This window comes from Catellatospora vulcania (assembly GCF_009720385.1).
Lineage (GTDB): Bacteria > Actinomycetota > Actinomycetes > Mycobacteriales > Micromonosporaceae > Catellatospora > Catellatospora vulcania.
This window is the reverse complement of record NZ_ML769301.1, coordinates 398,221-511,863: the sequence shown is the minus strand read 5'-3', so window position 1 is coordinate 511,863 and position 113,643 is coordinate 398,221. Positions and strand designations below refer to the sequence as shown.

At 72.3% G+C, this 113,643-nt stretch carries 102 protein-coding genes and 2 pseudogenes (2 of these 104 cut by a window edge); 52 read left to right on the top strand and 52 right to left on the bottom strand.

Translation table 11 applies throughout. From position 1 onward, the window contains the following. Positions 1 to 266 carry the beginning of an MFS transporter gene (locus F6W97_RS02265; RefSeq protein WP_155368398.1) on the bottom strand. Its footprint begins 1,279 nt before the window's first position, so 266 of the gene's 1,545 nt are visible here — the first part of the coding sequence; its start codon is at positions 264 to 266; its stop codon lies off the left edge, out of view. A gap of 151 nt (positions 267 to 417) precedes the next feature. Here F6W97_RS02265 and F6W97_RS02260 point away from each other — a divergent pair, with 151 nt between their 5' ends. Beyond that, positions 418 to 1,056, top strand: coding sequence for a TetR/AcrR family transcriptional regulator (locus F6W97_RS02260; RefSeq protein ID WP_196278938.1), 639 nt, complete (start codon positions 418 to 420; stop codon positions 1,054 to 1,056). Continuing rightward, positions 1,053 to 2,084, top strand: a complete 1,032-nt coding sequence (locus tag F6W97_RS02255; protein WP_230686341.1) for a zinc-dependent alcohol dehydrogenase — start codon at positions 1,053 to 1,055, stop codon at positions 2,082 to 2,084. Before F6W97_RS02260 ends, F6W97_RS02255 begins: the two co-directional genes overlap by 4 nt. A 40-nt stretch (positions 2,085 to 2,124) precedes the next feature. On the opposite strand, the gene F6W97_RS02250 is transcribed toward F6W97_RS02255, so the two are convergent. Continuing rightward, positions 2,125 to 3,876 (bottom strand): glucuronyl esterase domain-containing protein, encoded by a 1,752-nt coding sequence (locus F6W97_RS02250; protein ID WP_230686340.1) that lies wholly within the window; start codon positions 3,874 to 3,876, stop codon positions 2,125 to 2,127. A gap of 514 nt (positions 3,877 to 4,390) precedes the next feature. On the opposite strand from F6W97_RS02250, the gene F6W97_RS02245 reads away from it, so the two are divergent. Continuing rightward, positions 4,391 to 4,810: a hypothetical protein gene (locus tag F6W97_RS02245; protein ID WP_155368396.1), complete on the top strand. Its 420-nt coding sequence runs from the start codon at positions 4,391 to 4,393 to the stop codon at positions 4,808 to 4,810. Between the two features lie 24 nt (positions 4,811 to 4,834). Here F6W97_RS02245 and F6W97_RS02240 read toward each other — a convergent pair whose 3' ends face one another. Next, positions 4,835 to 5,152, bottom strand: a complete 318-nt coding sequence (locus F6W97_RS02240) for a hypothetical protein (RefSeq protein WP_155368395.1) — start codon at positions 5,150 to 5,152, stop codon at positions 4,835 to 4,837. Between the two features lie 171 nt (positions 5,153 to 5,323). On the opposite strand from F6W97_RS02240, the gene F6W97_RS02235 reads away from it, so the two are divergent. Then, positions 5,324 to 5,704, top strand: a complete 381-nt coding sequence (locus F6W97_RS02235; protein ID WP_155368394.1) for a DUF2255 family protein — start codon at positions 5,324 to 5,326, stop codon at positions 5,702 to 5,704. 25 nt (positions 5,705 to 5,729) lie between these two features. On the opposite strand, the gene F6W97_RS02230 is transcribed toward F6W97_RS02235, so the two are convergent. Continuing rightward, a complete protein-coding gene (locus F6W97_RS02230) occupies positions 5,730 to 6,269 on the bottom strand; it encodes an NUDIX domain-containing protein (RefSeq protein WP_155368393.1) in 540 nt (179 codons plus the stop codon). Between the two features lie 102 nt (positions 6,270 to 6,371). Between F6W97_RS02230 and F6W97_RS02225 the strand changes: the two genes are divergently transcribed. Then, entirely contained in the window at positions 6,372 to 7,025 is a 654-nt protein-coding gene (locus F6W97_RS02225) for a GNAT family N-acetyltransferase (RefSeq protein WP_155368392.1), read from the top strand. Between the two features lie 9 nt (positions 7,026 to 7,034). Here the strand turns inward: F6W97_RS02225 and F6W97_RS02220 are convergent, their stop codons facing one another. From F6W97_RS02220 to F6W97_RS39965, 3 genes are all read right to left on the bottom strand, one after another. After that, positions 7,035 to 7,508: a GNAT family N-acetyltransferase gene (locus F6W97_RS02220; RefSeq protein ID WP_155368391.1), complete on the bottom strand. Its 474-nt coding sequence runs from the start codon at positions 7,506 to 7,508 to the stop codon at positions 7,035 to 7,037. Next, positions 7,505 to 7,978: an HIT family protein gene (locus F6W97_RS02215; protein ID WP_230686339.1), complete on the bottom strand. Its 474-nt coding sequence runs from the start codon at positions 7,976 to 7,978 to the stop codon at positions 7,505 to 7,507. The genes F6W97_RS02220 and F6W97_RS02215 overlap by 4 nt, the downstream gene beginning before the upstream one ends. A gap of 169 nt (positions 7,979 to 8,147) precedes the next feature. Then, positions 8,148 to 8,459 carry an STAS domain-containing protein gene (locus tag F6W97_RS39965; RefSeq protein WP_196278937.1) on the bottom strand — a complete coding sequence of 104 codons (312 nt, stop codon included), beginning with the start codon at positions 8,457 to 8,459 and terminating at the stop codon, positions 8,148 to 8,150. Between the two features lie 159 nt (positions 8,460 to 8,618). On the opposite strand from F6W97_RS39965, the gene F6W97_RS02205 reads away from it, so the two are divergent. The 3 genes from F6W97_RS02205 to F6W97_RS02195 all read left to right on the top strand — a co-directional run bounded on the left by F6W97_RS02205 (position 8,619) and on the right by F6W97_RS02195 (position 11,033). Beyond that, entirely contained in the window at positions 8,619 to 9,458 is an 840-nt protein-coding gene (locus F6W97_RS02205; RefSeq protein WP_155368389.1) for a PHP domain-containing protein, read from the top strand. Next, positions 9,455 to 10,051, top strand: a complete 597-nt coding sequence (locus F6W97_RS02200; RefSeq protein ID WP_155368388.1) for a hypothetical protein — start codon at positions 9,455 to 9,457, stop codon at positions 10,049 to 10,051. The genes F6W97_RS02205 and F6W97_RS02200 overlap by 4 nt, the downstream gene beginning before the upstream one ends. 61 nt (positions 10,052 to 10,112) lie before the next feature. Then, on the top strand, positions 10,113 to 11,033 hold the full coding sequence (locus F6W97_RS02195; RefSeq protein ID WP_155368387.1) for an NAD-dependent epimerase/dehydratase family protein: 921 nt from the start codon (positions 10,113 to 10,115) through the stop codon (positions 11,031 to 11,033). A gap of 193 nt (positions 11,034 to 11,226) precedes the next feature. Here the strand turns inward: F6W97_RS02195 and F6W97_RS02190 are convergent, their stop codons facing one another. Continuing rightward, positions 11,227 to 12,198, bottom strand: coding sequence for a helix-turn-helix transcriptional regulator (locus F6W97_RS02190; protein ID WP_155368386.1), 972 nt, complete (start codon positions 12,196 to 12,198; stop codon positions 11,227 to 11,229). Between the two features lie 75 nt (positions 12,199 to 12,273). Here F6W97_RS02190 and F6W97_RS02185 point away from each other — a divergent pair, with 75 nt between their 5' ends. Next, complete coding sequence (locus F6W97_RS02185) at positions 12,274 to 12,828, top strand: mycothiol transferase (RefSeq protein WP_155368385.1); 555 nt, start codon at positions 12,274 to 12,276, stop codon at positions 12,826 to 12,828. Between the two features lie 75 nt (positions 12,829 to 12,903). Here F6W97_RS02185 and F6W97_RS02180 read toward each other — a convergent pair whose 3' ends face one another. From F6W97_RS02180 to F6W97_RS02170, 3 genes are all read right to left on the bottom strand, one after another. Continuing rightward, a complete protein-coding gene (locus tag F6W97_RS02180) occupies positions 12,904 to 13,896 on the bottom strand; it encodes an alpha/beta hydrolase (RefSeq protein WP_155368384.1) in 993 nt (330 codons plus the stop codon). 26 nt (positions 13,897 to 13,922) lie between these two features. Further along, the gene (locus F6W97_RS02175) at positions 13,923 to 15,485 is read right to left on the bottom strand and encodes a DUF4185 domain-containing protein (protein ID WP_155368383.1); all 1,563 of its coding nucleotides are present in this window, start codon (positions 15,483 to 15,485) and stop codon (positions 13,923 to 13,925) included. 76 nt (positions 15,486 to 15,561) lie between these two features. Beyond that, a complete protein-coding gene (locus F6W97_RS02170; RefSeq protein WP_230686338.1) occupies positions 15,562 to 16,674 on the bottom strand; it encodes a glycoside hydrolase family 172 protein in 1,113 nt (370 codons plus the stop codon). A 181-nt stretch (positions 16,675 to 16,855) separates the two neighbouring features. Between F6W97_RS02170 and F6W97_RS02165 the strand changes: the two genes are divergently transcribed. The 4 genes from F6W97_RS02165 to F6W97_RS02150 all read left to right on the top strand — a co-directional run bounded on the left by F6W97_RS02165 (position 16,856) and on the right by F6W97_RS02150 (position 23,612). After that, complete coding sequence (locus F6W97_RS02165; RefSeq protein WP_155368381.1) at positions 16,856 to 17,833, top strand: LacI family DNA-binding transcriptional regulator; 978 nt, start codon at positions 16,856 to 16,858, stop codon at positions 17,831 to 17,833. 68 nt (positions 17,834 to 17,901) lie between these two features. Beyond that, complete coding sequence (locus tag F6W97_RS02160) at positions 17,902 to 19,410, top strand: FGGY-family carbohydrate kinase (RefSeq protein WP_155368380.1); 1,509 nt, start codon at positions 17,902 to 17,904, stop codon at positions 19,408 to 19,410. 60 nt (positions 19,411 to 19,470) lie between these two features. Continuing rightward, positions 19,471 to 21,978, top strand: a complete 2,508-nt coding sequence (locus F6W97_RS02155) for a GH116 family glycosyl-hydrolase (protein ID WP_155368379.1) — start codon at positions 19,471 to 19,473, stop codon at positions 21,976 to 21,978. Then, the gene (locus F6W97_RS02150) at positions 21,975 to 23,612 is read left to right on the top strand and encodes a fucose isomerase (RefSeq protein WP_155368378.1); all 1,638 of its coding nucleotides are present in this window, start codon (positions 21,975 to 21,977) and stop codon (positions 23,610 to 23,612) included. The genes F6W97_RS02155 and F6W97_RS02150 overlap by 4 nt, the downstream gene beginning before the upstream one ends. Before the next feature lie 175 nt (positions 23,613 to 23,787). Here F6W97_RS02150 and F6W97_RS02145 read toward each other — a convergent pair whose 3' ends face one another. From F6W97_RS02145 to F6W97_RS02125, 5 genes are all read right to left on the bottom strand, one after another. After that, complete coding sequence (locus tag F6W97_RS02145) at positions 23,788 to 25,179, bottom strand: mannitol dehydrogenase family protein (protein ID WP_155368377.1); 1,392 nt, start codon at positions 25,177 to 25,179, stop codon at positions 23,788 to 23,790. After that, a complete protein-coding gene (locus F6W97_RS02140; RefSeq protein WP_155368376.1) occupies positions 25,176 to 25,997 on the bottom strand; it encodes a carbohydrate ABC transporter permease in 822 nt (273 codons plus the stop codon). Before F6W97_RS02140 ends, F6W97_RS02145 begins: the two co-directional genes overlap by 4 nt. A gap of 17 nt (positions 25,998 to 26,014) precedes the next feature. Next, positions 26,015 to 26,980 carry a carbohydrate ABC transporter permease gene (locus F6W97_RS02135; RefSeq protein WP_230686337.1) on the bottom strand — a complete coding sequence of 322 codons (966 nt, stop codon included), beginning with the start codon at positions 26,978 to 26,980 and terminating at the stop codon, positions 26,015 to 26,017. A gap of 65 nt (positions 26,981 to 27,045) precedes the next feature. Continuing rightward, positions 27,046 to 28,368: an ABC transporter substrate-binding protein gene (locus F6W97_RS02130; protein ID WP_155368375.1), complete on the bottom strand. Its 1,323-nt coding sequence runs from the start codon at positions 28,366 to 28,368 to the stop codon at positions 27,046 to 27,048. A 56-nt stretch (positions 28,369 to 28,424) separates the two neighbouring features. After that, positions 28,425 to 29,456, bottom strand: coding sequence for a DUF4185 domain-containing protein (locus F6W97_RS02125; protein ID WP_155368374.1), 1,032 nt, complete (start codon positions 29,454 to 29,456; stop codon positions 28,425 to 28,427). Positions 29,457 to 29,784: 328 nt separating this feature from the next. Here F6W97_RS02125 and F6W97_RS02120 point away from each other — a divergent pair, with 328 nt between their 5' ends. Both F6W97_RS02120 and F6W97_RS02115 read left to right on the top strand, forming a co-directional pair. Beyond that, positions 29,785 to 32,844 (top strand): alpha-mannosidase, encoded by a 3,060-nt coding sequence (locus F6W97_RS02120; RefSeq protein WP_155368373.1) that lies wholly within the window; start codon positions 29,785 to 29,787, stop codon positions 32,842 to 32,844. Positions 32,845 to 32,854: 10 nt separating this feature from the next. Then, positions 32,855 to 33,424, top strand: a complete 570-nt coding sequence (locus F6W97_RS02115) for a DUF1349 domain-containing protein (protein ID WP_155368372.1) — start codon at positions 32,855 to 32,857, stop codon at positions 33,422 to 33,424. 80 nt (positions 33,425 to 33,504) lie between these two features. Here F6W97_RS02115 and F6W97_RS02110 read toward each other — a convergent pair whose 3' ends face one another. Both F6W97_RS02110 and F6W97_RS02105 read right to left on the bottom strand, forming a co-directional pair. Next, entirely contained in the window at positions 33,505 to 34,593 is a 1,089-nt protein-coding gene (locus tag F6W97_RS02110) for a phosphotransferase family protein (RefSeq protein WP_155368371.1), read from the bottom strand. Between the two features lie 182 nt (positions 34,594 to 34,775). Next, positions 34,776 to 35,708: an NADP-dependent oxidoreductase gene (locus F6W97_RS02105; protein WP_155368370.1), complete on the bottom strand. Its 933-nt coding sequence runs from the start codon at positions 35,706 to 35,708 to the stop codon at positions 34,776 to 34,778. A gap of 75 nt (positions 35,709 to 35,783) precedes the next feature. Between F6W97_RS02105 and F6W97_RS02100 the strand changes: the two genes are divergently transcribed. Further along, entirely contained in the window at positions 35,784 to 36,188 is a 405-nt protein-coding gene (locus F6W97_RS02100; RefSeq protein WP_155368369.1) for a winged helix-turn-helix transcriptional regulator, read from the top strand. A gap of 40 nt (positions 36,189 to 36,228) precedes the next feature. Here F6W97_RS02100 and F6W97_RS02095 read toward each other — a convergent pair whose 3' ends face one another. Further along, positions 36,229 to 37,080, bottom strand: coding sequence for an alpha/beta fold hydrolase (locus F6W97_RS02095; protein WP_155368368.1), 852 nt, complete (start codon positions 37,078 to 37,080; stop codon positions 36,229 to 36,231). A 101-nt stretch (positions 37,081 to 37,181) separates the two neighbouring features. On the opposite strand from F6W97_RS02095, the gene F6W97_RS02090 reads away from it, so the two are divergent. Continuing rightward, positions 37,182 to 37,622 (top strand): YybH family protein, encoded by a 441-nt coding sequence (locus tag F6W97_RS02090; protein ID WP_155368367.1) that lies wholly within the window; start codon positions 37,182 to 37,184, stop codon positions 37,620 to 37,622. A 2-nt stretch (positions 37,623 to 37,624) separates the two neighbouring features. Here F6W97_RS02090 and F6W97_RS02085 read toward each other — a convergent pair whose 3' ends face one another. After that, a complete protein-coding gene (locus F6W97_RS02085) occupies positions 37,625 to 38,200 on the bottom strand; it encodes a DUF3159 domain-containing protein (RefSeq protein WP_155368366.1) in 576 nt (191 codons plus the stop codon). A gap of 258 nt (positions 38,201 to 38,458) precedes the next feature. Here F6W97_RS02085 and F6W97_RS02080 point away from each other — a divergent pair, with 258 nt between their 5' ends. From F6W97_RS02080 to F6W97_RS02055, 6 genes are all read left to right on the top strand, one after another. After that, positions 38,459 to 40,036, top strand: a complete 1,578-nt coding sequence (locus F6W97_RS02080) for a right-handed parallel beta-helix repeat-containing protein (RefSeq protein WP_230686336.1) — start codon at positions 38,459 to 38,461, stop codon at positions 40,034 to 40,036. Positions 40,037 to 40,268: 232 nt separating this feature from the next. Then, positions 40,269 to 41,513: an SGNH/GDSL hydrolase family protein gene (locus tag F6W97_RS02075; RefSeq protein ID WP_155368365.1), complete on the top strand. Its 1,245-nt coding sequence runs from the start codon at positions 40,269 to 40,271 to the stop codon at positions 41,511 to 41,513. A gap of 201 nt (positions 41,514 to 41,714) precedes the next feature. Continuing rightward, complete coding sequence (locus F6W97_RS02070) at positions 41,715 to 42,770, top strand: sulfotransferase family protein (protein WP_155368364.1); 1,056 nt, start codon at positions 41,715 to 41,717, stop codon at positions 42,768 to 42,770. Next, entirely contained in the window at positions 42,767 to 44,551 is a 1,785-nt protein-coding gene (locus F6W97_RS02065; RefSeq protein ID WP_230686335.1) for an ABC transporter ATP-binding protein, read from the top strand. The genes F6W97_RS02070 and F6W97_RS02065 overlap by 4 nt, the downstream gene beginning before the upstream one ends. Before the next feature lie 11 nt (positions 44,552 to 44,562). Continuing rightward, on the top strand, positions 44,563 to 46,314 hold the full coding sequence (locus tag F6W97_RS02060; RefSeq protein ID WP_155368794.1) for an ABC transporter ATP-binding protein: 1,752 nt from the start codon (positions 44,563 to 44,565) through the stop codon (positions 46,312 to 46,314). A 51-nt stretch (positions 46,315 to 46,365) separates the two neighbouring features. Continuing rightward, positions 46,366 to 46,548, top strand: coding sequence for a hypothetical protein (locus F6W97_RS02055; protein WP_155368363.1), 183 nt, complete (start codon positions 46,366 to 46,368; stop codon positions 46,546 to 46,548). A 74-nt stretch (positions 46,549 to 46,622) separates the two neighbouring features. Here the strand turns inward: F6W97_RS02055 and F6W97_RS02050 are convergent, their stop codons facing one another. Genes F6W97_RS02050 through F6W97_RS02030 form a run of 5 tightly spaced genes read right to left on the bottom strand, consistent with a single transcriptional unit; the run spans position 46,623 to position 53,694 of the window. Further along, positions 46,623 to 47,798 carry a macrolide family glycosyltransferase gene (locus F6W97_RS02050; RefSeq protein WP_155368362.1) on the bottom strand — a complete coding sequence of 392 codons (1,176 nt, stop codon included), beginning with the start codon at positions 47,796 to 47,798 and terminating at the stop codon, positions 46,623 to 46,625. Then, entirely contained in the window at positions 47,791 to 49,107 is a 1,317-nt protein-coding gene (locus F6W97_RS02045; protein WP_155368361.1) for a condensation domain-containing protein, read from the bottom strand. The genes F6W97_RS02050 and F6W97_RS02045 overlap by 8 nt, the downstream gene beginning before the upstream one ends. Then, positions 49,104 to 49,343 carry an acyl carrier protein gene (locus F6W97_RS02040; RefSeq protein WP_230686334.1) on the bottom strand — a complete coding sequence of 80 codons (240 nt, stop codon included), beginning with the start codon at positions 49,341 to 49,343 and terminating at the stop codon, positions 49,104 to 49,106. Before F6W97_RS02040 ends, F6W97_RS02045 begins: the two co-directional genes overlap by 4 nt. Then, positions 49,340 to 52,228, bottom strand: a complete 2,889-nt coding sequence (locus F6W97_RS02035) for a non-ribosomal peptide synthetase (RefSeq protein WP_230686333.1) — start codon at positions 52,226 to 52,228, stop codon at positions 49,340 to 49,342. Before F6W97_RS02035 ends, F6W97_RS02040 begins: the two co-directional genes overlap by 4 nt. Beyond that, entirely contained in the window at positions 52,225 to 53,694 is a 1,470-nt protein-coding gene (locus F6W97_RS02030) for a class I adenylate-forming enzyme family protein (protein WP_155368360.1), read from the bottom strand. Before F6W97_RS02030 ends, F6W97_RS02035 begins: the two co-directional genes overlap by 4 nt. A gap of 143 nt (positions 53,695 to 53,837) precedes the next feature. Here F6W97_RS02030 and F6W97_RS02025 point away from each other — a divergent pair, with 143 nt between their 5' ends. Beyond that, on the top strand, positions 53,838 to 55,454 hold the full coding sequence (locus F6W97_RS02025; protein ID WP_155368359.1) for a condensation domain-containing protein: 1,617 nt from the start codon (positions 53,838 to 53,840) through the stop codon (positions 55,452 to 55,454). Positions 55,455 to 55,710: 256 nt separating this feature from the next. On the opposite strand, the gene F6W97_RS02020 is transcribed toward F6W97_RS02025, so the two are convergent. Continuing rightward, positions 55,711 to 57,336 (bottom strand): pectate lyase family protein, encoded by a 1,626-nt coding sequence (locus F6W97_RS02020; protein ID WP_155368358.1) that lies wholly within the window; start codon positions 57,334 to 57,336, stop codon positions 55,711 to 55,713. Between the two features lie 327 nt (positions 57,337 to 57,663). Between F6W97_RS02020 and F6W97_RS02015 the strand changes: the two genes are divergently transcribed. Beyond that, the gene (locus F6W97_RS02015) at positions 57,664 to 59,022 is read left to right on the top strand and encodes a family 43 glycosylhydrolase (protein ID WP_155368357.1); all 1,359 of its coding nucleotides are present in this window, start codon (positions 57,664 to 57,666) and stop codon (positions 59,020 to 59,022) included. A 55-nt stretch (positions 59,023 to 59,077) separates the two neighbouring features. On the opposite strand, the gene F6W97_RS02010 is transcribed toward F6W97_RS02015, so the two are convergent. The 4 genes from F6W97_RS02010 to F6W97_RS01995 form a co-directional block, all read right to left on the bottom strand. Further along, positions 59,078 to 60,469, bottom strand: a complete 1,392-nt coding sequence (locus F6W97_RS02010; RefSeq protein ID WP_155368356.1) for a M1 family metallopeptidase — start codon at positions 60,467 to 60,469, stop codon at positions 59,078 to 59,080. Positions 60,470 to 60,531: 62 nt separating this feature from the next. Continuing rightward, complete coding sequence (locus F6W97_RS02005) at positions 60,532 to 60,720, bottom strand: hypothetical protein (protein WP_155368355.1); 189 nt, start codon at positions 60,718 to 60,720, stop codon at positions 60,532 to 60,534. Positions 60,721 to 60,874: 154 nt separating this feature from the next. Beyond that, a complete protein-coding gene (locus F6W97_RS02000) occupies positions 60,875 to 61,864 on the bottom strand; it encodes an MBL fold metallo-hydrolase (RefSeq protein WP_155368354.1) in 990 nt (329 codons plus the stop codon). Between the two features lie 154 nt (positions 61,865 to 62,018). Continuing rightward, positions 62,019 to 62,900 (bottom strand): serine hydrolase, encoded by an 882-nt coding sequence (locus tag F6W97_RS01995; protein ID WP_230686332.1) that lies wholly within the window; start codon positions 62,898 to 62,900, stop codon positions 62,019 to 62,021. 23 nt (positions 62,901 to 62,923) lie between these two features. Between F6W97_RS01995 and F6W97_RS01990 the strand changes: the two genes are divergently transcribed. After that, positions 62,924 to 63,889: a LysR family transcriptional regulator gene (locus tag F6W97_RS01990; protein WP_155368353.1), complete on the top strand. Its 966-nt coding sequence runs from the start codon at positions 62,924 to 62,926 to the stop codon at positions 63,887 to 63,889. A gap of 69 nt (positions 63,890 to 63,958) precedes the next feature. Next, positions 63,959 to 65,281, top strand: coding sequence for a sensor domain-containing phosphodiesterase (locus F6W97_RS01985; protein WP_155368352.1), 1,323 nt, complete (start codon positions 63,959 to 63,961; stop codon positions 65,279 to 65,281). Here the strand turns inward: F6W97_RS01985 and F6W97_RS01980 are convergent. Then, complete coding sequence (locus F6W97_RS01980; protein ID WP_155368351.1) at positions 65,272 to 66,231, bottom strand: methylenetetrahydrofolate reductase; 960 nt, start codon at positions 66,229 to 66,231, stop codon at positions 65,272 to 65,274. The genes F6W97_RS01985 and F6W97_RS01980 overlap by 10 nt on opposite strands. 55 nt (positions 66,232 to 66,286) lie before the next feature. Then, positions 66,287 to 66,808, bottom strand: a complete 522-nt coding sequence (locus F6W97_RS01975) for a hypothetical protein (protein ID WP_155368350.1) — start codon at positions 66,806 to 66,808, stop codon at positions 66,287 to 66,289. 85 nt (positions 66,809 to 66,893) lie between these two features. Here F6W97_RS01975 and F6W97_RS01970 point away from each other — a divergent pair, with 85 nt between their 5' ends. Next, the gene (locus tag F6W97_RS01970) at positions 66,894 to 68,336 is read left to right on the top strand and encodes a BTAD domain-containing putative transcriptional regulator (RefSeq protein ID WP_230686331.1); all 1,443 of its coding nucleotides are present in this window, start codon (positions 66,894 to 66,896) and stop codon (positions 68,334 to 68,336) included. Positions 68,337 to 68,343: 7 nt separating this feature from the next. On the opposite strand, the gene F6W97_RS01965 is transcribed toward F6W97_RS01970, so the two are convergent. After that, a complete protein-coding gene (locus F6W97_RS01965) occupies positions 68,344 to 69,264 on the bottom strand; it encodes an RNA polymerase subunit sigma-70 (protein ID WP_155368349.1) in 921 nt (306 codons plus the stop codon). A 136-nt stretch (positions 69,265 to 69,400) separates the two neighbouring features. Here F6W97_RS01965 and F6W97_RS01960 point away from each other — a divergent pair, with 136 nt between their 5' ends. Further along, positions 69,401 to 70,108: a DUF899 family protein gene (locus F6W97_RS01960; protein WP_155368348.1), complete on the top strand. Its 708-nt coding sequence runs from the start codon at positions 69,401 to 69,403 to the stop codon at positions 70,106 to 70,108. Between the two features lie 62 nt (positions 70,109 to 70,170). Here F6W97_RS01960 and F6W97_RS01955 read toward each other — a convergent pair whose 3' ends face one another. Both F6W97_RS01955 and F6W97_RS01950 read right to left on the bottom strand, forming a co-directional pair. Next, positions 70,171 to 71,490 carry a M23 family metallopeptidase gene (locus F6W97_RS01955; RefSeq protein WP_230686330.1) on the bottom strand — a complete coding sequence of 440 codons (1,320 nt, stop codon included), beginning with the start codon at positions 71,488 to 71,490 and terminating at the stop codon, positions 70,171 to 70,173. Between the two features lie 116 nt (positions 71,491 to 71,606). Beyond that, positions 71,607 to 74,456 (bottom strand): AfsR/SARP family transcriptional regulator, encoded by a 2,850-nt coding sequence (locus F6W97_RS01950; protein WP_155368347.1) that lies wholly within the window; start codon positions 74,454 to 74,456, stop codon positions 71,607 to 71,609. Positions 74,457 to 74,592: 136 nt separating this feature from the next. Here F6W97_RS01950 and F6W97_RS01945 point away from each other — a divergent pair, with 136 nt between their 5' ends. Next, the gene (locus F6W97_RS01945) at positions 74,593 to 74,841 is read left to right on the top strand and encodes a hypothetical protein (protein WP_155368346.1); all 249 of its coding nucleotides are present in this window, start codon (positions 74,593 to 74,595) and stop codon (positions 74,839 to 74,841) included. Between the two features lie 4 nt (positions 74,842 to 74,845). Here F6W97_RS01945 and F6W97_RS01940 read toward each other — a convergent pair whose 3' ends face one another. The 6 genes from F6W97_RS01940 to F6W97_RS01915 all read right to left on the bottom strand — a co-directional run bounded on the left by F6W97_RS01940 (position 74,846) and on the right by F6W97_RS01915 (position 79,385). Continuing rightward, positions 74,846 to 75,748 carry a hypothetical protein gene (locus F6W97_RS01940; RefSeq protein WP_155368345.1) on the bottom strand — a complete coding sequence of 301 codons (903 nt, stop codon included), beginning with the start codon at positions 75,746 to 75,748 and terminating at the stop codon, positions 74,846 to 74,848. Continuing rightward, on the bottom strand, positions 75,729 to 76,166 hold the full coding sequence (locus F6W97_RS01935) for a cupin domain-containing protein (protein WP_155368344.1): 438 nt from the start codon (positions 76,164 to 76,166) through the stop codon (positions 75,729 to 75,731). The genes F6W97_RS01940 and F6W97_RS01935 overlap by 20 nt, the downstream gene beginning before the upstream one ends. Positions 76,167 to 76,232: 66 nt before the next feature. Next, complete coding sequence (locus F6W97_RS01930) at positions 76,233 to 77,633, bottom strand: peroxidase family protein (protein ID WP_230686329.1); 1,401 nt, start codon at positions 77,631 to 77,633, stop codon at positions 76,233 to 76,235. Between the two features lie 59 nt (positions 77,634 to 77,692). Beyond that, on the bottom strand, positions 77,693 to 77,926 hold the full coding sequence (locus tag F6W97_RS01925) for a hypothetical protein (RefSeq protein ID WP_155368342.1): 234 nt from the start codon (positions 77,924 to 77,926) through the stop codon (positions 77,693 to 77,695). Between the two features lie 5 nt (positions 77,927 to 77,931). Next, positions 77,932 to 78,858, bottom strand: a complete 927-nt coding sequence (locus F6W97_RS01920) for an RNA polymerase sigma-70 factor (RefSeq protein ID WP_155368341.1) — start codon at positions 78,856 to 78,858, stop codon at positions 77,932 to 77,934. 53 nt (positions 78,859 to 78,911) lie between these two features. Further along, positions 78,912 to 79,385, bottom strand: a complete 474-nt coding sequence (locus tag F6W97_RS01915; protein ID WP_230686328.1) for a DUF5997 family protein — start codon at positions 79,383 to 79,385, stop codon at positions 78,912 to 78,914. 156 nt (positions 79,386 to 79,541) lie between these two features. Between F6W97_RS01915 and F6W97_RS01910 the strand changes: the two genes are divergently transcribed. Then, positions 79,542 to 80,294 carry a LysR substrate-binding domain-containing protein gene (locus F6W97_RS01910; protein ID WP_155368340.1) on the top strand — a complete coding sequence of 251 codons (753 nt, stop codon included), beginning with the start codon at positions 79,542 to 79,544 and terminating at the stop codon, positions 80,292 to 80,294. 25 nt (positions 80,295 to 80,319) lie between these two features. Here F6W97_RS01910 and F6W97_RS01905 read toward each other — a convergent pair whose 3' ends face one another. Further along, entirely contained in the window at positions 80,320 to 81,312 is a 993-nt protein-coding gene (locus F6W97_RS01905) for an Acg family FMN-binding oxidoreductase (protein ID WP_230686327.1), read from the bottom strand. Between the two features lie 109 nt (positions 81,313 to 81,421). On the opposite strand from F6W97_RS01905, the gene F6W97_RS01900 reads away from it, so the two are divergent. Continuing rightward, the gene (locus F6W97_RS01900; protein WP_155368339.1) at positions 81,422 to 82,063 is read left to right on the top strand and encodes a response regulator; all 642 of its coding nucleotides are present in this window, start codon (positions 81,422 to 81,424) and stop codon (positions 82,061 to 82,063) included. Here the strand turns inward: F6W97_RS01900 and F6W97_RS01895 are convergent, their stop codons facing one another. Further along, positions 82,064 to 83,710, bottom strand: a complete 1,647-nt coding sequence (locus F6W97_RS01895) for a GAF domain-containing sensor histidine kinase (protein WP_230686397.1) — start codon at positions 83,708 to 83,710, stop codon at positions 82,064 to 82,066. It abuts the gene before it with no gap. A 250-nt stretch (positions 83,711 to 83,960) separates the two neighbouring features. Here F6W97_RS01895 and F6W97_RS01890 point away from each other — a divergent pair, with 250 nt between their 5' ends. The 10 genes and pseudogenes from F6W97_RS01890 to F6W97_RS01845 all read left to right on the top strand — a co-directional run bounded on the left by F6W97_RS01890 (position 83,961) and on the right by F6W97_RS01845 (position 96,177). Beyond that, positions 83,961 to 84,959: an Acg family FMN-binding oxidoreductase gene (locus tag F6W97_RS01890; RefSeq protein ID WP_155368338.1), complete on the top strand. Its 999-nt coding sequence runs from the start codon at positions 83,961 to 83,963 to the stop codon at positions 84,957 to 84,959. 34 nt (positions 84,960 to 84,993) lie between these two features. After that, a pseudogene (locus tag F6W97_RS01885) lies at positions 84,994 to 85,230 on the top strand (response regulator transcription factor); the annotation flags it as partial. A 148-nt stretch (positions 85,231 to 85,378) separates the two neighbouring features. Then, positions 85,379 to 86,023 (top strand): hypothetical protein, encoded by a 645-nt coding sequence (locus F6W97_RS01880; RefSeq protein ID WP_155368336.1) that lies wholly within the window; start codon positions 85,379 to 85,381, stop codon positions 86,021 to 86,023. Positions 86,024 to 86,213: 190 nt separating this feature from the next. After that, positions 86,214 to 89,630: a S8 family serine peptidase gene (locus tag F6W97_RS01875; RefSeq protein WP_230686326.1), complete on the top strand. Its 3,417-nt coding sequence runs from the start codon at positions 86,214 to 86,216 to the stop codon at positions 89,628 to 89,630. 448 nt (positions 89,631 to 90,078) lie between these two features. Next, positions 90,079 to 91,140, top strand: coding sequence for an ABC transporter substrate-binding protein (locus F6W97_RS01870; RefSeq protein WP_230686325.1), 1,062 nt, complete (start codon positions 90,079 to 90,081; stop codon positions 91,138 to 91,140). Further along, a complete protein-coding gene (locus tag F6W97_RS01865; protein ID WP_155368334.1) occupies positions 91,137 to 91,976 on the top strand; it encodes an ABC transporter permease in 840 nt (279 codons plus the stop codon). The genes F6W97_RS01870 and F6W97_RS01865 overlap by 4 nt, the downstream gene beginning before the upstream one ends. Continuing rightward, on the top strand, positions 91,952 to 92,689 hold the full coding sequence (locus F6W97_RS01860) for an ABC transporter ATP-binding protein (RefSeq protein ID WP_155368333.1): 738 nt from the start codon (positions 91,952 to 91,954) through the stop codon (positions 92,687 to 92,689). Before F6W97_RS01865 ends, F6W97_RS01860 begins: the two co-directional genes overlap by 25 nt. Next, positions 92,686 to 94,023: an LLM class flavin-dependent oxidoreductase gene (locus tag F6W97_RS01855; RefSeq protein ID WP_155368332.1), complete on the top strand. Its 1,338-nt coding sequence runs from the start codon at positions 92,686 to 92,688 to the stop codon at positions 94,021 to 94,023. The genes F6W97_RS01860 and F6W97_RS01855 overlap by 4 nt, the downstream gene beginning before the upstream one ends. Before the next feature lie 19 nt (positions 94,024 to 94,042). After that, positions 94,043 to 95,116 carry an aldo/keto reductase gene (locus tag F6W97_RS01850; protein ID WP_155368331.1) on the top strand — a complete coding sequence of 358 codons (1,074 nt, stop codon included), beginning with the start codon at positions 94,043 to 94,045 and terminating at the stop codon, positions 95,114 to 95,116. After that, on the top strand, positions 95,113 to 96,177 hold the full coding sequence (locus F6W97_RS01845) for an LLM class flavin-dependent oxidoreductase (protein ID WP_155368330.1): 1,065 nt from the start codon (positions 95,113 to 95,115) through the stop codon (positions 96,175 to 96,177). Before F6W97_RS01850 ends, F6W97_RS01845 begins: the two co-directional genes overlap by 4 nt. An 11-nt stretch (positions 96,178 to 96,188) precedes the next feature. On the opposite strand, the gene F6W97_RS01840 is transcribed toward F6W97_RS01845, so the two are convergent. Continuing rightward, positions 96,189 to 96,599 (bottom strand): tautomerase family protein, encoded by a 411-nt coding sequence (locus F6W97_RS01840; RefSeq protein WP_230686396.1) that lies wholly within the window; start codon positions 96,597 to 96,599, stop codon positions 96,189 to 96,191. A 160-nt stretch (positions 96,600 to 96,759) separates the two neighbouring features. Here F6W97_RS01840 and F6W97_RS01835 point away from each other — a divergent pair. Both F6W97_RS01835 and F6W97_RS01830 read left to right on the top strand, forming a co-directional pair. Further along, positions 96,760 to 96,966: pseudogene (locus F6W97_RS01835) on the top strand (hypothetical protein); the annotation flags it as partial. Continuing rightward, on the top strand, positions 96,962 to 98,179 hold the full coding sequence (locus F6W97_RS01830) for a cupin domain-containing protein (protein ID WP_155368327.1): 1,218 nt from the start codon (positions 96,962 to 96,964) through the stop codon (positions 98,177 to 98,179). The pseudogene F6W97_RS01835 and the gene F6W97_RS01830, both read left to right, overlap by 5 nt. Positions 98,180 to 98,189: 10 nt before the next feature. Here the strand turns inward: F6W97_RS01830 and F6W97_RS01825 are convergent, their stop codons facing one another. Next, positions 98,190 to 98,543, bottom strand: a complete 354-nt coding sequence (locus tag F6W97_RS01825; RefSeq protein ID WP_155368326.1) for a UBP-type zinc finger domain-containing protein — start codon at positions 98,541 to 98,543, stop codon at positions 98,190 to 98,192. 133 nt (positions 98,544 to 98,676) lie between these two features. On the opposite strand from F6W97_RS01825, the gene F6W97_RS01820 reads away from it, so the two are divergent. The 3 genes from F6W97_RS01820 to F6W97_RS01810 are packed head-to-tail and all read left to right on the top strand — an operon-like array spanning position 98,677 to position 101,369. Next, positions 98,677 to 99,489, top strand: coding sequence for an ABC transporter permease (locus tag F6W97_RS01820; RefSeq protein WP_155368325.1), 813 nt, complete (start codon positions 98,677 to 98,679; stop codon positions 99,487 to 99,489). A gap of 22 nt (positions 99,490 to 99,511) precedes the next feature. Further along, positions 99,512 to 100,564, top strand: coding sequence for a taurine ABC transporter substrate-binding protein (locus F6W97_RS01815; RefSeq protein WP_230686323.1), 1,053 nt, complete (start codon positions 99,512 to 99,514; stop codon positions 100,562 to 100,564). After that, positions 100,548 to 101,369 (top strand): ABC transporter ATP-binding protein, encoded by an 822-nt coding sequence (locus tag F6W97_RS01810; protein WP_155368324.1) that lies wholly within the window; start codon positions 100,548 to 100,550, stop codon positions 101,367 to 101,369. Before F6W97_RS01815 ends, F6W97_RS01810 begins: the two co-directional genes overlap by 17 nt. Here the strand turns inward: F6W97_RS01810 and F6W97_RS01805 are convergent, their stop codons facing one another. After that, positions 101,370 to 102,440, bottom strand: a complete 1,071-nt coding sequence (locus F6W97_RS01805; protein WP_155368323.1) for an LLM class flavin-dependent oxidoreductase — start codon at positions 102,438 to 102,440, stop codon at positions 101,370 to 101,372. It lies immediately after the preceding gene. Positions 102,441 to 102,676: 236 nt separating this feature from the next. On the opposite strand from F6W97_RS01805, the gene F6W97_RS01800 reads away from it, so the two are divergent. After that, entirely contained in the window at positions 102,677 to 103,003 is a 327-nt protein-coding gene (locus F6W97_RS01800; RefSeq protein WP_155368322.1) for a hypothetical protein, read from the top strand. 74 nt (positions 103,004 to 103,077) lie between these two features. On the opposite strand, the gene F6W97_RS01795 is transcribed toward F6W97_RS01800, so the two are convergent. Further along, positions 103,078 to 104,184, bottom strand: coding sequence for a DNA glycosylase AlkZ-like family protein (locus tag F6W97_RS01795; protein WP_155368321.1), 1,107 nt, complete (start codon positions 104,182 to 104,184; stop codon positions 103,078 to 103,080). Between the two features lie 9 nt (positions 104,185 to 104,193). After that, entirely contained in the window at positions 104,194 to 104,835 is a 642-nt protein-coding gene (locus F6W97_RS01790; RefSeq protein WP_155368320.1) for a TetR/AcrR family transcriptional regulator, read from the bottom strand. Between the two features lie 109 nt (positions 104,836 to 104,944). On the opposite strand from F6W97_RS01790, the gene F6W97_RS01785 reads away from it, so the two are divergent. From F6W97_RS01785 to F6W97_RS41345, 3 genes are all read left to right on the top strand, one after another. Beyond that, entirely contained in the window at positions 104,945 to 106,213 is a 1,269-nt protein-coding gene (locus F6W97_RS01785) for an MFS transporter (protein WP_155368319.1), read from the top strand. Positions 106,214 to 106,239: 26 nt separating this feature from the next. Beyond that, positions 106,240 to 108,471, top strand: a complete 2,232-nt coding sequence (locus F6W97_RS01780) for a glycoside hydrolase family 3 C-terminal domain-containing protein (protein ID WP_155368318.1) — start codon at positions 106,240 to 106,242, stop codon at positions 108,469 to 108,471. A gap of 155 nt (positions 108,472 to 108,626) precedes the next feature. Further along, entirely contained in the window at positions 108,627 to 110,621 is a 1,995-nt protein-coding gene (locus F6W97_RS41345; RefSeq protein ID WP_155368317.1) for a sulfatase, read from the top strand. 9 nt (positions 110,622 to 110,630) lie between these two features. Here the strand turns inward: F6W97_RS41345 and F6W97_RS01770 are convergent, their stop codons facing one another. Then, entirely contained in the window at positions 110,631 to 110,894 is a 264-nt protein-coding gene (locus tag F6W97_RS01770; RefSeq protein WP_155368316.1) for a GlsB/YeaQ/YmgE family stress response membrane protein, read from the bottom strand. Positions 110,895 to 111,044: 150 nt separating this feature from the next. Here F6W97_RS01770 and F6W97_RS01765 point away from each other — a divergent pair, with 150 nt between their 5' ends. Further along, complete coding sequence (locus F6W97_RS01765; RefSeq protein WP_230686322.1) at positions 111,045 to 111,308, top strand: DUF2283 domain-containing protein; 264 nt, start codon at positions 111,045 to 111,047, stop codon at positions 111,306 to 111,308. 51 nt (positions 111,309 to 111,359) lie between these two features. Here the strand turns inward: F6W97_RS01765 and F6W97_RS01760 are convergent, their stop codons facing one another. The 3 genes from F6W97_RS01760 to F6W97_RS01750 form a co-directional block, all read right to left on the bottom strand. Beyond that, a complete protein-coding gene (locus F6W97_RS01760; RefSeq protein ID WP_155368315.1) occupies positions 111,360 to 111,803 on the bottom strand; it encodes a hypothetical protein in 444 nt (147 codons plus the stop codon). A 138-nt stretch (positions 111,804 to 111,941) separates the two neighbouring features. Next, the gene (gene trpD / locus F6W97_RS01755) at positions 111,942 to 112,979 is read right to left on the bottom strand and encodes an anthranilate phosphoribosyltransferase (protein ID WP_155368314.1); all 1,038 of its coding nucleotides are present in this window, start codon (positions 112,977 to 112,979) and stop codon (positions 111,942 to 111,944) included. Positions 112,980 to 113,195: 216 nt separating this feature from the next. Beyond that, positions 113,196 to 113,643 carry the 3' portion of a family 78 glycoside hydrolase catalytic domain gene (locus F6W97_RS01750; RefSeq protein ID WP_155368313.1) on the bottom strand. Its footprint extends 3,266 nt past the window's final position, so only the last 448 of its 3,714 coding nucleotides appear in the window; the start codon falls outside the window, past its right edge — the gene reads right to left on this strand; it ends in the stop codon at positions 113,196 to 113,198.

The window sequence follows — 113,643 nt, the reverse complement described above, 5'->3', positions numbered from 1 at the left end:
ATGTCGCCGAGGCGGCCGAGGACGGGCGTCAGCACCGACGCCGACAGCAGGTAGGCGGTGAGGATCCAGCTCGCGCCGGCGGTGGTGACGTCGAGGTCGCGCGCGATGGTGGACATCGCCGGGGCGACCAGTGACTGCAGCACCGCGAAGGCCAGGCCGCCCAGTGACAGATACACCACCAGCATGGTGCCGTTGGTGCGGCGGGCCGCGCCCGGCACGCCTGCGGTGACGCCGGCGGTGCCCGGCCCCACGATCGTCTGGGTCATGAAACGCCCCCTGGAGCATGTTGTAAACATCTGCTGACTTGGCGAGTATTACTCGCCGAAACCGTCGTCAACAGTTGTTTACATCACTTGTAAGCAGTTGTTTACGTCACGTTTTCGGGCGGCTATCCTGGTGCCGGAGCGAGAGGAATCCATGGCCACAGGCAGCCCGCGCACCTCCACCACCGGCGAGAACCCGTCCGGGCAGCGCCGCCGGGACGCGGCCGGCACCCGGCAGCTGCTGCTCGACGCCGCCCGACGCCGCTTCGCCGCCCACGGATACACCGGCACCACCGTGCGCGACATCGCCGACGAGGCCGGGGTGAACGTCGCGCTCATCAGCCGCTACTTCGCGTCCAAGGAGGGCCTGTTCGAGGCGTGCCTGGCGGGCGCGGTCGACGAGCTCAGCCATGCCGTCACCGAGAACGTGACGCTCGACCGGCTCCCGCAGATCATGGCCGAGCAGCTCGCCGGCACCGGCCTGGGCAGCCGGCCGAACCAGTTCCTGCTGCTGCTGCGCTCCTCCGGCGACGAGCGGGCCGACCAGATCCGGCGCAACACCGTGCGTTCCTTCGCCGAACGCCTCGCCTCCGCCGCGGGCTGGCGGCCCGACCACCCGGACGGCGACCGGCTCATGCTCCGCGCGCAGATCGCACTGGCCACCGCCTTCGGAATCGTCCTGCTGCGCTCCTCGACCGGCCTGGAGCCGCTGTCCTCGGCGACCCCGCACGATCTCGTCGCGCCACTGCGCGACGTCGTCGACGGGCTGCTTCGCGAACGCGGCACGCGGTGAACGCCACGACGATGCGCGCGGCGGTGCTCACCGCCCCGGGCCGGTGCTCGGTGCAGGAGGTGCCCGCCCCGCGGGCGGCCGCAGGCGAGGTCGTCGTGGACGTCGAACGGGTCGGGGTGTGCGGCACCGACGTCGAGTTCTTCACCGGCGAGATGGCCTACCTGCACGAGGGGCACGCCCGCTTCCCGATGCGGCTGGGCCACGAGTGGGCAGGTGTCGTGCGGTCCGTCGGCGACGGCGTCGAACCCGCCTGGCTCGGCCGGCGCGTCATGGGCGACACGATGCTCGGCGACGGCACCTGCCGCCGCTGCCTGCGCGGTCACCAGCACGTATGCGCCCGGCGGCAGGAGGTCGGCATCCGCGGCGGCCGCCCCGGCGCCCTGGCCGAACAGATCGCCGTTCCGGTCACCTCGCTGCACGAACTGCCCCGCGGCGTCGACGCGACGCTCGGGGCGCTGGTCGAGCCCGGCGGCAACGCCCTGCGCGCGGCGCAGGCCGCCGAGCTGACGCGGGGCGACCGGGTGCTCATCCTCGGACCGGGCACCATCGGACTGCTGACCGCGATGTTCGCCCGCGCCGCGGGAGCCGAGGTGCACCTCATGGGCCAGACCGGCACGTCGCTGGACTTCGCCCGCTCGCTCGGCTTCTCCCGCGCCTGGACCGAGCAGCAGCTGCCGGACCTGCCCTTCGACGCGGTCATCGACGCCACCAACGCCGCGTACGCGCCGGCCAGGGCGCTGGACCTGGTCGAACCGGCCGGCCGGGTCGTCTACATCGGCCTGGCCGGCACCCCCAGCCACATCGACACCCGGCGGCTGGCGCTCAAGGACGTCACCGCCGTCGGCGTCCTGTCGGCCTCCCCCGGGCTCGCCGCCACGATCGCCGCCTATGCCGCCGGGCAGGTCGACCCGCGGCCGCTCGTCGCCGCGACGGTCGGCCTCGACCAGGTCGGCGCGGTGCTCGCGGGCGCGCCCGTCGCCGGGGCGGGACCGGGACCCAAGTTCCACATCGATCCGCGTACGCGTTGAGCCGGGTAGGGACGGCGCCGCCCCTACCCGGCCGCGCGGGCTACGACGCAGCGCAGGTGTACCCGCTGGGCAGCTGGGTGTTGCCGTTGGGTCGGCTGACCTGGTAACCGAAGTTGGCCACCGAGCCGCCGGGCGGGATGGTCCCGTTGAAGCTCACGTTCCGCGCGGTCACGGTCTGACCGCTGGTCGTGACGGCCGCGTTCCACGACCCGGTGACGGTGTGCCCTGCGGGCAGGGTGAACGTCAGCGTCCAGCCGTTGATCGTCGCCGTGCCGTTGTTCGTCACGGTCACGGGCTGGATGACGTAGCCGGTCGCCCACTGGGTCTGCACGGTGCCGGTCGCCGAGCAGCCCGACCCGGGCGGGGGCGGCGACACGCTGGGCGACGGCGGTGCACTGGGCGAGGGTGGCGCGCTCGGCGACGACGAGGCACTGGGTGACGGCGGCGCGCTCGGCGACGAGGACGCGCTCGGCGACGGCGGGATGCTCGGGCCGTCGGACAACGTGGGCGTCTGCCAGTCGCGCCACTCGGCGAGGTTGCCCGCCGCCCGGCTCGAAATCCTGATCGCGCCGGGAGCGTTGCCGGTCTTCAGCAGGAACTTCTGGATGTTCTGCTGCAGCGGGGTGCTCCACTCCGGCCGGTTGGCGCAGTGGCTGCCGTTCTGGATGTCGGACCAGTAGGTGATGTTCTCCCCCACGCCCAGCGCCTTGTAGACCTCGGCGCCGCCCAGCGCCGCGACGCTGGCCGACTTCGGGCCCAGGTTGGCGATGTGCGGGTTGTCCATGATGAACAGCCCGCGCGGAGCCACCATGGCCACCATCTGGTGGGTGTCCACCGGCAGCGTGTTCGGTCTGCCGGTGAAGGAGCCGAACGCGTCGCCCAGCCACGGCTGCTCGCCGTACGCGCTGCTCAGGCTCTGCGCGCCCTCACCGGGAATGCCGCGGAAGATGGGCACCCCCGCGCTGCCCGACTCGATCGGCATGGTCAGCGCGATGCGCTGGTCGAACGCGCCGACGACGAACGCGCCCTTGCCGAACCGCGAGCATCCGGTGACGCCCATCGCGTCGGCCTTGAGGATGCTGCCGCCCGACTGCGCGACGACGTCGATTATCCGGCTGACGCCCCATGACCAGGCCATCAGCAGTCCGGTGCTGCTGGTGTTGCCGTAGATGGTGTAAAACGCGCCCTGCTTGTTGTTGCGCGGCGTGCCCTCCTTGCCCACGGCGTAGGGGTCGTAGTTGATGACGGCCGCGCCGGCGGCCCTGATCGCGGCGGTGTCCGCGCCGAACCCGCCCAGCACGACGACGGCCGGGAAGGGCCCGGAACCGCTGGGCAGCTGGACGCTGGCGGAGAAGCTGGAGCTCCGGCCGTTGTGCGTCACATTGACGGTGATGTTGGTGCTGGAGACCGTCCCGGTGACGCTGGCGGGCTTGGCGGGCTTCTCGCCGTAGACGTGCCGCTCCGCCAGTTTCTTGATCTCCTCGCGGCGGCACCGCCAGTCGGACTTGGCGGTGATGCGCGTGCCGTCGATCCTCTTGAAGGGGTCGGGCAGCTTGGCGTTGGCGGGCAGCGAGCCGGGCAGCGTCACCGGGCAGTCCGCGCCCTCGTCCTCGACGGCCGCGGCGAGCGCCGCGGCCTCGGCGGGCGCGGTCGTCGCCGTCACCGTCACCGCTCCGGCGACCGCCAGCGCCGTCACCGTCAGTGCGACGACGGCCGATCGGGTCGTCGAACGGCTCGCGCCGATAGCCGACAGGGCTCTCCTTCCGGCCTGGATGATCGAGGCTGCGATCACGACGGCCGACCTTCTCCGGGGGACAGTTCGCATGCGGGCTCCTCCTTGCCGCTGGGGGGCGGTATCGCTCGGCGACACGGGTTGACCTGGCACGCCGTCGGTGCGAACACCGCTCTCGAAGATCCGGAGGGCGGCCGCCACAGGGAGCCGGAGCCCGACGTTCTACCGAAGCCCGCCCGCGGGCGCGCTTACGTACATCGATGGACACGCTCCCATAACATTTCGGTGTTTTCAAGGGAAGGTTTCAAGGAAATTCCGGAAACGTTTCTTTCGCTGCCCGTCGAAGGCCAGGGACCCGATTGCAGTTCAATACCTTGACCTGCGAACTTATGGTCCTGGGCCAATCCGATGTCGCCACGATCGCTCCGAAAGTTTCGGTGACGATTCGAGCAGCGTCGGCGCATCGCGGCCACCGCGTCCATCACGGAGGGTGGCCGGCGCGCCGCTCCCCCGCGCCACGGATGGCGGGAAGGTGCGATGATGCCGACCCTAGGTCTCACCAGGAGAGGTGTCCGTGGCTCTGCCCGAGTGGATGAAGGCGACCGTCGTCTCGCTGGCCGCCGCCGGTGCCGCCGTCGTGTGCACGCCGTGGCCGGTGAAGCTGGTGCCGGACGTGCCCGGCTCCGGCGACTACGACGTCCCGGCGACGTGGCAGTACGTCGCGCAGCCGGTCGCGCTGGCGCTCATCGCGTTCGCCGCGGGCCGGTGGAACCTGAGCGTCCTGGTCACCGGGCTGGGCGTCACCGTGCCCGCCGCGGCGGTCTACGGCGTCCACAGCGAGTACTTCACCGACGCCGCCGGAGCCGACCCATGGCCGGCGAGCACGGTCGTGCTGGTGCCGCTCGCGTTCGGGGCCGCGGTCGGGCTCGCCGCCTTCGGCAGGCTGCTGCGGCGGCGGCGCGCGAGAGCCCGGGCCACGCGCGCCGTCGCCTGAGCCCGCGCCCCGCGACGGCAGGCGTCAGCGGCTGCGCGGAAGCCGCATGCGGGCCGACAGCGTCAGCCGGTGCAGGCTCTCCACGACCTCCGGCCGGGTGCGCAGCACGTCCTCGAACCTGACCCGCCACCTGCCCGCCTCGACGTCGCGGGTGATGTCGCGCGGCGCGGACACGAGCTCCTTGCGCCTGGTGAACAGATCGCGCCGGTAGGACGGTCCGAGCAGGACGGTGAGCTGGTCTCCGTACCACGCGAACAGGGCGGCGTCACCGGCTGACACGTCGGCCAGGACCGTGGCCGCGCCGAAGGCGACCCTCGGTTGGTGCCGCACACTGCCGTTCATCGAGGCCTCCCCGCCGCTGCCGTGTTCGATCCATCGATGGTCCGGCACGACCGTGCGGTGCGCAGGACCTCCTGCGGCGAACCGGCGAACCGGCAGCGTCGGCGCTCGTAAAATGGACGGGAGCGCGTGCTCGACCGGCAGGCGGGTCGACATCGACAAGGAACCCAGGCGATGACCACCACGTGGACCACCGAGGAACTCGACCGTATCGGCGCCGCCGATGAACTGGACATCGCGGCCCGGCGACGCGACGGCTCGCTGCGCACCCCGACCACGATCTGGGTGGTGCGCAGCGGCGACGACCTGTATGTCCGGTCCTACCGCGGCCCCGACGGGGCCTGGTACCGGGCGACGAAGGCCCGGCACGAGGGGCATGTCCGAGCGGCCGGCATCGACAAGGACGTCGCCTTCGTCGACGAGGCCGACCCGGACGTCAACACCATGATCGACGACGCCTACCGGGCCAAGTACCGCGGCTACGGACCGCAGTACGTCGACCCGATGACGGCCGCGCCCGCACGGACCACGACCACCAGGATCGTGCCGCGCTGACCGGTCCGGTCCGGTCCGGTCCCGGTCACGGCGCCGGCGGGTGGCCGGCCTCCAGGTAGATTCCCGCCGGCGGCCGGCTCAGGCAGGCGCGGATCCGCTGCGCCAGCCTCGGCACCATGACCGCGTCGAGGTCGGCGGCGGCGAGGAAGCGCCAGCCTCGGATCTCACCGCCGGGCGCGAGCCGGATGGCGTCGGTGTCGGACTCGGACAGCATGCCGCCGTCGAAGACGAACGTCAGCGCGCCGTCCCAGTGCGGTCGCGGCGGTGTCCAGTCGACACACAGCAGCTCACCGATGGGCAGGTCGACACCGAGTTCCTCCCGGACCTCCCGGCGGCAGGCCTGCCACGGCGACTCCCCCGGTTCCAGCGCCCCGCCCGGTATCTCCGCGCCGGCCTTGTAGGACGGCTCGACGACCAGCACCCGGCCCTGCGCGTCCCGGAACAGCGCACCTGCTGCGGCGCGTACCCGGGTGAGGCCTGCGACGTATCCCGGGTCGGGCACCTGGCCGACGTCGTCGACGGCGATCTCCTGCGGCGCTGCGGGCGCGGCTCCGGCTGCCTCCATCGACGGCCTCCCTCGGGTCGGGCCGGGGAGGCGAACGGCCGCTCCCCGTCACGCCGACGTTAATCCATGGCGGCGGTGGCGGGTCCTGCCGACAATCAGCAGATGCTGGTCGATCACTTCCCGCTGGTGGGGCTGCGCCTGTGTACGCCGGACCTGGTGCTGCGGCTGCCCGAGCCGCACGAACTGGCGGCGCTGGCGGACGTGGCCGCCGACGGGGTGCACGGGCCGGAACTGATGCCGTTCGTGGTGCCCTGGACGCGGCAGAGCCCGGACGAGGTGGCGCGCTCCGTGGTGACCCACCACTGGGCCGTGCTCGGACAGTGCACACCCACGTCGTGGTCGCTGCCGCTGACGGTGTTCCGCGACGGTGCGGTCGTCGGGCAGCAGAGCATCAGCGCCAAGGACTTCGCGGTCACCACCGAATGCGCCACCGGCAGCTGGCTCGGGGCGCGTTACCAGGGCCAGGGCATCGGCACGCAGATGCGCGCCGCCGTGGCGCATCTGGCGTTCGCCGATCTCGGCGCCACCGACCTCGTGTCGAGCGCGTTCCTGGACAACCCGGCGTCGCTGGCGGTGTCACGCAAGCTGGGCTACGTGCCCGACGGCGTCGCCCGGTACGCGGTGCAGGGGCGGCTGCAGGTCGCGCAACGGCTGCGGCTGACCCGGCAGGCCTGGACGGAGTCGCATCGCGTCGAGGTGACCACGCACGGCGTGCACGCGTGCCGCGCGCTGCTCGGGCTGCCTGCCGAGGCGTGACAGCGGGCGTCAGCCGAGGGTCTTGGCCATCTGCTGCGACATCACCGTGAAACCCAGGCTCTCGTACAGCGCGATCGCCCGCGTGTTGCCGCCGAAGACGTTGAGGCCGAAGCGGGTGACCCCGTGCCGCCGCAACTCGTCCTCGACAGCCAGCATGACCGCTCTGCCGAAGCCCCGGGACTGGTGCTCCGGGTCCACGTCGATGTTGTGCAGCCAGGCCATCTCGGGACGTCCGGGAGCACCCGGCAGCATCGCCCACACCCAGCCGATCGTCTCCCCGTCCACCTGCGCGGACCGCAGCAGGGCCAGCTCGCTGTCCAGGCCCTGCGGCAGGACCAGCGCCATCTGCTGCTCCGCCTCGGCTTCGGCCTCGGCGGCGCCCATGCCCCGCTGCCGCTGGAGGTTGCCGGCGTAGCGCGCACGGAGCGAGGCGGCCCGCCGGTCGAAGTCCGGGCCGGACATGGGTACGAGCGTCACGCTCATCGCGGTCGCCTTTCGAAGTAGGTCCGCAGCCGTTCGGCGTACACCTGACGTTCCTCGAAGGCCGCCCAGCCGGGCAGTGCCTGCGACCCGTAGAGGTCGTCGCCGTCGTAGCGGGGGAACACGTGCACGTGCAGGTGCCAGACGTCCTGGTAGCCCGCGGGTTCGTTGTGCTGGCGGGTGGACACGCCGGCGCACTGGTAGGTCTCCCGGATCGCGACGGCCGTCTCGCGCACCAGGTCGCCCACGGCCCGGTAAGCCTCGACCGGCACGGAGTAGAGGTTCTCGTGGTGTCCGGTCGGGACGACCAGCACATGTCCTCGATTGCTCGGCCACCAGCGCGGCGCGATCAGGGCCGCCGCCCCCTCGGTGCGCCGTACGACGTCCCCGACGTCGTTGACCCCGTTGGACCGGCCTGCCAGGAGATCGCAGAACGGACACCGGTATCCGGCTGGCTCGTGAGTGATCATCATCGCGCCACTTTACGGGCCGCGTGGGCGCTTCGGGGGGCCCGCACACGCGCACCATCGCGAACCTGATTGCCGAGGACCGAGGCCAGTGCGAAGATCCACCTTCGCGGGGTCGTGTTGACCCGGACCTGCGACGACCAGGGCCTGTAGCTTCCGGCGGGGCTCTGCCGAGTCAGGCCAGATCGAGACGATCCGCCACTCCGGCGACCTGGAACACCCGCAGGACCCAGGGCTGGACGTGGACGTACCGCAGGTGCACCGCGCGGGCACGTGCGTACTCGTGTGCCCGGACCAGGCCGGCGATGCCCAGGGAGTCGAGGAACCGGGTGTCGGCGAGGTCGACCTCGACGGCCGCGCATCCCGAGGTGTCGACGGCCGCGCGCAGCCATGCGGTGACCCCCTCCACCTCCGACATGTCGACGTCCCCCGCTATCCGCACGGTGCAGACACCGCCGTCGACGACCGTGGCGTGCGTGACTCGCATCGCTGCTGCCTCCTTGCGCCGACAGGCGGCGGCTTCCGGACTCCGTACCCGCTGCATCCGTGGGTCAAACCAGCTGCCGCCCAAGCCTGGGCGGTGCCGGCCTGCGCTGCGGACGGGCCCTTTGTAGGGTGGCGGGAAGACTGGGGAGCGGTGGGATTCGTGACGTTGCCTGCGGACGGCCATGTGCACAGCGAGTGGTCCTGGGATGCCGCGAGAGGCTCGATGGAGCGCACCTGCGCGCGGGCCGTGGACCTGGGACTGCCCGCGATCGCCTTCACCGAGCACCTCGACCACACGGTCTGGACCGTCGCTCTGGACACGCTCGCTCCCGGCGCGTATCTCGCCACCCTCGCCGATCCCGACGGGGTGCTGACGCCCCCGGTGTTCGACGTGTCGGGCTACCTGGAGGCCGTGCAGGCGTGCCGCGAACGGTTTCCGAACCTGCGCATCCTGAGCGGGCTGGAGATGGGCGAACCGCACTGGCACGCGGCGGCCGCCGCGAAGGTGCTCGGCGCGGGCCGGTTCGACCGGGTGCTCGGTTCCGTGCACTGCCTGCCCGCCGGGGACGGGTTCACCGAGCCGCCGGGCCTGTACCGGCTGCGGGCGGCAGAAGAGGTCGTCCGGGAGTACCTGGCCGAGGTCGCCCGGATGGCGGCCGGCAGCGACCTGTTCTCGGTGCTGGCGCACATCGACTATCCGGTCCGCTACTGGCCGGAGCAGGCGGGCCCGTTCGACCCTCACGCCTTCGAGGACGAGTTCCGGCATGCGCTGCGAGTGCTCGCCGACAGCGGCCGGGCGCTGGAGGTGAACACGAAGGTGCCCCTGCATCCGGAGGTCGTCCGCTGGTGGCGGCAGGAAGGGGGTGCGGCGGTCACGTTCGGCAGTGACGCCCACGACCCGACGGGGCTCGCGTTCGGGTTCGGCCCGGCCGCGGACATGGTGCAGGCGTTCGGTTTCCGACCCGGCCGCCACCCCTGCGACTTCTGGACCGCGCCGTGAACGGCTTCGACGCGTGGCTGGCCTACCTGTTCGAGCCGCCGCGTGACGAGCAGCCCGTCGTCTGGCTGGACCGATACGCCCACCAGGACACTCCCGTGGCGCAGGCGGAGCGGATCCGGCAGCTGTTCGGTGACGCGGGGGCATCGCTGCGGCCCTACTCCGACGACCGGGTCGCGCACGGCCTGCGGGAGGTCGTCGACGGGCTCGGCGTGCTCTGTTCCAGGCGGGTGCCGATGGTCCTGCGCACCCGCGGGCTGCGTTCGATCGTCACGCTGTTCGCCGAGGTCTTCGCCGCGCGGATCGAGGTCGAGCACTCGCGCCGGATACCGGAACTGCAGACCGTCTGCTTCATGTTCTTCGAGGTCGCCCCCGTCGACCTGGGCGACGACACCGTGCTGGACGTGCTGGAGGACACGCTGGCCCTGGCCTCGGTCCCCTGTCAGCGGGCCGCCCTGCACGGCCTGGGCCACGCGCACCTGCACGCGCCGCGACCTGTGCAGGCGATCGTGGACCGCTGGCTGAGCCGCCACCGGGACGCGCCGCAGGAGCTGCGCGACTACGCCGCGGCCGCCCGCGTCGGCGACGTCATGTGACGTCGTCGCCGGACCACGACCGGCTTGACAACCGCCCGGGTCCGGAGTGGACGATGCGGTCGTGAGAATTCTCGTGATCGGTGGGACCGGGCTGATCGGCGCCCATGTCGTGGACGTGCTCGGCGAGCGGGGCCATGCCGTGACCACGGTGGCCCGTTCCGCCCGCCCCGGCGTCGACCACGTGCTCGATGTCGAAACCGCGTCGATCGCGCAGCTGCGTCCGCTGCTGGCCGGTCACGACGGCGTGGTGTACGCAGCCCGCACGGACGAGCAGCGGCCGCTGCGCAAACCGATCCACCCGGCGTTCCGCCGGGACATGGTCGATCCGGTGGTACGCCTGTTCACCGCGGCCCGCGAGGAGGGCCTGACCCGCGGCGTCGTCATGGGCTCCTACTACACCTACTTCGACCGGCTGCATCCGCAGTGGCGGCTCGGCGAGCGCCACACCTACATCCGGTGCCGGGTGGAGCAGGCCCGGGAGGGGCGGGCGGCCGCCGGTCCGGAGCTGCCGGTCGCGGTGCTGGAGCTGCCGTTCGTCTTCGGCCGGGCCGGTGACCGCCTGCCGAACTGGGCCCCTCCGCTGGACGGCTGGGCCAGGTCCCGTGCGCCGCTGGCGGTGCCCGCCGGGGGCACTGCTGCGACGACGGCCCGCAACGTGGCCGAGGTCGCCGCCGACGCGCTGGAACGGGCGAGCGGCGAGGACATCCCCGTCGCCGACGAGAACCTGACCTGGCACGACATGATCGCGCGGATCGCCGACGCGGTCGGCCGGGGACGCCGGGTCGGTCGCCTGCCGGCCTTCGCGGTGCGGGCCGCCATGGGCTGCGGCGGTGTGCTGCAGGCCCTGGGCCGCAAGGAGTCCGGCATCAACCCGGCCCACTTCGCCGAGCTGATGCTCGCCCCGCTGTTCGTCGAGCCGGTCTCGGGCCGTCCACTGGACACGGCACTGCGCGAGACGTTCGCCGACAGGCCGGCCGCCTAACCCGGCGGATACGCTGCTCCGGTGGGACATCGCAGGGCGCGAGTGCTGGTCGTCGATCAGACGAGGTATCGCTGGGCGCAGTCCCACAGCCACCGGGCGGCTCCCGACGGCAGCACACCGCGTCCATGTTCGACGCCGTGCTGACCCGCCTGGAGGCCGCGGAAGCCGTCGCCGGAACCCCGAGCGCGGCCGGCTAGGCGGGTGTCTGCTCGTCGCCCGATGCGGCGAGCAGGCGGCGGCCGAGCACCTGGGCGGTGTGGCGGACTTCGGGGCCGCCGACGATCCGGAACGCGGCGGGCAGGGCGGTGAGCTGCTCGACGTACCACCAGGGGTTGCTGGTGGTGCCGATCAGGCGGCAGGTGTCGGCGTCGACCGGTTCCAGGCGGCCCAGGTTTCGCGAGACGTGCCGGGCGGCGGTGGCCAGCGGCGCTTCGATGAGCACCTCGACGGCGTAGTCCCAGCCGACCGCGAGGTGCTCCTCCAGGGTGGCGACCGGGTCGAGATCGACCGGCGCGACGAACCCGTCGGCGAGCACCTCGACGGCGTGGACCCGGTCGATGCGGTAAGCCCGGCGGCCGTTGGACGTGTGCGACCAGCACAGCAGGTACCACCGGCTGTGGCGCACGACGACGGCCCACGGGTCGACGTCCAGGTCCCGTTCCAGCCCGGCCTCCGAGCGGTACCGCAGGCGCACCCGCCGCTGCTCCGAGCTCGCGCGCACGAGTTCGGTGGTGGTCTGCGGATCGGGCCGGGCCGCCCCGCGGTCGGGCGCGGGGGCGGTGGCCCGGCGGACCGCTTCGGCCTGGGCGGCGACCGGTTCCGGCAGCGCCCGCACGATCTTGCCCAGGGCGCTGCCGACGGGGCTGGTCGGATCACCGGCGTCGTGGTGGCCGTCGAGCACTGCCATGACCAGGCCGAGCGCCTCCGTCGCGCTGAACACCAGCGGCGGCAGCCGCAGCCCGCGGCCCACCCGGTAGCCGCCGTACGGGCCGCGGACGGACTCGATCGGGATGCCCGCCTCGCGCAGGATGCCGACGTAGCGGCGGGCGGCCCGCTCGGACACGCCCAGCTTGTCGGCGATCCGGTCGGCGGTGATGCCGGGGCTGCTCTGGACGAGTTCCAGCGTCATCAGCGCCCGGGCGGTGGGGCTCGCGTCAGGGTGCACGTGCCGTCCTTGTCTTCGCGGTCGCGTCATCGGTTCCGGACGCAGAACGTCCGGAACCGAATCTAGCGTGCTCCCATGACCGACGACACCGCCCTGAGCACCGCGATCAACGAGCCGTCGATGACGGCAGGCGAGGTCGAGATGCTGATGTTCGCCCTCGACCGCTCCCGCGCCCAGTTCGCCTGGAAGTGCGGCGGCCTGGACGCGGCCGGCCTGAACCGGGCCCAGCCGCCGTCGACGATGACCCTCGCCGGCCTGCTCAAGCACATGGCGGCCGTCGAGGAGCGGTACACGATCGACTTCACCGGCGAGGCGCCCGGACCGCCGCTGGACGCCCCCGAAGCGGCCGACCCGGGGTGGGTCTGGCGGAGCGCGGCACACGACACACCCGCCGGGCTGTACGGCCTGTGGCAGGGGGCCGTCGAGCGCTCCCGGGCGGCGATGGCGAAGGCGCTCGCCGACGGCGGGCTCGACCAGCCCGCGAAGTACACGGCCGCCGCTGACGGCACGTCGCCGAACTTGCGGCGCATCGTGGTGGACCTGCACGACGAGTACGCCCGGCACGTCGGCCACGCCGACCTGCTGCGGGAGGCCGTCGACGGGCTCACCGGCGAGGACCCCCCGCAGTGACCGCGATCGCCGGCTCGTCGCAGTCGGGAGGCCCGGCATGCCGCCGGGCCTCCCGGCTCCTCGTATGTGGCGGTGTCAGCCTGCGCGGCGCAGGCGCGCGAGCATGCCGTCGAGGTCGCGCAGGAACATCTCGTGCCGGAAATAGTGGCCACCCGGCAGCTCGTGCCACTCGTGCGGGATGCCGGCCCGGCCCAGGGCGGCGCGGAACTCGCGCTGCCCGGCCAGGACCTGCGTCTCGTTGGCGGTGTCGAACCAGTTGATCGGGTCCGGTGACGTCCCGGCCACCAGGAAGATGCGCTTGTTGTGATAGCTGGGAATGCGCTGCATCGGGTTGTCGGCGCTGACCCGCGCCTCGTCCCAGAGCGGCGCGCCGTAGACGGTGCCGCCGCCGAGGTCGAGCGCCGCGGAGGTGGCGTTGGCCCAGTGCACCACCAGGCCGAAGTCACGGCGCAGGCTGGCCGGGCCGGAGTGGGCGCTGACGGAGCAGAAGTGGCCGTAGTACTTCGCGGCGTACTTCAGGGCGCCGAAGCCGCCCATCGAGAACCCGGCGACGGCGCGGCCGTTGTACTCGGCGAAGGTGCGGAAGTTCGCCTCCACCCACGGCAGCAGCTGACCGATGTGGAAGGTCTCCCAGTTGCGCGGCCCGGCCAGGGAGTTGACCGGGTTGCTGTACCAGCCGGTGGACGCGTCGGGCATGACGATGATCAGTTCGCGGCCGGCGGTGAGGTTGACGATGTTGTCCTGCAGGTGGAAGGTGCGGAAGTCCGCTCCCCCGCCGCCGTGCAGCAGGAACAGCACCGGGTAGCGCTTGCCGCTGGTGTGGTAGCCGTCGGGCAGCAGGATGTTGACCGCCGGGTCCCACTCGATCGCGTCGGTGGCGAACCGGTAGTACTGCAGGCGGCCGCCGTTCTCGTTACGGCCGACGATGCGCAGCCCGAAGCCGTCGCCCGCGGCCTGGGCGGGTGCTGCGCCGAGCAGGCTCGCGGCGGTTCCGGCGACGCCGGCTGCCGCGGCCCCCATGATGAGCCGCCGGCGGCTGACCGCGCGGGGCAGGGTGTGCTGGTCCATGGTTCCTCCGGTGGGATGGCCCGGTTTCAGACGCGGGTGAGGGAGAAGTCGTCGAGCTGAACCCAGATGTCGCCGTGGTCGGTCCACACGCCGCCGAAGACGGTGACCGCGGTGCGCGAGCCGCTGTTGAAGTTCACCGTGAAGCGGGTCCACGGCCCGACCGCGCGGAAGTTCGCCTCGGCGATGACCACGTCGTTGGTGCCGCGTACGCCGAAGAAGCCGTTGTCGCTGTTGGGTGAGGTCCGCAGCCATCCGCTGAGCTGGTAGTTGGTGTTCGCGGTGACGTTCACCGTCTGGTGCAGGTCGTGCCAGCCGCTGTTGTAGCGGGCGTAGCCGTTGCGCACCCCGGTGTAGCCCCAGTAGCCGCTGTCCAGGCCGCAGTTGCCCTTGCAGGCCCAGAAGCCGCCGGTGCCGGTGCCGTTGAGCGCGCCGCGCTCGAAGCTCGGGTCGCCCATCAGGTTCGGGTCGACGAGCTGCCCCGCGGTGTTGATCCGGACCTTCATCAGGTACACGTTGTACGGGTCCCACTGCGACATCGCGAAGTAGATGTTGCCGCCGGAGCTCCACGGGTGGATGTAGCCGCCGTACAAGCCGGGATAGTCGGCCGAGCTGACGGCGATCTGCGCGCCGCTCCACGGGCCGGTGGGGCTGGTCGCGGTGCGCAGGATGATGTCCTCGCCGGACAGGTACATCATCAGCCAGCGGCCGCTGTAGGCGTCGTAGCGCACGGACAGCTCGGCGGCGGGCGCGCCGACGATCGGGGTGGCGGCGGCGACGTTGTTCGTCACCCAGCTGCTGCCGTTCCAGTACTGGTAGGCGCTCTGGGTCAGGACCTGCGCCTCGGGGACCCGGGCCAGCCGGATGCTGCCGCTGCGGCCGCTGGGGGTGCCGAAGACGTAGAGGTAGCCGTCGCGGCGCTCGAACGCGTGCATCTGGAACTGGTCGTTGAACGACGGGTTGTTCCAGGTCGGGGTGTTCGTGGTGGACCAGGTCGTGCCGTTGTCGTCGGAGTAGGCGAGCTTGGCGTAATTGGTGGTCCACTGGCCGGGGGCGCCCCAGTGGCGCACCGACATGAACGAAACGTACTGCCGGGCGCCGACCGCGATGCCCGCGGTGGGGATCTTGGTGACCTCGCCCGTGTTGTCGGGCTGGTGCAGGCCGGGCAGGATCTCCCTGGCCCGCCCGTCGGCGGCGGTGACGGCGCTGGCGAACGACATGCCGTCGGCGAGGTTGGTGTCGGTGGAGCGCAGCAGCACGTTGCTGCGCCAGTTCAGGTCGCCGGCGCCGAACGCGCCGCCGCCGGGGCCGATCCAGGCGTCGCCGAACGTGTCGCCGAACAGGGCCATCGTCTGGCCGGAGCCGTTGTCCCAGAGGATGCCGAGGTCGGTCGCCTTCACGTTCCAGCGGCCGTACGTGTTGTTCGGGGAGTTCGGGCCGGTGATCTTCTGGACCAGGCTCGCCGGGGTGTGCGCGGGGCTGGCTGCGGCCGGGGTGGCGAGGACGAGGCCGGTGGCGGCCACGGTGCCCAGCGTCAGGGCGACGCCGGTGAGCAGACGCGGGATGGATCTGAGTCCGTTGTGCGGGTGCATGTGCGGTACTCCTTCCATGTCGCGGGCACGGCGAGCCGCCGGGTGCGGCCTGCCGTCCCGGTGAAACGTGTGCCGGTCAGTCCGGCATGCGCGGCGGCTGTGCCCCGAGGTCCGGCACGGGGGCCGCGCCCAAATGGACCTCCAGGTCGTCGGCGCTGGGCGTGCGCGGGCGGCGTGCCGTGGGCCGGTCGAGGTAGAACAGGGCGGTCGAGGCGATGTCGTCGCGCAGTGGCAGGTAGCGCCAGCCCGAGCGCCAGCCCAGCGCCTGGATGTCGACCCGCAGCCGCTGCGCGAAGTGGATCGGGTCGGGCAGGTGCCAGCGGTACATGCCGAAGCGCTGCTGGCTGACGTAGAGCCCGTCGGGGCGGATCACCTGGGGCAAACCGAGGTACGGCGTGGAGTAGGCGGTGTAGCCCTTGCCGGGCACGTCGAAGTTCCACGCCCCGCCGAAGTAGTCCTCGGTGCCGGTGCCGCAGATGGTGGGGTACTCCTCGTCGTCGTCGAGGTAGAACTTGATCTCACCCTCGCCCCACCAGCCGTTGCTGTTGACCCCCCAGGCCAGGTAGGTGCCGACGTAGTGGCCGCTGCCCTCGACCCCGTCGACCAGCACGTGGGTCTTGAGGTGCTCCAGGGGGTTGCTGCGCCGCCACTGGGCGTGCAGGTAGCCCAGGCCGGAGTAGTCGCCGCCGATCTCGTACGTGATCTGGTAGTAGACCCGGACGCTGACCGCGGACAGGTTCTCCACGGTCAGCCGGGCGCCGTCGGTGAACGGCATGGGCCAGTACGAGTTGAAGCCGCCGTGCGGGTTCGCGGCGATGACCTGCGAGTCGACCTGGGCGAACTCGCCCCAGCCGCTGCAGAAGAAGTCGCCGTAGGGCACCTCGATCGCCGGTTCGTCGCTGCCGTCCCAGTACGCCCGCAGCAGCAGCGTGCGCCAGTTGTCCTTGTGCGTGGTGATCCAGATGTGCGTGATCTTGCCGGGGCCCTGGATCGACGCCAGGTCGAAGGTCTCGCCGGCGGCGATGTCGACGCTGGGCGAGATCTTCCAGCCCGGCCCGAGATCGCGGGCGCAGGCGGCCCCGGTGCCCTCGGTCGCCCGGCCCCCGCCACCGGCCGAACCGTCGAAGTTCTCCGGGCTGATCGAGCGGGTCTGCACGGCCCTGAGCCGTGCGATCGTACTGAGGTCCACGGTGACCACAAGCTCTCCTCGACGATGCGGGGCAGGTTCGACGGCGCGGCGAAGGGCACCGGTCTGCAATCGATTTCATTAAGGTAGGGTGAGGCGGCTACCGTGTCAACGGGTCGCCGACGCCCCAAGCCCGGACGCCCGCAGCTCCCGGCGGGCAGGCGGGCCGATCGATGAGGAAGCGATGCCAACGATCTACGAGGTCGCCGCGGCGGCCGGGGTGTCCCCCGCGACCGTCTCGCGCGTGTTCAACGGCGCCAACGTGTCCGCCGAGAAGGCCGAGGCGGTGCGCAAGGCGGCCAAGGCACTCGCGTTCACCCCGAGCCGCACCGCACGCACCCTGCGGTTGCAGAGCTCCGAGGTGATCGCCCTGGTCATCCCGGACATCGAGAACCCGTTCTTCACCGCGCTGGCCCGCGGCGTCGAGGACGTGGCCCGTGCCGCCGGCTACTCGGTGGTGCTGTGCAACACCGACGAGGACCACGAGAAGGAACTGCGCTACCTCGACATCGCGCTCAGCGCCACCATGGCCGGCGTGATCATCGCGGCGGCCGGCGGCAACAGCGACCTGAGCGGCCTGCTCGCCCGCAAGTGCCCGGTCGTGGCGGTCGACCGCAGCCCGCACGGCGTGGACGTGGACGCGGTCATCGTCGACAACCGGGCCGGCGGGCGGGCCGCCACCCAAGCCCTGGTGGAGCAGGGTTTCCAGCGGATCGCCTGCATCACCGGCCCGAGCGACGTCGAGACGGCCACGCAGCGCGCCGACGGCTGGCGCGACGCGGTCACCGGCGGCCGGGCGGCCGAGGCCGACGACCGCTACCTGCGATACGCCGACTTCCGGGTCGACGGCGGCGCGGCGGCGATGAGTGACCTGCTCGCCATGCCCGAGCCGCCGGACGCCGTGTTCGTGGCCAACAACCTGATGAGCGTCGGCGCCCTGCGGGTGCTGTCCGAGCAGGGCAAGCTTCCACCGGCGACCGGCGTCGCCGTCTTCGGCGACCTGCCCTTCCTGCCGCTGGTGCCGATCCCGATCACCGTGGTGCACATGCCTGCCCGGCACCTGGGCACCACCGCCGCGAAGCTGCTGCTGGAGCGGATCAACGGCGACGACCAGCCGGCCCGCACCATCGTGCTGCGCAACCAGCTCACCCCCGTCGGCTGAGTTCCCGAGCGACACCCGCGGTGTCGGCGGTGCTTGACGGTGAAATCGATTTCTGACAGGGTACGGGCATGTTGAGGCAAGCCTGTGTCCTCGGCGTCGACATCGGAACGTCGAGCAGCAAGGGCGTGCTCGTCACGCTCGACGGCACGATCGTCGCCACCGCCACCCGCGAGCACGAGGTGCAGCGGCCCGCGCCGGGTCATGTCGAGATGGACCCCCGCGTCTGGTGGGACGAGGCAGTCGGCATCATCCGCCAGCTGCTGGCCGCGCCGGACGCGCCCGAGCCGGGCCAGGTCCGCTCCGTCGGCGTGAGCGGGATGGGCCCGTGTGTGCTGGTCACCGACCTCGCGGGCGAGCCGCGACGGCCCGCGGTGCTCTATGGCATCGATACCAGGGCCACCGCGCAGATCGAGCGCCTGACCGAGCGGCTCGGCGGGGCCGACGCGATCCGGGAGCGGTGTGGGTCGTCGTTGAGCACGCAGGCGGTCGGGCCGAAGCTGGCCTGGCTGGCCGAGCACGAGCCGCAGGCCGTCGCGGGCGACTGGCGGTTCTTCCAGCCCAGCACCTGGCTCGGCTGGAAACTCACCGGGGCCTACTACCTGGACCACCACTCGGCCAGCCAGTGCACCCCGATGTACGACGCGGGCACGCAGGGCTGGCACGGCCCCTGGGCGGGCGAGGTCGCCGCCGGGGCGCAGCTGCCGCCGCTGGTGTGGCCCGGCGACACCGTCGGCGGCGTGTCCGCCGCGGCCGCCGCCGAGACCGGCCTCGCCCCCGGCACGCCCGTCATCGCGGGCACGATCGACGCCTGGTCCGAGGCGATCAGCGTCGGCGCGCACCGGGTCAGCGACCTGATGCTCATGTACGGCACCACCATGTTCCTCATCAACACCGTGGACAGGCCGCTGACCTCGCCGACGCTGTGGGGCACGGTCGGCGCGCTGCCCGGCACCCGCAACCTCGCCGGCGGCATGGCCACCTCCGGCGCGATCACCGGGTGGCTGCGCGAGCTGTTCGGCTCGCCCGGCTACCCGGAGCTGCTGGCGCTGGCCGAGGCCGCCGGGCCGGGCGCGCACGGGCTGCTCATGCTGCCCTACTTCGCCGGGGAGCGGACCCCGGTCGCCGATCCCGACGCGCGCGGCGTGCTCGCCGGGCTGACCGTCGCGCACACCCGCGGCGACCTGTATCGGGCGGCGCTGGAGGCGACGGCGTTCGGCGTACGGCACAACGTGGCCGCGATCGAGCAGGCGGGCGGGCGCGTGGAGCGGATCGTCGCCGTCGGGGGCGGCGCGCAGGGCAGCCTGTGGACGCAGATCGTGTCCGATGTGACCGGGCGGGAGCAGGCCGTCCCCGCCCAGACCATCGGGGCCGCGTTCGGCGCGGCGTTCCTGGCCGCCGGGGCGGTCGCCGACCCCGACATCGGGCAGTGGAACCCGATCGTGCAGACGCGGACCCCGCAGCCGTCGGTCCGCGCCGAGTACGACCAGCTGTACGCGCTCTACCTCGACCTGTATCCGGCCACCGCGCCGATCGTGCACGCCCTCGCCGACCGTGAGCGGCAGCGCGCCACCCGCTGACAGTCCCGCCCCGACGACTCCCGCTCACCCGTCGACCCCTGGACGGAGGTGTACCCCCTCATGCCCGTGCACCCTGAAAACGCTCCCCCGGGCCTCGGCCCGGATGCCTCGGCCGCGGCCTTCCCGCTCGGCGGCATCGGCACCGGCAACGTGTCGATCGGCGCGCGCGGCGAGCTGCGCGACTGGGAGCTGGCCAACCGGCCCGCCAAAGGCGCGCGGCTGCCGTTCAGCTTCTTCGCGATCCGCGCCGCCCCCGCCGGCGGCACGGCCGTCACCCGGATCCTGGAGTCGCGGCTGACCGGGCCGCACGAGGGAGACCAGGGCTACTACGCCGGTCAGCTGGCCGGGCTGCCGCGGCTGCGCGACAGCCGGATGTTCGGCGAGTATCCGCTGCTGCGGGTCGACTTCGCCGACGACGACCTCGGGGTACAGGTGGCGTTGACGGCGTTCACGCCGCTGGTGCCGCTGGACGCGGACGCCTCCGGCATCCCCGGCGCGGTGCTGCGCTACACGGTGACCAACCCCCTCGACGTCGACGCCGACGTCACCATCGTCGGCTCGCTGGCCAACCCGGTCGGCGTCACCGGCTACGACGTGCACCACTTCCCGCGGTACGCCGGGCAGCCGGCCAACGACTGGGCCGACGACGGCGGGCTGCGCGGTATCCGGTTCAGCAGCGACCTGCCCGACGACGATCTGCGCCACGGCACCGCCGCGCTGTCCACCACCGACCCGGACACGACGGCCAAACCGCAGTGGCTGTCCGGGTTCTGGCAGGACGGCGTCCAGGTGTTCTGGGACGAGCTGTGCGCCACCGGGCGGCTGACGCCGGAGACCGCGTTCAGCATCGACGAGCCGCCCTATCCGGACTGGTTCACCCGGCTGCGAGTGGGCTCGCTCGGCATCGCGCATCGGCTCGCCCCCGGCGCGAGCAGGGACTTCGAGTTCCTGCTCACCTGGCACTTCCCGAACCGTCCGCGGGCCTGGCAGGGCAACATCAATCTCGACAACACGCACGCCGGCGAGGTGGTCCGCAACCACTACGCCACGGCGTACGCCGACGCCTGGGCCGTCGCCCGCCGACTCGCCGCCGACCTGCCGGAGCTGGAACGGCACACCCGCGCCTTCCACGGGGCACTGTTCGGCGGCACGCTGCCGCCGGAGGTGGCCGACGCGGTCGGCTCGACCCTGGTCGCGCTGCGCAGCACCACCTGCTTCCGGCTGGCGGGCGGGCGTTTCGCCGCCTGGGAGGGCAGCTTCGACGACGGCGGCAGCTGCGAGGGCACCTGCACGCACGTGTGGAACTACGCACAGACGGCCGCGTTCCTGTTCCCGGAGCTGGAACGCGACGCCCGGCGCACCGAGTTCACGCACGAGACCCGGCCCGACGGCCGGATGAACTTCCGCGCCAACAGCGTGTTCGGCAACGAGCCGTGGGACTTCCACCCGGCGGTCGACGGGCAGCTCGGCGCGATCGTGCGGCTGTTCCGCGAATGGCGTTTCAGCGGCGACGACGTGTTGCTGGCCGACTGCTGGCCGGGTGCGCAGCGGGCGCTGGAGTTCGCGTTCACCGCCTGGGACACCGACGGCGACGGCGTGCTCGACAGCGAGCAGCACAACACCTACGACATCGAGTTCCACGGCCCGAACTCCCTCGCGAACTCGATGTTCTTCGCCGCCCTGACCGCCGGGGCGGCCATCGCCGACCGGATGGGCGACGCCGCGGCTGCGCAGCGCTACCGCGATGCGGCGGCCACGGGCGCGGCACGGATGGACGCGCTGTTGTTCAACGGCGAGTACTACGAGCAGCGGCTTGACGACGTCGACGCGCGCCGCTACCAGTACGGCACCGGATGCCTGTCCGACCAGGTGTTCGGCCAGCTGCTGGCGCACGTCGCCGGGCTCGGCCACGTGCTGCCCGCCGAGCACGTACGCAGTGCCGTCGCGGCGGTTCACCGGCACAACTTCCGCGCCGAGCTGACCGGCCACCACAGCGTGCAGCGCACGTACGCCCTCAACGACGAGGCGGGGCTGCTGCTGTGCTCGTGGCCGCGCGGCGGCCGCCCGCGCATCCCGTTCGTCTACAGCGACGAGGTGTGGACCGGCATCGAGTACCAGGTGGCCACCCATCTGGTCTTCGAAGGGCTGGTCGAGGAGGGCCTGCAACTGGTCCGCGCGGTGCGCGCCCGGCACGACGGCCGCAGGCGCAACCCGTGGAACGAGGTCGAGTGCGGCAACCACTACGCCCGCTCCCTGGCGAGCTGGGGCCTGGTCGTCGCGCTCAGCGGCGCGGACTACGACGCCGTCGCACGCACCCTGGCGTTCACGCCGCGCTGCGGCGGCGACCGGCTGCAAACGATCTTCACCACCGGCGCCGGCTGGGGCGAGCTGGCCCTCTCCCCCGGCGGCGCGTCGCTGCGCCTGCTCGGCGGCCGACTCGACCTGGCCGCACTCACCGTCACCCACCCCGTGCACGGGCCACTGTCCGCTGGCCCGGTGCGGCTGGCCGCGGGCGACGCCGTACAGCTCACCGCCCCTGACCCCCTCGATCGGAAGGACCTCCCATGACGAGCTACCTCCTGCCCGCGCCGTCGCAGCGGCCGCAGGCACAGCCCCGCACCGTCTACACGATCGCCAGCGGTGACCTGCGGCCGTCCGCCAACATCACCTGCTGGCCGGCGCAGCAGCAGTTCGAGGCCGCCGTCACCGCGGCCCTGGCCGAGCTGGACTGGGCGGTGCAGCGGGCGCACCCGTTCGACCAGGACAAGGGCCACGGTTTCATCGACAGCCAGCGCTACGGCATCGAGGTGTTCAAGGACATCCCGGTGGACGCGCCGCTGGTGGTCGTCGACGCGGTGTGGCAGTACAGCCACCACGTGCTCGCCGGGCTGCGCAGCCACCAGGGGCCGATCCTGATCGTGGCCAACTGGTCCGGCGAGTTCCCCGGCCTGGTCGGCCTGCTGAACCTGACCGCCAGCCTCACCAAGGCCGGTGTCTTCCACTCGGCGCTGTGGAGCGAGGACTTCACCGACACGTGGGCCCGCGACGGCCTGCGGACCTGGCTGGAGACGGGCGAGCTGCGCCACGACCAGTCCCACGTGCGCGACCTGCCCGGCCTCGACGCGGCCGCGCCCGAGGTGGAGCTGGGCGTCGCGCTGGCCCGCAAGCTGCGCGACGACAAGGCCGTCGTCGGCGTGTTCGACGAGGGCTGCATGGGCATGTACAACGCGATCTTCGACGACGAGATGCTCAACCCGCTGGGCATCTTCAAGGAGCGGCTGTCGCAGAGCGCGCTGGTCGCCGAGATGGCCCGGGTCGGCGACGACGAGGCCGCCGCCGCCCGCCGGTGGCTGGACGAGCGCGGTTTCACCTTCCACTTCGGCACGGACGAGGCGACCGAGCTGACCGAGGCGCAGGTGACCAGCCAGCTGAAGATGTACATCGCGGCGCTGCGGATCAGCGACGACTTCGGGCTCGACGCCGTCGGCATCCAGTACCAGCAGGGGCTCAAGGACACCGTGCCCGCCAGCGACCTGGCCGAGGGGCTGCTCAACAACGCCGAGCGCCCGCCGGTGCACAGCCGTGACGGAGCTCGGGAGCTTTACGCCGGGCGGCCGCTGCCACACTTCAACGAGGTCGACTGGGGTGTGGCCGTCGACGCGCTGGTCACCAACCGGATCTGGACCGCGATGGGCTTCGACCCGGCGACCACCCTGCACGACATCCGGTGGGGCGACGAGTACGGCGGCGAGTTCGTCTGGGTGTTCGAGATCTCCGGCTCCGCGCCGGCCTCGCACCACGGCGGCTACCAGAACAGCTACAGCATGCGCCAGCCGCCGATGTACTTCCCGCTCGGCGGCGGCACGCTCAGCGGCGTCGCGGTGCCCGGCGAGATCGTCTGGTCGCGGGTGTTCGTCATGGGCGGGGCGCTGCACGTCGACCTCGGCCGCGGCCACGTCGCCGAGCTGCCCGCCGCCGAGACGCAGCGGCGGCTGGACGCCACCACCAGGGTCTGGCCGATCATGCACGCGGTGCTCGACGGCGTCAGCCGCGACCAGTTGATGGCCCGGCACAAGGCCAACCACGTGCAGGTCGCATACGCGCCCGATGCCGACGCGGCCGACCGGGCGCTGCTGGCCAAGGCGGCGCTGTTCGCCGAGCTGGGCCTCGCGGTTCACCTGTGCGGAGACGTGAAGCTCTGACCAACTGCTGACTGACGACGGGCCGGTGACCTTGCAGCGGGGTCACCGGCCCGTCACTGTCCGGAGCGGTGGGAGGGGCGGGTGAAGGCGAAAGGCCCACAACTTCTGGGTTGTGGGTACAACCCAGAAGTTGTGGGCCTTGTCGTGCAACCTGTCTCCACGGCCCTGACGAAGGTCAGAGGTCGGCGAGTGTCGCCTGCGCGCCGCGGCGGATCAGGGAGTCGAGCGCCCAGCGGTAGTCGGCCGTGAAGCGGGCGTCGCCGGCGAGGTCGCCGAACAGATCGCGCTGCTGCAGGAAGGCCGTCGGTTCGGCACGCTGGCGGGCGGCGTGAGCCATCACGGTGTCCCGCTGGCGGTCCACGACGTCGATCGTCTCGCCGTGCTCGTCGACACCCTCGGCGTAGCGGGCCCAGCTCGCGACGATCGCCGCCGACAGCCGCACCGGGCCGCCGGTGGCGAGCTGGCGCCGCACGACGGGCAGCAGCCAGGTGGGGATACGGTCCGAGGAGTCGGTGCACAACCGGGCGATGGTGTCGCGCACGTGCGGGTTCGCGAACCGTTCGAGCAGGGTGTCCTTGTAGCGGTCGAGGTCGACGCCGGGCACCGGGTGCAGGGTCGGAGTGGCCTCCTCGTCCATGTAACGGCGCAGCAACCGCACGATGAGCGGATCCTGCGCGGCCTCGTGCACGAACTGGTGTCCGCTGAGCCGCCCGAAGTAGCACAGTCCCTGGTGGCTCGCGTTGAGCAGCCGCAACTTCATCAGCTCGTACGGTTCGACGTCGGCCACCAGTTGCACCCCGGCCGCCTCGAACGGTGGCCGCCCTGCCGGGAAGTGGTCCTCGACGACCCACTGGAAGAACGGTTCGGCGACGACCGGCCAGGCGTCGTCGACGCCGAACCGGGCCGTGATAGCGGCCCGGTCCTCGTCAGTCGTCGCGGGGGTGATCCGGTCCACCATGGAGTTCGGGAACGCCACGGTATCGGCGATCCACGCGCCGAGCTCCGGGTCCTTGCGGGTGGCGAACGCGGTCAGCATCCGTTTGCAGACGTCGCCGTTGCCCTGGATGTTGTCGCACGACAGCACCGTGAACGGGACGACACCCTGCTCCCGGCGGCGGCGCAGCGCCTCGGTGATCAGCCCGAACGCGGTCTGCGGCACGGCGCCGGGCACCAGGTCGGCGGCGATGCGCGGGTCGCTCGCGTCGAACTCGCCGGTGACGCGGTCTACGTGGTAGCCGCCCTCGGTGATGGTCAGCGAGACGATGCGGACCTCCGGCGAGGCCATCTTCTCGAGGACGGCTTCGGGATCCTCGGGCGCGAACAGGTAGTCGGTGATCGACGCGATCCCGCGGGCGGTCTGCTGCCCGTCGGGATGCCTGAGCACCAGCGTGTAGCCGAAGTCCTGCGCGTGCAGCACGTCGCGCATACGCCGGTCGGCGGGCAGCACGCCGACGCCGCAGATGCCCCAGCCGTCGGCCAGGCCGAGCACCCGCAGGTCGTCGAGGACCATCGCCTGGTGCGCCCGGTGAAACCCGCCGACGCCCAGGTGCACGATGCCGGTGCTCATTTGATGCCCGAGATGCGCACGCCGTTGACGATGAACCGCTGGAAGACGAGCAGCAGCGCGATGGTGGGCAGGGACGCCAGCGTGGAACCGGCCATCAGCAGGCCCCAGTCGTTGCCGCGGTCGGAGCGGAAGTTGCCGAGGAACTGCATGATCTGGGTCAGGTCCGGGTCGGTGATGGTGAGCACCGGCCACACGTAGGCGTTCCAGTACGCCAGGTAGGCGGCGATGCCCATGACCACGAACGGGGCCGCCGACTGCGGCAGGAACACCCGGACGAAGATCTGCCAGCGGGTCGCGCCGTCGACCAGGGCGGCTTCCTCGACCGCCATCGGGAAGCCGAGGTAGAACTGCCGGATGAAGAACATCTGGGCCGACGACGCCGCGCCCGGGATGATCAGCACGGCGAGGGTGTCGAGCATGCCGAGCTTGGACACCACCATGAACGAGGTGAGCAGGATCGCCATCGCCGGGATGAACATCGGGGTGAGGCAGTAGACCCACCAGAAGCGCTTGCCGGTGAATTCCAGCCGGGCGAAGGCGTACGCCGCCAGGGTGTTCACGGTCAGGCTCAGCGCGGTGAAGATGAGCGCGCCGACGACGGTGATGCCCATCGCCCGCAGGAACTGCGGGTCGGCCAGGATCGCGGAGTAGTTGTCCCAGCGCCACATGTCCGGGAAGAACTGGAACGGCGAGCGCAGCACCTCGGTCTTGCCCTTGAACCCGGCGATCGCCATCCAGGCCAGGGGGAACATCACGCTGACGCTGATCAGCGTGATCAGCACAGCGGAGAAGACCCGTTGCGGGACGGTCTTTTTCATCAGCTACCCCTGTGCGTCTAGCCGTCGATGGCTTTGTCGGAGTTGACGAGCCGGAAGATCACCAGCGAGATGGCGCCGAGCACGACGAACAGCATCAGCGACGCGGTGAGCGAGAAGCTGGTGGCGTACGGCGTCAGGTCGCGGAAGCTGTTGAAGATGTACAGGTTCGGCGTGGTGGTCGCGTCGACCGGACCGCCGTTCGTCATGATCAGCGGCAGCTCGAACAGCTGGATGGCGAGGGTGAACCCGGTGACCAGCAGGTAGAGCAGCACGTTCTTCAGCAGCGGGATGGTGATGCGGAACAGCCGGGCGAAGAAGCCGGCCCCGTCGAGCTGCGCCGACTCGTAGTAGTTCTCCGGGATGTCCAGCAGGCCGGCCAGCAGGATGAGCGTGGTGATGCCGAAGCTGAGCCAGATGCCGGGCACCGCGATGGCGGGCAGCGCGTAGCCGGGGTCGTTGAGCCAGTTGACCGGGCCGCGGTTCAGCAGGCCGAGCATCCAGTTGACGACGCCTTCGTCCTGGTACATGAACACGAACAGGACCGAGGCGACCACCGTCGAGACGACGGCGGGCAGGTACACGGTGGTCTTCATGAACGCGGCCGCGCGGCGGCTGAGCGTCTTGATGAAACTGGCCAGCAGCAGTGCGATGACGATGCCGGTCGGCACGGTGAGCACGGCGTAGTAGAGGCCGACCCAGATCGACTCCCAGAAGCGCGGGCTGTCCAGCACGTACTGGTAGAAGTCCAGGCCGACGAATTCCGGCTCCTCGTAGAAGCTGATCTTGAAGGTGCTCAGGTACACCGAGTAGACCAGCGGCCACATCACGAAGATGCCCAGCAGCACGACCATCGGGGCGATCATCAGGTACGCGGTGCGGTTGTCCCGGCCGCGGCGGGCGGCCCGCCGCCCGCGGCGCTGCGGCGCGACGCCGTCCGGGGCCGGGTCCGCCGGCACGGCGACCCGCGAGTCGAGAGCAGTCAACGTAGGTCCCCTCGAAGAGCGGTGCCCGGGACGCTTGCGCGCCCCGGGCACCGGAGTCCGGCAGCTTACTTCGGCGCAGTCCCGGCCAGCGACTGCTTCTTGATGACGTCGTCGATGGCGGCCGCTGCCGTCTTCAGCGACGTCGGCACGTCGGCCTTGCCCTTCATCGCCGACTCGATCGCGGTGCCGAAGGCCAGCGAGATGTCCCACGGGTACGCGGGCTCCTGCTTGCCGTACGGCACGACCTTCTCGGAGATGACCTTCATGAACGGGTCCGACGTCGCGTCGGGGTTGCCCGCGAGGGCCTGGTCGACCGAGGTGCGCACGGTGTACTTGGAGAAGCCGCTCGTCTTGAAGAAGTCGGCCATGATCGCCGGGTCCCCGGCCAGCAGGTACTTCACGAAGTCGGCGGCCTGCTGCTTGCCCTTGGACTTGGCGTCGACGGTCAGCGTCCACCCGCCCAGCGTCGCGGTCGTCTTGGCCGGGTCGCCGTCGATCGACGGGAACGCGGCCACGGCGGTCTTCGGGACCATCGCCTTGAAGTCGTTCTTGAGCTGCCCGATCACCCACGAGCCGCCGGCCATCATCGCGACCTCGCCCTGCCCGTACGGCGCGCCGTCGGCATAGCCGACCTTGGGCGTCTTCGGGATCAGGCCGCTCTGGTAGAGGGTCTTGTAGAAGTCCAGCAGCTTCTCGAAGCACGGCTCGGTCGCCGTGGACTTGGACCAGTCGTCGTTGATCGGCAGCCGCCCGCAGGCGTTGTACTGCAGGCCCCAGCTGGACCAGCCGAGGTCGGGCCCGGCGGACGCGATCGTCATGCCCTTGACCTTGCCCTGGGTCAGCTTGGTCGCCCACTGGAGCAGCTCGTCCCAGGTCTTGGGCGGATTGGTCGGGTCCAGACCGGCCGCGGTCACCAGGTCGGTGCGGTAGTAGAGCACCGTCGACGGTTCGACCAGCATCGGGTACGCGTAGTGCTTGCCGCCGACCGTGACGAAGCCCTTGACGTTGTCCTTGATGTCGGTGAACGCCTCGGCGGGCAGCAGGTCGTCGAGCGGGGCGAACTGGCTCTGGGCCGCGCCCGGCGCGACGTTGCCGTAGCTCGTGGTCGCGATGTCGGGCGCCTTGCCGGCCGCCTGCGCCGCCTTCAGCTTCTGCGCCCAGGTGTCGGCGGGCACGACCTGCAGGTCGACCTTCACCTTGTCCTGCGAGGCGTTGTACGCGTCGACGTGCTTCTTGAACCACGCCTGCTGGTAGTCCTCGAACTTCTGCTGCCAGAACGTGACGGTGGTCTTGCCGGCCGGGTCCTCACTACCACCACCGCATGCGCTCAGCGCCGTGGACGCAGTGACAGCTGCTATCGCGAGCAAAACTATGCCGCGTCTGCGCATTGCTCCTCCTCCTGCCGCACCCCGTGACCGGGGCGCAGTTCGTCATAATGCCTGCGTCAGGCTCTGCTGACCAGGTCGGCCCGGTACCAGAAGACGTTGTACGGGTCCCAGACCGATAGCGTGAAATAGATGGTTGCGCCCCCGTCCGCGGTGTACCGCGGGAGCATGTAAGGCGAGTAGAGACCGGGCACGTCGGCCGCGGAGACCAGGGTGATCGCGTCACCCCACGGCCCCCACGGCGTCAGGCCCTCGCGCAGGCTCGCGCCGGCTCCCCCGCCGTTGGTGTAGGACATCAGCCACCGGGACAGGTGCTCGCTCCACACCACGGACAGCTCGCCGACCGTGTCGTCGACGATGGTGCGCGCCGCGGCCCGGTCATCCGACCACGACGGCGTGCCGTCGGCGGCCGTGCCGGCGAAGTACCGGTAGGCGTCAGGGACCTCGACCTGCGTCGGGGCCACCTTCATCAGCTGCACGCCGCCGAAGCGGCCGTGCATGACGCCCCAGAAGTAGAGGTCTCCGTCGACTTCGGCGACGCTGACCTGGACGAAGTTGCTGTCTCCCGGCCAGGTCGGCGCGGCGAGTTTGGCCCAGGTCTGCCCGTGGTCGGTCGACTTGGCCAGGCCCGCATGGTTGACCTCCCACTCGCCCGGCTCGCCCCAGTGGCGGACGGACATGTAGGCGAGGTACATAGCGCCGTTCGCGGCGAACCCGTAGGTCGGGATCACCGTCATCTCGCTGAAGTCGACCTTCTCGGAGCCGAGCAGCTCCTTGGCCGCGCCGTGCTCGTCGACGACGAAGCCGTCGAACGTGATGCCGTCGGCCGGGTCGGTGTCGGTGGTGTGGGCCAGCGCGTTGGAACGCCACTGCTCCCCGCCGCCACCGGTGAAACCCGGCTCCCGGAACCCGAACGTGTCGCCGAAGACGAACCAGACCTTGCCGTCGGCCTCGAACATCGAACCCAGGTCGGTGCCGGCGATCGCCACCCGATCGGTGCGGTTCGCCGAGTCCGGGCCGGTCAGCTGCGCGACCCGCTGCACATTGGCCAAGCCCGCCAGCACGAAGGGCAGGTCTGGTCTCGGGTTCATCTGCCCTCCTCGGGTGGTGCAGCCGGTGGACGCGACCACGACGGCGAGGATCAGTGCCGCCGTCCAGTCACGACGGGAGCGGCGGAGTGTCATGCGCGTTGCCGGCATGTGTCCGCCCTTCTCGTCGGGAGCAGGATGGCTAGCAGTGAACCCCAGGAAATCGGTTTCGTCAAGAGCCGCCCAACCCCTGCGTAACTGACCTCGGAAAACCTTGCCTAACAGCGCGAAATCGATTTCAAGATCTGGTGTCGATGTGGTCGGCTTCGCTAGGATCGCGATGGTCTCGCCGACAGGCGGCGGCACAACTCGGCCACGCTGCGAGGTCCCCATGCACGACGATCGGGTTCTGGTGGAGAAGCGGCTGCGGCGGCTGCTGGCCGAACGGATCCGCCCCGCGGTCCACTCCGCGACGACCCCGCTGACGGCGTATGTATGGCACGCCCCGGGCGAGCCGGTCCCGTTCGCTGAAGCCGCAGCCGCGGACTACCGGCCCGCGGCTCCCGGCGACCGGTGGGGTGCGCCCTGGGGCACGGCCTGGTTCCGCATCACCGGCTCCGTGCCACCCGAGTGGGCCGGGCGCGAGGTCGAAGCGCTGGTCGACCTCGGTTTCGACGCCGACCGCCCGGGATTCCAGTGCGAGGGCCTGGCGTACACCCTGGACGGGCAGATCGTCAAAGGACTGCACCCGCGCAGCGGCCACCTGCCCGTCGCCCGGCCCGCCCGGGGCGGCGAGGAGGTGGGCTTCCTCGTCGAAGCGGCGGCCAACCCGCTGATCGGCCTGCCCTGGAGCAGGACCGAGCTGGGCGACCGCGCCACCGCCGGCACCGAGCCGCTGTACCGGCTGGGCCGGATCGAGCTGGCGGTCTTCGCACGGCAGGTCTGGGAACTGGTCCAGGACCTGGAAGTCCTCTCCCAGCTCATGGCTGAGCTGAGCCTGCACGACGCCCGCCGGTTCGAGATCCTGCGCGCCGTCGAACGCTGCCTGGACGTGACCGACCCGGCCGACGTCGCGGGCACCGCCGACGCCGCCCGCGAGCAGCTGCGCGACGTGCTGTCGCGCCGCGCGCACGCCAGCGCGCACCAGATCACCGCGATCGGCCACGCGCACATCGACACCGCCTGGCTGTGGCCGCTGCGCGAGACGGTGCGCAAGGTCGCCCGGACCACGGCCAACGTCACCGCGCTGATGGCCGAGCACGATGACTTCCGCTTCGCGATGTCGCAGGCGCAGCAGCTCGCCTGGATGAAGGACAACCACCCGCAGCTGTACGCCCGGATCAAGGAACAGGTGGCGGCAGGCCGGTTCGTCCCCGTGGGCGGGATGTGGGTCGAGTCGGACACCAACCTGCCCGGCGGCGAGTCCCTGGCCCGGCAGCTGGTGCACGGCAAGCGCTTCTACGACCGCGAGTTCGGCCTCGACACCCGGGAGGTGTGGCTGCCCGACTCGTTCGGCTACACCGCGGCGCTGCCCCAGCTCATGCGGTTGGCGGGCGCACAGTGGTTCCTGACGCAGAAGCTGTCGTGGAACCAGACCAACCGCTTCCCGCACCACACCTTCACCTGGGAGGGCATCGACGGGAGCCGGATCTTCACCCACTTCCCGCCGGTGGACACCTACAACAGCGAGCTGTCGGCGGCCGAGCTGGCCCACGCGGCCCGCAACTTCGCGGAGAAGGGCCGCGCGACCCGCTCGCTCGTGCCGTTCGGCTGGGGCGACGGCGGCGGCGGCCCCACCCGCGAGATGATCGCCAGAGCGCGGCGGACCGCCGACCTGGAAGGCTCGCCGCAGGTCACCATGCGCTCGCCGGCGGAGTTCTTCGAGGCCGCGCAGGCGGAGTACCCGCAGCCGCCGGTGTGGTCGGGTGAGCTGTACCTCGAATTCCACCGCGGCACCTACACCAGCCAGTCCCGCACCAAGCGCGGCAACCGGCGCAGCGAGCACCTGCTGCGCGAGGCCGAACTGTGGGCGAGCGCCGCGGCCGTGGCGGGGGCGGCCGAGTACCCCCACGACGACCTGGACCGGCTGTGGAAGACGGTGCTGCTGCACCAGTTCCACGACATCCTGCCGGGCAGCTCGATCGCCTGGGTGCACCAGGAGGCCGAGCAGACCTATGCCCGCGTGTGCGGCGAACTGGAAGAGATCATCGACGGCGCGCTGCACGCCCTCGCCGGGCCCGGCAGCACACCGGTGCTGTTCAACGCCGCGCCGCACGGCCGCGACGGGTTGCCGGCGATGGGCGCGGTCCTGACCCACGGTGGCACACGGGAACCGTCCGCGCCGGTGACCGCAGTCGCCGGAGACGACGGGATCGTGCTGGACAACGGTCTGCTCCGGGTGAGCGTGGACCGCACCGGACTGATCTCCTCCCTGGTCGATCTGCGTGTCGGGCGGGAGGTGGTCCCCGATGGGCTGAGCGCGAACCTCGTGCAGCTGCACCCGGATGTGCCGCACGCGTGGGACGCCGGGGAGCTCGACCCGCACTACCGCCACACCGCGACCGAGTTGCCGGCCGAGGACGTCCGTGTCGAAGCCGCGACCCCGGACGAGTGCACGGTGCTGACGGTGCGGCGGTTCGGGGACTCGTCCATGGTCCAGCGGATCAGCCTGGCGGCCGGGCAGGCCGGACTCGACATCGACACCGAGGTGTCCTGGCACGAGAGCGAGAAGATCCTCAAGCTCGCGTTCGGAGTCGACGTGCTCGCCGACCGGTCGGCCTCCGAGATCCAGTACGGGCACGTCATGCGCCCGACGCACGCCAACACCGGCTGGGATGCCGCCAAGTTCGAGATGTGCGCCCACCGGTGGGTGCACGTGGGCGAGCCGGGCTACGGGGTGGCGCTGCTCAACGACGGCACCTACGGCCACGAGGTGACCCGGGTCCAGGACGCGCGCGGCCGGACGGCGACCATGATCAGGGTCTCCCTGCTGCGCGCGCCGCACTTCCCCGACCCCGGCACCGACCAGGGCACGCACCGGTTCCGGCACGTGCTGCTGCCCGGCGCGGACATCGTCGACGCGGTCCGCGGCGGATACCAGCTGAATCTGCCGGTCCGCCGGGTCACGGGCGGGCGAGGTGTCGCGCCGCTGGTCGGCATCGACGACGACGGCGTCGTCATCGAGGCGGTCAAGCTGGCCGACGACCGCAGCGGGGACATCGTCGTGCGGCTGTACGAATCCCGGGGCAGCCAGGCTTCGGCGCGGCTGACCGTCACCGTGCCGGACGCCACCGTCCAGGTCACCGATCTGATGGAGGACCCGCTGGCCGGCAGCGGCCCCGCGCCGTCGGTCGGCGAGGCCGGTGTCACCCACGTCGACCTGAGACTTCGGCCGTTCCAGATCCTCACCTTGAGATTCACCGGGCACCCGCGGATCCCTGGCGGCCGTTAGGCTCGCCGCTGTGCTTACGGGGATGTCCTGGTTCAACGAACCGGCCGAGTGGTCACTGGACGGCGGCGTCCTGCGCGCCGTCACCGGCCTGCGGACGGACTTCTGGCGTAAGACCTTCTACGGGTGGGTCACCGACAACGGGCACTTCTATCACCGATCCGTGACCGGCGACTTCACCGCCGAAGTCGTCGTGTCCGCCACCCACACGACCCTGTTCGACCAGGCGGGCATGATGGTCCGGGCCGACGAGCGCAACTGGTTGAAGACCGGTCTCGAAGTCACGTCCGGCGCCGTGCACGTCAGCACCGTCTACACCCGCGAGTTCTCCGACGTGTCGATGGTGGCCGTGCCGGGGCACCGCGGCGAACTCTCGATGCGGGTCACCCGCTTCGGCGAAGCCCTGACCGTGCACTGCCGCAGCACGGACGGCCCGTGGCAGCTGCTCCGACTCGGCCACCTCGACCTGCCGGCCACCGTCGACGTCGGCGTCATGTGCTGCTCGCCCGAGCGGGCCGGCCTGGAGGCCACCTTCCGGGACTTCCGGATCGGCCCGCCGATCTCCCGGGACAACCTCGAATAATCAGCCGCTTCGCCGCGCGGGCACGACGGCATCGTAGTCGCTCCACCGGAACTGCCGGATGTGCATCACCACTGTTGCCGTCACCCGCGGAAGGCCCGGGCGAGCGCCAGCGGCACCTCTCCCCACCTGCCCACCAGCGCATCGCGCAGCTCCCCGGAGAACGCGGCGATCTCCGGCGCCATCGACGTCCGCCGCGCGAGGTCGAGCCGGTGCAGCAGCAGCGCGCGACGCCGTGGCGAGTCCAGCCTGGTGGTGACCACCGGGTCGCCGGTGAGCGTCTGCGGCAGGAACCACGACGAGTACAGCACCGCCCACAGGTCAGTGGCCGCGGCGAGATCGCGGTCGAACTCCGGGGTGGCCACGTACGGCAGGTCGGCGGCCATGGCCGCGCGGTAGCGGGCCACGGCCCGGTCGGCCACGTCGTCCGGCAGCCGCCAGGAGCACCAGCACGACGGCCACGGCACCCGCAGATATGCCACATCCCAGGCGATGTGCCGCCACTCGGCGTGCTCGAAGTCGATCAGGGCGAGCCCGTTCTCGGTGAACACGTTGTTGTCCGGGCACGCGTCGCTCGGTGACAGCGCCGACGCGGCGTCGTCGTCGAGGCGGGCGGCCTCGGCCCGGAACGTGTCGGCGAGGGTGTCCGGCACGGCGACGCCGAGCGGCCCGCACGCCTCCCGCAGGTCGGCGACGTTCTGGTCGAGCGACGCGGCGACCGAGGTCAGCGGCGCGGAACCGGGCTGCGCCCTCGCATCCAGCTCGACCCGGAACGCCTCGCGCAACCCGGATGTCGCGCGGTGCACGGCCGCGATGGCGTCGGTCCACCCGTACACAGCTGCTTCGGCGGCGGCCGGGTCTTCGCCGAGCAGGGCGTCGGCCACGTTCGTGCCGGTGCCGAGATCCGACATGACCACGACGGGCGGTGACGCCCCGGCGGCGAGCAGCCGTGGCGCGGGCGCGTGCGGCGGCAGCACGGCGAGCGCGGCCGATTCGCGGGCCCAGCTGCCCGGCTGGTCGAACGTCTTCACGATGACCGTCGTGGGGGTCTCACCCGGCCGCGTGATCCGTGCCCGGCGGACGGCGGAGCGGTTGCTGCCGCCGAGGGCGTCCACCGGGGTGACGGTCACGCCGGGCAGCAGCGCGCGGACTTCGTCCAGATCGTCGATCACCGCGCCAAGCTATCGCGTCGGCCGTTGCAGGGTCGCGCCATTTCGCGCGTCTCCCGGGCGGGGCCGCCGCGGGCCGCCGGGCTGGCGCATAAGTCGACGGACGCGCGGAGGTCCCACGCGCCCGTCGACTCGTGCCCGGCCGTATTCCGGCGGCCGCGGCGGCCCGGCCGCCGTCGAGGAGGTCAGGTGGTGAGGACGAGACGTCCTCTCAGGCCACCCGCGGCCAGCCGCTCGTGAGCCACGGCGACCTGGTCGAGCGGGAGGGTGTCGGCCACGCGGAGGGTGAGGCGGCCCGCGTCGACCAGTGCGGCGAGTTCGGCCAGGCGCGCGCCGTCGGCGTACGCCTCCTGCACCACGACGCGGGTCGCCCGCAACGGCGGTGGCGCGAACGGCGCCACCAGGGCGACGAACGTCCCGGCCGGCCGCAGTGCCTCGTGCGCCGCGATCCCGACGACCGCCGCGTCGACGACCGCGTCGACCCCGCCGGGGACCTGCCTGCGGACCGCTTCGGCAAGCCGATCCGTACGCGGCACGAACCACGTCGCGCCCAGAGCACGCACCGGCTCCTCGTCCCGTTCGCCCGCGACGGCCAGGGTGCGGATGCCGCGCATGGCGGCCAGTTCGAGCACCAGCCCGCCGACCCCGCCCGCGGCTCCGGTGACCAGCAGCGTCTGCCCGGCGTGCAGGCCGGCCAGCGCCAGCGATCGCGCCGCGGTCAGGCCGATCAGCGGCAGCGTCGCGGCAAGCTCGACGGACACCCGCGCCGGAGCCGGAGCCACGGCCGCCTCGTCGAGCACCACGTGATCGGCCTGCGCGCCCGCGGCGGACAGCACGTCACGAAGGCCGATCACCTGCGCACCGACGTCGAAGCGGGTGACACCCGGGCCGACCTGGTCGATCCGGCCGGCCACGTCCCAGCCCAGCCACACCTCGCCGGCGGGAGCCAGCAGGCCTGCCTTCGTGAGCGCACCGTTTCGGGTGGACAGATCGATGCGGTTGACCGACGCCGCGGCCACCCTGATGCGCACCTGCCCGGGGCCTGCCGACGGGGTGGGGATGTCGAGGACTTCCAGGACTTCGGGGCCGCCGAAGCGGCGGACGGCGACTGCTCTCATGTAGATCACGCTAGGATCGGCACTCTCCATGGGTAAGTAGGCACCTGCAGGTGCGTAACCGACGCGGAGGTAGGCATGACGACGCTGAGCGCCCAGCAGCGGCGGCAGCAGGAGCGCGACGAGTACAACGCCTACCTGTCGCAGTGCCCGGGGCATCAGCTCCTGGCGGCGCTCAGCGACAAGTGGGTCACCCTCGTCCTCGCCGCCCTGGCCGACGGCCCGCACCGGTACAGCGACCTGAGCCGGACCATCCCGGGCGCCAGCCAGAAGATGCTCACCCAGACGCTGCGCAAACTCGAACGCGACGGGCTGCTCACCCGCACCGTCACCCCGTCGGTGCCGGTACGCGTGGACTACGAGGTCACCTCGCTCGGCCGCAGCCTGATTCCGGTCCAGCAAGCGATCAAGACCTGGGCCGAGACGCACATCGAACAGGTTCATCTCGCCCGCGACGAGTTCGATCGCCGTAACGCCGACTGATCGGAGCCGACCCGGCAGACCATGGCTGCGGTGTACGCGGTCAGGATGGTTCGGACCCGGCCGGGCGGAATGCCAGCAACTCGAGGATCAGCGCGTCGACCTCGTGCGGAGTGTCGGTGATCGAGAAGTGTGCCGCCCCTGGGATCGTCTTGAGCTCCACGTGCGGGGCCGCTTCGATGGCGGCCTGTTCCTGCGCGGTGAAGCCGACCTCGTCACGGTCGCCGCGACCGACCCACACCACGTTGTCCGTGGCGGCGAGCCGGGTGGCCAGATCGCCGTGGCGCCTGAGGTTGTCGAAGAAGCCCGCCACCAGGTGCCGGTTCGCGGCGTGCGGGTTGCGCTTCATCTGCGCGAACAGCTCGTTGAAGCGATCCGACGGCAGCCGGTCGCGCATGCCTTTCTTCAGCGTCGGGTTGATGCCGAGCCAGACCAGCGTGCCGAGCACCGGGACGTGGCCGGCCTCGTCGAGGGCGATGAGGTCGTGCTCCTCGTCGTCGCGGGAGAAGGAGGGCGACAGCAGCAGCAGGCGGCCCGGGTAGCTGCCGCGGGCGGCGATCTCGATGCCGACGTTCGCGAAGTACGAGTGCCCCACGATCAGGTCGACGGCCTCGCGTGCGGCGAACTCCTCGACCATCTCGGCATAGCGTTCGATCGAGTAGTCGAACCCGGACGGCGCCGGGCGGCCCGCGAACCCGGGCGGGTCGGCGGCCATCGCGAGCACACCCGCGTCGGCCAGCGCCGGATCGGTGAGCATGGCGGTGTAGAACTCGGCGGTGCAGAACAGGCCGGGCAGCATGAGTACGCGCTGAGTGGTCGTCGTGGGCTCGTTCTCGATGATCGCCCAGCCGGCCTGTTCCCGCCGCCGCAGGGGTGGATGCTGTGTCGCGGTCATGGTGCTCCCTCCGCATACGCTCCTTGAGCATAGGTAGGCCGTCCCTGCCCGGGTGTGCGTTTTCGCAGTTCCACAGTGGTGGCCGGTCGTAGGCTGCGGGCATGGCCGGTGTCACGGGCAGTCCGCAGGATGAGGCCGCGATCGGTGCGGTGATGGCGCGCCTGGCGCAAACGTTCGGCACCCTGTCCGCCGACGGCGTCGCCGATCTCTACACCGCGGACGCCGACTGGACGAACGCGTTCGGGACCACCCGCACGGGAGGCGCGCAGATCGCGGCATACCTGACCGAGCTGTTCGCCGACCGGCACTTCGCCGCGGGTAAACCGCTCGGGCCCCCGCAGGCCGACATCCGCCTGCTGAGCGCGGACGTGGCGGTGGTGAAGACCTATCTCGAACGCGAGGGCCAGCAGCGCGCCGACGGGTCGGCGATGGCGGTACGGCGCAACTTCTCCCTGAAGGTGTTCGTCCGCGAGCCGGACGGCTGGAAGATCGCGTCCGACATGTACATGGACGCCCGCGACGACACCACGCTGGGGGCGTGACCTCAGGCAGTGGCCGTCCCGGCGGCGCGGGCCTCGGCCTTCACATGCTCGGGATACCAGGCGGTGAACTTGAACGCGCCGACCAGCAGCGCGATCGGGATGATCCAGTTCAACCAGGCGGAGCCGCCGTGATCGGGCTGGGCGAGGAAGCCGAGCACCGCGCAGACCGCGAACGTCAGGCCCCAGACCAGCGTCAGCATCCGGTTGACGTGCTTGAACTGGGGCGTGGACCACAACCGCTGCGGCACCTGCTCGCGGGCGTACTGCTCGGTGAACGGCACGAACGCCAGTGAGCCGAGCACGACCACCGCGAGCACGCCGCTGGAGATCGCCTGGGCGTACTCCTCCAGCCACAGCAGTCGGCTGTGGTCGAGCACCAGCCCGGCGATGGTCAGCGCGCCGAAGAACAGCACGGAGACGATCTCCAGCAGCTTGATCCGGCCGCGCTCGTGTGACGGGATGAGCAGGATCAACGCGGCCAGCAGCGCGCCGCCGGCGGCGAACTCCCACGTGCTCGGCCCGCTCACCACCCAGAAGATGATCCACGGTACGAAACCCAGGAACGTCTTAGCCCCCATTGTCCAAATTTCTCACAACGCACCGGCGCAGGCGGTCGAATCAGGATCTCCGTGCCGCCGGGTCACGCGGTTCCGAGCAGGCGGGGCCGCCTGCAACAAATCTGCAAACGTCAACCCTTGCGCATTGGCAAGCGCTTTCCAGAGACTGGGTCGCATCGACGTTCCGGGTCCCCTCCGGGCGAGGACCCTCGCGCGTCACCCCGCCCCGCGGCGTGTGATCCGTGCGCTCGCACCGCGCCGCTCCAGCTTGGGAGACACATGAGAGTCACCTCATCGGCCGCCGTCGCCGCACTGGCGCTCGGGGCCGTGCTCGCGCTGCCCGCACCCATGGCGGTAGCCGCACCGACCCGCCACGAGGCCGAGACCTCACCCGCCGTATGCGTCGGCACCATCGACAGCAACTGGGCCGGGTACTCCGGCAGCGGCTTCTGCAACGGCAACAACGCCACCAGCGGATACCTGCAGTTCACCGTCACCGCGTCGGCCGCGGGCACCGCGACGCTCGGCGTCCGCTTCGCCAACGGCACCACGACGGCCCGACCGGCCGCCCTGGCCGTGAACGGCGCGACCGTGCAGACCGTGTCGTTCGAGGGCACCGGCACCTGGGACGCCTGGACCACCAAGACACTGACGGTGAACGTCAACGCCGGCAGCAACACCGTCCGCCTCACGCCGACCACGTCCACCGGCCTGGCCAACGTGGACCACCTCGAATTCGAGGTGGGCACCACCACCCCGCCGACGACCTCGCTCTACGTGGCCACGACCGGCAACGACGCGAACGCGGGCACGCTCAGCGCCCCGCTGAAGACCATCCAGCGCGCGGTCGACCTGGCTCAGCCCGGATACACGATCCACCTGCGCGGCGGGACCTACGCGCCGAGCACCAACGTGCAGGTCCTCAAGAACGGCACGTCCAGCCAGCCGATCACCCTGCGCAACTACGGCAGTGAGAGGGTCGTGCTCGACGGCGAGAACATGTCCTACACGCCGGGCGCGCTGGACTCCACCATTCCCCGCGCCGAACGGGGCGCGATCCACATCGAGGGCGACTGGTGGCGCATCATCGGCCTGGAGATCATCCACGGGCCGTATGCCGTCTTCGGCCTCGACACCAACAACAACGTGTTCGAACGTCTGATCACCCGCGACAACTACGAGAGCGGCCTGCACCTGCAGGGCTCCTCCAGCAACAACCTGATCCTGAACCTGGACAGCTACGGCAACCGGGACCCGCGCAAGAACGGCGAGAGCGCCGACGGGCTGGCGATCAAGGAGGGCTCCGGCAGCGGCAACGTCGTACGCGGCGCACGCCTGTGGAACAACTCCGACGACGGCCTGGACTACTGGATGTTCTCCTCGCCGATCCTGCTGGAGAACAGCCTGTCCTGGGGCAACGGGTTCAATCGGTGGAACCTGCCCAACTACACCGGTGACGGCAACGGGTTCAAGCTCGGCGGCAACGCCGTGTCCGCGAGCCACACCGTACGCAACAGCATGACCTGGGACAACGCGGTCGGCGGTTTCATCGACAACAACAATCCCGGCCAGCACCTGATCGACCGCTGCACCGCCTGGGACAACCCCGGGACCGGGTTCAACGTCAACCGCTCCGACAGCACGCTGACCAAGAACCTCGCGGTCGCCAACGGGACCGCCGTCTCGCTCGGCTCGAACTCCAGCGGCTCGGGCAACTCGTGGGACCTCGGCGGCACCTGGACACTGCAGAGCACCGACGCGAGCACCATCACCGGCCCGCGGGCCGCCGACGGTGCGATCCCGTCCTCCACGTTCCTGCGTCCCGCCAACGGGGCCGACGTCGGAGCACGGTTCTGACCCGCGATCCGGCGACGCGGAGGTAGGCCGGTGGGCCGCCCGGTGCCCCCCGGGCGGCCCACCTACGCCGCGACCTCGTCCCGCCGCCGGTCGGCCGGATAAATCAGCCGAACCGGCAACCATGACAGCAGATTCGTATATCTGCATATTACGTATTTATTGACATCGTGGTGCCGATGGCGGGTCCGTCCGCCGCAATCCCCTCGGGAATCGACGGAGGTTCCACAAAGTGATGATCAAACGAAGCCGCGTCGCGGCCGTGCTCGCCGGACTCGGCCTGCTCGCGACCACCCTGGTCGCGGCGGCGGGTCCGGCGTCCGGCGGGTTGCCGCCGCGCTGGGTGGGCACCTGGGGCACCGCGCTGACCGCGCCGAGTCTGGCCAACACCGGCAGCTCGCTCAACGGCTTCGCCGACCAGTCGATCCGCCAGCTGGTGCGGGTCTCCCTGGGTGGGCAGAAGGTGCGGCTGCGGTTCGCCAATGCGTACGGCACCGGCCCGCTGACCATCGGACGCGCCAGCGTCGGGCTGCCGGTGGCCGCCGGATCACCCACGTTGCATCCCGGCAGCATCCGGCCGGTCACCTTCAACGGCAGCGAGTCCGCAGTCGTCTACAAGGGCGCGGAGCTGATCAGCGACCCGGTCGACCTGCCCGTGTCGGCGCTGCAGGACCTGGCGGTGACGCTCTACCTGCCCACCGCGACCGGCGCGACTTCGTGGCACTGGACCGCCCGGCAGACCTCCTACGTGTACGCCGGCGACCGGGCCGCCGAGACCGACGGCAGTGGGCAGACCGCGGCGTACAACCACTTCTACTACCTGGCCGGCATCGAGGTGCTCTCCCCGACCGCCCTGGGCACCGTCGTGGTCCTGGGCGATTCCGTCAGCGACGGGTCGGGCTCCACGCTCGGCGCGAACACCCGCTGGCCCGACTACCTCGCCGGACGGATCACCGGCACGTGGCCCGCACTCGGCGACCCCGGGGTGCTCAACGTCAGCCTGGCCGGCAACCAGGTCACCAAGGACGGCCTGGCCATCAACTCCCCGGCGCTGGGCGACAGCGCGCTGGCCCGCCTCGACGACGACGTGTTCAGCCAACCCGGCGTACGCACCGTCATCGTCGAACTCGGCATCAACGACGTCCACCTGTCCGGCTTCCCCGCCGACCGGATCATCGACGGACTGCGCCAGCTGGCGGTCCAGGCCAAGGACCGGGGCATCCGGGTCGTGGTGGCCACGCTCGGCCCGTTCGAGGGCTACTCGTCGTGGACGGCGCAGAAGGAGGAGGTGCGCCAGGCGGTCAACACCTGGCTGCGCGGCGACAACGAATTCGACGGGCTGCTCGACTTCGACCAGATCCTGCGCGACCCCGCCGCACCCACCAAGGTCCTGCCCGCCTACGACAGCGGCGACCACATCCACCCCAACGACACCGGCGCCCAGGCACTGGCCGCGGCCGTACCGCTCTGGCTGCTGTGACCCGGTGACGCCGGAATTCGCGCGGATTGGCGCGATCCATCGGCTTTGATGTCATGCAACAAATCTGCACATGCGCATGCTTGATTGAGGAAAACGCTTACCCGTAGCGTTGGCTCGCGTGGTTCGGTCCCTGACCGGGACCGAGAAGTGCAGATGAGGGCGGCCGGCATGCCGCCCTCATCTTCTTCCTTGGACGGTGTGATGGCCCAGCTGCTCGCCCTCGCGGAGAAGACCAAGCCCTATCCCCTCGCGGTGGCCGGCCCGGCCGACTTCCGCTGCGAGGTGGTGGCCGACGTCGACCCGCAGATCGTGGTGACCGAGCCCGGGCACAGCCTGTACTGCCTCGACCACGACACCCGCCGTGCCCTGTTCACCAGGACCGACGTCGACATCAGCGGCGCGCCGTTCCACTTCCTCGCCCAGTACACACACGCGACCGCGGTCGTCGCCCTGTCCTACGCCGAACTGCACGCGCTGTCCACGCCCGGCGAGCCCGGCGGCGTGTTCCTGTACTCCACCGGCCGGTGCGGCTCGACCCTGGTCGCCACGGCGCTGGCCGAACGCGGCGGCCTGGTCGGGGTGTCCGAGCCGGACGTGCTCACCCAACTGGTCATGCTCGCCCCGCACGTCGACGGGGCGGAGCTGCGCGAGCTGGCGCGCAGCTGCGTGCGGCTGCTTTCCCTCGGCCGCCCGGTCGCGATCAAGCCGCGCAGTTTCGTCATCGAGCTGGCCTGGCTGCTGCACGAGGAGTTCCCGCAATTCGCCTCGGTCTTCCTGTACCGCGAGCCGCAGTCGTGGGCGCGGTCGACGGCGCGGGCGTTCGCAGGCTACGACCCCGCCCTGAACACCGATCCGGCGGCCGTCCAGGACCGGCTGGGCCGGCTGATCCCGCTGGTCGCCAGGTGGCGGCGGAGGAAAGGCCGCCTGCTGTCGCCCGAGGAGGTCATGGCCTGCCAGTGGGTGGCGCAGCTGGAACGCGCCCTGGCGCTGCGGCACCGCGGTGTGGACCTGTTCACCGCGACCTACGAGGACCTGCTCGCCGACCCGCCGGGCGTGCTCAGGTCGCTGTTCGCCCACTGCGGCCTGGCCGCGCCGTCCGGGCTGGACGAGATCCTGGCCAGGGATTCGCAGGAGGGCACCACCCTGTCCCGGTCCGCCACGGCCGCCCGCAGCCCGGACGACCCGGCAGGACCCGGGTTCGACGAGGCCGCGCTGACCCGGACCATGGCCGAACTGTGGGTCGAGGCGCTGCGGTGACGGCATCGGAGACGCGGTCCACGCCCGCGGGCAGCGCGATGACGACAGGCGAGCTGGTCGCCCGGGGCACCCGGCTCTGCGGCCGCATGATCCGGTCCGAGCCCCGGCTGTTCCTGCTCTCGCTCGGTGGGGCGGGCCTGGTGGTGCTGCTGTCGATCGGCAGCGCCTTCGCCATCGGCGCGGTGGTCGCCGACGTGGTGGCCCCGATGCTGGACCGCGGACAGGTCGACGCGGGGCTGCTGGCCGGGGCCGCCGCGGTCCTGCTGGGCCTGAGCGCGCTGAAGGTGGTCGGCATCTTCAGCCGCCGGCTGGGCGCGGTGTACCTGCAGCAAAGCCTGCAGGCACGGCAGCGCAAGGGCATCGTGCGCAAGTACCTCAGCCTCCCGCCCGCCTGGCACCGCGACAACCCGACCGGGGCGCTGCTGTCCAACGCCTCCTCGGACGTGGACGCCGCGGCCTCGCCCGCGGGCAGCCTCGCCTACGCGGTGGCGACGGTGTTCCTGCTGGCCGGGGCGCTGACCGCACTGTTCGCCGTCGACTGGACGCTCGGCCTGGTCGGCCTGGTGGTCTTCCCGGGACTGGTCACGGTGTTCGCCGCGTACTCGCGCCGGGTGGCGCCGCGATACCGGCTGGCCCAGTCGAAACGGGCGCGGGTGACCGCGCTGGCCCACGAGAGCTTCGACGGCGCGCTGACGGTCAAGGTGATGGGCCGCGCGGATCACCAGACGGCGCGGTTCGCCGGCGAGGTCGACGAGCTGCGGCAGGTGCTGGTCTCGATCGGCCGGACCCGTGCCTGGCACGACCCGGTCATCGACGCGCTGCCCCAGGTCGGCACGGTCGCGGTGCTGGTCGTCGGCGCGTGGCGGTGCGAGCAGGGCGCGCTCGGGCTGAGTGACCTGACCGCCGCGGCGTTCCTGTTCGCGCTGATGGACATGCCGATCCGCGCCATCGGCTGGCTGCTGGGCGCGCTGCCCCGGGCGGTGGCCGGAGCGGAGCGGGTGGACCGCGTCCTCGCCGCCGCGGACGACACGCCACCGGGCACGGCCTCGCTCGGCGACGGCCGCGCCGAGCTGCGCCTGCGGCAGGTGAACGTGCGGGGTCTGCGTGAGGTGTCGCTGTGCGTGGCGCCGGGCCGGGTCGTCGCCGTGGTCGGGGCGACCGGGTCCGGGAAGTCGACCGTCGCGGCGCTCGCGGCCCGGCTGCTGACGCCTGATTCCGGCGCAGTGCAGATCGGCGGGATCGACGTGCGGGAGCTGACGGCTGCGGCGTACGCGGCCGCGGTGGCGTACGTGCCGCAGGTGCCGTTCGTCTTCTCCGACAGCGTGCGCGCCAACGTCGCGCTGGGGCGGCCAGGACTCGACGACGACGCGATCTGGCAGGCACTGGCTGTGGCGCGGGCCGACGAGTTCGTCCGGCTGCTGCCGCAGGGCCTGGACACCGGGCTCGGCGAGCGCGGCGCGGCGCTGTCCGGCGGGCAGCGCCAGCGGATCGCGCTGGCCCGCGCCCTGGCGGGCGGTCCACGGCTGCTCGTGCTCGACGACGCCACCAGCGCGGTCGACCCGGTGGTCGAGGCGGACCTGGTCGCGGGACTGCGGTCGGCGCCGGGCGGCCCGGCCATGCTCGTGGTGGCGACCCGCCGCCCGACCATCGCCCTCGCCGACGAGGTCGTCTTCCTGGACCAGGGGCGGGTGGCCGCGGCGGGCGCGCACCACGAGCTGATGCGGTCCACCCCGGGCTACCGGGAGCTGCTGGCGGCATACGACCGGCGGGTGTCCGCGTGAAGGGCGACACGATGTGGGACACGTTGCGGCGGGCGATGCGGCTGTCGCCTGAGCTCCGGCGGGGCCTGGCCGTCACGCTGCTGCTGGCGGTGGGCATGACCGCGGGCCGGGCGGCGGTGCCGGTGGCGGTGCAGCGCGGCATCGACGACGGGCTGCGCGGCGCGGGCGGGCCGGACGCCGGGGTGGTCGCGGTGATCGGCGCGGCCGGGCTGGCCGTGCTGCTGCTGTCCATGGTCTGCGGGTACGCGATGATGCTGCGCCTGTTCGACGTGAGCGAGTCGGCGCTGGCCGCGGTGCGGGTGAAGGTCTTCCGCCACGTCCACGACCTGCCGGTGCAGCGGGTGGGCGCGCAGCAGCGCGGCGCGCTGGTGGCACGGGCGACCTCCGACGTGGACCAGATCACCTCGTTCCTGCAGTGGAACGGGGTGGTGCTGTTCATCTGCGTCGGGCAGACGCTGGTCACCGGCACGGTGATGTTCTTCTACTCGTGGCCGCTGGCATTGGTGGTGCTGACCGTGTTCGCCCCGGTCGGCTGGGTGGTGCGGGCGTGCATGCGCGATCTGGCCGACGCCTACGGGGCGGTGCGGCAGCGCTCGGCGGAGATGCTTGCCGTCGTGTCGGAGAGTGTCGTCGGCGCCGAGGTGATCCGCTCCTACGACGCCTCGGCCCGCACGGTGGCCCGCCTGGACGAGGCGGTCGACGCGCACCGGCTGGCCGCTCAGCGCGCGTCGCGGCTGACCGTCACCGCGTACTCGGTCGGCGAGATCGCCACCGGCGTGGCGATGGCGGCCACCGCCGCGGTCGGCGTGCTGCTCGGGGTGGGCGGGCGGATGACGGTCGGCGAGATCGCCGCGTTCCTGTTCCTGGTCGCCCAGTTCGCGCTGCCGGCGCAGGTCGCCGGGGAGATGCTCAACGGGCTGCAGAGCGCCGTCGCCGGGTGGCGGCGGGTGCTCGACATGCTCGACACCGAGCCGGACGCCGCCGACCACGCCGAGGCGGTCGACCTGCCGCCGGGTCCGGTCGCGGTGGCCCTGCGCGGGGTCGGGTTCACCTACCCGGACACGTCCGCGCAGGTGCTGCGGGAGGTCGACCTGGAGATCGCCGCGGGCAGCCGGGTCGCGGTCGTGGGCCGGACCGGGGCGGGCAAGACGACCCTGGCGAAGCTGGTCGCCCGGCTGGTCGAACCGAGCCGGGGACAGGTGCTGCTGGCCGGGGTGCCCCTGGACCGGGTGCGGCTGCGCTGCCTGCGCGAGCGGGTGGTGATGGTGCCACAGGAGGGGTTCCTGTTCCGCGGCTCGCTGGCCGACAACATCCGGTTCGGCCGGGCGCTCGGCGACGACGACATCGCCGAGGTGTTGCGCGAGCTGGGCCTGCTGGACTGGGCGGCGGGCCTGCCGGACGGGCTCGGCACGCTGGTCGGCGAGCGCGGCGAGGGCCTCAGCGTCGGCGAGCGGCAGTTCGTCGCGGTGGCGCGTGCCCACGCCGCGAGCGCTGACCTGCTGATCCTGGACGAGGCGACCAGTGCCGTGGACCCGGCCGGCGAGGTGCGGCTGCGTACGGCGATGGACCGGGTGTCACGCGGGCGGACCACGATCACGATCGCGCACCGGCTGGCCACCGCCCGCGGCGCCGACGAGGTGATCGTCGTCGACGACGGGCGGGTCGTGCAGCGGGGACGCCATGACGAGCTGGTGGCCGCGGCGGGGTCGCCGTACGCGAAGCTGCACGCCGCGTGGCTGGCGGGCGAGCACGCCCTCGCCTGAGACCGGTCCAGGAAAGGGCTTGGCATCGCCGCGATCGGGTAAGAGCGGGTCATGAGCCAGCCGAATCTCGATCCCGAGCAGTATCCGCCGATCGATCCGTCCGAGCCCGCACCCGACGATCCGGGTGTGCTGCTGCCGGACACGCCGGAGGTGCTCCCCGCAGCACCGGTCGAGCCGATGCCGGGCGAGGAGGACCCCGGCGGCTACCCGGGAGGGGTGCGCGAGCCCGCATAGGCGCTCGTGGCAACGCGGAGACAAGGTCGCGGAGGCTCACCGACGAGGCGGGCCCCGCGCCCCTCCGGCAGCGGTCAGGGCAGGCTCTGCTCGATGATGTCGGCAGCGCGGGCCGTCCCGCCCGCCGCGGCGATCGCGCGGCGCATGTGGTCGACCCCGTCCATGATCGACGGATCCTTGACCATGAGTTCGATCGCGGTCCGGAGCGCGCCGGGGTCGGCGTGCTCGGCGGTCAGCCGGGTCCCGAGCGCGAGCTGTTCCACGCGCAGCGCGTTGGCTTCCTGCTCCAGGGTCTGCGGCGCGGCGAGCACGGGCACGCCGGCGCTCATGGCCTCCATGACGCCGCCCATGCCGGCATGGCAGATCATGGCCGTGGCGTGGGCGAGCACGTCGAGCTGCGGGACGAAACGGCGCACCTCGACGTTGGCCGGCGGCCGGCCCAGCGCGGCGAGGTCGATGCGCTCGCCGACGGCGAGCACCACGTGCCAGTCGGTGCCGCCGAACGCGTCGATGCAGTGCCGGTAGAAGTCGGGCCGGTTGTTGTAGACGGTGCCGAGGGTGACCAGCAGCACGTCGCGGTCGCGGGGCGGCCGCCACTGCAGCGGGGTGCGGCGGCGGCACGGGCCGACGAACCGGTAACCGGGCCCGAACAGCTCCCCCGCGTACTGGAACGAGCGCGGGTAGAACGCCAGGTGCGCCTCGGGCTGCGGAGTGAGGAACTGTGCCGGGTCCAGCGCCGGGCAGTACGCGGCGAGGAACGCCTCCAGCCGCGACTGGTAGATACGCAGGACCGGGTCGGCGGGATCGAAGGCGGCCAGGGCCTGGCCCATCGACCAGTGCTCGTTGGAGACCAGCATCGGCCACAGCTGGACGGCGGGCACGTCCAGGCGGGCGGCGAGCACCCGCCCGGCGAAGGCCATCCGGTCGAATACCACCAGGTCGGGCCGGTCGTCGCGGTAGAGCGGCGCGAGCTGCGTGTACGTCGCTTCGGCTTCTTCGAGGAAGGCCAGCAGCGTATGGCTGATGTAGCCGTCGCGGGCGGGCGCGCACAGCGTCGGGTCGTGGTCCGGCGGGCGCAGCGAGCGGTACGGCCGCACCACCGCCCCCGCCGCCTCGACCACCGGTCGGCGCTCCTCGGTCGTGCAGTAGGTCACCCGGTGCCCGCGCCGGGTCAGCTCCTCCACCACGGGCAGGGTCGGGAACACGTGCCCGATGGCGGGGATGTTGAAGAACGCGACGTGCCTACCCATGGGATGCCACCAGCTCGGAGAGGCGGTCGCCGGGCCGGGCGACCGCGGCGGACAGGATCTGCTCGTAGCGGCGGGCCATCGCGTCGACGGTGTCCGGCCGGAACAGCGCCGTGTCGTAGCGGATCCCGGCGCGCAGGCCCGACTCGTCTAGCCGCCAGATGTCGAACACGAGGTCGTGCAGCACCTTGGCGTGCCCGTGCGGGAAACCTTCGACGCGCAGCGGGCCGAGCTGCGACACGGACACGGGGGTGTCGTTGCGCATGCTGAACACCACGTCGAACAGCTGCGTCCGGCCCGGGTCCCGGGGCACGCCGAGCGCCGCGATGACCCGCCCGAGCGGCGCCGACTGGCGCTGCAGCCCGCCGATGACCGTGCTGCGCGTACGTTTGAGCAGCTCGGCGAAGCTGGGGTCGCCGGACAGGTCGGCGCGCAGCGCGAGGGTGTTGGCGAACAGCCCGACCACCGGCTCGAACTCGGCGCGCACCCGCCCGGCGACCGGGGTGCCGACGCAGAAGTCGTCCTGGCCGCTTCGTTCGCGCAGCAGCACCTGCAGCGCGGCCAGCAGCACCATGAACGGGGTGCAGCGGGCGGTGCGGGACAGCTCGACGACCTGCCCGGCCAGTTCCGGGCTCATCTGGTGGATGTGCTCGGCGCTGTGCGCGGACTTCTCCGGCGGGCGCGGCAGGTCGGTCGGCAGTTGCAGCTGCGAGGCCCCGGCCAGGCGCTCGCGCCAGTACGCCAGGTCGCCGGCCTGGTCCTGCTGGGCCTGCCAGAGCGCGAAGTCGCCGTACTGCAGCTCCAGTTCGGGCAGGTCGGGTTTGGTCCCGTCGAGCGCGGCCGGGTAGCCGGCCCGGATCTCGCGGCCGACGATGCGCAGCGAAGCCCCGTCGGCGAGCAGGTGGTGCATGGTGAAGCACCAGACGTGGTGGTCGTCGGCCAGGCGCAGCAGGCACGAGCCGACCAGCGGCTCCCCGGTGAGGTCCAGCAGCCGGTGGGTACGGGCCGACAGCAGCTCGGCGGCGCGGGCCTCACGCTCGTCCTGCGGGTGCCCGCGCAGGTCGACGACCGCGGTGTCGATCCCGGCGGGCGGCATGACGACCTGGACCGGTTCGCCGTCGCGGAGCACGAAGCCGGTGCGCAGGCTCTCGTGCCGGTCGACGACCGCACTCACAGCAGCCTGCCAGGCGGGCACGTCGAGCGGGCCGAGCAGCCGCCAGTTGAGCACCAGGATCGGCGACGCGTCGCCCGGGTATGCGGTGCACAGGTACCAGAAGCGCTGTTGCAGCGCGGACAGCGGCAGGTGTCTCATATCCGGTCGGCCACCATTCGGGAGATCGCGTCGAGGGTGTCCGACCCGGACCCGTCGCCGAGGTCGATCTCGACGCCGAATTCGAGGTCGATGGCGTCGATGAGCCGCAGCGCACCCAGCGAGTCCAGCCCCAGGGCGCGCAGCGAGCCGCCGGTGAGCGCCTGGCCCGCGGTGACCGACCCGCCGGTGACGTCCTGGATGAGCGTGGCCAGCCGCCCGCTCAGCTCGGCGCTCACCGCTGCTCCCGCAGGTGTGCGGCGATGTCGGCGATGGTGGGCGTGTCGAAGAAGACGTCCAGCGGCACGTCGTGGCCGAGCTGCTGCAGGATGCGCACGTTGATCCGGGTGATGGTCAGCGAGTGCCCGCCGAGGTCGAACAGGTCCTCGTCGAGGCCGATGTCGTCGACGCCCAGCACCTCCTGCCAGATGCCCCGCAGGACCTGTACGAGGTCGTCGGCGTCGGCAGTGTCGGTGGCGGGCGTGTCGGTGGCCGGTGTGTTCGACGGGCCGCGGGTATGGACCGGCTCGGGTAGCGCGGCCCGGTCGAGCTTGCCGCTGGGTGTGACCGGCAGGTGCGTCAACGCCGTCCACGAGGTCGGCACGGTCGCCGCGGGCAGCTTCGACCCGAGGTGACGGCGCAGCTCCGCAGGGTCAGGGGCGGCGCCACGGGCCACCACGTAGGCGGCCAGCTCGCCGCCGCGCAGGGCCACTGCCGCCTGGGCGATGCCGGGGTGCTCGCGCAGGTGCGCCTCGATCTCCTCCAGCTCGATCCGGTGCCCGCGCACCTTGACCTGGCTGTCGGTGCGGCCGCCGAAGACGATGCGGCCGTCGGCCGACCACCGGCACCGGTCGCCGGTGCGGTAGAGCCGACCGCCGGCGAAGGGGTCGGGGCGGAAGCGCTGCTCGGTGAGGTCCGGGCGGCGCAGGTAGCCGTCGGCGACACCGTGGCCGCCGATGCACAGCTCGCCCCATACGCCGATGGGCAGCGGGCGTCCGTCGTCGTCGAGGATGTAGGTCCGGGTGTTGGCGATCGGGCGGCCGATGGTGACGGTGTCGGGTTCGGCGGGTATCTCCTCGGCGGTCGACCAGATGGTGGTCTCGGTCGGGCCGTACACGTTGACGAGCCGGGCCACCCGGGCACGCAGCTTGCGGGCCAGGTCGAGCGGCAGGTTCTCGCCACCGGCGAGCGCGGTGACCGCGGCCCGCCCGTCGAAGCCCGCTTCGAGCAGGACCTGCCAGCCCGACGGAGTGGCCTGCACGTGCGTGACGCCTTCGCGTTCGATCAGCGCGCCGACGGCCCGGCCGTCGAGGCCGCCGGCCTCGCCCGCGATCACCAGGCGGCCCCCGGTGACCAGCGGCAGGAACAGCTCCAGTCCGGAGATGTCGAACGACAGCGGGGTGAGGCCGAGCCAGCGGTCCCCCGGCCTGCTGCCGAGCGTCTCGGCGATGCCGACCAGCAGGTTGCCCAGCGCGGTGTGCGGCACTACCACCCCCTTGGGCCGGCCGGTGGTGCCCGAGGTGTACATGACGTACGCGGTGCCCGCGGGGATCGCGCCGCCGGACGACGCGGCCGGGACGGCGTCGAGGCCGTCGAGGACCAGCGCGGGCTCGGCGCCAGCCAGGATCAGCTCCTGCCGCGCCGGCGGATACGCCGGGTCGACCGGCACGTATGCCGCACCGGCCCGCATCACGGCGAGCATCGCCACGAGCGCCTGCCAACCGCGGGGCAGCCGGATCGCGACCAGCGCGCCCGGACCCGGCAGGCGGGCGGCCAGCCGCGTGGCGGCGGCGTCCAGCTCGGCGTAGGTCAGGCGGTGGTCGCCGTCGACGACCGCGATGTCGTGCGGGCGCAGCCGGACCTGGGTGGCCAGCAGCTGCGCCACGGTGCCGCGCTGCTCGCGGGCCGTGTCGTTCCAGCCGTGCAGGACGGTGGCCAGCTCCGCGGCGGGCATGATCGGCATGGTCGCGACGTCGGCGTCCGGGTCGGCGGCGACGGCGGCCAGCACGGTGCGCAGGTGCTGCCCGATCCGGGTCACCGCCGCGGTGGGCAGGCAGTCCGGGCTGTGCTGGAGGCTGACGGCGAGGTCGCCGTCGGGGCCGTCGACGAGCTGGATGTGCAGCGCGTTGCGGGCCGCCCCGTGGAACAGCGCCCACTGCACGTCGGCGGCGACGCCGGGGAACACCGGTGCGGGTCCCCGCCGCCGGTAGCCGACCGACACCGCGGTCAGCGACGGCGCGGCCCGCAGGCCGCCGACGACCTGGGCCAGGGGTACGGCGCGGTGCCGGTACAGCTCGCGCAGGCGTCCGCGCAGCTGATGTGCGTAGTCGCGGAAACGGCCGGCGGCCGGTGCCACGCCGACGGGAAGCTCGTTGACGTGCAACCCGATCCGCCGCGCGGTGTTCTCGTCGCGGGTGGACAGCCCGACGGCGACGGGCAGTCCCGCGTTGCCGTAGCGGGCCAGCAGCACGTGTATCGCGGCGAGTAGGACTTCGAACCGGGTCAGGCCGTCGACGTCGACGGGCGGCACGGTGAGTTCGACGGCGTGGCCCGGCGCGGCGGCGGCCGGTGTTCCGGCCAGGTCGGGCAGCACCGCCTCGCCCGGACCCGCCCAGTGGCGGGCCCAGTAGGCCCGAGCGGAGTCGAGCGCGCGTTCGTCGGACTCGACACTCGCTGTGGCGGGCAGCGGCCCGAGCTCGTCTCCCCGGTAGGCGGCAGCGAGGTCGGCCAGCAGCAGATCCTTGGACATGCCGTCGAAGACCAGGTGGTGGGCGGTGAACAGCAGCAGGTGGCGGGTGGGCGCCTCGCGCAGCAGCAAGAACCGGGCCAGCGGCCCGCGGCTCAGGTCGTACGGGCGGGCGATCTCCTCGCGTACCCGGGCTGCGCTGTGCGGCGCGTCGCTCAGAGTGATCTTCTCGGCGGCGGGGACCAGCCGGGGCAGGTCGCCGTCGAGGGCGACCGCGCTGCCCAGCACGGGATGCCGGGCGACGACGGCGGCGCAGGCCTCGCCGAGGGCGTGCCGGTCCAGCTCGCCGTCTAACCAGACACCGAGCGCCATGTGGTACGCGGTGCCCGCCACCGCCGCCTGCTCGGTGAACCACACGCCGTGACTGATGGGATTCACGCGCCACCTCCGGTGCCGGTGGGGAAGAGTCCCACCAGCTGTCGTTTGAGGACCTTGCCCGCGTCGTTGCGCGGAAGCTGATCGAGCACGAGCAGGTCGCCCGGCAGCTGGTGGTCGGCGAGCCGCTCGGCGAGGAACGCGCGGATCCCGGGCAGGCCGACCTCGCCCGCGTCGGGGCGGGGCACGATCGCCGCCGCGAGCCGCGCGCCGAGCACCGGGTGCGGCACGCCGACCACCGCGGCCGCGGCGACGGCGGGGTGCTCGTGCAGCGCGGCCTCCACCTCCAGCGTGGAGATCTTGTACGCGCCCGACTTGACCACGTCGCTGTCGCGATCGGACAGGAACAGGTGCCCGCCGCGCAGCCGGCCCAGGTCGCCCATCCGGACCCAGCCGTCCCGGAAGGTGTCCCGGGTCGCCTCGTCGTCACCGAGGTAGCGGCGGGCGTGCGGCGAGCGCAGCCACACGTGGCCGACCTCGCCGTCGGGCACCGGCCGGCCGTCGCCGTCGGTGATCCGCACCGCCCCGGTCGCGACGCGGCCGACCGCGTCGGGGTGCGCCGGGTCGAAGATCATGTTGGTGTGCGCGGGGGCGGCCTCGGTCGACGTGTAGTGGTTGACGATCGCCGCGCTGGGAAACGCCCGGCTCAGCCGCAGCGCGACGGCGGGCGGCAGCGGCGCGGCGGTCGAGCCGACCAGGTTCACCCCGGACAGGTCGAGGCCGTCCAGCGCCCCGGAGTCGAGCAGTTCGATCGCCGTCGCGGGGACCAGGAAGACGGTGCCGACCTCGGGCAGCCTGGCCGCGAACCGGCGGGGTGTGAAGCGCGGCAGGGTCAGCGCCGCGGGCCGGGCGGTCAGGGCGTTGACGAGCATCGTCTGCGCCGCGTTGGTGCCGATCGGAAAGGCGTGCAGGAACCGCCGCGAGTGTGCCAGGGCCAGCCGCTTGGGGTGGACCGGGACGCCGTCGGTGAGGTTGGCGTGGGTCGCGGCGACCGCCTTGGGCTGCCCGGAGGTGCCCGAGGTGAACAGGATCTGGGCGATCCCGCCGGGGCGGGCGTCGTCGGCCGGGTCCGGTGTGCCCGCCTCGGCCAGCGCGTCGACCTCATCGCGACCCTGTATGACGAGGTCCGCGCCGCACGCCGCCAGCAACCGGGACAGCCGGGCCGACGGCAGGCCGTCGGGTAGCGGCACGGCGGCGGCGCCGGCCTTCTGCACGCCGCAGTACGCCACGGCGAAGCTCGTCCAGTCGCGGCCCGCGAAGACCAGCCCGACCGCCGCACCCGCGGTGACGCCCCTGGCGCGCAGCGCCGACGCGACCGCCGACGAGGCCCGGTCCCACTGCTCGAAGGTCAGCGTGTCGACGCCCGCGACCTCGATGGCGACGTCGGCGGGGTGACGCGCACGCCGCCAGGCCAGCAGCCCGGGGACTGTCCGACACGGTTGAAGCGGTTGTTCGCCGATCCCGGGCATGGGAGAACGTCTCCTAACGCGACCTGGCGCGGGGATCGGCATCTCGCCCGCATATCGACACGAGTCTGCATCCGGGGTCGGCGGGCAGGGATCGGCCGAACGGAGGAAAGCGCTTTCCGCCATCGACGCCCTACGCTGTCGTGATGTCCTCTCACGGCCGCACCGCCGACGCCGCGACACCGGTCCGCGCCACCCCGACCGCGCTCGCCGCACCGGAGACGGTGGTGTCCGCGTCGCCCACAGGGCACGCCGCACCGGAGGCGGCCGTGCCCGCGTCGCCCACCGGGCACGCCGCACCGGAGACGACCGTGTCCGCGTCGCCCGCAGCGCACGCCCCATTGGTCGCGGCTCCGTCCACGTCCCCGATCGCGAACGCCGCACCGCTGGCGGCCCCGTTCGCGGGGTCCGGCGACCCGGGCGCGCCGCTGACGTGGGGCCAGCGCGCGCTGTGGATCGCCATCCGCCGCCACGGGGCCAGCCACGCGATGTTCAGCCTGCGCCGGGTGGTCGCCGCGCCCCGCCGCGCCGCCCTCGACGTGCCGTCGGCCCTGCGCGCGGTCGGCGCCCTGGTCACCCGGCACACCTCCCTGCGCACCCGCGTGCAGGAGATCGACGGGCGGCTGCGCCAGGTCGTGGCCGAGCAGGGCGAGCAGCCGGTGCTGGTCGTGCCGCTCACGGAGACCCCCGCCGACGACGGCGCGGCGCTCGCCCAGCAGGTGGCCGCCGAGCTGGCCGCCACCCCGTTCGACCACGCCCGGGAGTGGCCCCAGCGGATCGCGCTGCTGGTGGCAGGCGAGCGGGTGTGCCAGCTCGTCGTCGTGTTCAGCCACACGACCGTCGACTTCCGGGCCGCCGAACTCGTGCTGCGGGACCTGCGGCTGCTCCTGCTGCGGGGCACGGTGCCGACACCGCCGCCCGCGCAGTCGGCCGACATAGCCCGGTTCGAGGACAGCGAGCGCCAGCAGCGGCGCTGCGGGCGTGCCGTGCGGTACTGGCTGGACAGCCACCACCGCCTGCCCGCCGACACCCTGCCCCTGGTCGGTCCGGCCCGCACGCCCCGGTTCCAGCGCTACGTGCTGACCTCGCAGGCCGCCGACACGGCCGCCCGCGCCGTGGCACGGCGCGAGCGGGTGTCCAGCTCGACGGTGCTGCTGACCGCGGTCGCCGGAGTCATCGCGGCGTGGTCGGGTCAGGACACCTGCGGGATCTACACGATGGTCAACAACCGGTCCGCCGACGCGTACCGCGAGGCGATCTCGAAGCTCAACCAGCTCGGCCTGCTGGTGATCGACCTCGCCGACCGGCCTTCCTTCGCCGACGCGCTGCCCCGGGTCTGGCACGCGGCCGTCGAGGCCTACCGGCACGCCTACTACGACCCCGAGCAGATGGCGCTGGCACACGAAGCGGCCGGGCTGCCCTATGCCACCGGCGTCAACAAGCACTGCTATTTCAACGACATCCGGCTCGCGCCCGAGACCGAGCCGCCCGGCCAGGACGTCGACGCCGCGGCGCTGCGGGCCGCGACAGCGCACACCGGCTTCGCGGTCGCCGAAGGACTCGACACCTTCACCTGGCTGATGCGGGTGGAGGTGATCGACGCATCCGGCGGCATGGGCCTGGCCGTCACCGGCGACACCGCCTACCTGCCACCGGTGGTCGCCGAACGCTTCCTGCGCGACCTCGAACGGCTCCTGGTCGACGCGGCCCTCACCCCGCTACCGTGGCCCTGGACCCGCCCGACCACGCCAGATCCAGCTTGAACCATGGACCCGCTAACCGGCATGACCGCGTCGGATGCGGCAATCGCGGACGCTGGGCGCGTTCGGCGGCCACGATCAGGAAGCACGGTCCGGGGCATCGCCCCCAGCGGCGGATCGCCGCGTCATTGGCCCATTGCGTCATGCCGGAACTGTTCCACTCCGGCCGGTCCGTGCGGCCACGACCACGTGGCGCAGGAGGCGGGCGATCCGGGCTCGCCCCGATCACCCGCCTCCTGCGGCTGTCAGCCCGTACAGGTCAGAGCTTGCCCGCACCCGCACCGGCGGTGACGGACGACTTGACCGTGCCCGAGCTCTGCGCGGTGTACCCGTAGGGCACGGCCGCCACGGAGCCGTTGGTCTCACACGGCCCTGAGCTGGTGAGCAGGTTGTCGCGGGCCACCAGGCGGCCCGGATCGGAGTCCGCGTAGCCGCTGGCCGACCAGCACGCCTGCACCACGTTCTCGAACACGTTGCCCTCGACGAGCACTCCGGCGTTCATGGTGGAGGCGATGCCGTACGACGAGGAGTTGTTGTCGATGTTGGAGTAGTAGTTGTTGAAGACGTGGACCGTCTCGCCGAACCGCACCCGCGGGTTGCGCTCGAACGTCCGGTCGAACCAGTTGTGGTGGTAGGTGATCCGCAGGTGGCCGACGTCCTCGCCGGCGTTGCCGTCGGAGTGCCCGACCAGTGAGTCCTTCCAGTGGTTGCGCAGGATGTTCCACGACACCGTGATGTAGTCACCGGCGTGGGTGATGTCGATCATGCCGTCGTAGAAGTCGACGTCGCTCTCGATCGTGCTGGACATCGTGTTGTGGTCGATCCAGATGTGGGTGGCGTTCTCGATCTGGATGGCGTCGCCGCCGGGCACCCCGCGGATGTTGAGGTTCTGGATGATCACGTTGGCCGGGTGCATGTCCTCGATGTTGAGGGTGGTCCCGGAGATGCCGGAGTTCGCGCCGACACCCTGGATGGTCTTGTTCGCGGTGACCTCCACCGTGCCCGATCCGCTGAGCATGCCGTTGACCAGGATGGTCCGGGTGCCTGCGGCCTGGGCCTGGGTCCGGAAGTCGGCCCACGTGCTCACGGTGACCGTGGCTCCGCCCGCGCCGCCGGTGGTGCCGCCGGCCTGCGTGGCCCAGCCGACGATCCCGCCCGGAGGCGGTGGCGGGCTGGTGCTCGGCGACGGCGGCGCGGACGGCGAGGCAGACGGTGACGCGGGCGGTGATGCGGGGGTGGTCGGCGGCGTCGACGGGCTCGGGCCCGCCGCGTCGGTCGCCAGCACGTCGTCGAACGAGCCCGCGGTGTAGTTGGCCAGCAGCCCGGCGCGTCCGGTCGGATAGGAGCCGTCCGCGACGGACACCACCTGGCTGCCGTTGACCGAGCCGACCAGCGAGCTGCCGGTCGCGCTCAGCGACAGGGTGTACCAGGTGCCGGCTGCCGCGGAGAACGGCGCGGAGGCCAGCGTGGTGGTGGTGCCCTTGCGGATCTGGACCGCGGTGGGCGTGAGCACGAGCGCGTAGAAGTTCGACGTGCTCTGCACCCGGGCCGCGACGCCGATACCCCGTGAGGACGAGCTGCTGAACGTGTTGGCCCGGACCTTGGCCGACACCGTGGCGGTGGACCACGATGTCGAGCCCGCCAGGGCCTTGGCGCTGGCCCCGGTGCTCGACTGGGAATAGGCGCCGGACGAGACCGCCCAGCTGCCGCCGGAGGTGCTCCAGCCGGCGGCGTTGCCGTCGTTGAAGTCGTCGGAGAACAGCGTGGCCGCGTTGGCGGCTGCGCCGATGGTCAGGATCAGCGCCGCGACGGTGACACTGACACCGGCGGCCAGGGCGCTGCGGACGCGCCTGCTGCGCCGAAGGGGGACGTGCGCTTCCTGCACTGTAGGACCTCCCTGTGTTGGAATGCGCTTTCCATCCACCTTGGAAGGTCCACTTAAGTCCGTCAATGGCTCCGATGTGCAGCTTTGTTGCAGCAAACCCACCCAAACGCCAATGACCGACGGTCGGTCGGTCCCGATACGACAGCTATGGCGAACTTTGTAACGGCGGCGCGGGCTCCCCCATTCGCAGGATTGACCGGATTCTATGGCAAGCGCTTTCCCGCCACCAGCGACGCGCGGCCCCGGATGACTGCAACGTCATACTTCGATATCCTTCTCTTTCTAGATGCTTTCTTTCCTATTCCGAAAGCGTTCTGAGGAGGAGCGATGCCTCGCACCCGATCCCCCGTCCTGTCCGCGTGCCTCGCGCTCGCGACGATCGCGACCACCCTGACGGCCGTCCCGCTCGCCACCGCGACCCCCGCCGCGGCCGACATCACCACCCTCGCCACGACCGCGCCGTCCCTCGTGGTCAACGGCGACTTCCCCGACCCCGACGTCACCCGCTTCGACGGCGTCTACTACGCATACTCGACCAACAACGGCTTCGGCAACGTGCCCGTGGCCTCGGCGTCCTCGCTGACCGGCCCATGGACCCGCCGCGGCAACGCACTGCCCGCCCTCGGCGCGTGGGCCAGCGGCGGCCTGACCTGGGCGCCCGAGGTGACCCGCCGGGCCGACGGCAGATACCTGCTCTACTACACGGCCCGCAGCAGCGCCGTGGGCCGGCAGTGCATCGGCGCCGCGCTGGCCTCGTCCCCACTCGGCCCGTTCGCTCCGGTCGGCACGCAGCCGCTGGTCTGCAACGGCGGCGAGGGCGGCGACATCGACGCGTCGAGTTTCGTGGACAGCACAGGTGCGCGCTACCTGCTGTACAAGGACGACGGCAATGCCATCGGCCAGCCGACCAGCCTGTGGCTGCAGGGCGTCGCCGCCGACGGCCTCACCTTCCAGGGCGCGCGCGTCGAGCTGCTGCGCAGCGGGCGGCCCGAGGAGAACGGCGTCATCGAGGCCCCCGTGCTGACCAAGGTCGGCACGCAGTACGTGCTCTTCTACTCGCTCGGCGGCTACGGCGGCGACGCCTACCAGACCAGCTACGCGACCTCGGCATCGCTGACCGGGCCGTACACGAAGGCGTACCGCTCGCTGATCACCACCGAGAGTGTCGACGGGACGGTCCGCGGACCGGGCGGCGCGGACGTGGTCCGTGACGCCGCGGGCGACCACCTCGTCTTCCACGGTTGGATCAACAACTACAGCGCCCGCGGCATGTACGTGGCGGCCCTCGGCTGGTCCGGCGGCTTCCCCGTGGTCCGGGGCAGCCGGGTGCGCACCGAAGCCGAGCGCGGCACGCTGAACCGCTGCTCGATCCGCGCCACCACCACCGCGTCGCAGGGCCAGGCCGTCGCGTACATCGACTACGCCGACAGCTGGGTACAGCTGAGCGTCTTCGCGCCGCGGGCCGGGGCCTACACCGTGCACGTCGCGTACGCGGCGGGCTTCGGCGACGCCCAGCACACGCTGACCGTCAACGGCGGCTCCCCCACGACCGTCAACTACCCGAACACCGGCTGGGAGACGTGGCGGCAGGCGCCGGTCAACGTCACCCTGGCCGCCGGTACGAACACGGTGCGGTTGACCTTCCTGTCCCGCTGGGCCGAGCTGGACTACATCGAGGTGGCATGAGCGCAGGCCTGCGCCCGGCGGAAGTCCCCGCGGGGCGCAGGCCTGCGGTAGGCCGTCAGGACGGGCGGCCGGTGGTGTACAGCCACTGGTCGAAGAAGCCGTCCAGCCGACGGGACGAAGCCTGCTCGGCCAGGGCGATGAAGTCGGCGGTGCTGGCGTTGCCGTCCTTGTGCTGCTGGGTCCAGGTGCGCAGGATCCCGAAGAACGTGTCGTCGCCGACGAGGCGGCGCAGCGCGTGCAGGGTCATGCCGCCGCGCTCGTAGACGCTGTCGGAGAAGATCTCCTCGCGGCCGGGATCGCCGGGCGGGACCTTCCACAGGTCGGACTTCTTGTCGGCGTAGCGTTTGTCGTACTGCTGCTGCACGCTCGGCCCGCCGTCGTGCTCCTGCCACAGCCACTCGGCGTAGGTGGCGAAGCCCTCGTTGAGCCAGATGTCGCGCCAGGTGTCCACCGACACGCTGTCGCCGAACCACTGGTGCGCCAGCTCGTGCGCCAGGATCACGGTGTCGGGTCCGTCGGCCCAGGTCTCGGCCGTGTAGACCGGCCGGGTCTGGCTCTCCATCTCGTCCTCGACCCGCTTCTCGGCCACCACGATGCCACCGTAGGCGTCGAACGGGTACGGACCGGCGATCGTCTCCAGGAAGTCGGCGACCTCCGGAGTCCGGGCCAGGTTGCGGTCGGCCTCGCCCACCGGCACCTTCTCCGCGATGGCGGTGATCATCGGCTTGCCCTTGTGCTCGTCCTGCACCACCCGGAACTTGCCGACGGCCATCAGCGCCAGGTAGGACGCCATGGGCGAGGTGACCTCCCAGCGCCAGGTGCTCCAGCCGGCGTTCTCGGTGCGCCCGCGCAGCAGCCCGTTGCTGATCCCGCTGTAGCCCGGCGGCACGGTCAGCTCGATGTCGTACAGCGCCTTGTCGCGGGGGTGGTCGTTGACCGGGAACCAGGCCGCGGCCGACTGCGGCTCGCCGACGGCGACCGCCCCGCGGCGGCTGGTGAAGAAGCCGTTGCCCTCGGCGTCGACGTCGGGCGTGTCCGCGGGTCGGCCGCCGTAGACGACCTCGGTGGTGAACGCCGCCCCGGAGGTGATCGGCACGGCCGGTGTGATCACGAGTTCGTCGCCCTCGCGGGCCGACTTGGCGGCCCGGCCGTCCACGGTGACGCCGGTGACGGTCAGTCCGTACAGGTCGAGGTGGAACTCGTCGAGGGACTGGCTCGCCTTCGCCCGCACCGTCGTGGTGCCGTCGAGCCGCCCGGTGGCCGGATCGAACTTGACCTTCAGCTGGTAGCGCTCGACGTCGTAACCGCTGTTGCCGTAGGTCGGGAAGTACGGATCACCGATGCCGGCCAGCCCGACCTGCCCGGTCAGGCTCGGCGGGAGGAGGCTGCAACCGGCCAGCAGCGACGAGGTGGCGACCGTCATGCACACGATTCGGGCGTTTCGCATGGAATCACGTTAAGTGAGACGCGGGTTCCCCGTGGACGGTCGGCGAAGCTGGGAAGAAGCTGTCAAAGTCCGGAGTAGCTCCTGGCGAAGTCGGCGGCCAGCTCCCTGCCGTAGGCGTGGGTGGCCGCCGCGCAGGGCGACGGCTGCCCGCAACCGTCACAGACCGGCACTTCGGGCGGCAGCTCACCGTCGATGCCCGACAGGACCCTCGCCGGGCCGACCAGCGCGGTGTCGGCTTCGAACAGGTACATGTCGCCTCCTCGCCGTGCCGAAGACCGGCCCCGGTCGAAGCCGCTCTGCTGACGTGGGTTCCCGTGTGGACTGCGACACAAACCTGCCGGGTTCGTCCTCGTGCCGTGACCACCCGCCTCGACCGGGCCTTCGAGCCCGGTCGAGGCGTCCGGGTCAGAAGGTGTACGGGGTGGCGTACTGCGGGCGCAGGATCGTCGTGCGGGGGGCTGCCTGCCGGATCGCGGCCTCGAAGGCGTCCAGCCGCTCGGCGTCGGCGGGGGCGACGACCGGCGGGTTCTGCAGCGGTGCCTCGAAGTTGTCCCAGTGCACCGGCACCACGACCGCGGGACGGTCGAGCGCCTCGATCAGCCGCGGGACGTAGTCGTGCGTGGCGGTGCTCGACGGCAGGGCCAGCATCGCGACGTCCGGGTTCAGGCCCTTCAGGTTGCGCTCGACGAAGTCGCTCGCGCCCATGAAGAACACCGACGGCCCGCCGGTGACGGTGACCTGGTAGGACAGCGTGTCGCCCTCGGGCAGGTCGGCGATGGTGCGCGGGGCCGGGCTGGGCGGGCTGGTGCGCACCCCGGGGAACGCCATCGAGTACGCCGCGTTGCGGCTGTGCAGCGCGGCCACGACCTCGACGGAGTAGTCGACGAAGTCCAGCACCTCGCCACCCTTGACCGGGCTGAGCTGCGCGGCGGGCACGCCTGAGGCGAGCCCGAGGTGGTACGCGGTGAGCGTGCCGAACACCCGCGCGCCGGTGGTGGCGGCCACGGTCGGCACGTCGTTGAAGTGGTCCCAGTGGGTGTGCGTGACGAACACGGTCTCCGGCTTGCCGACGTGCGCGGCCACCGCAGCCTTGTCCACGGTGAGCGCGGTCGCGGGATCGAACGCGCCGGTGAACAGGCCGGTCGGGAACCGGGTGACGTACGGGTCGATCAGCAGGGTGCGTGCGCCGACGTCGATACGCCAGCCGGAGGTGCCCAGCCAGCGCAGTGTCGCCGTCTGCCGTTTGGCCGTGCCGCGGCGCGGGCTGGGCGCGGCGGCGGCCGGGGCGGCGAGGGCCGGGGCGGCGGCGGCCGGGATGGCGGCGATCGAGGTGAGCGCGGTGCCTGCGGCGGCCGTACGCAGGAAGCGGCGGCGGTCGGCCGAGTGCTCGGACATGATTGGTTCCCCTCGTGCGGTGGATCAAGATGACCAGCGCAGCGAAACACCCGTCCGGCGGCGGCGTCCAAGATCGTATGGCGGCACCTGCGATATCGGTCCGGATATCAGCCCAGTTCAGGCGGTGCCCGACGAGACCGGCAAGTGGCCCAGGTCACTCGCCGCGCAGCTCGTCCACGGCCAGTTTCGCGGCCCGCCCGAGCACCAGGTCGAGTTCCAGCCGCGGCATGGACAGGTGCTCGGTCTTGGCGAACACGGCCACCGCGTAGCGGCCGCCGTCGGGATACTCCACGACCCCGGCCTCCATGTGCAGGCCGGGCAGGGTTCCGGTCTTGCCCCCCACCCGCACGCCCGGCGGGAACGCGGCGGCCAGCCGGGTCCAGAACAGCTGCCGGAGCATCAGCGCGCGCACCTCCGCGCAGGCCTGGGCTGGGCCGGCCTCGTCGCGCCAGATGAGCCCGAGCAGCCGGGTGATCTCCTCGGGCGTGCTGGAGTTGGTCTGCGCCGGGTCGAACACCCGCAGCGCCCGGACCCGCTCGTCGGGCAGGGTCGGGAAGATCCGGGCGAACTCCTCGTCGTCGCGCGCCCCGACGTCGGCGATCATGGTCGCGAGCAGCTCGCGCGGGCCGCCGACCAGACGGGTACGGGTCAGGCCCAGCTCCTGCGCGAGCAGCGGCAGCAGGTCCGGTCCGACGCGGTGCAGCAGCAGGTCGGCGGCGGTGTTGTCGCTGACGGACATGGTGAAGTAGGCCAGGTCGCGCAGTGACATCTCGACGTCGTCGGCGCAGCCCGCGGTGCCCCAGCCGCCGAGCCGGTCCCCGGCGCGCACCAACGCCCGGTCGGCCGGGTCGAGGGAGCCCGCGGCGGCCTGCCGGGCGAACTCCAGTACCAGCAGGATCTTGAAGATGGACCCGATGACGACCTGGTCGTGCGCATCGACGGCGACCTCGCGGCCGGTGTCGAGGTCGCGGGCGTGCAGCCACCCCCGCATGTCGGCCTCGGCGAACGCGCCCGCGATCCGGTTCGTGATCATCATCCGGCCAGCCTATGGTCGGACAGGTGGATCTCTCCAAGCACCTGCGCTACTTCCTGACCGTCGCGGAGGAACTGCACTTCAGCCGAGCCGCGGCGATCCTCGGCATCGCGCAGCCTCCGCTCAGCCAGGCCATGCGGCGGCTGGAGGACGAGCTCGGCGTCACGCTGTTCGACCGGCTGCCGCGCGAGACCGCGCTGACCGCCGCCGGGCACGCGCTGCGCGAGCAGGCCCGGGAGTTCCTGGCCGCGGAGCAGCGCATGCGCACCCTGATGACCACCATCCGCGACGGCGCGCTCGGCACCCTGCGCGCCGGGGTGCCGCCGGAGACCCCGGCCGCCGCGCTGGGCGAGCTGCTGCAACGGCTGACCGAGCAGGCCCCGGGCCTGGACGTCGACCTGCAGGAGCTGACCACCGCGGAGCAGCTGGAACTGCTCGCGGCCGCCCGGCTCGACGTGGGGCTGGTGCACCAGCCCGTCGACGACGTGGACCTGTGCGCCGGGCCGACGACCCGCACCCGGCTGGGCGTGGTGCTGCCCCGCACCTCCCCGCTGGCCAGGTCGGCCGAGCTCGCCCTGGCCGACCTCGCCGGGCACGGCCTGGTGATCTTCCCCCGCGCCACCGCGCCCGCCTGGCACGACCACCTGCTGGCGGTATGCCGGGAGCACGGTTTCACGCCCGGCCGGATCCGACACGCCCGCAACCCCGAGTTCCTGTGCGGGCTGGTGCTCGCCGGTCAGGGGCTGGCGCTGGAGCGGGAGTCCGCGATCCGGCGCGAGCCGCGGGTCACCTGGCGGCCGCTGACCGGCGACCCCCTCTGGCAGCAGGTCGCGGCGGTGTGGCCGCGCCGGTCGCCGCATCCGGCCGCGCGGCGGTTCGCCACGCTCGCCGGTGAGGTGCTCGCCCGGTCCGCGGGGACGCCCGCGCCGGAGCGGGCCGAAGGAGCTCCGCCACCGTGGTCCGTGGTGTTTCACACCGCCCCGGGTGTGTGACGGGACGTGTCACCTGCGGACAGATGGGTATAACCCTCAGGTATCGGCCGCTTGCCGATACGCTGGCGAATGAAGATCCAGATTGACGCCACCCAGCTGGCAGATGCGGTCAGGGGGTCGTTGATGGCGGTGGGCGGTCCGCCCGACGCGGGCGCGGCGTTCGACGCGGTGCTCTCCGGCGGGCTGATCCACGCGGTCTATCAGCCCATAGTCGCGCTGGGCAGCGGCCGGACGGCGGGATACGAGGCGCTGGCCCGCGGCCCCGCCGGCGAATTCGCCTCGCCTGACGCGCTGTTCCGGCACGCCGCGCAGGTGGAGCGCGTCGCCGAGCTCGACTGGGCGTGCGGGTCGGCGGCCTTCCGAGGCGCTCTGGCAGCCGGGCTGCCGCGCCGGCTACCGCTTTTCGTCAACGTCGAGCCGGTGACGACGCGCACCCCGCCGCCACCGGAGGTGCTCGCCGTCCACGAGGCGGCGCTGGCCCGGCTGCAGGTCGTGGTCGAGCTGACCGAGCGGTCCCTGGCCGCCGACCCGGCCTCGCTGCTGTCGACGATCCTGGAGCTGCGCAGGCGCTCGATCCGCATCGCCCTGGACGACGTCGGGGCCGACCCCACCAGCCTGGCCATGATGCCGCTGCTCAGCCCGGACGTGATCAAGCTGGATCGCAGCATCGTGCAGGGCCGCGTCACGCCGTCGGTGTCGGCCGTCGTCAACGCGGTGCTGGCCGAGGCCGAACGCACCGGCGCCGCCGTGCTCGCCGAGGGCATCGAGACGCCGCACCACCTCGCCATCGCGAGATCCATGGGGGCGACCCTGGGCCAGGGCTGGCTGTTCGGCCGTCCCGGGCCGCTGCCGGACACGTTCGGGCAGGCGGACCTCGTGCTCGCGCAGGTGGACGCGCCCACGGCCACCGCGGCCACCCCGTTCGAGGTCGCCCGCAAACACCGGCCCGTCATCCGGACCACCAAGCAGATGCTCAAGTGCCTGAGCCGGCACCTGGAGAACAAGTGCCTGCAGCTGGCCGAGCCCGCGGTGCTGCTGGCGACCTTCCAGCAGATCCGCAACTTCGACGAGCACGCCCGGCGGCGCTACCACGAACTCGCCGAAAGATGCGTGTTCACCGCGGTGTACGGGCAGGGCATGCCGGCGCATCCTGCCGAGGGGATCCGCGGCGGGCCGCTGCGGGCCGACGATCCGCTGGCCGGGGAGTGGACGGTCGTCGTGCTGGCCACCCACTTCGCCGGCGGCCTGTTCGCCTGCGACCGCGGCGGCCCCGGCGCGCACGACGACCGGGAGTTCGACTTCGTTCTCACCTACGATCGCGACCTGGTCATCGAGGCGGCCCAGCCGCTGCTGCACCGGCTGGTGCCGACCGAACCGGACACCTACTGGTAGGTCAGCAGCTCGCGCACCTCGCGGGCGAGTTCGACCGAAGCCTCGATCTCCACCTTGCGGATGGACACGCTCTCCACGTTGAACCCGAACGGCACGCCCAGCCGCCGGCAGAACGCGGCCAGCTCGCGGGCGGTCGCCAGGCACTGCTGGTACGACTCGGTCAGCGGGTCCTCGGAGTAGCGCAGCGCGTTCTCCAGCCAGCGGGGCACGTTCACGCCGAGCCAGTGCAGGAACGACAGCGTCTTCAGCGAACCGCACACCGACAACGTGAAGATCACCGGACGAGGCTCCACGCCCTTGGCCGCACACGTGTAGTGGTAGTCCGACAGCAGGCTCTTGGTCGCGTCGACGTCGTACACCACCTGCGTGATGAAGAAGGACGCGCCGCGGTCCTGCTTGGTGAGCATGCGCAGGTGCTCGTCGCCGGTGCGGGTGTAGCGCTCGGTGATGGCCACCGCGCCCAGCGGCAGGTCGGCACGCACCCGGTCGCGCAGCGCGTACGCCTGCGTCAGCCCCGTGCGCACGCCCTTGTCCCGCGACGAGGCGCCGACGAACACGCCCAGCACCCGGTCGGTGTCCACCTCGCCGAGCCAGTCCGCCAGCTCGGGCTCGGTGTACTTGCCGACGCACCGGTAGATGACCGCGGGCAGCTCCCACGCGCCCAGGTGGTCGCGGTGGAACGCCACGGGGTCCATCGTCGGCAGGTACGGGAACGGGCGCTCCTGCGGGTTGCGGTCGCTCTCGTCGTCGATGTCGTACAGGATCAGCCCGTCGAGGTCCACCGTGGCCAGCCGCGCGAGGGTGACCTCGGCGATCTGGGCGGCCTGCTCGGGCGAGACGCTGCGCCGCGGCGGCGTGATGCCCAGCAGCAGCACCCCCGCCTCGGCCCGCGCCAGCATCGCGCGCAGGGACCGGCGGCCGGGACGGATGGGGGCGGTGTCGTCAGCCATCCGGACACGGTATCGCGCGTGGCCGGGTGCGCGGGGCACCCGGCCACGCGACCGCTCAGTCCAGGTCGTCGCAGATGTTGTGCGAGGTGCCGTGGACCATCGTGACGGTCTTGTAGTACGTCGGCGTGAACGCGATGGTGTAGACGCCGTCGATCAGCCACATGCCGCGTGCCAGGTTGCCGCCGTCCACCCGGAACCCGAAGATCGCCGGGCCGACCACGTACCAGGTCATCGACCCGTCGGCGCCGTAGTCGATCAGCGCCGTGCCGCTCGCGTCGACACGCGTCGACTTGCCGGTCTCCAGGTTGATGTAATCGACGAGGAGGTCGCCGGCGTACAGCTCGCGCTTCGGTTTGCCGTCGGCGTACGTGTCCAGCACGAGCTTGCGCACCTCGTCGAGGACCGGCTGGGCGCGGATGGCGAAGTCGCAGCGGGCCCCGGCGGGCTGCTCGAAGCCCGCCTGCGGCGCCGGCACCCAGCCGCCGTGCGCCCCCGATCCTTCGGCTGCCTGAGCCGGCGCGGCGCCTGCCAGCAGCGCGGTGACCATCATCACGGTGGTGAGGACTGCTCGACGCATGAAAGCTCCCTTCCTGTGCTTCGTTGGTTGCCGGCACAGCCTGGCCCGGCCGCCTCACCACGGTCTGACCACTGAAAAAGGACTGATGGGTGCAGATCGCCGGGTCACAGGCGCGATCCGGCCGGGTCGCGCAGGCCGCCTCACCACCGCCTCGACGCGCGACAAGGTCAACCCGTCCGGCCCGGCCGAGCGTCCTACCGGTATGGAGTTCCACCTGCTCGGCCCGTTCGAGGCCCGCCACGACGGCCGCCTCGTGGACATCGCCAGCCGCCGCCAGGAACGCTGCCTGCTGGCCCTGCTGCTGCTCGACCTCGGGCGGCTGGTCACCATCGACCGGCTCATCGGCCTGCTGTGGAACGGCAGCGCACCGGCCTCGGCGCGTGGCGCCGTGTACACCTACATCGGCCGCCTGCGGGCCGCGCTGAACCCGTACGGGGTGCGTATCACCACCCGCGCGGACGGCTACCTCGTCGAGGCCGACGACCACCGCGTCGACGTCGCCGACTTCCACCGCACCGTGCAGCAGGCGCTGGACTCCGCCGATCCCGCGGCGCGAGCCGCCCTGCTGGACGGCGCGCTGCGGCTGTGGCGGGGACCGCTGCTGGCCGACGTCGCCGACGAAGCGCTGCGGCACCGGCTCGACGGGCAGCTCGACGAGGCCCGCCTGGTCGCCGTCGAGGCACGTGCCGAGGCACACCTCGCCATCGGCAAGCACTCGCGGGTGATCAAGGATCTGGGCGGGCTAGCCGAGCGGCATCCCCTCCGGGAACGGCTCGTAGGCATCCTGATGACCGCGCACTACCGCGCCGCCCGCCAGGCCGACGCCCTGCTGCTGTACGAGGCCACCCGGCAGGCGCTCGCCACCGAACTCGGCGTCGACCCCGGCCCCGACCTGCAGGAACTGCACCGGCGCATCCTGCGCAACGATGACCGCCTGGACCAGCCCCGCCGCGCGGTGTACGAAGTGCGGGTCCGCGACGAGACGCTGCCCTGGATCGTCGGCGGGCACCCCGCGCTCGACTTCTGCAACACCTTCGCCGGCTGGGGCGAGACGGCGCCCCTGCCCGGCGCCGAGTGGCTGCGCGGGTACCGCACCTTCGCCGTGTGGTGCGGCTACACCGGCCTCGCCGACGACCCGACGGTGAGCCGCCTGCTCACCCTCGCCGACCGCGACCCGGCCACGGCCGAAAAGACGCTGGAGCAGGCACGGGCACTGCGCGCCCAGCTGTACGCCTGCCTCAGCGGGCCCGCCGACCACACGGCGTTCGACGCGGTCGCCAGGGCCGCGGAGGCGGCCGCCAGGACGCTGGAGTACACGCGCGACGAGTCCGGCGGCGGCCGCTGGCGGCCCGGCCTGGAAGCCGGGCTGCGCCTGCCGCTGCACGCCGCCGCATGGAGCGCCGCCGAGCTGCTCGCCGACCCGCGCCGGATGACCGTGCGCTCCTGCGCGGACTCACACTGCCGCTGGCTGTTCCTGGACGAGACCAGCATGCGCCGCTGGTGCAGCATGGTGACCTGCACCGGATAGGTCGCTATCACGGCTCCAGCGTCGCGGGCATGCCGAAGGCGGCGACATGGCGCGCGCCGACGAAGGCGTTGCTCTCCACGATCCTGCCGTGCTCGATCCGGAGCACGTCGACGACCAGCCCCTCGTAGTGCGGGCTGCCGGGCCTGCGCAAATAGCAGATCAGCGCGGGCCGCCCGTTGGCCGAGCCGGGGAAGGTCCGCCAGTCGAGGGGCCGCGTCAGGAACTCCGCGACCGCGTCGATGCCGACGACCGGCGGCTCGGGCGGCATGGTGATGCGCACGTCGTCGGAGAGCAGTTCACGCAGCGACGCCGGATCCGTCGCGTCGGCGTACCGGCGCAGGATCTCCTCGTCCTGGCGGGTCAGCCGCGGGCGCCGCCAGTCCCCCGGATCGGCCGGGGCGTGGTGGCGCAGGGTGTGGCGGGCCCGCTGCAGCAGGCTGTTGACCGCGGTGACGGGGGTGCCGAGCGCGTCGGCGATCTCCTGGGGTGTCCAGCCGCGGATGTCGCGCAGCACGAAGGCGGCCCGCTGCCGACCGGGCAGATACATGAGCGCCGCGATCAGAGCCAGCTCGACGGTCTCCCGAGCGGGGACACCGGCCTGCGGGTCGTCGGCCAGCAGCGCGTCGGGATAGGGACCGATGTCGGTGGACCACTCCAGCAGGTCCCCGGACGGCATGGTCCGGCTGGCGGCCGCCTTGCGGGTGTCGAGGAAGACGTTCGTCGCGATCCGGTAGAGCCAGGTGCGCACGGAGGCCCGGCCCTCGAAGCGGTCGCGGGCCCGCCACGCGCGCAGGAAGGTCTCCTGCACCAGATCGTCGGCGTCGGGCACGTTGCCCACCAGGTGGTAGCAGTGCAGGTGCAGGTCGCGGCGGTGCTCGCCGAACGCGTTCTGCAGCCGGACGGCCCGCTCGCCAGGCGCGTCGGACATGCGGTTCTCCCGGAGCTCGGCGGTCGTCACGAAGGCACAGACGATCGGGAAGGCCGTTTCTCATCGGTGACCGGTGAAGGATGCCACCCGGGCTCGTCTGAACAGTGACCGATTCGATTCACGAGAGGACGACACCATGACGGCACGACCTGTGTCCGACGCCGCGAGCCCGCCGGTCGTCGACCGGCGGAGCTGGTTGCGAGCGCGAGACGAGCTGCTGGCCCGGGAGAAGGCCCACACCCGCGAGGGCGATGCCATCGCCGCTGCCCGCCGCAGGCTGCCGATGACGCCGGTGCCTCCCGTCGCCGTGCAGGGCCCCGGCGGCCGGACGCCGCTGGTGGACGTGTTCGAGGGACGCAGCATGCTCATCGCGTACTTCCACATGTGGCACGACGACGCGCCGTTCGAGGAGCAGTGCGAGGGCTGCACGTTCTCCACCTGCCACGTGCAGCTGCTGGACTACCTGCACGCCCGGGACGTCACCTACGCCGTGTTCTGCCAGGGGCCCTACGCCGACAGTGCCCCGTTCGCACGGTTCATGGGCTATCCGTTCCCCTGGTATTCGGCACACGAGGCCGATCCGGCCCTGGCCGACGGCCGGGACTTCGGGTTCATCGCCTGCTACCTGCGCGACGGGGACCAGGTCTACGAGACCTACTGGACGACCGGGCGGGGCGTGGAGGCGCTGATGACCAGCTACCACGCCCTGGACCTGACGGTGTACGGCCGGCAGGAGGCCTGGGAGGACTCCCCCGCCGGCTGGCCGCGGGTGAGCGGGCATCCGTGGCGGCTCGACGGCCGCCCGACGGCCCAGTGGAGCCGCCCCGGCGTCGCCGCACGGTGACCGCACGGCGGGGCGGGAGCAATGTCCCGCCCCGCCCTGGTCCGCGCCTCCTCCGTGGCGGGTCAGGAGGCGTAGATGAGTTTGACGCCGCCGAGCGTCAGGGCCGCCACCGCGGACCCGCCGACGCCGGAGTTGAGGTTGCGCCAGGCGTTGTTGCTGGCCGCCTCGTGTACGAAGCCGCCCGCGCTGGTGTAGATGTGCTTGACGCCGCCGACGTTCATCGCGGCGAGGGTGCTGCCGGACACGCCGGAGATGCCGGTCCACAGGTTCCGCCACCCGGCGTTGCTCGCCGCCTCGTACACCGAGCCGCCGTTGACCGTGTAGATGATCTTCGTGGTGCCGACCGTGATCGCGGCGACCGCCGAGGCGGGGATGCCCGTGCTGAGGTTGCGCCAGGCGTTGGCGCTGTGCGCCTCGTGCACGTACCCGCCGACGATGCTGTAGACGTACTTGACCCCGCCGAGCTGGATCACCGAGATCGAGGACGAGCTGGCGCCGCCGATGCCGGTGTTGAGGTTGCGCCAGGCGTTGTTGCTGGCCGCTTCGTGCACGTAGCCGTCGACGACGTTGTAGATCAGTTTCACGCCGTTGAGGTTCACCGCGGCCAGGGCGGTGCCCTGCGCGCCCTGGACTCCGGTCCACAGGTTCTGCCAGCCGGCGTTGCTGGCCGCCTCGTAGATCCGGCCGCCGTTGAGGCTGTACACGATCTTCGTGGTGCCCAGCAGGATCGGCGCGATCGCCGAACCGGTGACCGCCCCGGCGCTACCGGAGATCGGCAGGGCCCGCCAGGCGTTGTTGCTGGCCGCCTCGTACACCTGCCGCGACCCACCGCCAGGATTCTGGCCGATGTAGACCAGCGGGCTGATCCTGGTGCCGGCCGGGTTGATCATGTGCCAGTGCAGGTGCGGGCCGGTCGAGCTGCCCGAGCCGTCCGCACCGGCCGCGCCGCCCGAGCGCCCCACGATCGCGCCCGCGCCGACGCTCGCGCCGTTGCCGAGCAGGAACTGCGACAGGTGCATGTACTGGCTGCGGTACCCGTCAGCGTGGTGGATGGTGACGGTGTGCCCGCCGGTGCCGTTGTACGGGATGTTCTGGATGGTGCCCGCACCGCAGGCAGGCAGGGCCGTGCCGACGCCCATCCCGAAGTCGATCCCGCCGAGCGAGCCGCGGGACAGGTGGCCTTCCCAGGTGTCGGTGATCGGGTAGGCGCCGAACGGGTTGTAGATCGCCGGTGCGGCCGACGCGGCCGAGGGCAGCAGCACCCCGCCGACGGTCATGGCGCCCGCGCCGAGCGCGGTCGCGCGCAGCATCGTGCGCCGGCTCATGCCCGGCGCCGGTTCACCGCCGCCCCCGCAGCAGGCAGCTTCGTCGTCGTGCTTCATAAGCGCTCCTTCTGAGAGCCACCGGCCCGGACCGGTCCCTCACATGTGGACGGACGAAAGTGCCTTCATCCTGTGGCCACGCCCCACACGGGAGCACATCCGGTCTTCACACGCGGTCACGCCTGGCTCAGGCGGGCCAGCCTGTCCCGCAGCTCACCGGCATCGGGATGGCCCAGCTCGTCGAGCATGGCCAGGGACAGCCGCCAGGCGTCGGCAGCGGCCCGCCGATCGCCCGCCGCGTGGTGGGCGTCGCCGAGATGCGTGAGGGTGATGGTCTCGTAGTAGGGGTCGGCAAGCTGTCGCAGCACCACCAGCGCCTGCCCGTAGTAGACGATCGCCTGCTGGTGGTCGCCGTGGCCGTGATGGGCGAAGCCGAGGCTGTCCAGCGCGTTCGCCAGCCCCTCCCGGTCGTCCAGCTCCCGGTGCACCTCGACCGCCTGCTCGCAGTACTTGACCGCGTCGCCGTGCTGGCCCAGCTGGGCGTGCAGCCATCCGATGCTGTTGAGGGCCTGCCCCCGGCCGATGCGGTGGCCTGCCGACTCGAACCGGTCCAGCGCGTGCTGTGCGTCGAGCAGCGCGGCGCGCCGGTCGCCGCGTCCTTCGTGGACCAGGCTCATCCGCAGCTTGGTGTACGCCTGGCCGACCAGGTCGTCCAGCTCGCCGAAGAGGCCGTCGGCCCGGCGGAGGTGGGCCAGCGCCTCGTCGTAGCGCTTCAGGCGGTTGCCGGCCAGGCCCAGGCTGCCGTGCGCGTGCGCCTGGCCGATCCGGTCGCCGCTGCGCTCGGCGGCGGCCAGGGCGGTGCGCTGGCTGGCCACCCAGTCGTGCCAGTGCCCGTACCGGTCCAGGAAGGTCGACAAGGCTGAGGCCAGCTGCCAGGCGTAGGCGGCGACACTCTCGTCGGCGGCCGCGTTCAGGGCGGCCAGCAGCACGGCGTGCTCCCTCGTGAACCACGCCGACGCCTGTTCCACGTCGGCGAACTCCGTCACCACAGCGCCCGGCTCGGCCGGCGCCAGCTCCAGCGGGTAGCGATGCGGATAGATGCGCAACGCCGCCGCGTAGGCCTGGTGCAGGTAGTGGGACAGGACGCGGCGCAGCGCCGCGCGCCGGTCCGACGCGCTCTCGTCGAGCTGTACGAGCCTTGCGGCGTACGCCCGCAGAAGGTCGTGCAGCGAGAACCGGCCCGGCGGGTGTTCGGTGATCAGATGCGCGCGTGCCAGCTCGGCCAGCAGCGGTCGGACCCCGTCCGGCGACGCCGCGGCCAGGCTGGCTGCGGCGTCCACTCCCACGTCCGGGCCCGGGTGCAGCCCGAGCAGCCGGAACAGCGCCGCCGCCGCGGGCGTCAGCCTCCGGTACGACCACGAGAACGCGGCCTGCACGTCGGTGGTGAAATCGCCGGCGTCCTGCGGCCGCAGGCGCTCCCGCACGGCGGACAGCTCCGCGGAGAGCGCGCCCAGCGGAAGCGCCGGGTGGACCGCGGCACGCGCGGCGACCATCGCCAACGCGAGCGGCAGCCGGGCGCACCGGGCCGCGATCTCGTCGGCGGCCGGCAACTCGGCGACCACCCGCGGTGCGCCGAGCCGCCTGATCAGGAACTCGCGCGCCTCGGCCGCGGGCAGCACGTCGAGGGTCACCGGATGCGCGCCCTCCAACGCGACCAGACCGATCAGCTGGTCACGGCTGGTGACCAGCACCATGCCGCCCCGCCCGCCCGGCAGCAGCGGGCGGACCTGCTCCGCGTCGAGCGCGTTGTCGAGCAGCACCAGCACCCGCCGCCCGGCGACCAGGCTCCGGTACATGGCCGCCTGGGCGTCCAGGCCCGCCGGAACCCGTTCCGGCGGGACCCCGAACGCGTCGAGGAAACCGCGTAGCGCCTCCCCCGGCTCCATCGGCCTGGCCCCGGGATGGAACCCGCGCAGGTTCACGTACAGCTGACCGTCCGGGAACCTGCCCGCCACCTGCTGCGCCCAGTGCACCGCGAGCGCGGTCTTGCCCACGCCCGCCGTGCCCATGAGGACGGTGACCACGGTTGCGGGGGACCTGGCGTCGGCCCCGGCCGCGAGCGCGTCGAGGTGTGCCAACTGCGCGCCGCGGCCGGCGAAACCGCGTACGTCCAGCGGCAGCTGAGCGGGCACCGGATGGGCGGCGCGGGTGGGCGAGGCGCTCGTCGTCGCCGTGACGGACCCGACGGGTTCGGCGGGCGGGTCGAGGGACCGGTCGGCGAGCAGGATGCGTCGCTCCAGTTCCTGCAGCTCACGACTGACGTCAAGGCCGTACTCGTCGGACAGGGCCTGCCGGGCGTTGCGGTAGGCGCCGAGGGCGTCGGTGACCCGGCCGCTGCGGTGCAGGGCGATCATCAACTGGGCCACGAGACGCTGCCGGACCGGGTCGGCGGCCACCGCGTCGGTCAGCTCCGGCACGATCGCCGCGTGGTTGCCGCAGCCGAGCTCCGCGTCGAAGAGCTGCTCCAGCGCCCTGTCGCGTTGTTCGCCGAGGTAGGCGCGGGCGGCGGCGGCGAACGGGGCCCGCACGCCGGCCAGCGGCAGCGTGCCGCGCCACAGCCCGAGCGCCTCGCGCAGCAGGGTGATGGCGGCGCCGGGCGCACGCGCCGCGCGAGCCTGGCCGACGAGCTGGGTGAAGACCGCCAGGTCGAGCCGGCCGGCCGTGATGTGCAGCGCGTAGCCGGCCGCCTGACGATCCACCGTGGCCAGCGGCGCGGCGCCGTCGTGCAGCACGGCCCGCAGGGCGGACACCATGTTCTGCACCTGCAGGTTCGCGGTGCGGGGGGCCGCTCCGCCCCACATCGCCTCGATGATCTCGCTGGTCGCCACCACGCGACCGGCGCGCAGCATGAGCAGGGCGACGAGGTCGAGCTGCTGCCGACGCGCGAACCGCAGCGGCCTCCCGGATACGACGACCTCCACCGGGCCGAGAACGCGAAAGTCACCACCGTCGCTGTCTGAGATCATCGAACGCGATGGTAGCCGGGCGGGGTGAACAGTCCACAGTAGGCGGGTGCCGATCCTGCTGCGGCGCCGGCGGGCGCGAGGAAGTGTGCAGAAAGCTGAGCTGTGCCCGGTGGTGGCCGCTGGCTACCTTCCTTACATGGGCTTGTTCAACCGTTCCCCGTACGTCGCCACCATCAACGGCGAGGTGTTCCGGTGCGTCGTCTGCCGGGGCGGCCTCTTCACCAGCCGCGCCATCAAGCTGAACACCGGCGCGATGGAGTTCTTCGACCTCGCCTGGGCGAACAAGTCGTCGCTCGGCGTCATCTGCACGAACTGCGGGTACGTGCACGAGTTCCTCGGTGACGCCCTGCAGCTGTGGGACTCCGAGTCGGGGGCGCGGGCCTAGCGGCTCACGGCCGGGGAGCCGTGAGCCGGCCCAGCAGGCGCGGCAGCGGTCCGTCCGGCGGCGTCCATACGTCACGGTCGGCGTAGGACCAGGCGTAGACCGGGTTGCCGTCACGCACGAGATCGCACAGTCCGGGCAGGCCGAGTTCCCGGGCGGACCAGTCGTACAGCCGCTGCAACCGTGGCTGGATCACGCCGTAGTCGAGCATCCGCCCGAGTCGGTGCTCGTGGGCCAGGTAGGCCCGCAGTTCCGCGGCCGGCGGGTAGCGGTCGGGCAGGACGCGGCCGAGTGACAGGAACACCCCGGCCATGCCCAGCCGTGGATCGCCGAGGAACCGGCCCAGCACGGCCAGCCTGCCCAGGGCCAGCTTCGGTGCGGCGACCAGCGCGTGGGTGTACAGGACTCGCAGCAGGGCGACGTTGAGGAAGAACCGCTCCGGCATCGACTCCTGCTCGGCCAGGTCCCGGTTGTCCAGGTACCCGCCGACGATGCTGGCGTTGTGGGCTCGATACCAGTGCCGGGCGGTCGGCTGGGCTATGAAGGCGGACCAGAGCGCGACCGCCGGCGCCGAGGGCTCCCCCGCCATCCCGCCCGATCGGGCCATCGCCTCGCAGCCGTCGCGCAGCAGGCGGTCGTTGACGGCGCGCCACCAGCGGCTGCCGGGTGGCCGCGCGGCCAGGGAGTTGAGCACGCCCCGCCGGGCCTGCCAGCGCATGAACGACATGGCGGCCCGCCGGAACGGCAGGTGCTGCGGGGCCTGGCCGTACGGCCCGCGGTAGGTCCGCGCCAGCAGCGCGATGCGCCGCCGCGGATCGTCGCGTACTGCCGCGACCTGGGCTTCGGCCCACTGCGCGGCGTCGGGTCCCCGACGTCGTGCAGTGGGCTGCTCAGGACGGCCGAGGCGCACGTCTGTCCCTGCGCCGGGCCAGCTCGTCGTCGTCCACCAGCGTGAGCATCGGCTGGCCGGGCGCGCACAGCATGGTGACCGTGAACCGCAGGCGCACGTCGTCGCGGTTGTTGCCGTCCTGGTAGTGGATGACGTCGCCGCCCGCCTCCCAGAACGCCTCGCCCGCGCGGACGACCCGCTCCGGCTCGCCTTCCAGCTCCAGCAGCATCTCGCCTTCCAGCACGTAGCCGAACGCGGGACCGGAGTGCCGGTGCGGCGGCGTGCCGGGGTCGCCGGGCGGATACTCGATGACCACGGTCATCGCGTGGGCGCCCGCCGGGATGAAGGGCGGCTCGGCCTCCTGCAGCGTGGTGAGCGCCGTCTGCCACGCGTTCGACCTCGGCTGCCGGCCCGCGCTCGTCAGGTCGCTGTCTGCCATGGCGAATACCTCCAAAAGGAACGGTGTCGGATGCTGCGGTGTCACTTCCCGGCGATCGCCGGCCCGTCACTGTGGCCGGACCGGCCCGGCGCCGCCCGCGTCGAGGGTGAGCAGGTCTGCCAGGCCGAAGCCCGCGTCGGTGGCCGGCAGTTTCGGCTGCCAGTCCGGCTCCAGGCTCAGGTAGCTCGCCGCGTCGGCACGCAGCAGGCCGATGAGGACTTCCGCCACGATCCGGCCGCCGACCGGGCCGAGCCGGTCGCCGCTGCCCCGGTGTTCGGCCTCCTTGAGGATGTAGAACCACAGCGGGGTGCCCTGCGGCCAGGTCTGCTCCAGTTCGTCGGCGGTCAGCGGGGCCACCGTGAGCAGCCGTGCGACGGCTTCGCCGCTGGGCAGCGCGGTGGTGTCGCCGCGCAGCAGGTCACGCACCGCCAGGGAGCGGTACGCGGCGGTGTCGACCGCCCCCGTGACCTGCTCGGGCAGCCCGATGAGGCTGGCGGCGAGCCTCCCGTCGAGGCGTTTGGCCCGCTGCGCGGGCGGGCGGCCGGGCAGGTCGAAGACCTGGGCGAGGTCCAGGCGGCGGTCGGCGGCCAGCGGGCCGAACCCGACCAGGTCCGGGAAGAGCGGCACCGCGGGGCCGCCCTCGACGAGCCGGTAGGTGTGCCTGATCTGGCCGTGGCCGTAGCGGAACGCCGCGTCGGCGAACTCCAGCGGGATGTACGCGTGCCCCGCCGGCGGCGCGAACCACCGGCCGCCCTCGGCGAGCACCTGATCGACCAGCTCGGCCCCGACCAGGCGGGGCAGGAAGTCGTGGACGACGATCCACTGGTAGTGCCAGGTGAGGGTGACCCGCGCCTTGTCGAACACGTCGGGCTCGGGCACTCCCGACTCGCGGACCAGGTCGACGATGCGGTTGTGCGCCCGCAGCAGCGCGATGTGCAGCGTCAGCGCGAACAGGTGCGAGTCGTTGCGGGGATCGCCGATCAGCGCCACGCCCTGGGTGTTGCGCGGCACGTCCCCACCGTCCGGGGCGAGCAGGAACTTCGCCGGATCGGTCAGGTCGTACAGGTAGGGCGAGCCGATCGGGCCGTCGGAGTAGACCATCTCCAGGTTGAGTTTCGGGGCGCGGGAGTTGCGCAGCGCCTCGGGGTCGACGCCACCCATGATCGGTGACCGGTCGGCGGTGATGTCGTGGGCGATGAGCTGGCCGAAGAACGGCCACCCGGCGGCCTCGGCGGCGTCGTCGCCACCGGGGCTGAGCCGGTCCAGGACGGCTGTGGCGTCGCAGATCCCGCCGTCGACGCCCGCGCGCATGAGCAGCTGCGGGTCGGTGCCGAGCGGGGCGAGGCCCGGGAACATGCGCCCGTAGCGGGCCGCCCCGGTCGGCCGGTCGACGGCGCGCGCCATGTTGAGGCAGTGGTCGCGGGCGGCCACCCGGCTGCCGTGCGGGTGTGCTGGAGCGCTGCTCACCTGCCGAGCGTATGCCCGGGGGCAGCCCGGTCCGGTCGGGTTGGGCAGATAGTCCGCTGTCATGACGGCTCCGGCCGCCCGGCGTCGTCGCCTTCCAGCGCCTCCACCGCGCCGAGCAGGCTGCGCAGGCCGACCTCCTCGTTCTGGGCGTACGCCGGGTCGAACACCCATTCGTCGATGGGCACGGCGGCCGCCGCCTCCTCGGGCAGGCCGGCCTCGGCCCGGGTCAGCTCGGCCTTGACGTCGGTTTCGAGTTCGTGCAGAAAGGCGCTGTCGCCGGTCGGGATGCTCATGACAGCTAAGACAGGGCGGCCCCGCCGTCTGTGACAGCTTTCGCGGTGGAGATCCTGGCGAGCTTGGCGGGATTCATCACCCACAAGACCTGATCGATGCCTTCGTCGGTCGCCTGGACCGTCACCATCGCGAAGGTGACGCCGTCCCGCGAGACCAGGGCCGAGGGCCGCCCGTTGGCCTCGATCCAGGTGACCTCGGCGCCGGACCAGAACGTCGGGGCGAACGCCACGATGAACTTGGCCACGGTCGTCCGGCCGGTGACGGGGTGTTTCGCGGCGCGCACCGCTCCCCCGCCGTCGGAGTAGCTGACGACGTCGGAGGCGAGCAGTTCCTCCAGCGCGGCGAAGTCGCCCGCGCGGGCCGCGGTGAGGAACGCGGTCAGCAGTCGCCGCTGACGGCCCGGGGGCACCGGCTCGGTCCGCTGCTCGGCGACCCGTTTGCGGGCGCGGCTGACCAGCTGCCGGGCACTGTCCTCGGTCGCCTGGACGATGTCGGCGATCTTCCGGTACGGGTAGTTGAACGCCTCCCGGAGCACGTACGCGGCCCGCTCCGTCGGCGTGAGCTTCTCCATCAGGACCAGCATCGCGAGTTCGAGCGCCTCGCCCCGTTCCGCCCCCAATGCCGGGTCTGCGCTCGTGTCGACTGGTTCGGGCAACCAGGGCCCGAGGTAGGTCTCGCGACGCGAACGAGCCGACTGCGCGGCGTTGATCGCCAGCCGGGTCGTCGTCGTGGCCAGGAACGCGGCCGGCTCCCGCACCGTGTCACGGTCGTAGGCCTGCCACCTCAGCCACGTCTCCTGCACGATGTCCTCGGCCTCCGCCGCGCTGCCGAGCATGCGGTAGGCGATGCCGAACAGGCGCGGGCGAAGGCTCGCGAACGCCGAGGCGGCCTCTTCGAGAGCGGCCGCCGACGGATCGCCCAGAGCCGGCACGACCTCATGCTATCGAGCTGGTCCTGGGCGGGTGGTCGATCACCCGTGGCGCGTCACCGGCGCGCGGTGCGCCCACCCCTGCCGGCCGGGGTCTTCCGGCGCGCGGCGGGCTTGGCAGCCTTGGCCGGCTTGGCGGGTTTGGCGGCCGGTTCGCCCGACTCGCGCCGCTCCTGCAGCCGCCGCTGCTCACGCTGCACCTCGGCGTGCGTGGCACGCTCGGCGACCAGCCACTCCGGCGGGTCGGCGACCAGGGCCGCGATCTGTGCGGTCGTGAGCGGCTCGGTGATGCCGCCGCGGGCCAGCCCGCTGTTGGAGATCCGCAGCCGCGCGGCGACCACGTTGCGCGGGTGCGGGCCGTCGCGGCGCAGGTCGGAAAGCCACTGCGGGGGGTTGCGCTGGAGCTCGTCGAGGTCCTCGCGGGATACCAAGCTCTCCTGGAACTCCTGCGGCGTGGCCGGCAGGTAGATGTCAAGCTTCAGCGCCGCCGTGGCGGGCTTCATCACCTGGGACTGTTTGGGCTTGGTCACCCGCCCAGCCTACCGGCCGCGCAGCTCACCCCGGACCGCGGTGCCTGCCGTCACCGGTCCGGGGCACACCGGCTGCCGGTACTCTGGCCAGGTTGCGCACCACCGCAGCGCTGCCCGTGAACCGGCGCCTGGCCGGTCGACGCTTCGGAGGCAACCGTGCCCGACCCCGAGGACCCCCGTCCCACGACGTTCCGCCTGCTGGCCGTCCCCGGCGTCACCGTGGACAAGTGGACCCGCACCTGGTCCGAGCGCCGACCGGAGGTGGACCTGCAGGTCGAGCCCACCGCAGCCGCCGAGGCCGCCACGGTGCTGGCCGCGGGGGCCGACGCCGGCCTGCTCCGGACGCCGGTCGACCAGGACGTCTTCCACGCCATCCCGCTGTACACCGAGGTGACGGTCGTCGTGGTGCAGCGTGATCACCTGCTGTCCGCGGGCGACGACCTGACCGTCGCCGATCTCGCCGACGAGCAGCTGCTGCGGCCCCTGGACGATGTGATCGACTGGACTGGCGTGCCGGCGGCCCCTGCCGTCGCCGAGCACCGGCCGGCCACCACGGCCGACGCCGTCGAGCTCGTCGCCGCCGGGGTCGGGGTGCTCGTCGTGCCGCAGTCCCTGGCCCGTGCCCACCAGCGCCGCGACGTCACCTACCGGGTGCTCACCGACGCCCCGACCTCGTCGGTCGCGCTCGTGTGGCCCCGCGACCGGTACACCGAGCTGGTCGAAGAGATGATCGGGATCGTGCGCGGGCGGACCGCGAACAGCACCCGGGGACGGGCCCAGCAGCCTGCCGAACCGCCCGCGCGCCCGGCGGCCAAGGGCGCGCCACGCGCCACACCCGCGTCCGGGCGGACACCCGCCCGGCGGGGCGGACCGAGCCCGCGCACGTCCCCGAAGCGGCGAGGCCGCTAGCGCAGCGCGACCTCGCCGCCCGCTGTCACCGCCTCGCCCGGGTGCCGGGCTTGATCGATTCCTCGGCGGGGCGGCGCGTGGTGAGGGCCGGTTCGCCGGGCTGTGCGTGGCCGATCCGGATGCAGACCTGCGGCTCGCCGAGGCCCGGCAGCAGCCGGCGCAACTCGTCGCGGGTGTCGGCGACTTCGGTGACGTCGCTGATCGGCGCGCTGCCCAGGCCGTGCACGGCGGCGGTGAGCAGCACCGCCGACAGGGCCTGCCCGGCGTGCAGCCAGGCGACCGGGGTGTCCTCGTCGGTGAAGACGACCAGATAACGGGCCCCGGCGTCGGTGTCTCGGCCGGCGTGCATGGTCTGGCCGCCGAACGGCGCGTAGTCACGAACCGGCACCCGTCGCGGCACCGCCCGTACCGTGGTTTCGGTGGACACGCCCTCGCCGCTCCACGGCGGACGGTGCGTCCAGTCGGCGAGTTCGGCACGGTAGTCGGCATCGGACAGCTGCAGCGCGCCGGCGCGCACGGCCGCCATGGCCAGGACCGCGATCTGGTCGACGTCGACCAGGTGGACGTGGGCGTGCTCACGCTCGCCGGCGACGATCAGCGCCCAGCAGACGGCGTCGGCGACCGGCTCGGAGGTGAACGGCCGCCGGTCCGTGTGGCGGCGCTTGATCGCCGCACGTAGCTGCAGCTCGGCCAGCGCCGGTCGGTGCGGGCCGGTGATGCGCAGCGCCGCGAGCAGGTCCGGGTCTGCCTGGTCGGGCATCAGCCGCACCTCGACGTCGTGTCCGGCGGCGGCCAGGGCGGTGCGGGCGTGGTGCAGCGCGGCTCCGCAGCTGACGGTGAGCAGCCGCCCGGCCGGATCGGCGATGGGGAGCAGGCGCCGCCGGTCGGCGTACAGGCACAGCCTGTCCGGTCCGGCCTCCCAGCGCCACGGCTGGGTGTTGAAGACCGACGGCGCGGCGAGCGCGGTGCGGGCCGCGTCGCGCAGCACCTGTTCGCGGTCCGTCTCGACTGCTGTCATGCCCTCACTGTCCGCCCGCCCCGGGTCCGGCGGGCAGAGCCGGCGGGCCCGCGGCGGACAGGTCTTTGGTCCCTTCCCCGCCGGAACCGCAGAAGCGCAGAATGCGGGGGTGATCCGTGTGTTCCTGCTCGACGACCACGAGGTGGTCCGGCGCGGCCTGTGCGACCTGCTGCAGGCAGGCGGCGACATCGAGGTGGTCGGCGAGTCCGGTTCGGCGGCCGAGGCCACCCGGCGCATTCCCGCGCTGCGCCCCGACGTCGCCGTGCTCGACGCCCGACTGCCCGACGGCAGCGGCATCGACGTCTGCCGCGACGTGCGCTCGGTCGACCCGCACATCAAGGGCCTGATCCTGACCTCGTACGAGGACGACGAGGCACTTTTCGCCGCGATCATGGCGGGAGCGGCCGGGTACGTGCTCAAGCAGATAAAGGGCACCGACCTCGTCGACGCCGTACGCCGGGTCGCCGCGGGCCAGTCGCTGCTCGACCCGGCCGTCACGCAGCGGGTCCTCGAACGCATCCGCAACCCCCGACACGAGCCGGACCAGCTCAAGGCGCTGACCGAGCAGGAGCGCAGGATCCTCGGCCATGTCGCCGACGGGCTCACCAACCGGCAGATCGCCGCGCAGATGTTCCTGGCCGAGAAGACGGTCAAGAACTACGTGTCGAGCCTGCTGGCCAAGCTCGGTCTGGAGCGGCGCACCCAGGCGGCGGTGTTCGCGGTGAAGCTGGCCGAGCGGCCCCCGCGCTGATCACCGGGCCGGTACGTGCCACTGCACGACCGTGCCGGCCGGATCGCCTGCCTCGACCGTGAACTGCCCACCGTGCAGGGCTGCGCGCTCGGCGAGGTTGACCAGCCCGCCGCGCGGGACGGCCCCGCCGACGCCGTCGTCGGTCACCGTCGTGCTGAGCTGCCCGCCCCCGATCCGGATCCGCACCTGGACCCGCCTGGCGCCGGCGTGCCGCACCACGTTGGACAGGGCTTCGCGGACCACGGCGAGCAGGTCGGCGCGCAGCTCGTCGGGCACGGCGCTGTCCAGCGGGCCGTCGAGGACCAGGTCGGGGCGGAATCCCAGGGAATCGGCCGCGCCGTCGACGAGGCTGCGCAGCTCGGCGCGCAGCGACTGCCCCGCCGGGCTGCGCAGCTCGAAGATCGCGCCGCGGATGTCGCGGATGGTGCTGTCGAGGGCGTCGACGGCCGTGCCGATCCGGGTGGCCAGCTCGGGGCGGCCCGCCGCCAGGGACGCGGCGGTCTGCAGTTGCAGGCCCGTGGCGAACAGCCGCTGGATGACCACGTCGTGCAGGTCCCGGGCGATGCGTTCACGGTCGGAGAGCACCAGCAGCGCCTCGCGGTCCTCGCGGGCCCGTGCGCGCAGCAGCGCCAGGCCTGCCTGCCCCGCGAACGCGGTCAGCAGCAGCTCGTCGTCGGCCCGGGCGGGGCCGGTGTACGCCACCAGCAGCACACCCTGCCCTGCGGCGAACGGCGCCGCGACGCCGCGGATGTTCGGCACGGCCACCGGCCAGGGCGCTGCTTTGCCGAGCTGGTCGAGGAACACGACCTGCTGGTTGGCCAGCACCGGCGCGAACCCGGTCTGGGCGACCGGCAGCACGGCCCCGGTCAGTCCCGGAACGGGCTCGGCGGCGTCAACCACGGCGACGGACAGTGTCGCGTCGTCGGCGTCATGCAGCAGTACCGCGACCAGGTCTGCTTCGGCCACCTCACGGGCACGGCGGGCGACGAGTGCGAGCGCCTCGGCGGTCGAGGTGTCCTCGCCGAGCGAGTTGATGATCTCCGCGGTGGCGGCCAGCCACCGCTGTCGCCGCTGCGCCAGGGTGTACAGGCGGGCGTTCTCGATCGCGACGCCCGCGGCGGCGGCCAGTGCGATGGTGATCTCCTGGTCGTCGTCGGTGAACTGCGCGGCCTGGCGTTTCTCGGCCAGGTAGAGATTGCCGAACACCTGGTCGCGGATCCGGATCGGGACGCCGAGAAAACTGTGCATGGGCGGGTGGTTGGCCGGGAAGCCGACCGAGCGGGGATGGGTCGAGATGTCCGCCATCCGCACCGGCTCCGGGTCGCTGATCAGCAGGCCGAGCACACCGTGCCCGGTGGGCAGCTCGCCGATGGCGGCGTGCTGCTCCGCGGTGATGCCGTGGGTGATGAACTCGACGAGGCGGTCGTCCGGGCCGAGCACGCCGAGCGCGCCATAACGGGCGTCCGCCAGGCGGCAGGCGGCCGCGACGATGCGTTCGAGGGTGGAGCGCAGATCCAGGTCGGTGCCGATGCCGACGACGGCGTCGAGCAGGCTGCGCAGCCGTTCGCGACTGGCCATCACCTCCGACACCCGGTCGAGCAGCTCCTGGAGGAGCTCGTCGAGCTGTACGCGCGACAGCGGCGACAGGCCCAGCGATGCCCACTGTTGTTCCACGCCACGATGCTATGGCTCCGGGACGGTCGGGGCCACGCCGCGACGCGTGCTGCTCACCGCCACCGCGGTCGCCACCGGCCCCACGCCCCGGCGGCCCGCAGCAGCCCGCACGGCTGCCCACGGATGAGCAGGGGCGAAAGTCCCGGCCGGACGGACCTTTCGCTCCTGGTCCCGTCGAGCGCCGCGGCGTGCACTTGACGGGACACCTTCTGGAGGCATCGTCATGAACACGTCCCCTCCGCGCCGTCCACCCACCGCGGCCTACGCCGACGCCGCCGAGGCGGCCGGGCGCGCACCGTCGATCCACAACACCCAGCCGTGGCACTGGCAGATCCACCCCGACCGGCTCGACCTGTACGCCGACACCAGCCGCGCGCTTCCCGGCACCGATCCGGACCAGCGGATGCTGCTGGTCAGCTGCGGCGCCGCGCTGCACCACGCCCAGGTCGCGCTACACGCCCAGGGATACGACACCGCGGTACGCCCGCTGCCCGAACCCGACCGGCCCGAGCACCTGGCCACCGTCACCATCACCGGCGATGTCCCGGTCACCGCCCAGGCGATGCGGCTCGCGCGGTCGTTGCGACTGCGGCACACCGACCGCCGGCCCACCGTCGACTCCCCCGTCTCCGCCGAGCAGTTCGAAGAACTCCGCCGCATCGCCGCGGCCGTCGGCGTGCACCTGCACAGGCTCACCCCCGACCAGGTCACCGACCTCGTCGTCGCCGTCTCCCACGCCGAGGACGCCGACGCGGCCGAACCGGCGCGCCAGGCGGAGACGCACCTGTGGACCGGCCCGAGCCGGCCCGCCGGCACCGGACTGCCGCCTGAGGTCATCCCCGACCGGCGGCCCGAGACCGACGTCGGTGAGCGCGACTTCGGCGCGCACGGCACCCTGCAGCCGGGCGGCGGCCACGACAAGGCCGCGACCTATGTCGTGCTGTTCGGCGCCGACGACGACCGGGCCGCATGGCTGCGCGCCGGGCAGGCCCTGTCCGCGGTGTGGCTGCAAGCCACCGCCCAGGGACTCGCGGTGCTGCCGTACAGCCAGGTGATCGAGATCGACGGCACCCGCGCCATGATGCGCCGCATCCTGTCCCACCTCGGCCAGGCCTACCTCGTGCTGCGCCTGGGCGTGGCCGACCCCGAGCACGCGCTGCCAGGACACACCCCACGGCTGCCGTTCGAGCAGACCGCCACCGTCGACCAGGCCGCTCGATGAGCCGCCGGCCCGCCCGGGGGCACCGGAACCCGCCATGATCCGGGTGTGCATCCTCGACGGCCACGAGGTCGTCCGCCGCGGCGTCATCGACCTGCTTCAGCAGGCCGGTGACGCCGACGTCGTCGGTGCGTCCGGGTCGGCCGCCGAGGCCACCCGGCTCATCCTCACGCTGCGACCGGACGTCGCCGTACTCGACGCGCGCCTGCCCGACGGCGACGGCACCGACCTGCTCGACGCGGTACGCCGTGTCGCCGCCGGGCAGTCGCTGCTCGGCACCCGGCGATGACGGCGTGGGACGGGTCCATGGTCCGTGCGGTGGGGAGTCTTTGGTCCCGCCACGAGGGGTCGTCGAACTCTGCTGGTGCAGGTGTGACGGGCGGGATTCTGTGTGCAGACCCCAACGTCCAAAGGAGACGATGATGAAGCGCAGGACCTTCGACCTGATGTTCAGCCTCGGCGGTGTGGCCATCGCCATCCTGCTGACCGTCGCCGGTGTCGTGCTGACGGCCAACGCGAACTTCGCCACTGACTACGTCACCTCGCAGCTGGCCGAGCAGAACATCACCTTCAAGACCCTCGACACCCTCACCCCCGCCGAGCGCGAGCAGCCCGGACTGGTCGAGTACGCCGGGCAGAAGCTCACCACCGGCAAGCAGGCCGAGGTGTACGCCCTGCAGTTCATCGGCCTGCACCTGAAGAACACCGCGGGCGGCAAGACCTACGCCGACCTCGGCGTGCCGCAGAGCCAGCTCCGCGCACAGGTCGCCGAGGCGACCAAGAACAACGACCCGAACCTGGCCGCCCTGCAGCAGCAGCTGGCCGACGTCACCGCCCAGCGCGAGACCATGTTCAAGGGCGAGACCCTGCGCGGCCTGCTGCTGACCACCTACGGCTTCAGCGAGTTCGGCGTCAAGGCCGGCCAGGCCGCCCTCGTGGCCTACCTCGCCGCCCTGGTGCTGGCGCTGCTGTCGATCGCGGGCCTCGTCCACGCCTACACCACCCCCCGCACCGTGGCCTTCGCTCCGGTCGAAGCCGCCCCGGACCGTGTGCGGGTCGACGCCTGACCGCCCTACCCGCCTGCGCCGAGCCGGTCACCGACAGGTGACCGGTTCAGGCCGTTGCCGGATACCGCGATTCGGAGCGGATCACGGCAATTCTGGGGACTCGGGCAACCATGCGTCGGTCGGCTCCCGTTAGGGGTAGAGCGCGCCGGTCACTCCCCCGACGGCCGCTCTGATCCTGAAAGGAGTCGATGTGGTCCACATCAGACCCCGAAATCTCCTGCTCGCGCTGCCGGTGGCGGTGCTGTCCGCCATGCTCGGCGGCGCGGGCGCCGGTGTCGCCGAACAACCTGCCGACGCCGCGCCCCCCGCCCCCACCCTGCTGCCGGCCGGTCGGCAGTACACGGTGACGCTGCTGACCGGCGACGTGGTGACGGTGCAGACCCGCCCGACCGGCTGCCCGCTGGTCTCGGTCCGGCCCGCGAAGCCGAGCGGCGTGCTCCAGCGCAGCTGCGGCCCCGACGGTCACGTCCGGGTCGTGCCGGGGCAGGCTGCGGCGCTGATCGGCTCGGTGCTGGACGAGTCGCTGTTCGACGTCACCACTCTGATCATCGAGGGCTACGACGACGCGCGGGCCAAGGAAATCCCACTGATCGTGCGACAGGGCAGCGGGCCGCAGGCCAGGCAGTCGCTGACCGCAGGCCTCGGCCGGGCCCGGACGCTGGCCAGCATCGGGGCGGTGGCGGGCCGCCAGCCCAAGGCGAAGGCAGCCGAGTTCACGGACTCGCTGTCGCAGCTCGCCTCCGCCCGCTCTGCCGCCGGCTCGGGCACCCGGGTGTGGCTGGACCGTCGCGTGCGTGCGACCGCCGAGACGGGTGGCAGCGGTCTCGACGCCAACCTGCGCCAGGTACAGGCGCCGCAGGCCTGGGCCGCCGGTTTCACCGGCCAGGGCGCGAAGGTCGCGGTGCTGGACACCGGCGTCGACTTCACGCACCCCGACCTGAAAGGCCGCATCGCGCAGTGGGCGGACTTCAGCACCGACGACGGTGACGGTGTCGACCGGTTCGGGCACGGCACCCATGTTGCCGCCACCATCGCCGGGACGGGCGCAGCGTCGGCCGGGGCGCGCCGCGGGGTCGCGCCCGGGGCGCAGCTGCTGATCGGCAAGGTGCTCGACGACTACGGCTACGGCACCGATTCGCAGATCATCGCCGGGATGGAGTGGGCGGCCCCGCGCGCCGATGTGATCAACCTGAGTCTGGGCGGCTGGGAGCCCAGCGACGGCACCGACCCGCTGTCGCTGGCCGTCGACGCGCTGACCGACCAGCACGGCGCGCTGTTCGTGGTGGCGGCGGGCAACGACGGCCCAGCCGACGGCACCGTGTCGTCGCCCGGCGCGGCCGCCTCGGCGCTGACCGTCGGCGCGGTGGACGGCCACGACGTGCCGGCCGACTTCTCCAGCCGGGGCCCACTGGTCAACACCCGCGCGGCCAAGCCTGAACTGGTCGCACCGGGCGTGGACATCGTCGCCGCGCGCGCGGCGGGCACCGGCATGGGCCGGGTGATCGACGCCCGGTACACCGCGGCTTCCGGCACCTCGATGGCGACGCCGCATGTCGCCGGTGCGGCCGCGATCCTGGCGCAGCGCCACCCGGACTGGAAACCCGCCCAGTACAAGGCCGCGCTGGTCGGCGCGAGCGATCCGCTGCCCGCCGCCGACCCGTACACGGTCGGATCGGGCCGCCTGAACGTCGCCCGCACGCTGCACGGGGCCGTCAGCGAGCAGGCGGTCGTCAACCTCGGCGTGTTCGCCCATCCGCAGTCGGGCAGCGCGCAGACGACGCTGTCGTGGACGAACACCGCGGCGCTGCTCCCAGCCCGGTTGCGGTTCAGCGTGACCGTCAAGGACCGGCACGGGGTGAGCGCTCCGGCCGGCACGGCATCGCTGTCGGCGCGGTCGGCGGTCATCGCCCCGGGCGCGCAGGCGTCGCTCGGCCTGCGGATCGACCGGGCCCGGCCGGCGGCCTCGCCGGGGCTGTACACGGCCGTGGTCACCGCGCGCACGGTCGCCGGCGCGTTCGTTTCCAGCACTCCGGCGACCTTCTACGTGGAGCCGCCCAGCCACGAGCTGACGCTGACCTCCACCGCCCTGCCGCAGACCCCCGCGAACTCCGCCGTGTACGTGTCGGCGATCGTGGTGAACCTCGACGACCGGGCACTGTTCGCGCAGCGCTGGGACGTCCCGCTCGGCGAGGCCGTGACGCTGCGGGTGCCCGCCGGCCGGTACAGCGTCATGGCTTCGGTCTGGGACATGGGAGAGACGTCGTGGCGGATGGGCCTGGTCGGTGACCCTGATGTGGCGGTCGTCGCGGACACCGCGCTGGTGCTCGACGGCGCGCGGGCCAAACCGGTGACGGCGGCCGTGGACGGGGTCGCGACCGTGCCGAACGCGGTCGGCCTCACCTACGAGCAGACGCCCCGGCACGGCCCCGGCTGGTCGGACTTCGCGTTCGCGTGGGGCGAGGACGCGCGCAAGGGCAGCGTGTTCGCGACCCCGGCGGCCGGGCCGGGCATCGGCACGTTCGACGCGTACGCCTCGTACTCGCTGGTGGCGCCCGGCGACGGGCCGAGCCCGTACCTGTACGACCTGATCCGGCCGCTCGGCCACGGGATCCCGGACGATCTGGCCTACCGGGTCGGCTCAGCGGAGCAGGCCCGGCTCGCCCGCATCGACCAGCGGTTCCACCTCATGGACATCGAGGAGACGTACGTCGGCCACAAGCGCTACGGCTACAGCCCGTCCGGTGAGTACATCGCCGAGGCGTCCACCGAGGGCCTGTCCGGCGACCGCGTGGACTACGTAACGCCGGGCTTCGCGTGGAAGGACGAGGCGTTCTACAACGCGGGCATCGGGTACGGCGTGGTGACCCAGGAGTCCAAGCGCACCTACACGCCGCGCAGCCGGCAGCAGAAGGTGTGGGTGCGCCAGCCGCTGCGTCCGGACTGGTACGACGATCCGACACCGTCCTCCAGCGGCTGCGTGCCCGCGCCGGTGCGGCGCACCCGCGGCATCCTGCACGTCGAGCTGGTCGACCTGACCGACGAGCACCAGCGCTTCGACTGCCTGGGCTGGGGTGACGGCTGGTCGGCGACCACCCGGACGCTGACCCTGCACCGCAACGGCGCCCTGCTGGGACAGCACCCCGAGTCGTTCGGCGACTTCACCGTCCCGTCGGGCGCTGCCACCTACCGGCTCACCTACGACCTGGACGCGAGCGCCCTGCTTCCGGTCTCCACCCGGGTGACCACGGCGTGGACCTTCCGCTCTGCCGCGCCCGCAGGAACCGGGAGCGCCCCGGTAGCCCTGCTGTCGGTCGACTACGCGCTGCCGCTCGACGTGGCGAACCGCCCGACCGGGGGCGTCGCCGGGTTCACGATCCGGCAGGCGCACGGCGTGCCCCGGCAGGACATCACGTCGTTCCGGCTGTGGACCTCATTGGACGACGGGAAGACCTGGCAGCCCGCGGCCGTGACGGCCGACGGCGACGGCTTCGGCGCGACGCTGCCGACACCGTCGGCCGGGCAGTCCGTCTCGCTGCGGGTGAAGGTCGGCGCGTCGGCCGGCAGCGCCGTGGAGCAGACCATCATCCGGGCGTACCGCGCCGGCTGACGGTCTCGCGAAAGTCCGGTGGCCGTGTCCGGCCGGGTGAGCACCCGGCCAGACACGGCCACTATTAACGAATCCCAATAAATGGAACTCCTATTTCGCAGATAGGAGATGTGGGATAACGTCTTGGCCATGACAAGCCGGCAGACCCCGCTCGACGCCACCGCAGTCGCGGTGTCGCGGGGCTGCTGCCGCTGCTGGACCACCGCCCGCGGCTGCTGCTGACCAGGCGGCCCACCCTCCCCTGGCGACGAAGCCGGTCGACGACCGGCTGCCGCTTCTCCGACCGACCCGGCCGCGCGCCATGCCGCGCCGCGCCCACCCCTGCCCGGCTGACGATCGACCGTCGGCTTCGCCCGGGTGGACCGCCATGTCCGCCATCGCCGAACCCCTCACCCCGGTGGATCCCGGCACGCTTCGCGTCCGGCGTCCGTCCACAAAGGAGTCTTCAGTGAAACCGCCACCCCTGGACCGCAGAACGTTCCTGTCCGCCGCTCTCGGCGCGGTCGCGCTGAGCCTGACCGCGTGCGCCCAGGAGGAGACGCCGGCCGAGGCGCTGGCCCTCACCGCGGCGCTGCCCGCGTCGGTGCCGAACGGCACCAAGCTCGTCGTCGGCGACAAGGAGCACCAGAAGGCGATCGAGTTCTCCGGCGAGGCCCGCAACCTGACGTTCGAGGTGGAGTGGGCCAACCTCAGCGGCGGCCCGCAGACCCTGGAGGCGTTCCGCGCCCGCGCGCTGGACATCGGCTCGGTCGCCGACATCCCCCCGATCCACTCCCACTGGACCGGCATCCCCACCAAGATCGTGGCCTCGAAGTTCCGCCAGGACCCGCTCAACCACGCCATCTACCGGCTGGGCATCGCACCCGGCGTCTCCGTCGCCTCGCTGGCCGACATCCGGGGACGGAAGGTGGCCTACAGCCCGGGGCAGGCGCAGGGCGCGCTGGTGCTGCGGGTGCTGCACAAGGCCGGGCTGACCAAGCAGGACGTCGAGCTGGTCGAGCTGCCCAGCACCGGCGACGTGTACGCCAACGCGCTCGCCAGCCGCCAGGTCGAGGTCGCCCCGATCGGCGGTGTGCAGGTCAAGCGCTACGAGACCAAGTACGGCAAGGACGGCGCGACGACGATCGCACACGGCCTGCGCGACGATCCCGGTCACCTGTACGCGCCGATCACCGTGCTGGCCGACCCGGCGAAGGCGGCCGCGATCCGCCAGTACGTGCAGGTGTGGGCGCGGGCCTGGCGCTGGCGGGAGGCCAACCCCGACGAGTGGATCGAGCGATACTACGTCAAGGACCAGGGGCTGACCGCCGAGGACGGCCGGTGGATCGTCGCCAACTCCGGGGTGGCCGACATCCCGCCCACCTGGACCGACGCGATCGTCCGGCACCAGGAGACCATCGACCTGCTCGCCAAGGAGACCGGCAACAAGCCGCTCAAGGCCGAGGACCTGTACGACCGGCGATACGAGACCGTCGCCGCCGACGCCCTCGCCGCCGGGGGTGCCCGATGACCGCCTCCGTGCTCGCCAGGCCGCGGACCTCGGCGGAGGCGCTGCCCGCCCGCAGGCCGCGGCGACGGCTCGGACCCGGCCGCGCCATCCCGTTCGGAGCCGCCCTCGGCCCGCTCCTGCTGCTGGCGCTGTGGGCGGTCGGCTCGGCGGCGGGCTGGCTCGACTCCCGGACCCTGTCCGCCCCCTGGACCGTCGTGACGACGGCGGGCGAACTCATCGCCGACGGCCGCCTGCAGGACAACCTCGCCGTCTCGGCCCAGCGGGCCGGTCTCGGCCTGGCCTTCGGGACCGTCATCGGCACCGTGCTCGCGCTGGTCTCCGGCCTCAGCCGGTGGGGCGAGGCGATCCTCGACGGACCGGTCCAGATCAAGCGGGCGATCCCGGGCGTCGCGCTGATCCCGCTGCTCGTGCTCTGGCTCGGCATCGGCGAGCAGATGAAGGTCACCACGATCGTGCTCGGCGTCTTCGTCCCCGTCTACATCCACACCCACAACGGGCTGCGCAGCATCGACAGCCGCTACGTCGAACTCGGCGAGTCGCTGCGGCTACGCCCGGCCGTGTTCCTGCGCCGGATCGTGCTGCCCGGTGCGCTGCCCGGCTTCCTGCTCGGGATGCGCTTCGCGGTCGTCGGCGCGTGGCTGTCGCTGGTGGTCGTCGAGCAGATCAACTCGACCAGCGGCATCGGCTACATGATGGATCTTGCCCGCCAGTACGGCCAGACCGACGTCATCATCGTCGGGCTCGTGCTCTACGGGCTGCTCGGGCTGCTGTCCGACGGCGCGGTGCGGCTCGCGCAGAGGAAGGCGCTGTCATGGCGACGCACGCTGGCGGACTGACCGGCACCCGCACGGTGCGCACCCGGGGACTGCAGCGGGGCTTCGGCGACCGCACCGTCCTGGACGGCCTCGACCTGGAGATCGGCGCGGGCGAGTTCGTGGCCCTGCTGGGCCGCAGCGGCTCGGGCAAGAGCACCCTGCTGCGCGCACTGGCGGGCCTGGACCGCGACGTGGCGGGCTCCGGCCTGATCGACGTGCCGGAGAAGTCCTCGGTCGTGTTCCAGGACGCCCGGTTGCTGCCCTGGCAGCGGGTGCTGGACAACGTCGTGCTGGGCCTGTCCGGGCCGGACGCGGCGCAGCGCGGCCGGGCCGCCCTGGCCGAGGTCGGGCTGGCCGGGCGCGAGCAGGCCTGGCCGCATCAGCTGTCCGGCGGCGAGCAGCAGCGGGTCGCGCTGGCCCGGGCACTGGTGTCCGAACCCGAGCTGCTGCTGGCCGACGAGCCCTTCGGCGCGCTGGACGCGCTGACCCGGCTGCGCATGCACGAGCTGCTGCGCGAGCTGTGCGTCCGGCACCGGCCCGCGGTCCTGCTCGTCACGCACGACGTCGACGAGGCGGTCACGCTCGCCGACCGGGTCCTGGTCGTCGACCAGGGCCGGATCACCGTCGACACCACGATCGACCTGCCGGCGCCCCGCTCGCACCGGCAGCCGCAGTTCCTGGCGTACCGGGAGTCGCTGCTGCGCGCGCTCGGCGTCGACCAGCAGAAGGGATGACCATGCTGCACCTCAACGCGTTCCTGATGGGCGTCGGCCACCACGAGGCCGCCTGGCGGCTGCCGGAGAGCGATCCGTTCGCGCAGACCGACGTCGAGCACTTCAAACGCCTGGCCCGCATCGCCGAGCGCGGCCGGCTCGACTCGCTGTTCCTCGCCGACAGCCCCGTGCTGTGGAACAGCATCGGACGGCGGCCGTCCGGCACCCTCGAACCGACCGTGCTGCTCACGGCACTGGCCGGGGCGACCGAGCACATCGGGCTGATCGCGACCGCCTCGACCACCTACAACGAGCCGTTCAACCTGGCCCGCCGATTCGCGTCGCTGGACCACATCAGCGGCGGCCGGGCCGGCTGGAACATCGTCACCACGGCCGGGGTGGACGCGGCCCGCAACTTCAACCTCGACGACCTGCCCTCCCACCGCGACCGGTACGAGCGGGCCGCCGAATTCGTCGACGTGTCGCTGAAGCTGTGGGACAGCTGGGACGACGGCGCGCCGCTGGGCGACAAGGACGGCGGGCGCTGGGGCGACGACACACTGCTCTACCCGGCCGCGCACGCGGGACGGCACTTCCGGGTGGCCGGCCCGCTCAACGTCCCGCGCTCGCCGCAGGGCCACCCGCTGCTGGTGCAGGCGGGGTCGTCGGAGGACGGCAAGGAACTGGCGGCCCGCTACGCCGAGGCGGTCTTCACCGCTCAGCAGACGCTCGCCGAGGCGCAGGCGTTCTACCGCGACCTCAAATGGCGCACCGCGCAGGCCGGGCGTGACCCGGACACGGTCAAGATCCTGCCGGGGATCGTGCCGGCGATCGGTTCCACCGAAGCCGAGGCGCAGGCGCTGGAGGCCGAACTGGACCGGCTGATCAAACCCGAGTACGCGCGGCGGCAGCTCGCCACCACGCTGCGGGTCGAGCCCGAAGACCTCGACCTGGACCGGGAGCTGCCCGCCGACCTGCCCGACGAGGACGAGATCGAGGGCGCCAAGAGCCGGTACACCCTGATCGTCACCCTCGCCCGGCGGGAGCGGCTGACCGTACGCCAGCTCATCGGCCGGCTGGGCGGCGGGCGGGGGCACCGCACCTTCGCCGGCACGCCGGAGCAGGTCGCCGACGCCATCGAGGAGTGGTACCGCAGCGGCGCCGCCGACGGGTTCAACATCATGCCGCCGGTGCTGCCGTCCGGGCTGGAGACGTTCGTCGACCACGTCGTGCCGATCCTGCAACGCCGCGGCCTGTTCCGCACCGAGTACACCGGGACCACCCTGCGCGACCACTACGGGCTGCCCCGTCCGGCCAACCGGTTCACCCGGCAGCACGCCGCAGCAGCCCACTGACCGAGAGAGGACCCCTGCCATGGTCGACCACCGGCCCTTCGGACGCACCGGCGTGCAGATCAGCTCGCTGACGCTCGGCGCGATGAACTTCGGACAGCGGGGCAACCCGGACCACGAGGACGGCATCCGGATCATCCACCGGGCGCTCGACGAGGGCATCAACGCCATCGACACCGCCGACGTCTACTCCCACGGCGAATCCGAGCAGATCGTGGGCAAGGCGCTGGCCGGCGGGCGGCGCGACGACGTCTTCCTCGCCACCAAGTTCCACGGCCAGGTCGGCGAGCACCCCCACCACCGGGGCAACTCCCGCCGCTGGATCTTCCGCGCGGTGGAGGACAGCCTGCGCCGGCTGGGCACCGACTGGATCGACCTGTACCAGGTGCACCGCCCGGAGCCGGAGACCGACTTCGACGAGACCCTGGGCGCGCTGTCCGACCTGGTGCGCCAGGGCAAGGTCCGCTACCTAGGCACGTCCACGTTCGAGCCGTCCGCCATCGTGGAGGGCCAGTGGACCGCGCAGCGGCGGGGCCGCGAACGGGTGGTCAGCGAGCAGCCGCCGTACTCGATCCTGGCCCGCGGGATCGAGCGCGAGGTGCTGCCGGTGGCCCAGCGGCACGGGCTGGCCGTGATCCCGTGGAGCCCGCTCGCCGGCGGCTGGCTGTCGGGCCGGCATCAGGCCGGGGTCGACGGCCCGGTCTCCCGGCGGGCCGACCGGTTCCCGGCCCGGTTCGACCCGGCGGTGCCCGCCAACGCGACCAAGCTGGCCGCCGTCGGCGAGCTGACCGCGCTGGCCGAGGAGGCCGGGCTGTCGCTGATCCACCTGGCGATCGCGTTCGTGCTGCAGCACCCGGCCGTCACCTCGGCGATCATCGGGCCGCGCACCCTGGCGCACCTGGAGTCGCAGCTCGGCGCGGCCAAGGTGACGCTGTCCCCGGAGGTGCTGGACCGCATCGACGCCATCGTTCCGCCCGGCACCACCCTCAACCCCGCCGACGCCGGCTACCAGCCGCCGTCGCTGGCCGACCCGGCGCACCGCCGCCGCGGCGGCTCCGCGCCGTCTCACCTCGCCGGCGCCAGGGAGGTCCGATGAGCAGCGAATTCCTCTGGTACATCCCCAACCAGGCCCGGCCCGGCCATCGCGGCGACGACGTCGTCGAGGACCACAACAGCCTGCAGACCCTGGTCGGCCAGGCGAAGGCGCTCGAGGAGCACGGCTGGGGCGGCGCGCTCATCGGCACCGGCTGGGGGCGGCCGGACACCTTCACCGTCGCCACCGCCCTGGCCACGCAGACCGCCACGTTCCAGCCGCTGATCGCGGTCCGGCCCGGCTACTGGCGACCGGCCCACTTCGCCTCCGCCGCCGCGACCCTGGACCATCTCACCGGCGGGCGCGTCCTGGTCAACATCGTGTCGGGCCAGGACAATCTCGCCGCGTACGGCGACACCGAAGGCGACCAGGCCCAGCGCTACGACCGTACCCGGGAGTTCCTCCGGATCGTGCGCCGGCTGTGGACCGAGGACCACGTGACCCACCACGGCGAGCACTTCAGTGTCACCGATGCCACCGTGGTGCCCCGCACGGTCGTGCGCGGCGACCGCAGGCACCCCCGGCTGTACTTCGGTGGCGCGTCGGAGGCCGCCGAGAAGGTGGCCGCCACCGACGCCGACGTCCAGCTCTTCTGGGGTGAACCGCGCGACGGCGTACGCGAGCGGATCGAGCGGCTCCGGCAGCTCGAACAGAAGCTCGGACGCGAGCATGCCCCGCTGGAGTTCGGGCTGCGGATCACCACGCTCGTCCGCGACACCACGGAGCAGGCCTGGGCCGACGCCGAAGCCAAGGTCGCGAAGATGGCCGAAGGGCAGGACCCCGCCGCGCACGACCCGCGCTGGCGGGCCGCCGTCGGCCAGCGGCGGCTGCTCGACCTCGCCGCGCGCGGGGAGGTGCTGGACGACAACCTGTACACCGCGCCCGGCCGGTTCGGCGGCGGCGGGGCGGGCACCACCTGGCTGGTGGGCTCGGCCGAGGACGTGGCGGCTTCGCTGCGCAAGTACCAGAAGCTGGGCATCACCCACTTCGTGCTCTCCGACACCCCCTACCTGCCGGAGATCAGACGCCAGGGCGACCAGCTGCTGCCGCTGCTGCGGGACTGATCGGCCGGGGCCTACTGGGCGGCGAGGGCGACCAGGTCCGCGAGGCGCACGATCTTCCCGCCCGCAGCCCAGGTGCCCTCGGGCTGCTCGTGGATGAGGACCCAGACGCGCTGTGCGTCGGCGTCGGTCAGCCCCGCCGCGTCCAGCACCGCGGTCGTGATCTCGGCGACCAGGCCAGCCTTGCGGCGCTCGGACAGCGCGCCGACCGGGACGGTGATCTCCACGCGGAACCGGGGCGCGTCGTCCTCGGCGGTGGTCTGCGCCCCGGCGGGCAGTTCGTGCAGGTAGGTCCAGGCCAGGCTGCGGAAGAGCGCGTTGTCGGGCGCGCCCTCCCAGCGCAGCAGCACCGCGGCCAGGGTCTTCTGGATGCTTTCGCGGCCTGCGGGCGTCAGCGCGCCGGTCGGCGCGGTCAGCTGGATCATGGGCACGAGGGACTCCTGAGGTGTGCACGACGCGCGGTCTACGACACGTGCCATGGTGCCAGTTCGGCAGGGAGCCGGGCGCGCCCGGCCGCCGACGTTTAGGGCGTCGCGGTCGTGGAAAAGATCAGCCTGTTGGCGGCAGACCACCGGGAGGCACGGCATGAGCATCAACGATGACGACCTGACGACCACGGGCACACCTGGCACCGAGGGTCCGGACGACGCCGGAGCGGGCGAGAAGGTCGACCCGAGCGAGCACGACGGCGGGGCCGACGGCGGGGCGGTCGACCTGGAGGGCCCCCTGGACGCCGGGGCCGACGACGCGGTCGACTCGGCCGAGCACGACGGCGGAGCGGACGGCGGTGCCTGACCGGTACGACCAAGGCGCAGCGTCCGGCCCTGACGGGTCGGCGCTGCGCCGCTGTGTGGGTGACCCCGCGGAGTTCGAGCAGGAACACTGGGGCGTACGCCCGCTGCTGCGTCGCACGGGCCGCCACGACGACCTGTTCGACCTCGCCGCCGTGGACGAGCTGCTCAGCGAACGCGGCCTGCGCACGCCCTTTCTACGTATCGCCGATGCGGGGGCCGTGGTGCCCGCGCGGAACTTCACCGGCGGGGCGGGGTTGGGCGCCGAGGTGTCCGACCAGGTCCGCGACGACAGGGTCCTGGCCCAGCTCGCCGCGGGCGCCACGCTGATCTTCCAGGGGCTGCACCGGATCTGGCCGCCGTTGCAGGCCTTCTGCCTCGACCTGGCCCGCGAGCTGGGCTGCGCGGTACAGGCCAACGCCTACCTCACCCCCGCCGGGAACCAGGGCTTCGCCACCCACTACGACACCCACGACGTGTTCGTGCTGCAGGTGTCCGGCGTCAAGCACTGGCAGGTGCACGAGCCCGTGTACCCCGACCCGCTGGAACGCCAGCCGTGGGGTGGTCACGCCGACGAGGTCGCCGCGTCGGCCACCGGCGCGCCGTACCTCGACCACGTGCTGGACGAGGGCGACGTGCTGTACCTGCCGCGCGGCTGGCTGCACGCCGCGGCCGCCGTCGACCGGACCAGCCTGCACATCACCCTGGGGCTGCGCCGGCCCACCCGCTACAGCCTCGTCGAGGCGCTGCTCGGCCTGGCCGCCGATGACCCGCAGCTGCGGGCCGGCCTGCCGCTGGGCCTGGACCTGACCGATCCGGCCGCTCTCGCACCCCACCTCGCCGCCACCGTGCAGGCGCTGCAGGACGCGGCCGCCAAGGCAGACCCCGACGACGTCGCCCGCCGGCTACGCGCCGGCCAGTGGACCGCCCACCGTCCGGGCCCGATCCGCCCGGTGGCGCAGGCCGCGTACGCCGACGCGCTCACCGCCGACAGCCGCGTGCGGCCGCGCCCCGGCCTGCGCCTCGTGCGCGAGCAGGGGCGGATAGAGCTCGCCGACCGGACCATCGGCTACCCGTCCGAATGCGACCCAGCCGTGCAGGTGCTGCTGGACGGTCCTGCCGTCCGCGTAGGCGACCTGCCCGGTCTGGACGAGCAGTCGCAGCTGGTGCTCGTGCGGCGGCTGCTGCGCGAGGCGGTCATGGTGCCTGCCTGACCCTGACCTGTCACGGGTTGAGTCGGAACCGCCAGTCCGCGGGCACCCGGCCGCGTGGTCCGGGCACGGGCTGATCGAGGGGATGATGCAGCGGCGGCGCGAGCACCGGCCCGTGCATGAACGAGTCCGTCCGGTAGTCCCAGAACCAGTCCTCGCCCGGTTCGAAACTGCGGATGACGGGGTGCCCGGTCGCCTTGGCGTGCGCCGTGGCATGTTGAGCCGGGGAGTTGTCGCAGCATCCGATGTGACCGCAGGACGCGCAGCGTCTCAGGTGCAGCCACCAGCCGCCGACCTCCTCGCACTCCACACATCCCGTGCCGCTCGGCGGCACGCTCGGATCGATGACTGTTTCGTCATATTTCATAGCTGACCCACCCAGCGCGGCGGCATGCACGGCCACCGCACCCTCAGCATGTCAGGGCCGTCGCCCTGCCGCAGGCCGTCCCACTATGTAATTCCTACTTGACCGATAGGATTAGTGGGGGCAGGCTCGGCGCGTGCCCGATGCCCTCGCCGCCAGCCGCCCCGCCATACGCCGCGCCGCCCTGCGCGCCGGGGCCGTGGTGCTGCTCGTCGCCGCTTGGTGGGCGGTCGCCGCGGCCGAGATCTGGCCGCCGGTGTTCGTCCCGTCGCCGCAGTCGGTGTGGCAGCAGTTCCTGGCGACGTCCGGGCTGGCCGACACCGCGCAGACCGGCTGGGCCGGCTACTCCCTCGGCGAGCACCTGTGGGCGAGCCTGCGCCGCATGGCGCTCGGCTGCGCGTACGGCATCGGCGGCGGCCTGGTGCTCGGCCTGCTGATCGGGCTCGTCCCGGCCGCGGACACCGTCCTCGGCCCTGCCGTGACCTTCCTGCGCACGCTGCCGCCGCTGGCCTACCTGAGCCTGCTGGTCATCTGGTTCGGCATCGACGAGGCGCCGAAGGTGTGGCTGTTGATGCTCGCCGCGCTGCCGCCGGTGGCCGTCGCGACCGCGGACGCGGTGCGCGGCGTGCCCGCCGACTACCTGCACGCGGCCCGCTCACTGGGCACCGGGCGCGCGTTGCTGCCGTGGCGGGTGCTGCTGCCGGCCGCCGCACCCGAGATCCTCACCGGCATCAGGCTGGCGGTCGGCGTCGCGTACACCACCGTGGTGGCCGCCGAGACCGTCAACGGCGTGCCGGGCATCGGCGGCATGATCCGCGACGCCCAGCGCTACAACCAGACCGACGTCGTGGTGCTCGGCATCATCCTGATCGGACTGTCCGGCCTGACCTTCGACGGCCTCCTCCAGCTCGCCCAGCGCCGGCTCACCCCCTGGCGCGGGCGTGTCTAGTCCCCGCAACGAGAGGAACCCCGTGAACCGTCCCATCGACCGCCGCCGCCTGCTGCTGGGCGCCTTGGGCCTGGCCGCCGCCCCGGCGCTGGCCGCCTGCACCGGCGACGCCGACCCCGCCCCCGCGGGCAGCGGCGGCGCGCCCGGGCAACTGCGCATCGGCTACCAGCTCATCCCCAACGGCGACCTGATCGTCAAGGATCTGGGCTGGCTGGAGGCCGCGCTGCCGGGCACGAAGGTGGTGTGGAGCAAGTTCGACTCCGGCGGCGACGTCAACACCGCGATCCTCGCCGGCAGCCTGGACATCGGCCTGGCCGGCAGCAGCCCGGTCGCCCGGGGTCTGGCCGCGCCGCTGAACATCCCGTACGCCGTGCCGTGGATCTTCGATGTGATCGGCGACAACGAGTCGCTCGTGGTCAAGCCGGGCATCGCCGACCTGGCCGGGCTGGCCGGCAAGAAGGTCGCCACCCCGTTCTCGTCCACGGCGCACTACAGCCTGCTGGCGGCGCTGGCCGGGGCCGGCGTGCCCGGCTCCAGCGTGAAGATCATCGACCTGGAGCCGCCCGAGATCCAGGCCGCCTGGCAGCGCGGCGACATCGACGGCGCGTACGTCTGGACGCCCGTGCTGGCCGAACTGCGCAAGACCGGCAAGGTGCTGATCACCAGCCGCGAGCTGGCCGGCAAGGGCAAGCTGACCGCCGACCTGGCCGTGGTGCGCACCGCGTTCGCCCAGCAGTACCCGCAGGTCCTCAAGACGTGGATCCAGCAGCAGGACCGTGCCGTCAAGCTGGTCCGCAGCGACAAGACCGCCGCCGCCCAGGCCATCAGCCGCCAGCTCAACATCGACGCCGACGAGGCCGGCGCGCAGCTGTCCGAACTGGTCCTGCTCGACGCCGCCGAGCAGGCCGGACCCGACTACCTGGGCACCCCGGCCGCGCCCGGCAAGCTGGCCGAGAACCTGCACAACGCGGCCCAGTTCCTGGTCGAGCAGGGCAAGCTGCCCGCCGCCCCGGGCCTCGACGCGTACCGCAAGGGCCTGGCCGTCCAGGCGCTGGCCGATGCCGGCGCAGCCTGACCTGGCGGCCGGTCCCGACAGCGCCATCGCGGCCGCGGTGGCGCTGTCGGGCGTCCGGCACGAGTACCGCTCCGGCGGCCGGCGCATGCTCGCACTCGACGGGATCGACCTGCGGCTGTCCGCCGGTGAGTCGCTGGCCGTGGTCGGGCCGTCCGGCTGCGGCAAGAGCACGCTGCTGCGCATGATCGCCGGGTTCCTGCGCCCGTCCCACGGTGAGATCACCGTGGGCGGCGAGCCGGTGACCCGGCCCGGCCCCGACCGGGGCGTGGTCTTCCAGCAGCCGCGGCTGTTCCCGTGGCTGTCCGTGCACGGCAACGTCGCGTACGGGCTCAGGGAGGCTGGCGTGCCCCGGCGGGCCCGCCGCGAGCGGGTCGAGCAGCTGCTGGACCTCGTCGGCCTGGCCGACGTCGGCGCGTTGCGACCCTACGAGCTGTCCGGCGGCATGCAGCAGCGCGCGGCGATCGCCCGCGCGCTGGCTCCCGATCCGAAGATCCTGCTGCTCGACGAGCCGTTCGCGGCGCTGGACGCGCTGACCCGCGAGCGGCTGCAGGAGGAGCTGCGCGGCATCTGGCAGCGCACCGGCAAGACGCTGATGCTGGTCACCCACAGCGTCGACGAGGCGGTGCTGCTGGGCAGCCGGATCGTCGTGCTCAGCCCGCGGCCGGGGACCGTCGTGCTGGACGAGACGTCGGCGCTGGCCCGCGACGACCATGCGCGCGAGTCGCCGGAGTTCGCCGCGCTGCGGGCACGCGTCCTGGCCGCGGTACGAACGCCCGGCGCCTTGCACGGCACCGGTGACAGCTGATCAGGCGGTGCGCACGAGCGGCAGCACGTGCTCGCCGACCCGGCGGGCCTCCTCCAGGTGCGGCCACGCGGACAGGATGAACTCGTCGACACCGAGGGCGGCGTACTCGCTGATCCGCTCGGCGACCTCGGCGTAGCTGCCGACCAGTGCGGTGCCCGCGCCCTCGCGGACCAGGCCCACCCCGGCCCACAGGTTCGGCGCGATGACCAGGCTGTCCGCCTGTCCGCCGTGCAGGGCCGCCATCCGGGCCTGGCCGACCGAGTCCATCCGGGCGAACCGCTGCTGGGCGGCGGCGATGCGTGCGGGGTCCATACCCGACAGCAGCCGGTCGGCCTCGGCCCAGGCCTGCTCGGCGGTGGGCCGGGCGATGACGTGGATCCGCAGGCCCAGGCGCAGGGTGCGGCCGTTCTCGGCGGCCAGTGCGCGCATCCGGGCGGCCCGCTCACCGATCGCGGCGGGCGGCTCGCCCCACATCAGGTACACGTCGGACAGGCGGGCGGCGACCTGCTCGGCGGCCGGGGAGGCGCCGCCGAAGTAGATCGGCGGAGCGGGGTCCAGCGCCCGGCCGAAGCCACCGGCCTCGACGCGGTAGTGGTCGCCCTGGTAGTCGAACTTCTCCCCCGCCCAGCACCGCCGGATGACCTCCAGGCACTCCGCGGTGCGGCTGTAGCGCTCGCCGTGGTCGAGGAAGTCGCCGTACGCGCGCTGCTCGGCGCCGTCGCCGCCGGTGACGGCGTTGAGGGCCAGCCGCCCGCCGGACAGCGCCTGGAACGCCTCGGCCTGCTGCGCGACCAGCGTCGGCAGCGCGAACCCGGTCCGGAAGGCGACGAGCAGCTTGAGCCGCTCGGTGTGCTGGGCGACCGCGGCGCACACGATCCACGGGTCCGGGCAGGCCGCGCCGACCGGGGTCAGTGCGGCGGTGAAGCCGGACTGCTCGGCGGCGCGGGCGACGTCGGCGAGGTAGCCGATCGACGCCGTGCGGGCGTGCCGTGCGGCACCGGCCGCGACGGTGGCCGAGCCGACCTCGGTGCCGTCGCCCGAGGTGGGCAGGAACCAGTGGAACTGCGTCATCGGTGCTCTCCTCGCCTACCGGCCGGGTCATTCCTACATTTCCGACCGGCCTGCTAGCTTAAGCCCTCGCCGGCGCACACGGAAGATCGCCTGCCGCCTGTCCTGGAACAGTCGATTCCACCCTCCCATCGAAGCCGCCCAACCTATCTTGACCTGGTCTTTTACTGAAACGATCTCGATCCCCCCACGGGCTGAATAGGGTGAATGGTGCACTCACTGTCCACAAGGGGGAAGCAATGACGAGCACCGGCGGATACGGTGACAGCTCGCTCGATCCCGAAGAGCGCGCCCGCAGAGCGCGGGAAGAGGCGGCCGCGAAGGGCAATCAGTACCAGCAGAACGTGCCGCCGAAGACCGGCGACCAGGTCCGCCGGACGACCCCGCCGCCGCAGCCGCAGAAGTCGGGCATGCCGCGATGGCTGCTGCCGCTCATCCTGGCGCTGGTCGTGCTGGCCCTGCTGTGGTGGCTGCTGGCTTCGTGCGGATCGAATGAACCCGCGCCTTCGCCCACGCCGACGCCGACCGCCACGAGCTTCCTGCCGACGCCCACCGGCACCCCGTAGACCAGGCCGGGTCGCAGCCATGGTGACCGAGGACGCGGCGGCCGTCGTCCGGCCAGGACCACGGCCGCCGCGACTCAGTCGAGCGGGCGATCCAGATTCAGTTCGAGCCATGCTGCCAAGCCCGCGATCTCGCGGTCGACAGCGGCCGTCATCGCCTTGGTGAACGGCACGTCCTGGTGGACCGCGTCGACGCGCAGCACTCCGGCCCGCCGGTCAGCGGTGGCGTCGAGCTTGCCGACCAGACGGTCGCCGTGCAGGATCGGCATGGCCCAGTAGCCCCACCGGCGTTTGGCCACGGGCTTGTACATCTCCAGCTGGTACTCGAACTCGAACAGCTCGGTCATCCGCTTGCGGTCGAAGACCAGCCGGTCCAGCGGTGACAGCAACGCGGTCCGGCCGCTGAAAGACCTGCCGAGTTGCGCCGGATCGACCCGCCATCTCCCGCGCAGACCCTCGATCACGGCAGGTTCACCGGCCTCGGCCACGTCGACCGGCTCGACGGCCTGCTGCGCGCTGCTGCTCCGGGCGACGCCCAGCGAACGCAGGCGCCGCTCGCCGCGGATCCGCGCCGCCTCGCCCGCCTCGACCACCCGGTCATCGGGGAAGATGCGCTCCGCCAGGTCCCACAGCCGCTCCCGGCCGTCACGGCCGGCGACGGCGACCTCGCCCCGCGCCTCCATCAGCTCGAGCATCTTGAGCACGTTGCGGTCGTTGCTCCAACCGCTCGACGGCCACCGCAGCTCGCACGTGTCGGGCAGCTCCCGAGCCGGCAGCGGCCCGTCGGAACGCAGACGGCGCATGATGTCCAGCCGGCAGCCACGGTTGGCCTCGACCCAGTCGCGCCGGTATTCGTGCCACTCGGGCAACTCACCACGGCCGGGCCAGTCCGCCATGTCGGCGCGGTAGAGCGACAGGTCCGCCGCGGGCCGGATCATGCCCTGCAGCTCCAGCAGCGCCTGGTCACCCAGCGCGGCTGCCAGGTCCGCGGGCCGGAAGGCGTCGCCGAGCCGCGACCACAGCACCAGTTCCGCGCTGGGCGCGACAGCGGCGGTCTGGTCGGCCTGCAGCATCGTCAGCTGCCGTACGACGTCGAGCAGCGAGGACGGCCGGGGCCGGTCGAGCAGCTGGGCGCGTACAGCGATGCGGCGCGCCTCGGCGCGGGTCAGCTCATGGACCACCACGGGTCGAGCCTAGGACAGCCCTGTGACGTCCTGGTCGGCGAAGAGCACCTGCGCGGCGTCCTCCCAGGCCTGCACGAGGTCGTTGGTCCGCGGGGCGCGCAGCCACTGGATCTGCAACCCGTCCATCATCGCCACGAGCTGGCGGGCCAGCGCGTGGGGTTCGTCGGTGACGTCCTTGGCGAGCGCGGTGAACACGGCGAGGATGTGCTCCTGGCGGGCGGCGAAGTAGTCGTGGGCCGGGTGGCTCGGCGCGAGCGACTCGGCCTCCAGCACGGCGAACAGCCGTACGATCTCGGGCTGCCCGGCGTTGCGGCGCACCAGCGCGGCGCACATCTGCCGCAGGCTCACGCCTGGCGGCAGCTCGCCGCCGGTCCAGGGGGCGGCGAGGTCGGCGACGCCCAGCAGCTCGGCGAGCGAGCGGGCGTCCTCGGCGTCGCGGTGTTCGAGCACGGCGACGAGCAGGCCGTCCTTGGAGCCGACGTGGTGCAGCAGCCCGGGGACGGTCAGCCCGCAGCGGTCGGCGACGTCCTGCATGGACAGGCCCCAGAAGCCGCGTTCGGCGATGAGCTGGGTGGTCGCCTCCATGATCTGGCGGCGGCGCTGGGCCGCGGGCAGGCGGGCGCGGTCCCGCCGGTAGGCCGGCTCGGTCATGGTCACGCCACCTTTCGCTGGGGAGCCTCTTGCCGCGGCGCGGCGCAGGCCCTATGTTACAGCCCAGTTACTACCTACTAGGTACTAGGTAAAGCTGGAAGAGGCCCCGATGACGACGAAGTCACCCGCCGCACCCCTCGTGCCGCAGACCGCGCCGGTCCGGCCCGCCCTCACCGGGCCGCTGCGCCGGCTGCTGATCTGGACGTTCCCCGCCAACATCGGCATGTACCTGCTGTGGGGCGCGATCCCCGGCATCCTGCTGCCGCTGCAGGTCGCCGCCGTCGACGAGGACGCGAAAGCGGCCAACCTCGCCGTCGTCGCCACCATCGGCGCGCTCGCCGCGATGCTGGCCCAGCCGCTGGCCGGGGCGATCTCCGACCGCACCCGCTCCCGCTTCGGGCGGCGCGGACCGTGGATCGTCGCAGGGGCGCTCACCGGCGGCCTCGCGCTGGTCGGCCTGGCCTCGGCGAACACCCTCGTGCAGATCACCTTCGCCTGGACCGTCACCCAGATCGTGTACAACTTCGCGCAGGGCCCCCTGGCCGCGGTCATGCCCGACCGGGTGCCGCCCGCCAACCGGGGCGTCTTCTCCGCGGTGACCGGCACCGGCCTGATGCTCGGCGCGCTCGGCGGCCAGGTCATCGCCACCCGGTTCGCCGACGACCTGCCCGCCGGCTACCTGACCTTCGCGGGCCTGGCCCTGGTGGCGCTCACGCTGTTCGTGGTCTTCAACCCCGACCGGGACAACCGGGACACCCCGCGGCGGCCGTTCTCGCTGCGCTCGATCGTCGACAGCTACTGGTTCGACCCGCGCCGCCACCCCGACCTGGGCTGGGCGTTCCTCGGCCGGCTGCTGCTCTACCTCGGTTACTTCATCGTGGTCAACTACCAGCTCTACATCCTGCAGGACCGGGTCGGGCTCGGCGACGCGGCGATCGACTACGTGCCGGTGGTCGGCGTCGCCTCGCTCGGCGGCACCGTGCTGGCCACCGTCGTGTCCGGCCCGCTGTCCGACCGGCTCGGCCGCCGCCGGATCTTCGTGTACGCCTCCGCGGCCATGCTCGCCACCGCCCTGCTGCTGCCGTGGATCTGGCCCACCAAGCCCGGCATGCTCGCCTTCGCGCTGCTGTCCGGCCTCGGCTTCGGCGTCTTCCAGGCCGTCGACACCGCGCTCATCACTGAGGTGCTGCCCGCCGAGCAGGACTTCGGCAAGGACGTCGGCGTGGTCAACATCGCCGCCACGCTCCCCCAGGTGCTCGCCCCGGCCGCCGCCGGCGCGATCGTCGCCGCCGCCGGGTACGCCCCGCTGTTCCCCGTCGGCATCGCACTGGTGCTGCTCGGCGCCCTCGCCGTAGTGCCGATCAAATCCGTTCGCTGACCGCGTCCACCCCCGGAAGGAATCCCATGACCACCGACGCAGGATCGTCCCGCCTCACCACCGCCGAGCAGGCGGCGCTCACCAGCGGCGGCGACTTCTGGCACACCGCCGCCGTCGCCGACCTGCCGCAGATCATGCTGACCGACGGGCCGCACGGCGTACGCAAGCAGGTCTCCGGCGCCGACCACGGCGGCCTGCTGGCCAGCGAGCCCGCGACCTGTTTCCCGCCCGCGGTGGCGCTCGGCTCCACCTGGGACCCCGAGCTGGTCCACCGCGTCGGCGCCGCGCTCGGCGACGAGTCCCGCGCCATGGGGGTGTCGGTGCTGCTCGGCCCCGGCATCAACCTCAAGCGCAGCCCGCTCGGCGGCCGCAACTTCGAGTACTACGCCGAGGACCCGCTGCTCACCGGCGTGCTCGCCACCGAGTGGGTACGCGGGCTGCAGAGCCGGGGCGTCGGCGCGTCGCTCAAGCACTTCGCGGTCAACAGCCAGGAGACCGACCGGATGCGGGTCAGCGCCGACGTCGACGAGCGCACCTTGCGCGAGATGTACCTGCGCGCCTTCCAGCGGGTCGTGCAGCAGGCCCAGCCGTGGACCGTGATGTGCTCCTACAACCGCATCAACGGTGTGCACGCCTCCCAGGACCACTGGCTGCTCACCCGGGTGCTGCGCGACGAGTGGGGCTTCGAGGGGCTGGTCGTGTCCGACTGGGGCGCGGTCGTGGACCGGGTCGCGGCGGTACGCGCGGGACTCGACCTGACCATGCCCGGCTCCGACGACGCCGGTGACGACGCGCTGGTGCGGGCCGTGGCCGACGGCACGCTGGACCCGGCGGCGCTGGACACCTCGGCCGCCCGGGTCCGCGCGCTGGTCGAGCGGGCGGTCGCGGCCCTGGACCCGGCGGCCACCTACGACACCGACGCCCACCACGCGCTGGCCCGCGAAGCCGCCGGACGCGGCATAGTGCTGCTCAAGAACGACGGCGGACTGCTGCCGCTGCCCCGGCACGACGTCACGATCGCCGTCATCGGCGAGCACGCCCGCACCCCGCGCTTCCAGGGCGGCGGCAGCTCGCAGATGAACCCGACCCGCCTCGACAGCGCGCTGACCGAGATCACCGCGCTGGCCGGCGGGCCGGTGAGATTCGCCGCCGGGTACGCCCCCGACGGCACCGCCGACGAGCAGCTGACCGCCGAGGCCGTGGAGACCGCCCGGACCGCCGACGTGGCCGTGGTGTTCATCGGCACCGCACAGGAGACCGAGGGCGCCGACCGGGACACCCTGGAACTGCCCGCCGCGCAGCTCGCGCTCGTCGCCCGGGTCGTCGCGGCCAACCCGTGCACCGTCGTGGTGATGTCGCACGGCGCGGTCGTGCTCACCAGCCCGTGGGACCGCGACGTGCCCGCTCTGGTCGAGGGCTGGCTGCTCGGCCAGGCCGGCGGCGGAGCCGTCGCCGACGTGCTCTTCGGCGTCGTCAACCCGTCCGGGCGGCTCACCGAGACGATCCCGCTGCGGCTCGCGCACCACCCGTCCCACCTGGACTTCCCGGGTGAGGCCAGCCACGTGCGCTACGGCGAGGGCATCCACGTCGGCTACCGCGGCTTCGACGCCCGCGAGCAGGAGGTCGCGTACCCGTTCGGCTTCGGCCTGTCCTACACCGCCTTCGCGTACGGCGACGCCACCGCGACGGCCGTCGACGGCGGGATCGAGGTGCGCGTCCCGGTGACCAACACCGGCGGGCGGGACGGGCGCGAGGTCGTGCAGGTGTACGCGAGCCTGCCCGGCTCGGCCGTGCGCCGCGCGCCCCGGGAGCTGAAGGGCTTCGCCCACGTCGCGATCGCGGCCGGGCAGACGGCCGACGTGGTGGTCCGGATCGCCCGCGACGACCTCGCCCACTGGGACCCGCGCCTGCGCCGGTGGGCCGTCGAGGGCGGCGAGTACCTGCTCGCCGTCGGCGCGTCCTCGCGTGACCTGCGCACCTCCGCCACCGTGGCGGTCGACGGCGACGACACCCGGGTGCCGCTGACGGCCGAGTCGACGCTCGGCGAGTGGCTGGCCGACCCGAGAGGCGGTCAGGTGCTGGGGCAGGCGTTCGCCGCGGCGGCGGCCCAGGGCGGTGGCGGCCTCGCCGGCATGGCCGCCGACCCGCAGATCTTCATGTTCCTCAGCGGGGTGCCGCTGAGCCGGATGGCGGCGTTCCCGGACAGCCCGTTCACCGCCGAGGCGGTCGCGCAGCTGGTCGCGGCAGCCAACTCCTGACCGGCGGCGGCGTCGGCGGGCTGCGCCACGGCCCGCCGACGCCGTTAACATTCTGCTCACATATTTATATTTGTCGCTCATTGACGGCGGAATCCACCGGCTATAGCGTCCCCTGCGCGGCATCGCCGAACGGCCGCGGAAACGGGGGCAGGGCCATGTCCGACGCGACGATCGACAGGCGTGCCGTCCTGCGCGGGCTGGGCGCCGCCGGGCTCGGCGCCACCGCCGCCTGGGCCGCCGGAGCGGACGCCGCCGGGGCCGCGACCCCGCCGAACGTCATCGTCGTGCTCATCGACGACCTCGCCCGCCGCGAGCTGGGCTGCTACGGCAACACGTTCAACGAGACGCCGCACATGGACCGGCTGGCCGCCGACGGCACCCGCTTCACCCACGGGTACGCCGCCGCGCCGGTCTGCTCGCCGACCCGCGCCAGCATCATGACCGGCCAGTATCCGGCCCGGGTGGGCATCACCGAGTTCCTCGGCCCGTCCGGTGACGACTACCTGCCGACGAGCTTCCGGACTCTGCCCGCAACCCTGCGCGACGCCGGCTACCGCACCTGCCTCATCGGCAAGTGGCACCAGACCGAGACCTACACCGGCCCGGTCCGCGACCGGCCCGGCAATCCCTGGTCGCACGGGTTCACCGACGTCATCGCCTCCGAGCAGAAGTACATCGCCGGCGGCGACTACTTCTACCCGTACTTCATGCTGCCCGACCTGCCGCAGCGCAAGCCGAACGAGTACCTCACCGACCGGCTCAACCTGGAGGCGGTCGACTTCATCACCGCCGCCCACCAGCAGGGCACGCCGTTCTACCTGCAACTGGCGCACTACGCCACGCACACGACCCTGGCGGCCCCGCAGGCGCTGGTCGACAAGTACGCGGCGAAACCCGGCGCGGGCGACAAGGGCCGCAGCCCCGTGCTGGCCGCGATGCTGGAGGTCATCGACGACGGCGTCGGCGCGATCCGGGCGACGCTGAACCAGCTCGGCATCGCCGGCAACACGGTCATCCTGCTGCTGTCTGACAACGGCGGCGACGGTGGCGTCGCGACCAGCACCCCGTTCCGCGGCGCCAAGGCCAGCCTGTACGAGGGCGGCGTGCGGGTGCCGATGATGGCGTACCACCCGGCCGGACCGTCCGGGCGCGTGGTCGACACCCCCTTCAGCACCGTCGACTTCATGCCGACGCTGCTCGACACGACCGGCGTGGCCCGGCCCGCCGGTGTGCGGTTCGACGGCGTGAGCTTCGCCGGTCTGCTCACCGGCGGCGCCGCGCCCCAGCGCGACACGCTGTTCTGGGTGTATCCGCACTGGCACAACCCCGGCTCGCCGTCCGCCTCGGTGCGTCGCGGCAACCACAAGCTGCTTCGCTACCTGCACGACAACCGCACCGAGCTGTACGACCTGGCGGCCGACCCGAGTGAGACGACGAACCTGGCCGCGACGCTGCCCGCCAAGACCCAGGAACTGCAGGCGGCGCTCGACGCGCACCTGCGCGACGTCGACTTCTTCCCGCCCGAGCCCTCCCCCGCCAACCTGCCGACGGTCGTCGCCGAGTACGAGTTCGACAGCGGGCTGGGCGGGTTCACGGTGCTGGCCCCGGCCCCCGAGGCACGGCCCGGCACGGTGGCGGCGGGCGGCGGCGTGCTGACCGTCGCGGCTGGCGGGGCGGCGGCGTACGCGCTCTTGCGCTCCGACGTGGCCGCGACGCACACCGACGTCGCGGCCATCGTCAGCCAGCGCTCCTACGCCAACTCCGCCACGACCAACCAGGACACCCTGTTCGCGGGCCTGGTCAAGGACGCGAACAACTACGCCCTGGTCTGGTACAACCACAAACTCAAGCGCACGGGCTGGGACGTGCGGGTCGGCGGCACGCTGAACACCGAGCGCGTCACCCAGCTCGACGGGAACATCAACTACCCGGGAGCGAACGCGCGGCTGGCCTGCGTCCTGCACGACGACCAGCTCACCGCGTACGCGATCGGCAACAACGGCATCTGGCAGTACCTGTTCACCGCCGACGTCGGCCGCTACATCCGGCTGGACAACGCCGCCGTACGCGCCACGTACCGCTACGGCTTCGGCGTCCGCGTCGACGGGGGCACGCTCACCGTCGAGCGGTTCGCCGTACGCCGCCGCTGACCGGGGCGCTCAGCGCGCGCGGCGCCCCTGCACTGCGCCCCAGATCAGCAGCACGACGATCGCCCCGAGCACCGACCCGATCAGACCAGAAGGGCGCAGGGCCAGACCGTCCCCGCTCAGGAGGCTGGCTCCCAGCCCGCCGACGAAGGACCCGATGAGCCCGGCGGCCACTGCCTGTGGCCAGCGGACATCGCGGAAACTGCCACCGCGCACGATCAACCACGCCAGCCAGCCGACCAGGAATCCCCACACCAAGATCGCAAGAATCAGCACGTTGCACACCCTTCACGTCGGCAGGCGGTCAAGCCCCGACGCGCGAGACATCGGGATTCCAGTGTCTCGTACGTATTTGTGATGTTATGCACGAATCAGCAAGACCTGCCGCTCACCGGAGACACCCTGGCCCATGCCAGCCTGATGTCCATGTACCTGAAGGCGCGAATCCCGCTGGTCTGCACCTACGACAGCGAAGCCGACGCGGCATACGTCTACCTCGATCACCCCATCGCGGCCGCGGCGGTCAAACAGATGATCCCGTTCGACCCCGCGGACGGCATGTTCATCCTGGATGCCGACGCCGAGGGCCACATTCTCGGCGTGGAGATCCTCGGTGCCCGCGAACATCTACCGCCCGCCCTCCTGCAGGCGATCCTTGACAGCGGCCAGGATCACGAGCAAGAAGACTGATGATCATCCAGCCGAGCGCGGCGGATCAACCGACCGGCAACCGCCCACGCATCACATGGATCCCGAAGCGGATCCGGCTGCCATGTCCGGCTCCAGCGAGGCGGTGCTCGGCTTGGCGTTGGCCGCAGCACCGCACCATAAGGCGATGACACATACGAAGAAGTTGGCCATACCGGTCAACACTCGGACCTCATGGCGACCGGAGGTGAAAGCCAGCACCACCGCCACGACGACAGAGACGATCATGAGGGCGTTCGACCAGTAGGGAGATCTGCCCGCTTTGTCACCGAGCTGGAAGCCCTGACCTCGCACCTCAAGGTATGGGTGGCACAGGAGGACCCCGATACAGATCGTCCCTGCGACGGCCATCGCGTGGCCGTAGGCCAGCCACGTCGGAAGCGTTGCCAGGTAGCCCAGGCCGATCAGGGCGAATCCGATCATGACAAGGCCGGCAGCCACTCGACTGACCAGGACCATGCCTCTGCTGCGGTTCACGGTGGCAGCGTACTGGGTGGATGCACCGGGGTTCGGCGAGAGTTCGCAGCTCGTGGCCCCTGCGATGCCAGCGGCGGCACCGGCCGCCGCCTCGGCCGGTGGTCCCGAGCGCTGCGCCGATGATCGCCCGACGCGAGATCAGGAGCCGGCTCGGCTGGAGGTGGATGAGATGATCCAGCGGTGGAGGGTCGCCGCTGCGGCACCGGAGTCGATCGCGGCGGCACAGCGGACCAGCCCGGCCGCGATCCGGTCGTCCAAGTCGCCGTCGCCGCCCGTCGTCGCGCAGGCCGCAGCCGCGTTGATCAGCACCGCGTCGCGTACCGGGCCACGCTCCCCAGCCAGCAGCGCGTGCACGACGGCGGCGTTCGCGGCGGCGTCACCGCCGCGCAGCGCCCCGGGCGCGGCGCGGGCGATGCCGAACCGCTCCGGGTGGAACACCGTGTGCCGCACCTGCCCGTCGCGCACCTCCACAAGCTGGGAGGTGGTGCTCGTGGACAGCTTGTCCAGGCCGTCGTCCCCACGCGCCACCAGCGCCTGGCAGCCGCGGCCGGCCAGCACGTAGGCGAGCACCGACACGAACCGCGGATCGGCCACCCCGACCAGCGCGTACGCGGGCCGTGCCGGGTTGATCAGCGGAGCGAGCACGTTGAAGATCGTCGGTACGCCCAGTTCGCGGCGCACCGGCCCGGCGTGCCGCAGGCCGCTGTGGAAGGTCGGGGCGAACAGGTAGGCGATGCCCGCCCGCTCGGCGACCTTCGCGACCTGCGCGGGCGGCAGGTCCAGTGGGATGCCGAGGCGTTCGATGACGTCGCCGGAACCGGCCGAGGTCGACGAGGCGGCCCGGCCGCCGTGTTTGGCCACGGTGAGACCGGTGGCCGCCACGACGATCGCGGCCATGGTGGAGATGTTGACGGCGCCGGTCCCGTCGCCGCCGGTGCCGACGATGTCCACGGCCGGACCGGGAAACACGACGGGCACCGCGTGGGCCAGCAGCGCGTCCGCCGCACCGGCGACCTCGACGGCCGTCTCGCCCTTGGCGCGCAGCGCCACCAGGTATGCGGCCAGCTGCACCGGGGTGGCCTCGCCGCGCACGACCTGCGTCATCGCCCACGCGGACTCGGCGGTCGTGAGGTCGCCCCCCGCGAGCAGGGTGGTGAGAATCGTGGTCCAGTCCATCGTCCGTCCTCGAAGGTCGGGCCGACCGGTCGAGGCCTGTCAACGACGACGGCCGCCTCGTCCGGAGGCGGCCGCGGTGTACGCGTGGGGGGATGACCGCCTATGAGGCGAGCCACCAGCCCTGACGACGCGAGATCATGCGCGAACGGTAGCACGCATCGACGAGACGGCCCGCCCCGGTCGCGCCGGGGCGGGCCGCTTCTCACCGATACGCGATCACGCCGGGGCGGTGAACACGTAGCTGCCCGAAGGCAGGTGGTAGGACGCCGCGCCCTGGCCGTAGCCGAACGGCACGGCCTGCGCCGGTGCGGTCACCGCGGCGGCCGACGCAGCGGGCACCCGTACCGTCGCCGAGGTGCCCGCCGGGACGGTGACCCGCAGCGTGAGCACCCCGCCGGACACCGACCAGTCGCTGACCGCCTGCCCGTAGGGCGTCTGCATCGCCGACTTGGCCGAGGTCAGGCCGCCACCGGGACGCGGCGCGACCAGCTGCGACTGGTACCCGGGGCTCGCCGCCGACAGGCCGCCGACCTGCCGGTAGAGGAAGTCCCCGACCGAGCCGAGGCCGTAGTGGTTGAAGGAGTTCATCGAGGGGGTCTGGAACGCGCCGTTGGTCTGGATGCCGTCCCAGCGCTCCCAGATCGTGGTCGCTCCCCTGCTGAGC

Bases quoted from the DNA above. Each gene is read 5' to 3' on its own strand.
- F6W97_RS02010 (WP_155368356.1), bottom strand. From the start codon at position 60,469: ATGCGAAACGCCCGAATCGTGTGCATGACGGTCGCCACCTCGTCGCTG.
- F6W97_RS01855 (WP_155368332.1), top strand. From the start codon at position 92,686: ATGACCATGCTGCACCTCAACGCGTTCCTGATGGGCGTCGGCCACCAC.
- F6W97_RS01845 (WP_155368330.1), top strand. From the start codon at position 95,113: ATGAGCAGCGAATTCCTCTGGTACATCCCCAACCAGGCCCGGCCCGGC.
- F6W97_RS02140 (WP_155368376.1), bottom strand. From the start codon at position 25,997: ATGAAAAAGACCGTCCCGCAACGGGTCTTCTCCGCTGTGCTGATCACG.
- F6W97_RS02175 (WP_155368383.1), bottom strand. From the start codon at position 15,485: ATGCACCCGCACAACGGACTCAGATCCATCCCGCGTCTGCTCACCGGC.
- F6W97_RS02105 (WP_155368370.1), bottom strand. From the start codon at position 35,708: ATGAGAGCAGTCGCCGTCCGCCGCTTCGGCGGCCCCGAAGTCCTGGAA.
- F6W97_RS01960 (WP_155368348.1), top strand. From the start codon at position 69,401: ATGACGGCACGACCTGTGTCCGACGCCGCGAGCCCGCCGGTCGTCGAC.
- F6W97_RS02240 (WP_155368395.1), bottom strand. From the start codon at position 5,152: ATGAACGGCAGTGTGCGGCACCAACCGAGGGTCGCCTTCGGCGCGGCC.
- F6W97_RS01805 (WP_155368323.1), bottom strand. From the start codon at position 102,440: ATGACGCAGTTCCACTGGTTCCTGCCCACCTCGGGCGACGGCACCGAG.
- F6W97_RS02225 (WP_155368392.1), top strand. From the start codon at position 6,372: ATGCTGGTCGATCACTTCCCGCTGGTGGGGCTGCGCCTGTGTACGCCG.
- F6W97_RS02075 (WP_155368365.1), top strand. From the start codon at position 40,269: ATGATCAAACGAAGCCGCGTCGCGGCCGTGCTCGCCGGACTCGGCCTG.
- F6W97_RS02060 (WP_155368794.1), top strand. From the start codon at position 44,563: ATGTGGGACACGTTGCGGCGGGCGATGCGGCTGTCGCCTGAGCTCCGG.
- F6W97_RS02165 (WP_155368381.1), top strand. From the start codon at position 16,856: ATGCCAACGATCTACGAGGTCGCCGCGGCGGCCGGGGTGTCCCCCGCG.
- F6W97_RS01925 (WP_155368342.1), bottom strand. From the start codon at position 77,926: ATGAGCATCCCGACCGGCGACAGCGCCTTTCTGCACGAACTCGAAACC.
- F6W97_RS01970 (WP_230686331.1), top strand. From the start codon at position 66,894: ATGGGTGCAGATCGCCGGGTCACAGGCGCGATCCGGCCGGGTCGCGCA.
- F6W97_RS01945 (WP_155368346.1), top strand. From the start codon at position 74,593: ATGGGCTTGTTCAACCGTTCCCCGTACGTCGCCACCATCAACGGCGAG.
- F6W97_RS02005 (WP_155368355.1), bottom strand. From the start codon at position 60,720: ATGTACCTGTTCGAAGCCGACACCGCGCTGGTCGGCCCGGCGAGGGTC.
- F6W97_RS01905 (WP_230686327.1), bottom strand. From the start codon at position 81,312: ATGACAGCAGTCGAGACGGACCGCGAACAGGTGCTGCGCGACGCGGCC.
- F6W97_RS01890 (WP_155368338.1), top strand. From the start codon at position 83,961: ATGAACACGTCCCCTCCGCGCCGTCCACCCACCGCGGCCTACGCCGAC.
- F6W97_RS02155 (WP_155368379.1), top strand. From the start codon at position 19,471: ATGCCCGTGCACCCTGAAAACGCTCCCCCGGGCCTCGGCCCGGATGCC.
- F6W97_RS02070 (WP_155368364.1), top strand. From the start codon at position 41,715: ATGGCCCAGCTGCTCGCCCTCGCGGAGAAGACCAAGCCCTATCCCCTC.
- F6W97_RS01780 (WP_155368318.1), top strand. From the start codon at position 106,240: ATGACCACCGACGCAGGATCGTCCCGCCTCACCACCGCCGAGCAGGCG.
- F6W97_RS02000 (WP_155368354.1), bottom strand. From the start codon at position 61,864: ATGTCCGAGCACTCGGCCGACCGCCGCCGCTTCCTGCGTACGGCCGCC.
- F6W97_RS01995 (WP_230686332.1), bottom strand. From the start codon at position 62,900: ATGATGATCACGAACCGGATCGCGGGCGCGTTCGCCGAGGCCGACATG.
- F6W97_RS02150 (WP_155368378.1), top strand. From the start codon at position 21,975: ATGACGAGCTACCTCCTGCCCGCGCCGTCGCAGCGGCCGCAGGCACAG.
- F6W97_RS02045 (WP_155368361.1), bottom strand. From the start codon at position 49,107: ATGAGACACCTGCCGCTGTCCGCGCTGCAACAGCGCTTCTGGTACCTG.
- F6W97_RS01965 (WP_155368349.1), bottom strand. From the start codon at position 69,264: ATGTCCGACGCGCCTGGCGAGCGGGCCGTCCGGCTGCAGAACGCGTTC.
- F6W97_RS02180 (WP_155368384.1), bottom strand. From the start codon at position 13,896: ATGGACCAGCACACCCTGCCCCGCGCGGTCAGCCGCCGGCGGCTCATC.
- F6W97_RS02030 (WP_155368360.1), bottom strand. From the start codon at position 53,694: ATGCCCGGGATCGGCGAACAACCGCTTCAACCGTGTCGGACAGTCCCC.
- F6W97_RS02100 (WP_155368369.1), top strand. From the start codon at position 35,784: ATGACGACGCTGAGCGCCCAGCAGCGGCGGCAGCAGGAGCGCGACGAG.
- F6W97_RS02025 (WP_155368359.1), top strand. From the start codon at position 53,838: ATGTCCTCTCACGGCCGCACCGCCGACGCCGCGACACCGGTCCGCGCC.
- F6W97_RS02085 (WP_155368366.1), bottom strand. From the start codon at position 38,200: ATGGGGGCTAAGACGTTCCTGGGTTTCGTACCGTGGATCATCTTCTGG.
- F6W97_RS01985 (WP_155368352.1), top strand. From the start codon at position 63,959: ATGAAGATCCAGATTGACGCCACCCAGCTGGCAGATGCGGTCAGGGGG.
- F6W97_RS02015 (WP_155368357.1), top strand. From the start codon at position 57,664: ATGCCTCGCACCCGATCCCCCGTCCTGTCCGCGTGCCTCGCGCTCGCG.
- F6W97_RS01950 (WP_155368347.1), bottom strand. From the start codon at position 74,456: ATGATCTCAGACAGCGACGGTGGTGACTTTCGCGTTCTCGGCCCGGTG.
- F6W97_RS02050 (WP_155368362.1), bottom strand. From the start codon at position 47,798: ATGGGTAGGCACGTCGCGTTCTTCAACATCCCCGCCATCGGGCACGTG.
- F6W97_RS01790 (WP_155368320.1), bottom strand. From the start codon at position 104,835: ATGACCGAGCCGGCCTACCGGCGGGACCGCGCCCGCCTGCCCGCGGCC.
- F6W97_RS02260 (WP_196278938.1), top strand. From the start codon at position 418: ATGGCCACAGGCAGCCCGCGCACCTCCACCACCGGCGAGAACCCGTCC.
- F6W97_RS01865 (WP_155368334.1), top strand. From the start codon at position 91,137: ATGACCGCCTCCGTGCTCGCCAGGCCGCGGACCTCGGCGGAGGCGCTG.
- F6W97_RS02145 (WP_155368377.1), bottom strand. From the start codon at position 25,179: ATGAGCACCGGCATCGTGCACCTGGGCGTCGGCGGGTTTCACCGGGCG.
- F6W97_RS39965 (WP_196278937.1), bottom strand. From the start codon at position 8,459: ATGCGAGTCACGCACGCCACGGTCGTCGACGGCGGTGTCTGCACCGTG.
- F6W97_RS02220 (WP_155368391.1), bottom strand. From the start codon at position 7,508: ATGAGCGTGACGCTCGTACCCATGTCCGGCCCGGACTTCGACCGGCGG.
- F6W97_RS02160 (WP_155368380.1), top strand. From the start codon at position 17,902: ATGTTGAGGCAAGCCTGTGTCCTCGGCGTCGACATCGGAACGTCGAGC.
- F6W97_RS01955 (WP_230686330.1), bottom strand. From the start codon at position 71,490: ATGAAGCACGACGACGAAGCTGCCTGCTGCGGGGGCGGCGGTGAACCG.
- F6W97_RS02080 (WP_230686336.1), top strand. From the start codon at position 38,459: ATGAGAGTCACCTCATCGGCCGCCGTCGCCGCACTGGCGCTCGGGGCC.
- F6W97_RS02215 (WP_230686339.1), bottom strand. From the start codon at position 7,978: ATGATGATCACTCACGAGCCAGCCGGATACCGGTGTCCGTTCTGCGAT.
- F6W97_RS02055 (WP_155368363.1), top strand. From the start codon at position 46,366: ATGAGCCAGCCGAATCTCGATCCCGAGCAGTATCCGCCGATCGATCCG.
- F6W97_RS02230 (WP_155368393.1), bottom strand. From the start codon at position 6,269: ATGGAGGCAGCCGGAGCCGCGCCCGCAGCGCCGCAGGAGATCGCCGTC.
- F6W97_RS01880 (WP_155368336.1), top strand. From the start codon at position 85,379: ATGAAGCGCAGGACCTTCGACCTGATGTTCAGCCTCGGCGGTGTGGCC.
- F6W97_RS02120 (WP_155368373.1), top strand. From the start codon at position 29,785: ATGCACGACGATCGGGTTCTGGTGGAGAAGCGGCTGCGGCGGCTGCTG.
- F6W97_RS01810 (WP_155368324.1), top strand. From the start codon at position 100,548: ATGCCGGCGCAGCCTGACCTGGCGGCCGGTCCCGACAGCGCCATCGCG.
- F6W97_RS01850 (WP_155368331.1), top strand. From the start codon at position 94,043: ATGGTCGACCACCGGCCCTTCGGACGCACCGGCGTGCAGATCAGCTCG.
- trpD (WP_155368314.1), bottom strand. From the start codon at position 112,979: ATGGACTGGACCACGATTCTCACCACCCTGCTCGCGGGGGGCGACCTC.
- F6W97_RS02130 (WP_155368375.1), bottom strand. From the start codon at position 28,368: ATGCGCAGACGCGGCATAGTTTTGCTCGCGATAGCAGCTGTCACTGCG.
- F6W97_RS01980 (WP_155368351.1), bottom strand. From the start codon at position 66,231: ATGGCTGACGACACCGCCCCCATCCGTCCCGGCCGCCGGTCCCTGCGC.
- F6W97_RS01935 (WP_155368344.1), bottom strand. From the start codon at position 76,166: ATGGCAGACAGCGACCTGACGAGCGCGGGCCGGCAGCCGAGGTCGAAC.
- F6W97_RS02235 (WP_155368394.1), top strand. From the start codon at position 5,324: ATGACCACCACGTGGACCACCGAGGAACTCGACCGTATCGGCGCCGCC.
- F6W97_RS02090 (WP_155368367.1), top strand. From the start codon at position 37,182: ATGGCCGGTGTCACGGGCAGTCCGCAGGATGAGGCCGCGATCGGTGCG.
- F6W97_RS01860 (WP_155368333.1), top strand. From the start codon at position 91,952: ATGGCGACGCACGCTGGCGGACTGACCGGCACCCGCACGGTGCGCACC.
- F6W97_RS01825 (WP_155368326.1), bottom strand. From the start codon at position 98,543: ATGAAATATGACGAAACAGTCATCGATCCGAGCGTGCCGCCGAGCGGC.
- F6W97_RS02095 (WP_155368368.1), bottom strand. From the start codon at position 37,080: ATGACCGCGACACAGCATCCACCCCTGCGGCGGCGGGAACAGGCCGGC.
- F6W97_RS01800 (WP_155368322.1), top strand. From the start codon at position 102,677: ATGACGAGCACCGGCGGATACGGTGACAGCTCGCTCGATCCCGAAGAG.
- F6W97_RS01840 (WP_230686396.1), bottom strand. From the start codon at position 96,599: ATGATCCAGCTGACCGCGCCGACCGGCGCGCTGACGCCCGCAGGCCGC.
- F6W97_RS01765 (WP_230686322.1), top strand. From the start codon at position 111,045: ATGTACCTGAAGGCGCGAATCCCGCTGGTCTGCACCTACGACAGCGAA.
- F6W97_RS02125 (WP_155368374.1), bottom strand. From the start codon at position 29,456: ATGAACCCGAGACCAGACCTGCCCTTCGTGCTGGCGGGCTTGGCCAAT.
- F6W97_RS02185 (WP_155368385.1), top strand. From the start codon at position 12,274: ATGACCGACGACACCGCCCTGAGCACCGCGATCAACGAGCCGTCGATG.
- F6W97_RS01975 (WP_155368350.1), bottom strand. From the start codon at position 66,808: ATGCGTCGAGCAGTCCTCACCACCGTGATGATGGTCACCGCGCTGCTG.
- F6W97_RS01785 (WP_155368319.1), top strand. From the start codon at position 104,945: ATGACGACGAAGTCACCCGCCGCACCCCTCGTGCCGCAGACCGCGCCG.
- F6W97_RS41345 (WP_155368317.1), top strand. From the start codon at position 108,627: ATGTCCGACGCGACGATCGACAGGCGTGCCGTCCTGCGCGGGCTGGGC.